103 protein-coding genes and 1 pseudogene (2 of these 104 cut by a window edge) are annotated in these 115,343 nt (G+C 63.3%); 61 read left to right on the top strand and 43 right to left on the bottom strand.

From position 1 onward, the window contains the following. From ACFQEV_RS01345 to ACFQEV_RS01320, 6 genes are all read left to right on the top strand, one after another. Positions 1–935, top strand: the 3' portion of a protein-coding gene (locus ACFQEV_RS01345; RefSeq protein WP_379692104.1) for an ABC transporter permease. 61 nt of this gene lie to the left of the window's left edge; the window shows 935 of its 996 coding nt (coding positions 62–996); its start codon lies beyond the left edge, outside the window; its stop codon occupies positions 933–935. Next, entirely contained in the window at positions 932–1,852 is a 921-nt protein-coding gene (locus ACFQEV_RS01340) for an ABC transporter permease (protein WP_379692103.1), read from the top strand. The genes ACFQEV_RS01345 and ACFQEV_RS01340 overlap by 4 nt, the downstream gene beginning before the upstream one ends. After that, positions 1,849–3,933 (top strand): dipeptide ABC transporter ATP-binding protein, encoded by a 2,085-nt coding sequence (locus ACFQEV_RS01335; protein WP_379692102.1) that lies wholly within the window; start codon positions 1,849–1,851, stop codon positions 3,931–3,933. Before ACFQEV_RS01340 ends, ACFQEV_RS01335 begins: the two co-directional genes overlap by 4 nt. A 33-nt stretch (positions 3,934–3,966) precedes the next feature. After that, entirely contained in the window at positions 3,967–4,266 is a 300-nt protein-coding gene (locus ACFQEV_RS01330) for a transporter associated domain-containing protein (protein WP_379692101.1), read from the top strand. A 6-nt stretch (positions 4,267–4,272) separates the two neighbouring features. Continuing rightward, on the top strand, positions 4,273–5,709 hold the full coding sequence (locus ACFQEV_RS01325; RefSeq protein ID WP_379692100.1) for an SLC13 family permease: 1,437 nt from the start codon (positions 4,273–4,275) through the stop codon (positions 5,707–5,709). Between the two features lie 1,560 nt (positions 5,710–7,269). Next, positions 7,270–8,415, top strand: coding sequence for an MFS transporter (locus ACFQEV_RS01320; protein ID WP_379692099.1), 1,146 nt, complete (start codon positions 7,270–7,272; stop codon positions 8,413–8,415). Between the two features lie 235 nt (positions 8,416–8,650). Here the strand turns inward: ACFQEV_RS01320 and ACFQEV_RS01315 are convergent, their stop codons facing one another. The 7 genes from ACFQEV_RS01315 to ACFQEV_RS01285 all read right to left on the bottom strand — a co-directional run bounded on the left by ACFQEV_RS01315 (position 8,651) and on the right by ACFQEV_RS01285 (position 15,963). Continuing rightward, positions 8,651–10,081: a M81 family metallopeptidase gene (locus ACFQEV_RS01315; protein ID WP_379692098.1), complete on the bottom strand. Its 1,431-nt coding sequence runs from the start codon at positions 10,079–10,081 to the stop codon at positions 8,651–8,653. A gap of 133 nt (positions 10,082–10,214) precedes the next feature. Next, positions 10,215–11,270: a hypothetical protein gene (locus ACFQEV_RS01310; RefSeq protein WP_379692097.1), complete on the bottom strand. Its 1,056-nt coding sequence runs from the start codon at positions 11,268–11,270 to the stop codon at positions 10,215–10,217. A 40-nt stretch (positions 11,271–11,310) separates the two neighbouring features. Then, the gene (locus ACFQEV_RS01305; RefSeq protein WP_379692096.1) at positions 11,311–11,490 is read right to left on the bottom strand and encodes a hypothetical protein; all 180 of its coding nucleotides are present in this window, start codon (positions 11,488–11,490) and stop codon (positions 11,311–11,313) included. A 38-nt stretch (positions 11,491–11,528) separates the two neighbouring features. Beyond that, positions 11,529–12,410 (bottom strand): carbohydrate ABC transporter permease, encoded by an 882-nt coding sequence (locus ACFQEV_RS01300; RefSeq protein WP_379692095.1) that lies wholly within the window; start codon positions 12,408–12,410, stop codon positions 11,529–11,531. Next, the gene (locus ACFQEV_RS01295) at positions 12,400–13,335 is read right to left on the bottom strand and encodes a carbohydrate ABC transporter permease (RefSeq protein ID WP_379692094.1); all 936 of its coding nucleotides are present in this window, start codon (positions 13,333–13,335) and stop codon (positions 12,400–12,402) included. Before ACFQEV_RS01295 ends, ACFQEV_RS01300 begins: the two co-directional genes overlap by 11 nt. A 15-nt stretch (positions 13,336–13,350) precedes the next feature. After that, positions 13,351–14,499: an extracellular solute-binding protein gene (locus tag ACFQEV_RS01290; RefSeq protein WP_379692093.1), complete on the bottom strand. Its 1,149-nt coding sequence runs from the start codon at positions 14,497–14,499 to the stop codon at positions 13,351–13,353. Between the two features lie 315 nt (positions 14,500–14,814). Beyond that, positions 14,815–15,963 (bottom strand): ABC transporter ATP-binding protein, encoded by a 1,149-nt coding sequence (locus ACFQEV_RS01285; protein ID WP_379692092.1) that lies wholly within the window; start codon positions 15,961–15,963, stop codon positions 14,815–14,817. Positions 15,964–16,074: 111 nt separating this feature from the next. Between ACFQEV_RS01285 and ACFQEV_RS01280 the strand changes: the two genes are divergently transcribed. The 5 genes from ACFQEV_RS01280 to ACFQEV_RS01260 all read left to right on the top strand — a co-directional run bounded on the left by ACFQEV_RS01280 (position 16,075) and on the right by ACFQEV_RS01260 (position 21,288). After that, a complete protein-coding gene (locus ACFQEV_RS01280; protein ID WP_379692091.1) occupies positions 16,075–16,878 on the top strand; it encodes a sugar phosphate isomerase/epimerase family protein in 804 nt (267 codons plus the stop codon). Between the two features lie 45 nt (positions 16,879–16,923). Further along, positions 16,924–17,622: a PIG-L deacetylase family protein gene (locus tag ACFQEV_RS01275; protein ID WP_379692090.1), complete on the top strand. Its 699-nt coding sequence runs from the start codon at positions 16,924–16,926 to the stop codon at positions 17,620–17,622. A 224-nt stretch (positions 17,623–17,846) separates the two neighbouring features. After that, positions 17,847–19,127 (top strand): Cdc6/Cdc18 family protein, encoded by a 1,281-nt coding sequence (locus ACFQEV_RS01270; protein ID WP_379692089.1) that lies wholly within the window; start codon positions 17,847–17,849, stop codon positions 19,125–19,127. Positions 19,128–19,279: 152 nt separating this feature from the next. Further along, positions 19,280–20,278, top strand: a complete 999-nt coding sequence (locus ACFQEV_RS01265; RefSeq protein ID WP_379692088.1) for a Gfo/Idh/MocA family protein — start codon at positions 19,280–19,282, stop codon at positions 20,276–20,278. Beyond that, complete coding sequence (locus tag ACFQEV_RS01260; RefSeq protein WP_379692087.1) at positions 20,275–21,288, top strand: Gfo/Idh/MocA family protein; 1,014 nt, start codon at positions 20,275–20,277, stop codon at positions 21,286–21,288. Before ACFQEV_RS01265 ends, ACFQEV_RS01260 begins: the two co-directional genes overlap by 4 nt. A 21-nt stretch (positions 21,289–21,309) precedes the next feature. On the opposite strand, the gene ACFQEV_RS01255 is transcribed toward ACFQEV_RS01260, so the two are convergent. From ACFQEV_RS01255 to ACFQEV_RS01245, 3 genes are all read right to left on the bottom strand, one after another. Further along, complete coding sequence (locus tag ACFQEV_RS01255) at positions 21,310–22,296, bottom strand: Gfo/Idh/MocA family protein (protein ID WP_379692086.1); 987 nt, start codon at positions 22,294–22,296, stop codon at positions 21,310–21,312. Continuing rightward, the gene (locus ACFQEV_RS01250) at positions 22,293–23,261 is read right to left on the bottom strand and encodes a Gfo/Idh/MocA family protein (protein ID WP_379692085.1); all 969 of its coding nucleotides are present in this window, start codon (positions 23,259–23,261) and stop codon (positions 22,293–22,295) included. The genes ACFQEV_RS01255 and ACFQEV_RS01250 overlap by 4 nt, the downstream gene beginning before the upstream one ends. 108 nt (positions 23,262–23,369) lie before the next feature. Continuing rightward, the gene (locus ACFQEV_RS01245; RefSeq protein WP_379692084.1) at positions 23,370–24,125 is read right to left on the bottom strand and encodes a sugar phosphate isomerase/epimerase family protein; all 756 of its coding nucleotides are present in this window, start codon (positions 24,123–24,125) and stop codon (positions 23,370–23,372) included. Between the two features lie 90 nt (positions 24,126–24,215). Here ACFQEV_RS01245 and ACFQEV_RS01240 point away from each other — a divergent pair, with 90 nt between their 5' ends. From ACFQEV_RS01240 to ACFQEV_RS01230, 3 genes are read left to right on the top strand one after another with little or no spacing between them, the layout of a single operon-like run. Then, positions 24,216–24,596 carry a Rid family detoxifying hydrolase gene (locus ACFQEV_RS01240; RefSeq protein WP_379692083.1) on the top strand — a complete coding sequence of 127 codons (381 nt, stop codon included), beginning with the start codon at positions 24,216–24,218 and terminating at the stop codon, positions 24,594–24,596. After that, positions 24,593–25,675, top strand: a complete 1,083-nt coding sequence (locus ACFQEV_RS01235; RefSeq protein WP_379692082.1) for a glucose 1-dehydrogenase — start codon at positions 24,593–24,595, stop codon at positions 25,673–25,675. The genes ACFQEV_RS01240 and ACFQEV_RS01235 overlap by 4 nt, the downstream gene beginning before the upstream one ends. Then, entirely contained in the window at positions 25,672–26,409 is a 738-nt protein-coding gene (locus tag ACFQEV_RS01230; protein WP_379692081.1) for a glutamine amidotransferase, read from the top strand. Before ACFQEV_RS01235 ends, ACFQEV_RS01230 begins: the two co-directional genes overlap by 4 nt. A gap of 109 nt (positions 26,410–26,518) precedes the next feature. Here the strand turns inward: ACFQEV_RS01230 and ACFQEV_RS01225 are convergent, their stop codons facing one another. Then, positions 26,519–27,721 (bottom strand): aminotransferase class V-fold PLP-dependent enzyme, encoded by a 1,203-nt coding sequence (locus tag ACFQEV_RS01225; RefSeq protein ID WP_379692080.1) that lies wholly within the window; start codon positions 27,719–27,721, stop codon positions 26,519–26,521. Positions 27,722–28,300: 579 nt separating this feature from the next. Here ACFQEV_RS01225 and ACFQEV_RS01220 point away from each other — a divergent pair. The 6 genes from ACFQEV_RS01220 (at position 28,301) to ACFQEV_RS01195 (ending at position 32,663) form a co-directional block, all read left to right on the top strand. Continuing rightward, the gene (locus tag ACFQEV_RS01220) at positions 28,301–29,314 is read left to right on the top strand and encodes a thiamine pyrophosphate-dependent dehydrogenase E1 component subunit alpha (RefSeq protein ID WP_379692207.1); all 1,014 of its coding nucleotides are present in this window, start codon (positions 28,301–28,303) and stop codon (positions 29,312–29,314) included. After that, entirely contained in the window at positions 29,314–30,330 is a 1,017-nt protein-coding gene (locus tag ACFQEV_RS01215) for an alpha-ketoacid dehydrogenase subunit beta (RefSeq protein ID WP_379692079.1), read from the top strand. Before ACFQEV_RS01220 ends, ACFQEV_RS01215 begins: the two co-directional genes overlap by 1 nt. Further along, positions 30,327–30,587, top strand: coding sequence for a lipoyl domain-containing protein (locus ACFQEV_RS01210; protein ID WP_379692078.1), 261 nt, complete (start codon positions 30,327–30,329; stop codon positions 30,585–30,587). The genes ACFQEV_RS01215 and ACFQEV_RS01210 overlap by 4 nt, the downstream gene beginning before the upstream one ends. A gap of 324 nt (positions 30,588–30,911) precedes the next feature. After that, positions 30,912–31,553 carry a helix-turn-helix domain-containing protein gene (locus ACFQEV_RS01205; protein WP_379692077.1) on the top strand — a complete coding sequence of 214 codons (642 nt, stop codon included), beginning with the start codon at positions 30,912–30,914 and terminating at the stop codon, positions 31,551–31,553. A 237-nt stretch (positions 31,554–31,790) separates the two neighbouring features. Then, on the top strand, positions 31,791–32,243 hold the full coding sequence (locus ACFQEV_RS01200; protein WP_379692076.1) for an ester cyclase: 453 nt from the start codon (positions 31,791–31,793) through the stop codon (positions 32,241–32,243). Between the two features lie 18 nt (positions 32,244–32,261). Next, positions 32,262–32,663: a luciferase domain-containing protein gene (locus ACFQEV_RS01195; protein ID WP_379692075.1), complete on the top strand. Its 402-nt coding sequence runs from the start codon at positions 32,262–32,264 to the stop codon at positions 32,661–32,663. A 236-nt stretch (positions 32,664–32,899) separates the two neighbouring features. Here ACFQEV_RS01195 and ACFQEV_RS01190 read toward each other — a convergent pair whose 3' ends face one another. Further along, positions 32,900–34,174 carry an Nramp family divalent metal transporter gene (locus ACFQEV_RS01190; protein ID WP_379692074.1) on the bottom strand — a complete coding sequence of 425 codons (1,275 nt, stop codon included), beginning with the start codon at positions 34,172–34,174 and terminating at the stop codon, positions 32,900–32,902. A gap of 486 nt (positions 34,175–34,660) precedes the next feature. Here ACFQEV_RS01190 and ACFQEV_RS01185 point away from each other — a divergent pair, with 486 nt between their 5' ends. Then, positions 34,661–35,242, top strand: a complete 582-nt coding sequence (locus ACFQEV_RS01185) for a YIP1 family protein (protein WP_379692073.1) — start codon at positions 34,661–34,663, stop codon at positions 35,240–35,242. 782 nt (positions 35,243–36,024) lie between these two features. On the opposite strand, the gene ACFQEV_RS01180 is transcribed toward ACFQEV_RS01185, so the two are convergent. Next, a complete protein-coding gene (locus ACFQEV_RS01180) occupies positions 36,025–36,255 on the bottom strand; it encodes a PRC-barrel domain-containing protein (RefSeq protein ID WP_379692206.1) in 231 nt (76 codons plus the stop codon). Between the two features lie 304 nt (positions 36,256–36,559). Between ACFQEV_RS01180 and ACFQEV_RS01175 the strand changes: the two genes are divergently transcribed. Continuing rightward, the gene (locus ACFQEV_RS01175; RefSeq protein WP_379692072.1) at positions 36,560–38,509 is read left to right on the top strand and encodes a serine hydrolase domain-containing protein; all 1,950 of its coding nucleotides are present in this window, start codon (positions 36,560–36,562) and stop codon (positions 38,507–38,509) included. A gap of 31 nt (positions 38,510–38,540) precedes the next feature. On the opposite strand, the gene ACFQEV_RS01170 is transcribed toward ACFQEV_RS01175, so the two are convergent. The 6 genes from ACFQEV_RS01170 to ACFQEV_RS01145 all read right to left on the bottom strand — a co-directional run bounded on the left by ACFQEV_RS01170 (position 38,541) and on the right by ACFQEV_RS01145 (position 43,944). After that, entirely contained in the window at positions 38,541–38,822 is a 282-nt protein-coding gene (locus tag ACFQEV_RS01170; protein ID WP_379692204.1) for a PadR family transcriptional regulator, read from the bottom strand. Between the two features lie 166 nt (positions 38,823–38,988). Continuing rightward, positions 38,989–39,945, bottom strand: coding sequence for a TIGR03557 family F420-dependent LLM class oxidoreductase (locus ACFQEV_RS01165; protein WP_379692071.1), 957 nt, complete (start codon positions 39,943–39,945; stop codon positions 38,989–38,991). Positions 39,946–40,087: 142 nt separating this feature from the next. Further along, positions 40,088–41,206 (bottom strand): pyruvate dehydrogenase (acetyl-transferring) E1 component subunit alpha, encoded by a 1,119-nt coding sequence (gene pdhA / locus ACFQEV_RS01160; protein ID WP_379692070.1) that lies wholly within the window; start codon positions 41,204–41,206, stop codon positions 40,088–40,090. Positions 41,207–41,259: 53 nt separating this feature from the next. Beyond that, complete coding sequence (locus tag ACFQEV_RS01155) at positions 41,260–41,679, bottom strand: VOC family protein (RefSeq protein WP_379692069.1); 420 nt, start codon at positions 41,677–41,679, stop codon at positions 41,260–41,262. Between the two features lie 101 nt (positions 41,680–41,780). Next, positions 41,781–42,917: a serine hydrolase domain-containing protein gene (locus ACFQEV_RS01150; RefSeq protein ID WP_379692068.1), complete on the bottom strand. Its 1,137-nt coding sequence runs from the start codon at positions 42,915–42,917 to the stop codon at positions 41,781–41,783. A 97-nt stretch (positions 42,918–43,014) separates the two neighbouring features. Beyond that, positions 43,015–43,944, bottom strand: coding sequence for a glycosyltransferase family 2 protein (locus ACFQEV_RS01145; protein ID WP_379692067.1), 930 nt, complete (start codon positions 43,942–43,944; stop codon positions 43,015–43,017). Between the two features lie 600 nt (positions 43,945–44,544). Here ACFQEV_RS01145 and ACFQEV_RS01140 point away from each other — a divergent pair. From ACFQEV_RS01140 to ACFQEV_RS01115, 6 genes are all read left to right on the top strand, one after another. Continuing rightward, the gene (locus ACFQEV_RS01140; RefSeq protein ID WP_379692066.1) at positions 44,545–45,393 is read left to right on the top strand and encodes a hypothetical protein; all 849 of its coding nucleotides are present in this window, start codon (positions 44,545–44,547) and stop codon (positions 45,391–45,393) included. Between the two features lie 270 nt (positions 45,394–45,663). Continuing rightward, on the top strand, positions 45,664–46,497 hold the full coding sequence (locus ACFQEV_RS01135) for a hypothetical protein (protein ID WP_379692065.1): 834 nt from the start codon (positions 45,664–45,666) through the stop codon (positions 46,495–46,497). A 200-nt stretch (positions 46,498–46,697) separates the two neighbouring features. Beyond that, entirely contained in the window at positions 46,698–47,366 is a 669-nt protein-coding gene (locus ACFQEV_RS01130; protein ID WP_379692064.1) for a UbiA prenyltransferase family protein, read from the top strand. 23 nt (positions 47,367–47,389) lie between these two features. Further along, the gene (locus ACFQEV_RS01125) at positions 47,390–47,638 is read left to right on the top strand and encodes a hypothetical protein (RefSeq protein ID WP_379692063.1); all 249 of its coding nucleotides are present in this window, start codon (positions 47,390–47,392) and stop codon (positions 47,636–47,638) included. Positions 47,639–47,700: 62 nt separating this feature from the next. Continuing rightward, entirely contained in the window at positions 47,701–48,483 is a 783-nt protein-coding gene (locus ACFQEV_RS01120; protein ID WP_379692062.1) for a helix-turn-helix transcriptional regulator, read from the top strand. A 44-nt stretch (positions 48,484–48,527) separates the two neighbouring features. Continuing rightward, on the top strand, positions 48,528–49,877 hold the full coding sequence (locus tag ACFQEV_RS01115; RefSeq protein ID WP_379692061.1) for a cytochrome P450: 1,350 nt from the start codon (positions 48,528–48,530) through the stop codon (positions 49,875–49,877). Between the two features lie 53 nt (positions 49,878–49,930). On the opposite strand, the gene ACFQEV_RS01110 is transcribed toward ACFQEV_RS01115, so the two are convergent. Both ACFQEV_RS01110 and ACFQEV_RS01105 read right to left on the bottom strand, forming a co-directional pair. Further along, complete coding sequence (locus ACFQEV_RS01110; protein WP_379692060.1) at positions 49,931–50,146, bottom strand: hypothetical protein; 216 nt, start codon at positions 50,144–50,146, stop codon at positions 49,931–49,933. 41 nt (positions 50,147–50,187) lie between these two features. After that, positions 50,188–51,231 (bottom strand): hypothetical protein, encoded by a 1,044-nt coding sequence (locus ACFQEV_RS01105; protein ID WP_379692059.1) that lies wholly within the window; start codon positions 51,229–51,231, stop codon positions 50,188–50,190. A 306-nt stretch (positions 51,232–51,537) separates the two neighbouring features. On the opposite strand from ACFQEV_RS01105, the gene ACFQEV_RS01100 reads away from it, so the two are divergent. Further along, positions 51,538–52,329, top strand: coding sequence for a helix-turn-helix transcriptional regulator (locus tag ACFQEV_RS01100; protein WP_379692058.1), 792 nt, complete (start codon positions 51,538–51,540; stop codon positions 52,327–52,329). 308 nt (positions 52,330–52,637) lie between these two features. Here the strand turns inward: ACFQEV_RS01100 and ACFQEV_RS01095 are convergent, their stop codons facing one another. Together ACFQEV_RS01095 and ACFQEV_RS01090 are read right to left on the bottom strand one after the other, a co-directional pair. Beyond that, positions 52,638–53,426 (bottom strand): inositol monophosphatase family protein, encoded by a 789-nt coding sequence (locus ACFQEV_RS01095; RefSeq protein WP_379692057.1) that lies wholly within the window; start codon positions 53,424–53,426, stop codon positions 52,638–52,640. 232 nt (positions 53,427–53,658) lie between these two features. After that, the gene (locus tag ACFQEV_RS01090) at positions 53,659–55,683 is read right to left on the bottom strand and encodes a beta-galactosidase (RefSeq protein WP_379692056.1); all 2,025 of its coding nucleotides are present in this window, start codon (positions 55,681–55,683) and stop codon (positions 53,659–53,661) included. A gap of 448 nt (positions 55,684–56,131) precedes the next feature. On the opposite strand from ACFQEV_RS01090, the gene xacR reads away from it, so the two are divergent. From xacR to ACFQEV_RS01040, 10 genes and pseudogenes are all read left to right on the top strand, one after another. Continuing rightward, a complete protein-coding gene (gene xacR, locus ACFQEV_RS01085; protein WP_379692055.1) occupies positions 56,132–56,887 on the top strand; it encodes an HTH-type transcriptional regulator XacR in 756 nt (251 codons plus the stop codon). A gap of 272 nt (positions 56,888–57,159) precedes the next feature. Then, positions 57,160–57,345 carry an RICIN domain-containing protein gene (locus ACFQEV_RS01080; protein ID WP_379692054.1) on the top strand — a complete coding sequence of 62 codons (186 nt, stop codon included), beginning with the start codon at positions 57,160–57,162 and terminating at the stop codon, positions 57,343–57,345. Positions 57,346–57,499: 154 nt separating this feature from the next. Further along, the gene (locus ACFQEV_RS01075) at positions 57,500–58,834 is read left to right on the top strand and encodes an ABC transporter substrate-binding protein (protein WP_379692053.1); all 1,335 of its coding nucleotides are present in this window, start codon (positions 57,500–57,502) and stop codon (positions 58,832–58,834) included. A 53-nt stretch (positions 58,835–58,887) separates the two neighbouring features. Next, a complete protein-coding gene (locus ACFQEV_RS01070; protein WP_379692052.1) occupies positions 58,888–59,838 on the top strand; it encodes a carbohydrate ABC transporter permease in 951 nt (316 codons plus the stop codon). A 2-nt stretch (positions 59,839–59,840) separates the two neighbouring features. Continuing rightward, complete coding sequence (locus ACFQEV_RS01065; protein WP_379692051.1) at positions 59,841–60,773, top strand: carbohydrate ABC transporter permease; 933 nt, start codon at positions 59,841–59,843, stop codon at positions 60,771–60,773. A gap of 2 nt (positions 60,774–60,775) precedes the next feature. Further along, a complete protein-coding gene (locus tag ACFQEV_RS01060; protein ID WP_379692050.1) occupies positions 60,776–61,924 on the top strand; it encodes an ABC transporter ATP-binding protein in 1,149 nt (382 codons plus the stop codon). 2 nt (positions 61,925–61,926) lie between these two features. Further along, positions 61,927–63,078 carry an ABC transporter ATP-binding protein gene (locus ACFQEV_RS01055; RefSeq protein ID WP_379692049.1) on the top strand — a complete coding sequence of 384 codons (1,152 nt, stop codon included), beginning with the start codon at positions 61,927–61,929 and terminating at the stop codon, positions 63,076–63,078. Positions 63,079–63,598: 520 nt separating this feature from the next. Then, a pseudogene (locus ACFQEV_RS01050) lies at positions 63,599–63,715 on the top strand (carbohydrate ABC transporter permease); the annotation flags it as partial. Between the two features lie 104 nt (positions 63,716–63,819). Then, on the top strand, positions 63,820–64,704 hold the full coding sequence (locus ACFQEV_RS01045) for an aldo/keto reductase (RefSeq protein WP_379692048.1): 885 nt from the start codon (positions 63,820–63,822) through the stop codon (positions 64,702–64,704). 14 nt (positions 64,705–64,718) lie between these two features. Next, positions 64,719–65,438, top strand: coding sequence for a class I SAM-dependent methyltransferase (locus tag ACFQEV_RS01040; protein ID WP_379692047.1), 720 nt, complete (start codon positions 64,719–64,721; stop codon positions 65,436–65,438). Positions 65,439–65,568: 130 nt separating this feature from the next. On the opposite strand, the gene ACFQEV_RS01035 is transcribed toward ACFQEV_RS01040, so the two are convergent. Together ACFQEV_RS01035 and ACFQEV_RS01030 are read right to left on the bottom strand one after the other, a co-directional pair. Next, positions 65,569–67,494, bottom strand: coding sequence for a glycoside hydrolase family 127 protein (locus tag ACFQEV_RS01035; RefSeq protein WP_379692046.1), 1,926 nt, complete (start codon positions 67,492–67,494; stop codon positions 65,569–65,571). A 101-nt stretch (positions 67,495–67,595) separates the two neighbouring features. Next, positions 67,596–67,952, bottom strand: a complete 357-nt coding sequence (locus ACFQEV_RS01030; protein WP_379692045.1) for a hypothetical protein — start codon at positions 67,950–67,952, stop codon at positions 67,596–67,598. A gap of 387 nt (positions 67,953–68,339) precedes the next feature. On the opposite strand from ACFQEV_RS01030, the gene ACFQEV_RS01025 reads away from it, so the two are divergent. Next, on the top strand, positions 68,340–69,383 hold the full coding sequence (locus ACFQEV_RS01025; protein ID WP_379692044.1) for a zinc-dependent alcohol dehydrogenase: 1,044 nt from the start codon (positions 68,340–68,342) through the stop codon (positions 69,381–69,383). A 79-nt stretch (positions 69,384–69,462) separates the two neighbouring features. Continuing rightward, positions 69,463–70,533, top strand: a complete 1,071-nt coding sequence (gene gfo6 / locus ACFQEV_RS01020; protein WP_379692043.1) for a D-xylose 1-dehydrogenase Gfo6 — start codon at positions 69,463–69,465, stop codon at positions 70,531–70,533. Positions 70,534–70,835: 302 nt separating this feature from the next. Here gfo6 (ACFQEV_RS01020) and xacF read toward each other — a convergent pair whose 3' ends face one another. Then, a complete protein-coding gene (gene xacF / locus ACFQEV_RS01015; RefSeq protein WP_379692042.1) occupies positions 70,836–72,284 on the bottom strand; it encodes a 2,5-dioxovalerate dehydrogenase in 1,449 nt (482 codons plus the stop codon). Between the two features lie 108 nt (positions 72,285–72,392). Between xacF and gfo6 (ACFQEV_RS01010) the strand changes: the two genes are divergently transcribed. After that, a complete protein-coding gene (gene gfo6 / locus ACFQEV_RS01010) occupies positions 72,393–73,484 on the top strand; it encodes a D-xylose 1-dehydrogenase Gfo6 (RefSeq protein WP_379692040.1) in 1,092 nt (363 codons plus the stop codon). A 69-nt stretch (positions 73,485–73,553) separates the two neighbouring features. Further along, complete coding sequence (locus ACFQEV_RS01005) at positions 73,554–74,792, top strand: xylonate dehydratase (RefSeq protein WP_379692038.1); 1,239 nt, start codon at positions 73,554–73,556, stop codon at positions 74,790–74,792. A 169-nt stretch (positions 74,793–74,961) separates the two neighbouring features. Here the strand turns inward: ACFQEV_RS01005 and ACFQEV_RS01000 are convergent, their stop codons facing one another. Next, the gene (locus tag ACFQEV_RS01000) at positions 74,962–75,732 is read right to left on the bottom strand and encodes an SDR family NAD(P)-dependent oxidoreductase (RefSeq protein ID WP_379692036.1); all 771 of its coding nucleotides are present in this window, start codon (positions 75,730–75,732) and stop codon (positions 74,962–74,964) included. Between the two features lie 635 nt (positions 75,733–76,367). Between ACFQEV_RS01000 and ACFQEV_RS00995 the strand changes: the two genes are divergently transcribed. Continuing rightward, complete coding sequence (locus tag ACFQEV_RS00995) at positions 76,368–77,471, top strand: M24 family metallopeptidase (protein WP_379692034.1); 1,104 nt, start codon at positions 76,368–76,370, stop codon at positions 77,469–77,471. Positions 77,472–77,580: 109 nt separating this feature from the next. On the opposite strand, the gene ACFQEV_RS00990 is transcribed toward ACFQEV_RS00995, so the two are convergent. Next, positions 77,581–78,450: an SMP-30/gluconolactonase/LRE family protein gene (locus tag ACFQEV_RS00990; RefSeq protein ID WP_379692032.1), complete on the bottom strand. Its 870-nt coding sequence runs from the start codon at positions 78,448–78,450 to the stop codon at positions 77,581–77,583. A 171-nt stretch (positions 78,451–78,621) separates the two neighbouring features. Here ACFQEV_RS00990 and ACFQEV_RS00985 point away from each other — a divergent pair, with 171 nt between their 5' ends. Beyond that, positions 78,622–80,127 (top strand): alpha-N-arabinofuranosidase, encoded by a 1,506-nt coding sequence (locus tag ACFQEV_RS00985; protein WP_379692030.1) that lies wholly within the window; start codon positions 78,622–78,624, stop codon positions 80,125–80,127. A 395-nt stretch (positions 80,128–80,522) separates the two neighbouring features. On the opposite strand, the gene ACFQEV_RS00980 is transcribed toward ACFQEV_RS00985, so the two are convergent. Continuing rightward, positions 80,523–83,189: a glycoside hydrolase family 2 protein gene (locus tag ACFQEV_RS00980; RefSeq protein WP_379692029.1), complete on the bottom strand. Its 2,667-nt coding sequence runs from the start codon at positions 83,187–83,189 to the stop codon at positions 80,523–80,525. A gap of 342 nt (positions 83,190–83,531) precedes the next feature. Between ACFQEV_RS00980 and ACFQEV_RS00975 the strand changes: the two genes are divergently transcribed. The 4 genes from ACFQEV_RS00975 (at position 83,532) to ACFQEV_RS00960 (ending at position 87,483) form a co-directional block, all read left to right on the top strand. After that, positions 83,532–84,920: a substrate-binding domain-containing protein gene (locus ACFQEV_RS00975; protein WP_379692028.1), complete on the top strand. Its 1,389-nt coding sequence runs from the start codon at positions 83,532–83,534 to the stop codon at positions 84,918–84,920. Positions 84,921–84,955: 35 nt separating this feature from the next. Next, a complete protein-coding gene (locus ACFQEV_RS00970) occupies positions 84,956–85,879 on the top strand; it encodes a carbohydrate ABC transporter permease (RefSeq protein WP_379692027.1) in 924 nt (307 codons plus the stop codon). Next, the gene (locus tag ACFQEV_RS00965) at positions 85,872–86,732 is read left to right on the top strand and encodes a carbohydrate ABC transporter permease (protein ID WP_379692026.1); all 861 of its coding nucleotides are present in this window, start codon (positions 85,872–85,874) and stop codon (positions 86,730–86,732) included. Before ACFQEV_RS00970 ends, ACFQEV_RS00965 begins: the two co-directional genes overlap by 8 nt. A 178-nt stretch (positions 86,733–86,910) precedes the next feature. Then, positions 86,911–87,483, top strand: a complete 573-nt coding sequence (locus ACFQEV_RS00960) for a hypothetical protein (protein WP_379692024.1) — start codon at positions 86,911–86,913, stop codon at positions 87,481–87,483. Positions 87,484–87,587: 104 nt separating this feature from the next. Here ACFQEV_RS00960 and ACFQEV_RS00955 read toward each other — a convergent pair whose 3' ends face one another. After that, on the bottom strand, positions 87,588–88,730 hold the full coding sequence (locus ACFQEV_RS00955) for an ABC transporter ATP-binding protein (protein WP_379692022.1): 1,143 nt from the start codon (positions 88,728–88,730) through the stop codon (positions 87,588–87,590). 129 nt (positions 88,731–88,859) lie between these two features. Beyond that, on the bottom strand, positions 88,860–89,201 hold the full coding sequence (locus ACFQEV_RS00950) for a hypothetical protein (RefSeq protein WP_379692021.1): 342 nt from the start codon (positions 89,199–89,201) through the stop codon (positions 88,860–88,862). Between the two features lie 107 nt (positions 89,202–89,308). Here ACFQEV_RS00950 and ACFQEV_RS00945 point away from each other — a divergent pair, with 107 nt between their 5' ends. Continuing rightward, positions 89,309–89,797: a TOBE domain-containing protein gene (locus ACFQEV_RS00945; protein ID WP_379692020.1), complete on the top strand. Its 489-nt coding sequence runs from the start codon at positions 89,309–89,311 to the stop codon at positions 89,795–89,797. A gap of 232 nt (positions 89,798–90,029) precedes the next feature. Next, positions 90,030–90,914: a fumarylacetoacetate hydrolase family protein gene (locus ACFQEV_RS00940; RefSeq protein ID WP_379692019.1), complete on the top strand. Its 885-nt coding sequence runs from the start codon at positions 90,030–90,032 to the stop codon at positions 90,912–90,914. Between the two features lie 87 nt (positions 90,915–91,001). Here the strand turns inward: ACFQEV_RS00940 and ACFQEV_RS00935 are convergent, their stop codons facing one another. Next, a complete protein-coding gene (locus ACFQEV_RS00935) occupies positions 91,002–93,332 on the bottom strand; it encodes a glycoside hydrolase family 3 N-terminal domain-containing protein (protein WP_379692018.1) in 2,331 nt (776 codons plus the stop codon). 1,222 nt (positions 93,333–94,554) lie between these two features. Between ACFQEV_RS00935 and ACFQEV_RS00930 the strand changes: the two genes are divergently transcribed. Together ACFQEV_RS00930 and ACFQEV_RS00925 are read left to right on the top strand one after the other, a co-directional pair. Next, a complete protein-coding gene (locus ACFQEV_RS00930; RefSeq protein ID WP_379692017.1) occupies positions 94,555–94,746 on the top strand; it encodes a hypothetical protein in 192 nt (63 codons plus the stop codon). Positions 94,747–94,884: 138 nt separating this feature from the next. Further along, positions 94,885–96,489: a TCP-1/cpn60 chaperonin family protein gene (locus ACFQEV_RS00925; protein ID WP_379692016.1), complete on the top strand. Its 1,605-nt coding sequence runs from the start codon at positions 94,885–94,887 to the stop codon at positions 96,487–96,489. 14 nt (positions 96,490–96,503) lie between these two features. Here the strand turns inward: ACFQEV_RS00925 and ACFQEV_RS00920 are convergent, their stop codons facing one another. The 7 genes from ACFQEV_RS00920 to ACFQEV_RS00890 all read right to left on the bottom strand — a co-directional run bounded on the left by ACFQEV_RS00920 (position 96,504) and on the right by ACFQEV_RS00890 (position 105,795). Beyond that, a complete protein-coding gene (locus tag ACFQEV_RS00920; protein ID WP_379692015.1) occupies positions 96,504–97,235 on the bottom strand; it encodes a hypothetical protein in 732 nt (243 codons plus the stop codon). 77 nt (positions 97,236–97,312) lie between these two features. Then, positions 97,313–98,542, bottom strand: coding sequence for an ABC transporter ATP-binding protein (locus tag ACFQEV_RS00915; protein ID WP_379692014.1), 1,230 nt, complete (start codon positions 98,540–98,542; stop codon positions 97,313–97,315). A gap of 124 nt (positions 98,543–98,666) precedes the next feature. Beyond that, on the bottom strand, positions 98,667–99,554 hold the full coding sequence (locus ACFQEV_RS00910; protein WP_379692013.1) for a carbohydrate ABC transporter permease: 888 nt from the start codon (positions 99,552–99,554) through the stop codon (positions 98,667–98,669). 1 nt (position 99,555) lies between these two features. Continuing rightward, positions 99,556–100,485, bottom strand: coding sequence for a carbohydrate ABC transporter permease (locus ACFQEV_RS00905; RefSeq protein WP_379692012.1), 930 nt, complete (start codon positions 100,483–100,485; stop codon positions 99,556–99,558). 117 nt (positions 100,486–100,602) lie between these two features. After that, positions 100,603–102,177, bottom strand: a complete 1,575-nt coding sequence (locus ACFQEV_RS00900; protein ID WP_379692010.1) for an ABC transporter substrate-binding protein — start codon at positions 102,175–102,177, stop codon at positions 100,603–100,605. Positions 102,178–102,346: 169 nt separating this feature from the next. Then, on the bottom strand, positions 102,347–104,602 hold the full coding sequence (locus ACFQEV_RS00895) for an NADP-dependent malic enzyme (RefSeq protein ID WP_379692009.1): 2,256 nt from the start codon (positions 104,600–104,602) through the stop codon (positions 102,347–102,349). Between the two features lie 566 nt (positions 104,603–105,168). Further along, positions 105,169–105,795 (bottom strand): DUF7509 family protein, encoded by a 627-nt coding sequence (locus ACFQEV_RS00890; protein ID WP_379692008.1) that lies wholly within the window; start codon positions 105,793–105,795, stop codon positions 105,169–105,171. A gap of 96 nt (positions 105,796–105,891) precedes the next feature. Between ACFQEV_RS00890 and ACFQEV_RS00885 the strand changes: the two genes are divergently transcribed. Continuing rightward, entirely contained in the window at positions 105,892–106,311 is a 420-nt protein-coding gene (locus ACFQEV_RS00885; protein WP_379692007.1) for a helix-turn-helix domain-containing protein, read from the top strand. A 9-nt stretch (positions 106,312–106,320) separates the two neighbouring features. Here the strand turns inward: ACFQEV_RS00885 and ACFQEV_RS00880 are convergent, their stop codons facing one another. After that, positions 106,321–106,938 carry a SprT-like domain-containing protein gene (locus tag ACFQEV_RS00880; protein ID WP_379692006.1) on the bottom strand — a complete coding sequence of 206 codons (618 nt, stop codon included), beginning with the start codon at positions 106,936–106,938 and terminating at the stop codon, positions 106,321–106,323. Positions 106,939–107,328: 390 nt separating this feature from the next. Here ACFQEV_RS00880 and ACFQEV_RS00875 point away from each other — a divergent pair, with 390 nt between their 5' ends. Further along, positions 107,329–108,465: an MFS transporter gene (locus ACFQEV_RS00875; RefSeq protein WP_379692202.1), complete on the top strand. Its 1,137-nt coding sequence runs from the start codon at positions 107,329–107,331 to the stop codon at positions 108,463–108,465. Between the two features lie 20 nt (positions 108,466–108,485). Here ACFQEV_RS00875 and ACFQEV_RS00870 read toward each other — a convergent pair whose 3' ends face one another. After that, a complete protein-coding gene (locus ACFQEV_RS00870) occupies positions 108,486–108,644 on the bottom strand; it encodes a hypothetical protein (RefSeq protein ID WP_379692005.1) in 159 nt (52 codons plus the stop codon). Between the two features lie 511 nt (positions 108,645–109,155). Here ACFQEV_RS00870 and hsp14 point away from each other — a divergent pair. Then, positions 109,156–109,590 carry an archaeal heat shock protein Hsp14 gene (gene hsp14, locus ACFQEV_RS00865; RefSeq protein WP_379692004.1) on the top strand — a complete coding sequence of 145 codons (435 nt, stop codon included), beginning with the start codon at positions 109,156–109,158 and terminating at the stop codon, positions 109,588–109,590. 144 nt (positions 109,591–109,734) lie between these two features. Here the strand turns inward: hsp14 and ACFQEV_RS00860 are convergent, their stop codons facing one another. Then, positions 109,735–110,289, bottom strand: coding sequence for an HTH domain-containing protein (locus ACFQEV_RS00860; RefSeq protein ID WP_379692003.1), 555 nt, complete (start codon positions 110,287–110,289; stop codon positions 109,735–109,737). A gap of 145 nt (positions 110,290–110,434) precedes the next feature. Beyond that, positions 110,435–111,166 (bottom strand): MaoC family dehydratase, encoded by a 732-nt coding sequence (locus tag ACFQEV_RS00855; protein ID WP_379692002.1) that lies wholly within the window; start codon positions 111,164–111,166, stop codon positions 110,435–110,437. Between the two features lie 161 nt (positions 111,167–111,327). On the opposite strand from ACFQEV_RS00855, the gene ACFQEV_RS00850 reads away from it, so the two are divergent. The 5 genes from ACFQEV_RS00850 to ACFQEV_RS00830 all read left to right on the top strand — a co-directional run. Further along, positions 111,328–111,636 carry an AbrB/MazE/SpoVT family DNA-binding domain-containing protein gene (locus tag ACFQEV_RS00850; RefSeq protein WP_379692001.1) on the top strand — a complete coding sequence of 103 codons (309 nt, stop codon included), beginning with the start codon at positions 111,328–111,330 and terminating at the stop codon, positions 111,634–111,636. A gap of 6 nt (positions 111,637–111,642) precedes the next feature. After that, positions 111,643–112,290 (top strand): hypothetical protein, encoded by a 648-nt coding sequence (locus ACFQEV_RS00845; protein ID WP_379691999.1) that lies wholly within the window; start codon positions 111,643–111,645, stop codon positions 112,288–112,290. 44 nt (positions 112,291–112,334) lie between these two features. Then, positions 112,335–112,892 carry a poly(R)-hydroxyalkanoic acid synthase subunit PhaE gene (locus tag ACFQEV_RS00840; RefSeq protein WP_379691998.1) on the top strand — a complete coding sequence of 186 codons (558 nt, stop codon included), beginning with the start codon at positions 112,335–112,337 and terminating at the stop codon, positions 112,890–112,892. After that, positions 112,889–114,619 (top strand): class III poly(R)-hydroxyalkanoic acid synthase subunit PhaC, encoded by a 1,731-nt coding sequence (phaC, locus tag ACFQEV_RS00835; protein ID WP_379691997.1) that lies wholly within the window; start codon positions 112,889–112,891, stop codon positions 114,617–114,619. The genes ACFQEV_RS00840 and phaC overlap by 4 nt, the downstream gene beginning before the upstream one ends. A gap of 149 nt (positions 114,620–114,768) precedes the next feature. After that, positions 114,769–115,343 carry the 5' portion of a beta-ketoacyl-ACP reductase gene (locus ACFQEV_RS00830; protein WP_379691996.1) on the top strand. The gene runs 169 nt beyond the window's last position, so only the first 575 of its 744 coding nucleotides appear in the window; its start codon is at positions 114,769–114,771; its stop codon lies off the right edge, out of view.

Genomic DNA, 115,343 nt, shown 5'->3' with positions numbered 1-115,343 from the left:
TGGCGGTTTCGGTCATCTTCGTCGTCCTGCGACTCCTGCCGGGGAGCCCCTTCGAGGCGCTCATCACGGCCGGCAACCTCACCGAACAGCAGGTCAACGAGATTATGGCCATGTACGGGCTGAACCAGCCCCTCTGGCAGCAGTACCTGACGTACCTCAAGAACATCCTCACGTTCCAGTTCGGGTACTCCATCCTCCAGAGCGAACCGGTCTGGCAGGTGATCCGACCGAAACTGTTCAACACGCTCATCCTGCTCGTGCCGGCGCTCGTTACGACGGCGGTTCTGAGCACGCTGCTCGGCATGTTCGTCGGGTGGAACCGCGGGAGCACGCTCGAGAAGTTCAGCATCATCACGACGACGTACCTCCGGTCGACGCCGGTGTTCATCACGGCGATCATCTTCGTGATCGTCTTCTCGTACACCCTGAACGTCGTGCCCGCGTTCGGAATGCGCGACATCACCGCGGCGCCCAGCGGGTTCACGGAGACGTACCTCTCGATGGACTTCCTCCACCACTACATCCTGCCGTTCAGCGTCGCCGTCCTCTACTACAGCGGCGACTTCCTGCTACTCGCGCGGAACGGCGTCATCGAGAAGAAAGGCTCCGAGTTCCTCAAACTCCACAAGGCGAAGGGGCTGACCGAACTCGAACAACTCGCTCGCGCCGGCAGAAACTCGATGCTGCCGGTCCTCACGTACTTCGCGCTTCGGCTCGGGATGATCTTCCAGGGCCTCATCCTGTTGGAAGTCGTCTTCGCGTGGCCGGGTATCGGCCGCGCCCTCGTCATGGCGATTCAGCAACAGGACTACCCCGTCGTCCAAGCGGCCGTGTTCATCATGGCGCTCGCGGTCATCATCGCTAACCTCGTCGCCGACGTCCTCTACGCGTACTTCGATCCGACCGTCTCGACCAGCGGAGGTGGGACCGCATGAGCGCGGAGTCGAAGAACGGTGCGGTCGTCTTCGAACGGGTCAACGCCTGGAAGCGCGCGCTGAAGGAGCAACTCGCGTTCATCCGCCAGGATAGGCTCGCGTTGGCGGGAGTCCTCGTCATCGGGACCTTCGTCGTCCTGGGCCTCTTCGGACCGGTACTCGCGCCGCACGACCCCATCGGGTACGACGTCAAGAACGCCGACGGGAGTATCATGCGGCTCTCGTCGCCGAACGCCGCGGCGCCGTTCGGCACCACGGCCTACGGGAAAGACGTCCTGAGTCAGTTCCTCGCGGGTGCGCGGCCGACGTTCATCGTCGGACTGTTCGGCGGCATCGGAACGGGTGCGATCGGTTTCCTCGTCGGACTCGTGAGCGGTTACTACGGCGGGTGGGTCGACGAGGTGTTGATGCGCATCACCGACCTGACGTTCTCGCTCCCGTTCACGCCGATGGCGCTGCTGCTTTTGACCTTCATGACGCCGAACATCTGGCTCATCACGGGCGTGATCGCCGCGTTCCTCTGGAAGATGCCGGCACGCGTCGTCCGCTCTGAGGTCCTCTCCGTCCGCGAACGGACGTTCGTCAAGTCCGCGCGCGCGAGCGGAGCGAGTAACCTCCGGACGATGTTCTACCACGTGGCACCGAACGTCCTGCCGATCGGCTTCCTGTACACGGCCTACGGTGTCGCGTGGTCCATCGCCGCGCAGGCGAGCCTCGCGTTCCTCGGCTTCGGCGATCCGACGACGACGAGTTGGGGTCGGATGCTCCGGATGGTGTTCACGTCCGGGAACATCCGCATCGCCTGGTGGTGGGTCCTACCGCCGGCTATCGGCATCGCCGCCATCACGACTTCGGTGTTCCTCGTCGGCCGTGCCTACGAGGAAGTCATCAACCCAGAAATTCAGACAGAATCATGAGTCTCCTCGACGTCACAGACCTCAAGGTCACGTACGACACGCAAGACAGCAGCGTTCACGCGGTCAACGGTATCTCGTTCAGCATCGACGAAGGCGTCAACTACGGACTCGCCGGCGAATCCGGGTCCGGAAAGTCGACCGCGGCCGAAGCGATACTGGGCCTCCTCCCCGACAACGGGAACGTCGAGGGGGGCCAGATCGAGTTCAAGGGCGAGGACCTGACGAACCTCTCGGAGCAGGAACGCCGCGACATCCTGTGGGAGGACATCGCGTACATCCCGCAGAGCGCGATGGACTCGCTCGACCCGGTGATGTCGACCGGCGCCCAGATCCGACAGGCGATCCAGAAACACCGGGACGTCTCGAAGTCCACCGCGCGGGATCGAGTGCGGGAACTCTTCGACCTCGTCGGACTCGACCCAGACCGGATCGACGACTACCCGCACGAGTTCAGCGGCGGGATGCGCCAGCGCGTCACCATCGCGATGGCGCTCGCTCTGGAACCCGACCTCATCATCGCCGACGAGCCGACGACCGGACTCGACGTCATCGTCCAGGACAAGATCATCGACAAGATCCTGGAGATTCAGGACCGGATCGACAGCTCGCTCCTCCTCATCACCCACGAAATCGGCGTGATCGCCGAGACGTGCGACGAACTCTCGATCCTCTACGGCGGGAAAGTGATGGAACAGGGGAGCGTCGACAACGTCCTCATCAACCCGACGAACCCCTACACGATGGGGCTGAAGAACTCGTTCCCGGAACTCGACGAGATAGGCACCGATCCGGTCTCGATCCCGGGTTCGCCGCCGAACCTCGACAGCGAGCCCACCTCGTGCGTGTTCGAAGACCGGTGTCCGTTCGCGACCGAGGAGTGCGCGGAGTCCCATCCCGACCCGGTCGACCTCCCGAACCGGAACCACAACTCGGCGTGTCACAACATCCGGAAAGCGGCGCAGATGCGAGAGGAAGCGCAGGACCCGGAAGCGTGGGGAATCATCGAAGAGGAATCGTCGGAGTCCGACGTCGGCGAGACCATCCTCGAGACGGAGGACCTCGAGAAGTGGTACCCCCAGAGCCAGACGATCCTCAGTAAAGTTCGGGGCGAGGACCCGAGCTTCGTCAGAGCCGTCGACGGGGTTTCGCTCACGGTACACCGATCCGAGGTCGTCGGCATCGCCGGTGAGAGCGGCTGCGGGAAGTCCACGCTCGGCGAGACGATGGCACTCCTCGAAGAGCCGACGGGCGGTGAGATCACCTTCGACGGGAAGTCCCACAAGTACTATCAGGACGGGAACATGAAGGAGTTCCGCCGGAAGGCCCAGATCATCTTCCAAGACCCCTTCGACTCCCTCAACCCGAGACAGAAGGTCCGGCAACTCATTGGGGAGCCGCTGACGATCCACGACTATCGGACCGACGAACGGGAGGCGGCCATAATCGAGACCCTCGAGAGGGTCGGGCTCACGCCGGCCCGGAAGTTCCTCGATCAGTATCCCCACGAGTTGTCCGGCGGTCAGCGCCAGCGCGTCGCCATCGCGCGGGCGCTCGTCCTCGACCCGGACTTCCTCATCTGCGACGAACCGGCGTCGATGCTCGACGTCTCGCTCAAGGTCAACCTCCTCAACCTGCTCCGCGACCTCGCCGATACGGAGGACATCGGAGTCGTCTACATCTCCCACGACCTCGCGAGCCTGACGCAGGTGTCGGACCGACTGGCCATCATGTACCTCGGTCGCATCGTCGAGGAGGGGACCGTCGAGAGTCTCGCGTCGCAGCCACTTCACCCCTACACGCGCTCGCTCCTCTCGGCGGCGCCGGAGAAGGACCCGTCGGCCGACCGCGAGCGAGTGCTCCTGGAGGGCGAGCCTCCGGACCCGGTGAACCTCCCGTCGGGGTGTGCGTTCGCGCCGCGGTGTCCGAAGGCCACGGACGAGTGTCGCCGCTCGGAACCCGGCCTCGACGCCGCGACCAGAGAGAACCACTCGGCGGCCTGCTACTTCCCTGAGGAGGAAGGGGTCGGCCTCGACGAGGTCGAGATCGACGCCCAGCAGACCGGCGAATCGCTCGGCGACTGACTCGCACCCTCGCTCCGCTACACACCCTTCCACATGTTCCTCGCCGTCGCCGACGCGCCGTTGTTCGACGCCGTTCGCCCCTCACGGGGAGTCGTGACGCTCGCCGGGGCCACGGCTCTCGTCGTACTGATGGGGCTCTCGGCGTTCCTCTCCCCCATCTCCGGGTTCGTGTTCAACCGAGCAGGCCGACTCGTCGAGGAGGGCGAGACGTTCCGCTTCGAGAACGTCGAGATCCACATCGAGTCGGTCGAACAGACGCGAATCAAGCGCGTGCGTATCGAACAGACCGAACCGACCGAACTGGACGGCGACCGCCCCGAAATCGGAGCGTGAGCGCCGATGGTACCCGTATCCCCCGCGTTGCGTCGCACGATCCGCCAGGGCGTCGGTATCGGCGGCGCTCTCGCCTCGATTCTCTGGACGGTCGTCACCGCGCCGCCGGCCGGCATGACGCCGGCGATGCAGACCGTGTTCGGTGTGTTCGGGTTCGTCCTCGTCCTGTGGTTGACAGCGGTGCTCCCGTACGTCGTCTCCTCGACGCTGGGCGTCACGCTCCTCTTCGCACTCGGTGCGGTCGAGACGTATCGAGCGGCGACGACCGGGTTCTCGTCGACGATCGTCTTCTTCCTGCTACTCGTCTTCCTTCTCGGGGAGGCCATCAGGAAGGTTGACCTCGACTCGTGGTTCGCGTCGCGACTCGTCTCGCGCGAACCGGGCGAGGCCAACCCGGTCCGCCTCGTCGCGCTGAACGTCCTCGCACTCGCGTTCGTCATGCCGTCGGCGGTCGCGCGGGCGATCACGTTCATCCCGGTCATCCGAGAGATGGCCGACGCGTACGGCCTCGGTCGGGGGAGCGTGTTCGAACGCTCCTCGTTTCTCATCATCGGGCACGTGAACCCCATCGCCTCGATGGCGCTCATGACCGGCGGCGGGATGGCCATCGTCACGTCGAACCTCATCCGTCGCGCGGGCCGGTCGGTCACCTGGGTCGAGTGGGGGGTGCTCATGGTTCCGCCCGTCCTCCTCCTCTACGGGTTGACGACGCTGACCGCGGAGTACCTCTACGCCGACGGGTCGCCGACGAGAGCGGCGGTGTCCGCGGGCGGCGGTCCCGGCGAGACCGCAGATGTCGACGTGGCGCCGACACTCACGACCGAACAGCGATTCGTCGGACTCGTCCTCCTCGGCGCAGTCGTCCTCTGGATCGTCGGCTCGTTCGTTGACGTTCCGACCATCGTCCCCGCAGTACTCGCCGTCGCGGTACTGTCGCTGCCACGAATCGGCGTCCTCACGAGCGAGGACGTCGCGAGCGTGAGTTGGGGAATCCTGTTCGTCGTCGGCGCGATGTTCTCCATCCTCGACGCGATGCGGTCGACCGGTGCGCTCGCGTTCCTCGTCGAGACGACGACGGGACTGCTCCCGCTTGCGACGTTCTCCGTCTGGCAGAGCGTCGCCGTGCTCTTGGCGCTGGCCGCCTTCGTCAGGATATTCTTCTCGACGGCCTCGGCCGCCATCGTGGTCTCTCTCCCGGTTCTCCTGCAGTTCGGCAGTCGGCTGGGGATCAACCGGCTCTATCTCGGCCTGTCCACCCTCATCATCGTCGGTTCGACGACGATCTTCCCATTCAACACGACGTCCGTCCTCGTGTCGCTCGATCGTGGACCGCTCTCTAACGTCGACGTCGTCTCGTTTGGTCTCGTGACGCTGGGGTACGCGGCGCTGGTCGTCGCCGTCTCCTGGCTCGTCTACTGGCCGACGGTCGCCCCATTCCTGTAGCGGCTCTCACCGACTCGAACCAGTACGGTTCCGTCGCGGCCGGTCCCGGTGTTTGGTACTTCATTTTACGGTTAGTAGCCGCTCGCCGCCCCGCATCTGATAACCGTACCGGACGAGAACGGTGGCGGTAGCGAACGCACGCCGTTGAATCTACCTACGTGTCTGCACCTTCACATAAGTGGAAATCCCATATCTAGAGTCCCCTCTCTACAGCCTCCCCATTCCCACAGTATCGAGACTTCAGCGTGTCATTCTACCGTGATAAATTCTATACCGCTATACAGACTCCATCAGGTTTGGAAGTTGAGACTACAGCCAGTATAGTGAACCTCCGATGCGTGGATTCCGACGAATCGAGGAAGCGAGACCGCTGCGATTCTCGGTCTGAGCGTCAATTTAGCAGAGCGGTCAGGAAAGCAGTCCCGGCGTTCAGTAAAGGTCGTGTCCCGCTTACCGAAGGCCGGTGAAATAATAGAATACCCCGAGTGTGAGGCTCGGAGCAACTGCCTGAATGAAGGAAAATTCCTCCCCAGAAAAGGCACTAACACCGAGGTAAATCACAAACGCGACAATACCCATACTAACAGCGTATTTCACTCGAGATGAGCTTCTAAGCCATGTATCGAGACGCTGGTAGAGGTTCGTCATCATCTGTCTGTACATCGGTTGTTCCTGTGCAAAATTTTGCGACATCGAAAACGAGCGGATAGAACGCTCGTACGCCGATCCAGAGGAGGTGGCGCCACCGCAGTATCCTCTCACGGTCGGGTCCGTGGCTCCGTAGTCGGATCGCGTGGACACTGTCCCAGTACTCCTCTGGAAGCACCGGCAGCAAACGAGAGCCGTACGCTAGCGAGAACGTGAACCGACGGGGGACGCCAACGTTCAACAGCGCCTTGCTCAGCCGTGAAGGGCTCATCGTAGTGAAGACGGTAACGCTCGTCGTGACAACGACGAACGGTAGATGCACACGACCCCTTCCCGAGTTCGGGACGATTGTGAGGGGCTTGACGCGGCCTACAACGTCCTGGGGATGAAGTCGCTTGCCGACATCAATCGCTGTCTCGCTACGAAAAAAGGCGCATCAACGCGCGATAACTCCCACGATCAAGACGCAGACCTACTGATTAGACATCTTTCCGCCTGAAAACGTTGGTAAACCGAGTGTACGTATCTTGCACGTTTATCTTCCCGGTCCGAATGTCACCACCATTTGAGCGCAGACGATAACTACGACCAATAATGTAACCTAGTATACAAATAAACAATACTATTAAGATCGGAAATAATGATACGATTGCGACAGAACGATGATAACACGACGCAAGCTCCTAAAATCGTCAGCAGTAGGTACAGCTATCGGGATCGGTACATTGACCGGCAGTTCGAGCGTCGCTGAGACGGGCGCATCGTTCGGCGACGGCGTGAACCTGCAACCGTCGTACTTCTGTGCGATGACATCCTACGAGAATCCCTGAGCCGGTGGTCCCGGTTGCATCCCCTTTCGATGTCTGCCGGATACGGAGCGATTAAAGGGAATCGGCAAGAGTAATGTTATCGATGGACAAGCGCCGCTACTTTAGAGCGTTTTACTTCGTCTACTTCGCGGCGTGGAGCGGGTTCGTCGTGTTTCGAAACGCTTACTTCGAGACTATCGGCCTCTCAGGTACCCAGATGGGAACTATCGGCTTTCTGCTAAAGACGGCCGGTATCGTCGCTCTGCCAGGATGGGGACTAATGAGTGACCGGTTTGGTGCGCAGAAACGCATTCTCCTCGTGAGCGTCGGTGTCTCGGGTACGCTCGGACTACTCTACCCGTACATTGGTGCGGCGTTTCCTCTCCTCGCTCTCATCACCGTCGCGTTCGCCAGCTTTCGCGCACCGATCCGACCGGTCGCCAACTCGATGCTCCTCTCTACGGGGTTGCCGTACGGGAGCGTCCGAGCCTACGGGAGCATCGCGTTCGGCATCGCCGCCCTAGGCACCGGACTGGTCAGCACGCACACGGGATCGGTCATCGTCTTCTACGGCTTCGCCGTCGGGATGGCGGTCCTTGCGGCGCTTCTGCTCAGGATTCCCGTGGACAGTCGCCCGCCGGCCGAAAGCGTCGGCCTCCGCGCTGCCTCTCTCGTTGCGAACCGCACATTCACTGTTCTCCTCGTCGCCGCGTTTCTCATGGGGACCATCTTTCCGGCGGGAAGCGCGTACCTCTCCGTCTACGTCCGGGCAATCGGCGGCAGCGACGCAATTACTGGGCTCTCCGTAGCGGCGAAGACGGCGGGGGAGGCGGTGGTCTTCCTCTTCGCCGCCCGGTTCGAGACGACCTACCGACGACTTCTGTTCACTGGAGCGGCGTTCCACGCCCTCACCTTCGGATTCTATGCCACCGTGCCGGCACCGTTCGCCGTCGTAGCGACGCAGTTGCTCCTTGGATTCGGCTACGCTGCGTTCATGCTCGCTGCGGTGAACCTCGCACACGAACTCGCCCCAGAGTCCATCGGAGCCACCGCGCAGACGTTCCTTACTGGCCTCGGCTTCGCCGCGGGCACCGGCGTCGGCGAACTCGCGGCCGGCCGCCTCATAGATCTCGTAGGCGTCGAGTCGATGTACGCCGCCGCCGCCGCCGTCGGCGTGGCCGTCGCCGCAGTCAGCGGGGTCGTGGATGGATCGCTCGGGGCCGACGGACTCGTCCCCACCGACGGGTGAGGTCCGACCCGAGACGACGACCTGGCCGACTCGGATCGCCGTTCTACAGCCACGCGGACTACACGTGGACCCACCGCGCTCGACCCCAGATTCGCTCTAACTGCGCGAACCGCCGTTCAACGTACCCGTCCGATTCCTGAGTCCTCCTGACCGCCCGACATACACCCTTCGTTTCGTCGCTAAGAACGGACGTCACCGCGACGTCAAGGCGAGCGAACTGCAGGTCCGACATCCGTCAAGCCGGCCACGACGCGTCATCGTCCAGCGGGAAGATGGGGCGCGGCACTCGTTCGTACGACAATTCGACGAGACGCTGGTCGGTCTCCCCCGGCGTCAACGCGAACAGGGGTCGCTCGGCGATGTCCTTCCACGCCGGACTGAGGTAGCCGCTCTTCAACACGATTACGTCTCGCTCCATGGGGTCGACACCGAGGCGTCGGAGGAAGTCGGGGTCCCGGTGGACGTTCGTCCGGCGGTCGGTGACCACCACGTCGACGCCACCGTCGAGCGACACGCGGGCCAACTTCGCGTCCGCCACGTCATCAACGGCGGCGACGGTACTTGATACCTCCAGCGGAGTCCCGTCCGGGTACGACCGGCCCAGCGAGAGCGACACGTCAGCGTCGACACCGGCGTCACGGCACATCGCGTAACAGGCACGGTCGACGATGACGGCGAACACCGGCGTCCCAAGGTCGGTTCGATTTAGCATCGCCGCGAGGAGGTTCGTCGTGTTCTCGTTCGCCCCCGCGCCGGGGATGTCGCCGGTGTCGGCGACGACGACTGGGGACGCTCGCTCGCCCGCAGCCTCGTCCAGCGCGACCGACGGCTCGTACGCTTCTGTGTTGAACCCGAAGTCGTGTCGCCGCCGCCAGAACGCCGCCGCGAGGTTGCTCGCCGTCTGCGTGACGGTCTCCGCATCCGACGCGTCGCCGGTGACCACCGCGTGGCATCCGGCGTGCGGTGAGTCAGCCCACGGGAATCCGAGGAAGAAGTTGGCGTCGTAGATTCCTGTCTTCTCATCGGCATCACGGAGTTTCTGCACCAACGAGCGCATCGGTTCGGCTGCTGACTCAGACTGCTCGCCGGCGACGAGAACGGGAATCGACTCCCAGCGGAGAACAGGCGACGCCTCACTACGGACGGCCGCCAGCAACAGTTCGGCCGCCCGCGACCCCGTCTCCGCCACGTCGGTGTGCGGCGCAGTCCGGTAGCCGGCGACGCCGTCGAGGTGGGTGACCATCGGTTCAGTTATCGTCGCGTGCATGTCCAGCGCCGCCGTGACGGGAACGTCGGGACCGACCGCTTCTCGAACCGTCGCTAGTAACGTTCCCTCCGGGTCGGGTTCATCCTCGACATACATCGACCCGTGGAGGTCGAGACACACCCCGTCGACCGACTCGTCCCCCAGAGCGTCGCGGAACTGTCGTTTCATCCACTCGAACGCCTCGCGCTCGACCGTGGGAGCAGGAAGCGCGCTCGCGCCGAACGTCGGCACGATGTCGGCCCCCGAGGCGCTGAGCGTCTCGACGATGCCGTCGAGCGATCGACCGACGTCCGATTCGAGCAGGTCATCGCCGGCCGCCGTCGTGAACGCGTCAACGCCGGTCCTCCCCGCCGCAAAGGTGTTCGTCTCGTGGCTCATCGCTCCGACTGCGATTTTCATGTGCGAAGCCATTGCGACGAACCGACATGAATGTTCCCCGAAGCGATCGCGGAGTCAAACGGGCTGTCGACGTCTCTTTCCGGTGTTCACTCCCTGTACGGTGAACATCGGTTAACAGTCGCAACAGTCCGTGTCAGTCATTAGATCCGTTCGGGTCGAGACGGTCCGGGTTGGGGAACTCCGGTTCGGCGCGGGCCTGCGTGGGACCAGTCCGACGCAGGACATCGTGCACGACCGTTGTCCGGCGGAGGAGGTAGAGGAACGCAACGGGGGGCAGGAGAAACGACGAGAGGTAGAGGTACCGGGTCCACCCCCACGCCGCGCCCGCCGCAGTCAGCGCTTTGAGATCGTAACGTATCATCGGCGTCACGGCGAGACCAAACGGTACCCACAGCACCGCCGCCAGCCCTCCGAGACCGACCGAGAGCAGCCCGGGTGTGCCCCCGAGGATGACGAACGCAAAGAAGTACAGGCCGAGGGCGGCCGCAACGCGATCGAACCACGGCGACGGAACCGGCGGAATCGGCTCCTCGTCAACGCCAAGCAACGCGACGGAGTCGGGGTCGCTGGTCTCGGCGAACTCGGCCCGTCGCCGGAGAAGGTACGCAGCCCCGACGAGGACGTTGACGAGGGGGACGGATGCACCGGCCAGCCAGAACCGCACCGACGGATTCCAATGCGTGTGACCGCGGACGTGTTCGGCGTCGAGGTACAGACACGTCGGTAATCCGGAAAGGGCTAGCAGGATAACCGGTCCCGAGAACACAGTACTGATGACGCCTGTCGAAACGACGGTAGAGAGGAGATTGACGCCGACGAGAGCGACCCAGAAGACGATACCGACGACGATGCCGTACGCCCATCGGGCCGAAGGGACCGTGTTGCGGAGTGCGCTTTCGCGGCGGATACAGTAGGCGGTGGCCGCGGCGATATTTGCCAACCAGACGACGGAGACGAGGAGCCACGGCCCTATCCCAGGGTCCCACGCCGCGTCGTCGCGTATCGACCGCCAGTCGAGGGCGAGGAAGATGGGAAGCAGGAACCAGAGGGCGAACAGGAGGCCGCGGAGTCCGAGACCGACGTCGGGCGTCGAGAGGAGCGCAGTCAGGTCTGCGGTCCGACCGAGGAAGAGGTACAGCGCCCAGAGGAGCGCCGTCGTCGCCGTGCCATACCACCAACCAATGCTCATGAGCGTTGAGTACGAGGGAGGGATGTAAAAAGACCGGGTGTCAGTGCGGCCACGGCCGACTCGGCCAGAAGTACGAGAGGAGCGTCAGGAGGAGTAAGAGCACCGTGCCCGCCTTCAGGACGATGCCCGCGCCGAACTCCCGACGGACGAACGAGAGGTAGCCGAGGGCGAGCGTGACGATTCCAAACACGAGGACGCCCGCCAGTACCGGCTCGTTCATGCTCGCTGTACCGATTTTTAGTGGAAGAAGCGCCGGAATCATCCTTTCGACCCCGTGAGGGCGATACCCTCCATGAACGTCTTCTGCGCGAGCAGGTAGGCAGTTACCACCGGCAGTGCGGCGATGATGGCCGCCGCCATCAACTGTCCCCACTTCGAGCCGTACTGGCCGGTGAGCCCGGCGAGACCGACCTGTAGTGGGTACATCGACGAGTCCGAGAGGACGATGAGCGGCCACAGGAACGCACCCCAGATAAACGTAAACGTGAACACAGCGAGCGACGATAGCGCCGGCTTCGCCATCGGGAGCATGATGCGGGTGTAAATCTGCAGGGTGCTACAACCGTCCATCCGTGCCGCCTCCAGATACGAGTCCGGGACGGAGAGGAAGAACTGCCGCATCATGAACACGCCGAACGGATTGGCGATGTAGAGCAGCATCACCGCCCAGTACGTGTTGACGAGGTCGAACTTCGACATCTCGATGTAGAGGGGGACGACGATTGCCTGCGGTGGGACGATGAGCGTCCCGACTACGAGCAGATAGACCAACCGCTGTCCCCTGAAGTCGCCCTTCGCCAGCGCGTAGCCTGCGAGGCTGTCCAACAGGAGCGTGAAGAATACCACGCCCGCCGCGAGCAGCAGGCTGTTGAATATCCAGCGATCGAGCGGATTCTGCATCCAGATGTTAACGTAGTTCATCAGCGTCGGCTCTGCCGGAATGATCTGCGCCATGTTCCGGAAGATGTTTTCCTCCGGTTTCAGTGACGTCATCAGCGCGTACGCGAACGGGACGATCGCAAGTGCGCTGGCGACGATGAGGATGCCGTGGGCGACGGCCTTGACGACGTACTGGCCGGGACCGGCCGCGTGGTCCGTCGTCAGGTCGCCCTCGCTCGCGAGGTCGAGGTCAGTACTCAACGTCGGACCCCCACGTTCGCTGCTGGATGATGCTCAGCGTGAATACGATAACCAACAGGACGACGGCCATCGCGCTGGCGTAGCCGTAGTTGTACTGCCCGAAGCCTTGCTCCCAGAAGTAGAACATCAGGGTGTACGTCGAGTGGACTGGACCGCCGTTCGTCATGACGTACACCTGCGTGTAGACGCGGAACGAGAATATCATCGTGACGACGATGACGAAGAACGCCGTCGGCTTGAGGAGCGGCAAAGTGATATATCGGAAACGCTGCCACCGGTTCGCGCCGTCCACGATGGCGGCCTCGTAATAGTGGTCGGGGATGCCACCTAGACCGGCGAGGAAGATGACCATGTTAAACCCGATGTGCTTCCAGATACTCATCGCCGTTATCGCGGGCATCGCCAGCGCACGGTTGCCGAGCCAGTCGTACGTCGGAAGGCCCAACGACGCGAGCGTAATGTTGAGGATGCCGTTCGTCGGGCTGTAAATCCACGTCCAGATGAGCGAGACGACCACCCACGACGTGACGACAGGCAAGAATATCGCCGCCGAATAGAAGCGCGTCCCGCGGAGCTTCATGTTGAGGAGCAACGCGAGGCCGAGGGCGATGGGGACGTCGAACAGCAATAGCATCACGGCGTAGAAGACGGTGTTCTGTAGCGACTTCCAGAACACGGCATCGTTGAGTAACTGCACGTAGTTCTGGAGTCCCACGAACGGGTGCGTCTGTGCCAACGGTGCCCAGTCATGAAGACTCACGTAGAACGCCCCGAGGAATGGGATGATCATGATGATGGCGAACAGCGCCACCTTCGGAATTACGATGGCGTACCACGCCGGGTTCGTCCGCGCGTCAATGATGCCGATCTCCGTCAGCCATTCGGACACCTGTTTCGGAATCTCTCGGGCTGTGTTGGTACTCATGGTACTCGGTGTTCCTCAGAGGACACTCTTGATCTCCTTCGCGGCGTTGTCGAGCGCTTTCTTCGGTTCTGTCCCGGTCCAGAGCGCCTGTGCAGAGGTGTGAACGGCACTCCACATCGTGGCCACCTCTGGGTGGTCCGGGAACGAGACGGTGTTCGGCATCTCCTGTTCAATGGTCTTCAGTTTGGGGTGCTCCTTGATGTAGTTCGTGAAGTAGTCCGTTTCGTAGGCCGACTTGAGCCCGGGGAAGCCGCCGATGGCCTCCACGACGCGCTTCTGCGTCTCTTTGGACGAGATGTATTCGAGGAACCGAAGTCCGGCCTTCCGGTTCGAGCCGCCCCGAGTCGGGACGGAGTAGTACACGCCCGCAGACCACGTATGACTCGTGTCAATGCGGGGTCCGCTCGGGTGGGGGACGTACTGCCAGTCGATGCCGGACTCCTCCATCCGGCCGTAGTCCCACGACCCGGCGTAGTACATCGGGATATTCTCTGATTCGAACTGCGCTCCCGCGGTAGTTGCGCCGCCGCCGGTGTACGTCGCAATCTTCTTGTCCATCACCATCGGCTGCAGGAAGTTCGCAGCTTCGAGGGCAGCGTCGTTGTTAATTATCGCCTTCGTGCCGTCATCGTTGATGTAGCCGCCGCCGTTCGAGAGGACGAAGCCGTCGAATCCTTCGCCGGCGGGCATCCCGTAGCCAGTACCGTGCTCCTTCGCCAGCGCGTCGACCCACGACTTCCACTCCTCCCACGACGGACGTTCGAGCGGGTCTGGGATTTCGAGGCCCGCCTGCTCGAACATGGTCTTGTTTATCGCCAGCGCCCGACAGTCGGCGTACCACGGGACGCTGTAGAGCGAGCCGCTCGACATCGCATTGCGCTTCGCCCCCGCGACGTAGTTGGATGGATCGAACCCCTCCTCTTCGAGGTTGAGGATGACCTCCTGGGACGCGTACCGCGGAACCCACAGCACCGACAGCGCTGTCGTGTCTGGGGCGTTTCCGCCTTGGAGCGCCGAGGTGAACTTGGCGGTGAAGTCCTCGAACGGAAACGTCTGCCAGTTGATTTTCGTCCCAGTCATCTCCTCGAACTCCGCCGCCTGTTCCTCGCGGATCGGTTGGAGGGAGGGATCGTTCCACGCCCAGTTCGTCATCGAATCTGGCATGTTACCCGACGAAGATCCCGTGCCCGTACCGTTAGACCCGCCGCCGCCGGTTCCACCGCTACAGCCGGCGAAACCCGCGACACCAGCCGAACTAATCGCTGTAAGGAGCGTGCGCCTATTCACTCTAGACATGCATTCACATGACATATTTGTGGGACCATAACGTTTTCCCCGGTAGTGGGGTGAATGTCCGTTCTGACGGAGCGATAGGTGGTGAGGATTTGTGCCGGTCAAGTACACGTACAGTCGCTAATCGGATCTGTTGGATTACTTGATCAGAGACTCGTAATCGAAAGGACAGTACAACAGTTCGTATCAGACGCTGGGCTGGTTCAACTGCATCTCCGTCGGCGCCGTCCGGTTCTTAATGGCCTCACCGGACGCACCGTCGAAGAGGTGAATCTTGTCCTCCGGGAACTCGATGTGGACGTTCGCTCCCTCGTTTATCACCGTGTCGCCGTCGACGCTGACGGTGTAGGTGACGCCGTCGTCAAGCTCGAAGTACACGTAGCTTGCCTCGCCGAGGGGTTCTACCACTTGAACGGTGACGGGGAACGAGGACTCTGTCTCCTCGGGGACAACGCGGACGTCCTCGGGTCGGATGCCGAGTGTGAGAGCGTCGTTTGCACCTGCCTCTCGAATCAGCGAGAGGGTGTCGTCGCTCAGCGGGTACTCGAACTGCTCGTGTTCCAGGACACTCCGTTCAGACCTGACCTGCACGTTAGTGAAGTTCATGCTCGGGGAACCGATGAAGCCCGCGACGAACTTGTTCGCCGGTTCGTGGTAACATTCGAGAGGCGTGCCTATCTGCTGGAGTTCGCCGTCGTTCAGGATGACGACACGATCGCCCATCGTCATCGCCTCCGTCTGATCGTGTGTGACGTAGATGGTCGTCACGCCGAGTCGTCGCTGGAGTTCCTGCAGTTCGGTCCGCATTGTCGTCCGCAACTTGGCGTCCAGATTAGAGAGGGGTTCGTCCATGAGGAACACCTCGGGTTCGCGGACGATAGACCGGCCGAGAGCGACTCGCTGTTGTTGGCCGCCAGAGAGTTCGCCCGGTTTCTTCTCTAAGAGGTCCTCGATGCCCATCATCTCGGCCGTGCGCTGGACTCTGTCGTGTATCTCGTCCTTCGGGAGATCCGTTCCCATGCGCAGACCAAACGACATATTCTCCCGTGCGGTCATGTGCGGGTACAGCGCGTAGTTTTGAAACACCATCGCCATGTCCCTGTCCGTCGCACTCTTGGTCGTAATATCGTTGCCATTGAGGCGGATAGTTCCACTCGTCGGGAGTTCAAGGCCGGCAATGCATCGGAGCGTCGTTGACTTTCCGCACCCGGAGGGGCCGACGAACACGATGAATTCGCCATCCTCGACATCGATGTCGAGTCCGTTGACGGCGACGATATCGCCGTTGTCGCCTTGAAATACCTTGGTCAAATCGCCCAAGCTAAGCGTTCCCATATCCCGTAGACTCCTGCTCTCGGTATAAATTTCTTACCCCCTCTGCGCTCGCTCCTCATGCGGAACGTTGACACTAATCTATAACTCGGCGGAGCGTGCAACTGAGGACGCATGAAGTTCGCACTCAACCAGATGGGGTTCCCAGCCGACGGCCTCGGCAGGAACGCAGAACTCATCGCCGACGCCGGCTACGACGGCATCGAACCGAATCTGACGGCCGACGGACCCCTCTGGGACGACGACTCCGTGACCGACTTCGGGAGGCGAATCGATTCCCTCGACCTCACCGTTCCCGCCATCTCCACGACGCTCCACTGGAAAGACCAACTCGCCAGCGACGACCAGGCGGCACGCGCCGCCGGCATCGACGTGGGTAAGCGGATGATCGAACTCGCGGCCGACCTTGAGGCGGGCGCCATCCTCGTGGTACCAGGCGTCGTCGAGGACGGGACGCCGTACGACGCGGTGTACGACCGCGCGTTGGACTCGGTTCGAGCGCTCGCCACCGTCGGCGCTGAACACGACGTCACCATCTGCGTCGAGAACGTATGGAACGACTTCCTCCTCTCGCCGCTGGAGTTTGCCGAGTTCGTCGACCGAGCGTCCACCTCGGGTCCGGTGGGCGCGTACTTCGATGTCGGGAACGTCAGGCGGTACGGCCGCCCCGAACAGTGGATTCGCATCCTCGGCAACCGTATCGAACGCGTCCACGTCAAGGACTACCGCACCGACGTGGATACGATGGAGGGCTTTACCTATCCGCTCGAAGGCGACGTTGACTGGGTCGCGGTGGCCGAGGCGTTGGCCGATATCGGGTACGACGGATGGATAACCGCTGAGGTTCCCCCGTACCGGACCGCCCCTGAACGGATGCTTCCGCGCGTCCGTTCAGACCTCGACTACCTGTTCTCGTAGCCGCCGGCACAACGCTTATTATCGCCTTCTCTGAGTTTCGTGTGTATGCATCTCACAGCAGTAGTCGCACATCCCGACGACGCAGACATCTTCTGCGGCGGGACGCTCGCAAAGCACGCAGACCGAGGCGACGACGTCACCATCGTCTACATGACGCGCGGCGAGTACGGCGGGTCCGACACCACCGAGGAGAAACTCGCGGCGACGCGGGAGGCGGAGGCCGAGGCGGCCGCCGAGGCACTCGGCGCGAACGCCCTGTTCCTCGGCTTCGAGGACGGGCGAGTGACGTACTCCTTAGAGAACCGACTAGAACTGGTCGAGGTGCTTAGGCGCCTCGACCCGGACGCGGTACTCACGCACTTCCGCGACGACATGCATCCAGACCACCGGACGACGTCTCGGTTGGTGACAGACGCATACTACATGTGCTCGCTACCCCTGTTGGAGACGGAAGCTGACCCGTGCGAACCGTCGAACGTCTACTACTTTGGCAAGCCGACGTCGTCGTTCGAACCGGAGATACACATCGATATCAGCGAGTACCAATCGACGAAGCAGAAGGCCATCCTCGAACATGAGTCGCAGGTAGAGTGGTTGGAGGAGCACGGCGGCATCGACACAGAGTTCGACGGCCTTATCGAGGGCGTCCGCGCCGAGGCGCGCGTCCTCGGGCGGACGCGAGGCGTTGAGTTCGCCGAGGGGTTCGTCGCCCTCCACAAGGGCGCAGACGATTACCTCGGCTGAACCGACCCGACGCCGCCAACCTCCTTCTTGCGTGGTTCGATACGCCGACGAGCTACTATCTTGGTAGTTAATCTCTACCTTTGGCTTTACAATTCTATCAATGTAATGCGATACAGGTGAAACGAGGGGTGAGGGGGAGAAGTGCGTCGTCACTAGCCCCACCTAGATTCGGTCTGTGCGACTCGCCGATGCGTTTATGCCGGGCGTATGGTTAGTGTCAACGTATGACAGCGCAGGACGGACCGACCGCGAACGCGAGCGCCCTAGGGGATGCGTTTAGCGCCCACGGCCGCGTCTTCTCGAACAAGGAACTCCTCAACGTCGGCTACGTGCCGAATCCGTCAGCCATCGTCGCACGCAACGATGAGATTCGCCGTCTTGCCACCGCGCTCAACCCTGCCATCACCGGTGACAACCCGAGCAACGCGTTCCTGTACGGGAAGACGGGGACCGGGAAGTCCCTCTGCGCGCGGTACGCGACGAACCGCATCGCGGAGGCCGCCGCCGATAACGACGTGTCGGTCGGCAAAGCCCACATCGACTGCTCGCAGGAGAACACCGAGACGCGCGCGGTCAGAGCGACGGTTCGAGCGCTGAACGACCCTGACGAGACGGGTATCACCGTCCCGGAGACTGGATACGGTCGATCGCGGTACTACAGCCTCCTCTGGGAAGTCCTCGACGACCGATTCGACGTTGCCTTCGTCGTCCTCGACGAGATAGACTGTCTCGATGGGGCCGACTACCTCATGCAGCTCTCCCGCGCGACCGAGGCGAAGAAACTCCGTCACTGCTCGGTTGGCATCGTCGGTATCAGTAACAAAATAAAGTACCGCGACCGCCTTGACGAACGCGTTAAGAGCAGCCTGCAGGAGCGAGAACTCGTGTTCACGCCCTACGACAGCGACGCCCTCCGTGAGATAATCCGAAGCCGACTTGACGCGTTCGACGAGGGCATCCTCACCGACGAGGCGGTGGCCGAATGCGCCTCCCTCGCCGCCGAGGAACATGGCGACGCCCGCAAGGCCATCAATCTCCTCCGCCACACGGGCGAACTCGCCGCCAGCGAGGGCGCTGACACCATCACCGTCGACCACGTCCACCGGGCGAAGAACCTCGCCGAACAGGACCGGGTGGGGGCCCTCCTCGTGGGGGCGACGGCCCAGCAGAAGGCGACGTTGCTTGCCGTGGTCTCTCTCGCCCTCGTGGAGAAGACGCGGACGTTCAAGACCTCCGAGGTATACTCAGCGTACGAGGACATCTGCGCGGAGGCCGGACTGGAGGTCCTCTCGAATCGGCGCGTCCACGACCTGCTCCGCGAGTGGGAGTTCCTCGAAGTGCTGGAGATAGAGCGCACGGGGGGCGGGCGGGCGCAAGGGAGTTACCTCCAGCACCGTCTGCTGGAGGATCCGTCGGTCATCCGTTCGGTCTTTGACCGGAGCGACCGGTTCGCTGGAATCGGGTTCACTGCCGGCAACGTCACGACCACGTGGTCTAACATCTGAGAGGGATTTTCGGAGTTGCTCGTAGATCCCGGCCTAAGTCATCGAATTGCGGTCTCGGTGCCGAAGCGACGTCACCTCCGACTGGCTACGATAACTCCTCTACCCGTCGGTCGCACAAAAATTAATAAGGGACGTTAAACAACTACGTGTTGATGCAACGTATCGGAATCGTAGGCAGTGGCTTCATGGCCACTACCCACGCCAATTGTTACCAAGAAATACCGGGGGCGGAGATAGCCGCTGTGGCGTCCCTCGAAGACGACCGGGAGGAGTTCGCCGCCGAACACGCACCGAACGCGGACACCTACGGAGACGCGATCGAGATGATGGACGACGCCGACCTCACGGCCGTCGACATCTGTTCGCCGACCCCGACACACCAACCGTTCGTCGAGGCCGCTGTCGACCGCGGCCTCAACGTCTTCTGTGAGAAACCCCTCGCTCGGACCGTCGAGGACGCCGACGCCATCGTCGACGCAGTGAACGGGTCCGACGTCACCTTCATGACCGGGCACGTACTGCGCTACTTCCCCGAGTACGTCGAGGCAAAGAAGCGAGTCGACGCGGGTGAAATCGGGACACCGGGCACCCTCTCGACGGAACGGCTCTCGTCGCCGCCGCGGTACGGCAGCAACTCCTGGTTCGGTCACAAAGAGAAGAGCGGAGGTGTTCTCCTCGACATGGCCATCCACGACTTCGACTACCTCCGGTGGGTGATCGGCGAGGTGGACCGCGTGTTCGCCCGCACCGCCGAGTGGGACGGCGGACACCTCCACCAGCACTCCTCCGTGATACTCCGGTTCGAAGATGGCACCGTTGGCCACGTCGAGGCGTCGTGGGCCTACCCTGAGGGAGCGCCGTTCCTCACGAGTTACGAATTCGCGGGCGACGAGGGAATGCTGGAGTTCGACGCCCGCGACGAGAACGCCGTCCGCGTCACCGGTGGGGCCGAAGGGACGAACGCGCCTGCCAGCCCTCTCGCAGAGAGTCCGTACACGAAGGAACTCCGGCACTTCGTCGACTGCGCAGAGAACGGCGACACGCCAGACATCACGCCTGAGGATGCCCGCGAAGCGGTCAGAATCGCCCTCGCCGCAATCGAGTCGAGCGAACGTGGTGAACCGGTCTCCCCGTCGGAGGTAGGCGCATGACCGTCCACATCGGTATCTGTTCGACCGCGCACCTGCACGCCGACTCCTACGCCGCCGCACTCTCAGCCCACCCGAACGCGACGTTCGTCGGCGTTACTGAAACCGACGACGCAGTAGCCGACGCTCGCGCGAAGGCGGACGAGTACGGCGTCGACTACCGCGACCCGGATGACCTGTTCGCCGCCGCCGACGGCGTCGTCGTCTGCTCGACGAACGCCGACCACCTCGCGTGGGTCGAACGCGCGGCCGACGCTGGCGTCAACGTACTCTGCGAGAAACCGCTAGCTCCGTCCCTCGGTGAGGCGGAGGAGATAGTGACCACCTGCCGCCACGCCGACGTTAACCTCGGTGTGGCGATGCCGCTTCGCTTCAGCCAGCCCGTGCGGAACGCGAAGACGGCGATAGAGAACGGTGTCCTCGGCAACCTGCAGTTCCTCAGCGGGACAAACCGGGGGAAGATGCCCGGCGGGTGGTTCGTCGACGACGACGAGTCAGGCGGTGGAGCGGTCATCGACCACACGGTCCACATCCTTGACGTGGTCCGTTGGCTCACCGGCGAAGAGGTCGAGGAGGTGTACGCCGAGGCCGACACCCGGTTCCACGACATCCCCGTCGAGGACGTGAACCTCCTGTCGATGACGCTGACCGATGGGACGGAGTTCGTCCTCGACGGATCCTGGAGCAAGCCCGACGAGTGGGACTTCTGGGGCGATGCGACGCTCCGACTCGTGGGTACCGAGGGCGTCGTCTCCATCGACTGCTTCGACCAGACGATAAAGCAGACCCAGGACACCGACGATCCGGGCATCCAGCGCATCTTCTGGGGGTCGAACCCGGACGAGGGCCTTATCGACGACTTCGTCGAGAGCGTAGACGAGGACCGCCCGCCGGCGAAGACCGGTGCCGACGCCGTGAACGACATCGCCGTCGTGGAGGCGGCGTACGAATCGATAGGCGAGACAGAACCGGTCTCTGTCGAACAGACCGAACTTACTGCACCGACGAACTAGCGAGCACCGAACGCAGGCCGGTCAGTACGTAACTTCCACGGGTTCCCCGCATTCGACAGATTCGTAGGCGGCGGCGATGACGGCCGCAGTTCGGACGGCGTCGTCCATCGACGTGGCGGGCGTCGTCTCACCTCGAATCGACGCGACAAACTCCTGCAAAAGGGCGTTGTTCGGGTCTGCACCCCAGTAGATGTCCTCGTTGGACGCGTCCTGGTTCGTGTCGCTGACGTGGGTGTACTGGTGACCGAAGCAGTCGGCAGAAAGCGTCGTCTCCGTACCGACCAGTTCGACGCTCGCGTCGCCCCAGAACGGGTTCTTCTGCGGCGTACTCCACGACCCGTCGAGGACGAACGACGCGCCGTTCGAGAGCGTCATCGACAGGAGGTTCACGTCCTCGACGGGGATGTCGTAGAACCGCGTGTCGGCCTCGGCGTACACCTCCTCGACCTCTTCGCCGGTAATCCACCGCACGATGTCGACGATGTGGTCGGTGTGATCAGCTATCGCGCCGCCGCCGGCCAGTTCGGGGTCGACGAACCACCCGCCGGGCATCCGACCGCGGTTGGTGCCGGAAACGGAGACGAGTTCACCGAGTGCGCCAGCCTCGTACCGTTCTTTGGCTCGTTCCATCGGGCGACTGTACCGAATCGGCATCGCCATCCCCGTCGGAACGTCGCTCTCGGCGCACTGGTCTCGAATCGCCTTCGCCGTCGAGAGCGACGTCGCCAGCGGTTTCTCGCAGAGGACGGCTACGTCGTTGTGGAGGGCGAGTTCGACCAACTCCTCGTGGACGGCTGTCGGCGAACAGACGACGACGCCGTCGGCCGCCCGCATCAGTTCGCGGTGCGTCATCGGCGTCGTCCCGACGCGATTCGCCCACTTTCGGGCCCGCGCGCGCGTCCGCTCGGAGATGCCGACGAGGTCCGCGTCCGGGAGTTTCGACAGGAGGGCGGCGTACACCTCGGCGTTGACGTGCGCCGTCGAACAGACGCCGACGGGGACGGTCATTCCGACACCTCCGCCAGCGGAACCGGTCGCCCCTTCTCGATGGACCGCCGGAGGGCTATCGCGCCGCGCGTGGACGCCGTCGGCCCGACGCCGTCCGACGCTCCCTCGTCGTCGCGGAGGGCGTCAGCGAACGCCCGCAGCGAACGCCCGCAGCAGTCGTCCTCGGGCGGGTCTACCGAGAGGGGCTCGGCGCCCTCCCAGAGGGCGGCGGACCGCGTGCCGTCTTCGAAGTCAAGTCGGCCGTGCGACCCGCTGTACTCGACTTCGACGTGCGGCGATGGGGCGGACGCCCCGCACCACGTCACTTCGACGGTGGCCCGGCCGCCGTCGCGGAATGCCAGCATCGCGTGCAGGGTGTCGTATCTGTCTCCCGCCCGCGCCCTGGCGAACGCCCGCTCGATGGGGCCGAACGTCCACTCGAGGATATCAACATCGTGCGCTGCGATGGCGCAGAGCACGCCCTCATAGCCGTCAACGCCAGCGACGCCGTCGTAGGTGACGTTCCAGCCGCTCCCGTCGAACGGGGCCGTCCGCTTGACCCGCGCGACGCCCACGTCGCCGATGCTCCCCTTCTCGACGGCCGAGCGGAGTTGCTCGTAGAGGCGCGAGAACCGGTGCGGAGAGGTGGCGAGTACCCATCCGTCGCCGTCGGTGGCCTCCGAGACGACAGCGTCGAACCGCCTCTCGTGGAGGGCGAACGGTGGGTCGCAGCGTACCGGGACGCCGGCGTCGAGCGCGTCGTCGACAGCCTCGGCGAAGTCGAAGCCGGGACCGCAGACGTCGACACCCTCGGCGTCCGTCTCCGAAAGTGCCGAGACGACGGAACTGTGCGTCGGTACCTCGATGCTGGACGCCGCGTCCGTTTCACCCACGACGCCACAGACGGTGACGCCGTCGAACCGTTCGTAGCGAGACGCGTGCGCTTGTACCGCCGGACCGCGTCCCACGACGACGATACCGTGCATGCGATTTCGTACCACATCGCCACAGATAAGCATTGTGACCTGTTTTTTCGACGCTCGGGCGACGACGATAGACGCCGTCGCCGGCGCGTCCGTCGTTACTCCGTCGGCTCACCGGGTATCGAGGAGATCGCGAACCCGGTCAGAACTCGTTTCGAGCGTCGCCGCCGGGTCGGTCGTCAGGCCGTTCTCGTGGATCACCCACTCAGCGTCGGCGTTTCTGGCGGCACGGACGCACGCCGGGAGGTCGACTACGCCGTCGTCCAGTTCGACATGGAGGGTGTCGTCGTCGCCGGGGATCGTATCGGTCAGGTGGACGAGCGAGATGCGGTCGGCGTATCGGTCGAGATACGTCGTCGGGTCGACGCCACCGTGCTGTGCGAGACCCACGTCGAACTCCAGTCGGAGTCGGTCGTCGGTTCTGGCCACGAGGGCGTCGTACGCCGTCTCGGACGGGCCGTCCACATCAGCGAACTCGTAAGCGTGGTTGTGGTAGTGAGCCTCGAACCCGTCGTCGGCGAGGCGGTCCGCCAGCGAGAGGAGATCATCGGCTGTCTCTGCGACGGCCGACTCGGACTCGAAACCGGCCTCACCGTACGTCGGGACGATAACGTGTTCGCATCCCACCGTCCGATATGCCTCGAGGGTTGCCTCGTACTCGGTTCGAAGCGTCTCTAGCGGGACGTGCGCGCCGACGGCTTCGAGACCGGTCTCAGCGAGGGTCTCCGCCACCGACTCTGGCGTCTCCTCACCCAAGCCGGCGAACTCGACTCCTTCGTAGTCTGTGTCAGCGACGCGGCGGAGCGTCTCTGAAAGCGGCATCTGGAGCGCTCTGAGCGTGTACAGCTGAATAGCTGGGCGAGCCATGTACCGACCGACGGTTGCCTCCCACATAGCCGTTCCCCAGGGAAACGAGAGAAACTACTAAGACGCCAGCCCCGTTCGATGTGGACATAAATGCAAGAGATCCAGACAGACGCGGCACCGGCGAGTATCGGCCCCTTCTCGCAGGGAATCGTCGACGGCGACCGAATCTTCGTCTCCGGTCAGGGACCCGTCGACCCCGACTCCGGAGAGGTAGTGAGCGACGATATCGGAGAACAGACGGAACGAACGCTGAAGAACGTCGCTGCAGTACTTGAAGCCGGTGGTAGCTCTCTTGACGCCGTCGTGAAGACGACCGTATTCGTCACAGATATGTCGAACTACGACGCAGTGAATGAGGTTTACGAGGAGTACGTGGGCGACCCGGCGCCCGCACGCAGCGCCGTTGAAGTCGCGGACCTCCCGATCGACATCGGCGTCGAAATCGAAGCCATTGCGACGACGGATCCATGAAGGCTATCGCAATCCGAAGAGGTGAGACGAAACCGACGCTCGTTGACGTTCCGAGACCGGCCCCCGACGACGGCGAGGTTCTCGTTCAGACGCTCCGCGTCGGCATCGACGGGACCGACCACGAAGTCGTCCGCGGGACCCACGGCGGCTATCCCACCGACGAGGACTACCAAATACTCGGTCACGAAGCAGTCGGTGTCGTCGTTGACGCGACCACTACCGACTTCGAAGAGGGTGACCTCGTCGTCCCAACGGTTCGGCGCCCTCCCGCAGTGGGGTCGAACACGTACTTCGATCGGGACGAACCGGACATGGCGCCGGCCGGAGAGTACGTCGAACGCGGCATCGCCGGCGCGCACGGCTACATGGCGGAGTTCTTCACGAGCCCCGAGCGCTATCTCGTGTCCGTCCCCGAGGAGTTCGCGGAGTACGGTTTTCTCGTCGAACCGATCAGTAACTCGGAGAAGGCGGTCGAACATGCCTTCGCCTCACGGTCGGCATTCGAGTGGACGCCCGAATCTGCGCTCGTGCTCGGAAACGGCCCGCTCGGCTTGCTCACGCTCGCGATGCTTAATCAGGACCGCGGACCCTACAAGTCGTTCGACCGGACGTACTGCCTCGGTCGGCGAGACCGTCCCGACCCGACCATCGACATCATTGAACGACTCGGCGCGACGTACGTCGATTCGCGGACGACGCCGGTGCCGGACATCCCGACCGAATACGAGCCTCAGGACTTCATCTACGAGGCGACGGGATATGCGAAGCACGCGTTCGAGGTGATCGAGGCACTCGCGCCCAGCGGCGTCGCTGCACTCCTCGGAATCCCGGAAGATTGGACGTTCGATGTCGACGGTGGGTCCCTGCACCGCGACATCGTCTTGGAGAACAAAGCCCTCCTCGGAAGCGTCAACTCCCACGTCCCTCACTTCGAGGCAGCCAAAGAGTCCCTCGCAGAGTTCCCCGACTGGTTCGTCGACGAACTCATCACGGGAGTCTATCCCCCAGAAGCGGCGGAACGAGCGTTCGAGACGGACGACGGCGTCATCAAGACGGTCATCGAGTTCGACACCCTATGAGCGAGTACAACGTCCTGTTGATCGGTGAATCGTGGGTGGCACTCTCGTTCGAGATAAAGGGACGAAACGTCCTCCAAGACAGCACCTACGAGGAAGCGGCAGCGTATCTCGTCGCGGCGCTGGAGTCGGCGGGCGCGAACGTCGAGTTTGTCCCGTGCCACGCCGTCCACGAGGAAGTCCCGTCCACGGTAGACGGTCTCGACGTGTACGACCTCGTCCTGTTGAGCGATGTCGGTGCAGACACGCTCCAGATAACGCCGCGCGTCGCGGCGGGCGAGACGGCCGTTGACCGGTGTAAACTTCTCGCTGAGTACGTCGCAGGTGGTGGTGCACTTGGAATGATTGGTGGCTACATGAGCTTCGCTGGTAAGTGCGGTGCGGCGCGGTACGGACGCACTGCCGTCGGTGACGTTCTCCCCGTCACGGTCGCACGCAGCGACGATAGGATTGAGGCACCGGACGGACCGCACCCGCGTCCGACATCCTCTATGCCCGGGTCACCTCCCTCCGAGTGGCCGTCTATCCTCGGTTATAACCGATTTGAGGCGGCAGACGACGCGGAGGTGTGGGCGACGGTCCGCGACGACCCGTTCCTCGTCGTCGGTGACCATGGCGATGGGAGCGCGTTCGCGTTTGCGACCGACTGTGCGCCTCACTGGGCACCCCAGACGTTCCTAGAATGGGAGTACCTTCCAACGCTGTGGGCGTCCATCCTCGACCGCGTCACCGAGTAGAGAGTAATCACCGACTATCGCGACGGCCGAAAGGCTCGGCGTGACCGTCCGCGGAGAGGAACTGCTGTCCAGACGGTCAGATCGGCTAACCAGGAAGAGGAGTCGGGGGTTACAGGTACGATCGAATCCGCTCGACCACGTACTCCGCTTCTTCGTCGGTGAGACACATCGGGTTGACGGTGAAGGCGCTGTCGGCGAGGCTGTCGGCGCCCACGAACACTCGGGGATCCTCTTGTCGGAGTGAGCGGACGAGGTCGATTGTCGTGATGCCGGCCACATCTTCGTCAACAGTGACGACGACTTCGGGCGCGATAGAGACTTTGTCGGCCTCCGTCGTCCGCGTCGAGAGGGCTGGTTCGGCGGAGAGTCTGTCTGCGATTCGGTTCGTCCGGTTGAGCCACTCGTCACCGAGTGCGTCATGGTCCTCCTCGATGAACAGTTCGAGAGATTTGATGAGACCGACCAGCTCCTCCTTCCCCACCTTCAGTGAGCGACCGATACCCTGTCTGGGGACGCCGTCGTAGCGGTCGACATCGACCAGGCCGCTCGGCGGGTCCCAGACCGGTTCCGCAGCGTGCATGTCCAGTTGTTGGAGGGCCACAGACTCGACGAGATCCTCTCGCCCCGCCAGAATCCCGGTCGTCTGGGGGCCGCGGATGGCCTTTCCACCGCTGAATGCTACGAGGTCTGCCCCCTCGTCGATAAATCGAGAAAGGTTCGACGTGGGCGGTACCTCCGCTGCGGCGTCTACTATCACCGGAACGTCATGAGCGTGTGCGATTTCGACGACCTTCGGAAGTGGGGGTTCGGTGTACTCCTTCTGAAGATAAGCGATGGCTGCCGTCTCCTCGGTGATCGCCTCCGCGATCTCCCATGGTTCCACGTTTCGTGACCCAGTCCCAAGGTGGTGATCGTTCGTCCCCACGTCGACGATTGTCGCCCCCGCAGCCCGGAGGGCGTGGTCGTAGCCGGAACGGTGGGTTCGCGGGACGATTATCTCATCAGCGAGTCCCTCGGTGTCTGGAAGCTGGTACATCGCATCGATATCGTCTCCCGCGATGCAGGCGGCGGCACCGAGCATGAGTCCTGCCGATGCACCGCACGTCACGTAGCCCGCCTCCGCGCCGGTTACGTCGGAGATGAGTTCGCTCGCCCGGGCCTGAAGATCTGAGATGCGGACGAACGAACGGGCGGCGTCAGTCATCGCTTCAACCGCCTCTTCGCGGATGAGACTCCCGCTAATCCGGGTTTTCGTCCCGGTTGCATTGACTACGGTCGGTACTCCAAGGTCGTCGTAGATCGAATCCGTCATTGCGTATCTCCGAATCTGACCGCACTCGCTTAAATATCGGGGTAGACGAGTATTCTCCAATTCGGCCGTATCCTCGTCGCTATAGGAGATATATTTAATTGGATAAACTTCAGCACGCTCGATTGTGTGGTTATTTGGTAATTTAGTAGAATTCAAAAATAGTGCCCGTAGTATTGTGTAAGACCCCTATTACGTACGTAGAATCAAAATATTTACTATACTATTGGCATACAATATGTCTGTATGATTGTATTGTTCTAGTGGAGTACAAGAAAATATATTTGTGTGAATATCCTTCTCTGTATACAACCCTTTATATCATAGTGCTGTAACAATACCCAGTTTCCGGGTATACGTACGGCTTCTTTGAAATTTCACTCAAATGTTTCCGTCGACCCCCGGAGCGATCCCAGAATCGGGGGTTGACGGGGGTAGTTACACGTCTCTGGTTGTCATCACTGTGGTGGTAGCGAGAACGCCTGTCGCCGGCCGTCAGGTATCTCCCCCTTACGTTTATGCTACCTGCTGACGAATTTGTCATGTTACATGCCAACACTTAGCAAGAGCAGATTGACGGAGATGTTCTCCGACATGGTGACCGCTCGGTACTACGAAGAGCAGTTACAGGAGGAGTACCTCGAGGGAAAACAGCCGGCGTTCGACATCTCGGCGGGTCCGATTCCGGGAGAGTTACACCTAGCGAGCGGTCACGAGGCGTCCGCCGCGGGCGTCTGTCAGCACCTTCGCCCCGAAGACACCGTGACCGCGCCACACCGACCGCACCACGTCGCCATCGCGAAGGGAGTGGACCTCGAGCGAATGACCGCCGAAGTATTCGGAAGGAAGACGGGTCTCAGCGAGGGGAAGGGGGGGCACATGCACCTGTACGACCCCGACGTCAACTTCGCCTGTAGTGGTATCATCGCCCAGGGCGTCCCGCCCGCGGTCGGCGCCGGGTTCGCCGCGAAGAAACGGAACACGGACAACGTCGCCGTCGCCTTCCTCGGCGAGGGCGCCATCAGTCAGGGCGCGTTCCTGGAGTCGCTGAACCTCGCGTCCGTACACGACCTGCCCGTCGTCTTTGTCATCGAGGACAACGACTGGGCCATCAGCATGCCGAAAGAGCGCGTAACGGACGTCGAAGACGGATCTCGCCGCGCCGGCGGATTCGACATGCCGGGAACCCGGGTGGACAGCGACGACGCCGTCGCTGTCTACGAGGCGGCCGGCGAGGCCATCGGCCGCGCGCGCGACCGGAACGGGCCGACTCTCATCGAACTACAGGTCCACAGGCGAATGGGGCACTTCATGGGCGACCCCGAGACGTACCGTCCTGAAACGGACAGCGAGGGGGCGGCTACGCGAGACCCGATAGACCGACTTGCCGATGACCTCCGCGCTCACGGTGTGGAGGACGAGGAACTTGACGAGATACGCGATAGCGCACACGAACGAGTTGACGACGCCATCGAGTGGGCCGTGGAACAGCCGCAACCGGACCCGGAGGACGCGTACGAGGACATGTTCGTCAACCCCATGAGCGGTGTCACGGAGAGCGAACCGTCCTACGAACTCGAAGGAGGTGAGGAGTGATGTCCGAATCCACAGTCACCAGAAACCTGACGATGAGCAAGGCGATGGTCGAAGCCATCGCATACGAGATGCGCGAGAACGAGGAAGTGTTCTACATGGGCGAGGACGTCGCCGACTACGGCGGCATCTTCGACTCCACGGAAGGCCTCCTCGACGAGTTCGGGTACGGCCGCGTCATGGACGTGCCCATCAGCGAGACGGCGTATATCGGGTCCGCCGTCGGCGCCGCGATGCAGGGGATGCGCCCCATTGCGGAGCTCATGTTCGTCGACTTCTTCGGCGTCGGCATGGATCAGATATACAACTTCATGGCGAAGAACACGTATATGAGCGGCGCGAACGTGAGCGTCCCGATGGTGCTCACGGCCGCCGTGGGCGGCACGTACAACGACGCCGCCCAGCATTCGCAAACCCTCTACGGGACGTTCTCGCACCTCCCGGGGATGAAGGTGGTCGTCCCGTCGACGGCGTACGACGCGAAGGGACTGATGCACAACGCCATCCGCGACGACGACCCGGTCGTCTATCTGTTCCACAAGCGACTGATGGGTATCGGCTGGATGCCGGCGCCCGACGGCCCGCAGACCCCCGTTCCAGAGGAGGATTACACGATACCGTTCGGTAGCGCCGACGTCAAGCGCGAGGGAGACGACGTGACCATCGTGACGTTGGGACTGCACGTCCACCGCGCGATGGACGCCGCAGAGCAACTCGCCGAAGACGGGGTGGAGGCGGAGGTCGTCGACCTCCGGACGCTAGTCCCCCTCGACGACGAGACGGTCGTAGAATCAGTCAGTAAGACCAACAACCTCGTCGTCGTCGACGAGGATTACCGCTCGTTCGGCGTGACGGGCGAGATAATCGCCCGGGTCGCCGAACACGACGTCGGGATTCTGAACTCCGTTCGGCGTCTCGCAGTGCCCGACGTCCCCATTCCGTACGCGCGGCCGATGGAGAACGAGGTCATCCCGAACGTGGACGACATCGTGAAGGCCGTCAGGAACATCGAACGATGAGCGACGAGAACAGAGTTCTGGTCGACACGGACGACCTGTGGCCCGAGGACACCGACGAGGACGAGGGGGTGGTCACCAACTGGTTCACCGACGAGGGGAGCGCCGTCACGGAGGGTGAAACGATCGCGGAGATCCAGATCGAGAAGGTGACCGTCGACGTCCCCGCCCCCGCATCGGGCGTCCTCTCCGATCGGGTCCTCGAGAAGAACGACGAGTTCGGGCGCGGCGATACGCTCGCGTATATCGAGCCTCAGTGAGAGACCGGTCGGCGTGAGCGCGCGAGGTGACCCTCGCACGTGACCCCGGCCGTTGCTGCCCCGACCGCGGCGAACTGCCGACGGCGGTGACTACACGTCCTGAGCTGGCAGACACGGATATCTATTTGTCCACATTTCGGGCGCTGAGTCGCCCTCGCCCCGATTCGGAGTTGACGACGTTTTTAAGACACGAGACACCGTCTGTCATGTTATGTCGTAGCATAGCCACACGAACCGAACGAGGTTCGATCCGAGAGGACCGACCAACCAATCATCCGATAAGCGAAACAGACACGACAATCAAAATATATGCCTAGAGTACGATTGAAAATCAAACTGCCACACGATTCATTGGTTCGGTATTCGATCGAACATCCAGATAGCGAATTTCATATCCTTTCCTCCCGGCGTACAGAAAATCGCCTACAGGTAGTTGTCAAAGCTGCGACACTTGATTCGAACGCGCTTATCCGAACTCTCGACGAAGCCCCTGAGATACGGTTCTACGATGTACTGCATGAGGATAAACAAAGAGTATTGCTTCAGATCGAAACTGAAGAACACTCACCCCGTGCTATAGCGCGCAGTGTCGGCATGCTACCACAGTATCCCATGGTTTTGCGCGACGGCTGGCAAACGATCGAAACGATCACGTCGTGGGAACGACTGTCACAGCTCAAAGTCGAATTCGAAGAGAACGACGTTTCATTCGAAATTCTTTCCGTTACACAACCGGTTGAAGTGACCGACCTCTTGACTGATCGTCAATGGGAAGTTCTCACCGAAGCAATCACACGTGGATACTACAATACTCCACGCGGTTGTTCATTGACAGACCTCGCAACGACATTGGACGTCAGTCCATCGGCAGTGAGTGGGGTCCTCCACCGTGCCGAAGAGCAAATCATCAAAGCGTTCGCCGCCAACGCAGAACTGGGAATCAAGAGCCGCTTACGAGATCGTTGACGACCAGAGCACATTCCAATTGGTTATCACGACGTTGCCCGCCAGCGTCTGCGAGCGATGTAGTCGGAAAATCGGGAGCGAGGTGAATATCTTCACGCGAATAGCGATAGTTCCGCCACGCATAGTAGATAGTATGGTTGTAACACGACCGAACAGGGGGCATCGACAGCAGTTTCGTCAATCCAGCCAAACGCAGCGACAGACGGATCGGTCACTTCAATTGGAGAAGCGAGACCTATGTTGAGCGATGCCGAGAAACGACTTGTCGACCGCTACTTCGATGAGATACTAACCGACGGTGATTTCGGTGACAGTGACAAGATACTCGCGCCGGACTTCACCATCTCTGGTTTAGAGACCCTCCGAGATAGAGAGCAATTTCTCGAAGTTCAATCGACAGTGCTTCGTGAGGCATTTCCTGACCTAACGTTCGATTTACACGATGTATTTGGGGACGAGAACAAGGTTGCGGTTCGGGCCACGATGCGAGGGATGCATCAAGGAGAGTACCTTGGGATAGCACCAACGAGTAATCAAGTTGCGGTCGAAACGATAACGATACTTCGACTCTCTGGAGAGCGGATTGTAGAGGTTTGGTCGGAAATGGATTCACTAACTTGGTTTCAGCAACTCGGAGCTATTCCACAGATGGACTGGCAAACAGAGAGACAAAGCACAGCTCGAGAATGACAGTACTGCTATACACTCATGGAAAACAAGGATACACAAGAACGCGGAACGTCGAGGGAGCAAATCACCGAACTAGTCTCATCGTGGCCAGGGATTACGGTAGACGAAGGTCGATTTAACTCGACGAGCTTCAAACTCGCGGGCAGAGAGATCGGTCACCTTCACCCGAGGCTAGCAGACATCGACTATCCACAATCGCTCCGAAATCAGTTGATTGCGGACGGGTTAACAGAACAACACCATGCTGTTCCAGAACATCCGAATGCAACGACCTTTCACATCGAATCGGCTGACGACATTGACCATGTCGTTTGGCTGTTCCGGCTCTCATACCTCATTCATGTAGCAATTCAGCAGGAGGTCGGGAAGGGGAAATCAGAATCCGTCGACATCGATGTCCAGAAAGAACTGGATCTTTGACATCTTGCCCTGAGGGCTGATCTAGGCCCGTGATCAATAAGAGGGTATCTCGCTGGAATCCGGTCAAGTCTACTCTCGCGGAGATGAATGTTCCTGTCGCGCGGCCTCGGTCGTACCTATCTCTCCGCCGCGCACATCCGGCAACTCCGCCGGACGCACATGGCCGAGATGTTCGAAGGAAACGACGAGTATTCGGGAGACGGGTGAGGTCGACGGGCGTTTCTGACCGCTCTGTCCTACCCGCCGCCGGAGAGGAGTTCGGAGACCTGAACCACCATCAGCGCGAGGAAGATGAGCGCGCTGATGACGAGCATCGAGTTCGAGAGCCAGTGGTTCCGTCGTCCCGGGCTGACCGTATCGGAGTTAAGGAGCAACAACAGGACAACGGCGAGGAACGGCATGATCAGCGCCCCGAGCGCACCGTACAGTACGATGAGGAACACCGGCCGTCCGAAGAAGTACAGAAGCATCGGCGGAAACGTCAGCCAGAGCACGTAGAACTTGTACCACTTCGTCCCGCTGAGTTCCGACTCGTCCGCCGGTTTGATGGTCTCCTCGGTCACCGTCTCGACGAAGTCGGCGAACAGGTAGGAGACGCCGTGCCAGACGCCGAGCAGGGAGGTGAACGAGGCGGCCCAGAAGCCGACGAGGAACCCCGTTCGCAGGAGGGGATGTAGCTCGTTGCCGAGGTTGCTCGCGAGGACGATGAGCCCCTCCTCTCCAGAGACGGACGCGCCCGTCCCGTACAGGAGCGCCGCGCTCATCACGATCAGCGCGATGGAGAATATCCCCGTTATGATGTACGCCGAGGAGGCGTCGAGCCGCATCGTGGGGATGTGGCGCGGACTGTTCCAGTCCTTCTCCGCGAGCCAGTAGCCGTACGACGCCATCGTGATAGTCCCGCCAGCGCCGCCGACGAGTCCCAACGCATAGACGACCGACCCCTCGGGAAGCGCGGGGATTCCCGTGGCGATGATGTCGCCGAGTTGCGGGAGGACCAGCACCGCCGAACCGATGACGCTCACGAACATGAGCGAGACGAAGGCGGTGATGATCTTCTCGAACGTCTCGTAGCGGTTCAACAGTACCAGCGCGCACCCGGCGATGGGATGGACGACGACGTACACCCAGAAGGGGATGCTCGGAAACAGCGCATTCGCAGCTAGCGAACAGGAGGCGGCGACGGCCGCGCCGTAGACGAACCCCCAGATGACTGTGTAGCCGCCGAAGAACCCCGTCGCCCACCGACCCAACGAATCGATGCCCTCGAGGAAGGTCTCGCCGGTTGCGAGGTGGTACCGCCCCACCCCTTCGTTCAGCGCGAACTTGACGGCCACGCCGAGCACGATGGCCCACACGAAGTTCAGTCCGTACCTGCTGCCGGCGACGAGGGCGGCGACCAAATCGCCCGCGCCGACGCCGGTGGCAGCGACGAGCAGTCCCGGTCCGATAAGCGACCACTTCGGTTCGTCTCCTCCATCGGTTCCATCGCTCATGTTACTCGCTGCCATAATATCTCCTCAGATTCGCTATTGATAGTTCATTTGGCCGAAAGGACCGGCACCCGCACGCCGGACTCCCGCGCCTACCACACAGGATGCGAGCCACAGTATGATGTAATTCAGAGATGAGGGAAGAGACTATCACCCATCGCAGACGGATACTCTTTGATGCATTCCGAACGACTGTTGCACTCTCTCTTCGGTGCGTACATCGGTGCTGTCCTCCTAGTGTGGGGAGTAGGAGGTGGAGCGGCGTTTCCGGAAGTGTACGGACTAAAGAGCGCTAATCTGGCTCTGCTGATAGTCCTCGTCGGTTTGTTATACGCGTACGTCTATCAGCAGTTGTCCGAAACATAGAGACACCTACCAAGGGGTTGATTCGTTCAGGCTCGTTCTGGATAGGTCTTCGAGAGTAGACGCTAGCACGCACCGAGAGCACCGGTCTCAACTAAATGATCAGTAGATTGATTTTCTCGCCGACGGAACCGATTACCGATGCCCTCCACACCGTTGTTCGAACCCAGCGAATTCTTTGCCCGACGGTCGCCGTCACTGAGTGGTGCCGCGATAATCCTGCTTCTCGCCGGAATCGTCGCCGTCGCGAGTGCGGCACCCTTCATGGACCAGTACAGTCCCATCGAATTTTCGACCGAAATGCTCGTGTTCTCCGTTCTGTTCGGCGGTCTGCTCGGTGCCGTCGTAATCTGGACCGTATCGACGATCGCAGTGTATCTACTGTCGGCACTTGCCGGCGGATCAGGTCCCCTCTCTCAAGTCGCGGCGAACATCGGGTGGGCGCTGTTGCCCCTCTTGCTGATGAACACGATCACGACGGCTACGATCTGGATTTTCGCGTCGTTCGGTGGACTCCCGACCGTGACACCGACTCGGATGCAGTACCCGTCCTGGTTGGTACTGTTCAACTCGGTCATCGGCGTAGTGGGGTACCTCTGGATCGGGTACCTGCTCACCTACGCGATCAGCGAGGCTCGGAATCTGGCCGTCCGACGCTCGGCGGTCATCGCGGGACTCGTCGTCCTCTTTCCGATACTCAACGCCCTTTTGAGCCTCTTGTAACGTCGCCGCCAACGGGCGGCCTCTCGTTTATCGGACGAACTGATGTGAAATCTAACCGATATATCTAGTATCGCTCGGGCAGCTTCTGTCAAAAGAGAACGATGACGTTCACAGAGACCGGTGCGGACGGGGTGCCGGCCGTCGCGGTGGAGGACCTGCGGAAAACGTTCGAGAGCGGAGACGGAGCCATATGACAGAGTTCGACGGCGAACCGCTCCATTGTCGATACTCGCTACAAGTAACTTCCATCTAGTCTGGAATTTCACAGAGATGGTGCCGAGTTCTTCCCTTACGGGAATAGCGTTGTAATGGGAGGAAGGAACGGTAAACTGAGCTCAGTCGGTGGAGGGTGAGACGTTAAACCGGCTCTCTTCTTCGGAATGTTCTTTTACAGATATGATTGTACTCATACTCCGGAAGAGGATTAGATATGCGTACGTATCTCGTCTGCCAGTAGAATCGGTTTTGACGCTCAAACCGTTCAAAACGGCTTTTGCGGTGACAAAGACAGTTGGCCGAGGTACCCGACATCCCCATCTGATTCAAGAGATCTGTTTCGATGTTGGTTTAGATCGACTGCTACCAAACGTAAGTATTATTTTCTTCGATTTCGATTCATAATGTATGGTTCAGGTCGAATGGTCTCCTCAAATACCCCATTTTCCCACAGCTCATTATGTACAATAATATATGTCTATAAGAGACTTGGCCGATTATCGCATTCGCCGACTCGGTACGAAGAGCGGACGACCGCCGGTCGAAGCTCTCACTCAGATTTCCCGCTACTCTCTCTCGACGATGAGGTGTTCAGAGAGCGACTGCGCACAGCTCGCGGGAACGAGAAGGTGACCGTCTCCGTTGCGGTCGAACGACGTGGGCCGTTCTGACTCCAGAGTCACGAGAAACTGCTTCAACTCGCCCGTTCGGACGTCTACCGTAACGCTCCGTAGCGTCCCTAGCTTCGACCCGTCGGAACCCACTACTGGGGTTCCCTCCAGTTCCGTTCCCAACATATTAGTCATAAATACAGATTCTACTGAATATTGATAAATAATTCGGTGGCTCGTATCTCCGTTTCAGTCGCGTTGCCTCCCAGTCGAGCGAAATCGCCAGCGGAGAGTGCATTCGGGGCTGAGACGGTCGTAACGGAAGAGGAAGAGGTCGAAAGCGGACGAGAGTCCCGAGACGAGCGTTCGACGAGCCGATATCTTCGCCGTCGGTCGTTACGTCCCCATGCCGGCGGAGAACCTGGTAACTCGCGGAGGAGCGTCCCTCCGCTCCGAAGGTATTTACCAGCGGAAGATGAGTACCGACGCAATGCGACAGTCCCTCTCCCGCCGTCAGTTTCTCGCCGGGACCGGCGCGGGGTGTGCCGCCGTCGCCGGAGTCCCCCTGACGGCGACCGCCGACACCCGGTCTTCTTCCGGGGCCGACGGATCCGCCCAGTCCGATATCGAATCGCTCCTCGACGACTTGGTGGAGTCGAGCCTCGGGGAGTACGATATTCCGGGAGCGAGCGTCGCCGTCGTGACGGGCGGGGACACCGTTCTAACCAAGGGGTACGGGGTCGCGGACCGGGCCACCGGGAGGGTCGTCGATCCGGACGCCACCCCGTTCCGCATCGGGTCGGTGTCGAAGCCGGTCGTCGCGACGGCGTTGATGCAACTCGTCCAACGCGGCGAAGTCGAGCCAGACGCCGGCGTCGCCGAATACGTCGACGTCCCCATCGACGGGTACGACGAAGAACCGGTCACGCTCCGTCAACTCGTCACCCACCGAGGCGGTTTCGAGGCGACGAACCGGGGTATGTGGATTCCGGACGCCGAGACCCTCCGACCGCTCGAATCGTACCTCCGCAACGACGCGCAGAAGCGCGTTCGACCGCCGGGTACTGCCGGGTCCTACTCGAACTACGGGTACGGGCTCGTCGGGCAAGTGCTGGCCGCGACGGCGGACGAACCGTTTCACCGCGCGATAGACGATGCGCTCCTGACGCCGGCCGGCATGTCGCGGAGCAGTTTCCGACAGCCCCTTCCCCAACCGCTCGCCGACGCGCACGCGACGGGATACGGCCCGACCGGGATCTATCGCGGCGGTGCGTTTCCGCTTGTCGGACTCCGACCGGCGGGGGCGATGTCGGCGACCGCGACCGACATGGCGCGGTTCCTCGAACTCCAGTTGAATGACGGTCGGGTCAGGGGCGAACGGGTCCTCGAACCGGGGACGATCGGCGCGATGCACGAGCGGTGGGCGACGCATCACGAGCGGTTGTCGGGGATGGCGTTCGGGCTGATCGAGGAGTTCCGCGGCGACGTTCGCACCCTCTGGCACAACGGCGCGACGCTGTCGTTCTACAGCCACCTCGTACTCGTCCCGGAGTACGGCCTCGGCCTGTTCGTGTCGTTCAACGACCCGAATGGGAGCGCCGCCGCGGGCGATGTCGTCGATGGCGTCCTCGACGATGTGCTCCCGGAACCGGACGGGGCGTCACTGTCCCCCGACGGGGCGCCGTCGCGCGCCGAAGCCATCGAGGGAACGTACCGGTCGCTGCAGCGGTCGTACACGTGGCACGACCGGGTGACGTCCGTCCTGAACGCCGCCACGATAGACGTTCGCGTCGCGTCGGACGGGACACTCGTCACGGACCACGGGAACACCACGCGGCGGTGGGTCGAGATCGAACCGCTCGTCTTCGAACGCGTCGAAGGGGGACAGCGACTCGCCTTCGGCGAACGGGACGGAGAGGTTCGGTACCTGTTCCTCGGCGGCAGTCCGACGGCGTACGACCGCGTCGACGGCTTAGAGCGGCTTCGATTCCATGGACTACTCGCGCTCTGTACGGTCCTCGGAACGCTCTCGGCGGTCGTCGGCTGGCCCGCGGCCGCGCTCTATCGGTATCTTCGCCTCGGGAGTACCGCCGCCGGAGGCGATTGGCGAACGCTCCTCGGACGGCGCACGACGCGGGCGAGACTGGTCGCCGGGGGGTCCGCGGTGGCAATCTTCGCGGCGCTGTTCCTGGTCGTCGGACACTTCCTAGCGGCGCCGCTGGTGGTGCTCTCGGACCCCCCGCTCACGTTCCGAGTGCTGTTCGTCGGCCCGGTACTCGGACTGCTCGGAACGCTCGCGGCGGCCGGAATCGGCGTTCGGGCCGGGAGTAGGGGGGAATGGGGTCGAACGAGCGGAGCCCACTACGCACTCGTCGTTGGTTCGCTGTTCGGACTCTGTTGGCTGCTGTGGTACTGGAACCTCCTGCTTCCGCCCGGATGATCCGGAGGTCCCCGGCCTCGGTTTCGCCCGGTTACTCGCCGAGGGCGTCGACGGTGGAGTTCTCCCACCGGCGGCGGTTTTCGAGCGCCCGCTTGCCCTTCTCGGTCAGGTCGTAGTAGTTCGTCCGCCGGTCGATCTGTCCCTTCTCGACGTAGTCCTCTTCGACGAGGGCGTCGAGGTTCGGGTAGAGGCGACCGTGGTTGATATCGTCGTGCTGTTTCTCTAACTCTTCTTTCACTTCTTGGCCCGAAGGCTCGTCGAGTCCGGCGATGACGGTGAGCGTGTCGCGCTGAAATCCGGTGAGGTCGAACACTTGATCGGTCATGTTCTTTCAATTAAAAGCAGATAACATATACTATCTGGCAGGTAATCTTTAATGTCTCTAACTCTTATATTTATGAGGTCGCCAGTACACCGTTCGAGCGTGGCGTTTACTGTCTTCTGAGTGTCACGTTCGGTCGCCGAAAGTCGCGTGTTCCCTACGAGAACGACGGGAGAACTTCCTCCTCGTAGAGGTCGAACGCCGCCTCTTGGTCGTCGCCGATCTGGTGGATGTACACGTGGTCGTAGCCCGCGTCGAGGGCCTGTTGGATGCTGTCGATGTGCTGTTGGGCGTCGGGGCCGGTCATGATGCTGCCCTCGGCGATGTCCTCCTCGGAGACCATCTGCGTCGCTTGCTCGAAGTGCGTCGGCGTCGGCAGAATCGCGCTCAGTTCGCCCGGCAGTCCCGAGTTACGCCACTTCTCGTGGGCGGTGGAGACGCCTTCCTCGTCGGTGTCGGCGACGCAGGCGTGGAGTTGGCAGAGTCGCGGCCCCTCGCCGCCGTGTTCTTCCCACGTCTCTATCACGTCCTGCGGTCCGACCGACCAGAAGCCGTCGCCGATGTCGGCCGCCGCCCGCGCCGCGTGTTCTCCGTACGCCGAGACGCAGATGGGCGGTTGCTCGTCCGGGAGCGTGTAGAGTTGCGCGTTCTCGACGGTGTAGTGCTTCCCCCGGTGACTGACTTGCTCGCCCGTCCAGAGTTTCCGGACGACGTCAACGGCCTCCTCCAGCATCTCCAGTCGAACCTCGTGTTCCGGCCACCGGTCGCCGTAGATGTGCTCGTTGAGGTTCTCGCCCGTCCCGACGCCCGCGAAGAACTGCCGCCCGTCGAACATCGCCGCCGTCGTCGCGGCCATCTGCGCGTACAGCGCCGGGTGATAGCGGAGTATCGGCGGGGTGACGCCAACGCCGACGTCGATGTCGTCGGTCCCCTCCGCGACGCCGCCGAGGGCCGTCCACGCGAACGGCGCGTTCCCTTGCGCGTCTATCCACGGGTGGTAGTGGTCCGAGATGGAGAGGAAGTCGAAGCCGACCTCCTCCGCGCGCTTGGCGTGGTCCACGAGGTCGGTGGGGCTGTGCTCCTCGCTCGATAAGGTGTAGCCAATTTCGGTCATGAGGGGTCGAAGCGGTCGGTCCGAAGCCGACCTTTCGAAGCACTCGACCTGTCATGTCACTAAGTCCACTGCTTGCCTATGGACGGCCGTCCGACCCTCGGAGGAGAACCGACCGCGCGAGCCGAGTCTCCGCCCGCCTCGACTACTCGTCCCGGAGGAACGCCTCGTCGCCGTACCGTTCGCGGAGTTCGCGGAACCGCTCTCGCTGTTCCCGAATCGTCGGCGTGTCGCCCTCGTAGGCGTACTCAAACATCTCCTCGGGGTCGGCCTCGTAGGACTCCAAGCGTTCGACGGCGTCCACCAACGTCTCCTCTATCTCCTCGTCTATCGCCGCGACGCGTTCGTCGGTGAGGCGGCCCGTCTCGCGCAGGAACGACTCGAAGCGGTCGATGGGATCCTTCCGCCGCCACTCCTCGACGTCCGCCTCGTCGCGGTACGCCGAGGGGTCGTCGGCGGTGGTGTGCGCGCCGTAGCGGTACTGCACCGCCTCGATGAGCGTCGGGCGCGGCCGTTCGCCCGCCTCCGACCGCGCCTTCTCGCGGGCCGCCCGCGTCACGACGTACGTCGCCAGCGGATCCATCCCGTCCACCTGAATCCCCTCGAACCCGTAGGCGTGTGCCTTCTGCGCGAACGTCCGACTCGCCGTCTGACGCTCTCGGGGCGTCGAGATGGCCCACTGGTTGTTGTTGCAGACGAACAGGGCGGGAACGTCGTACACGCCCGCGAAGTTGAGCGCTTCGTGGAAGTCGCCCTCCGACGTCGCGCCGTCGCCGAAGTGCGCCACCGCCACCCGGTCTTCGCCGCGGAGTTTCGTCGCCATCGCCATCCCGACGACGTGCGGCAGGTGGTCGGCGATGGTGATGTTGAGGGGGAAGACGTCGATATCGGCGAGTTCGGCGTTGCCGCGTTCGTGCCCCGCCCAGTAGAGGAGGTACTCCCACGGGAACCCGCGCGCGACCACCGCGCCGTGTTCGCGGTACTGGTAGGCGATCACGTCCTCCGGCGCGAGCGCGTAGGTGGACCCTATCTGGGACCCCTCCTGTCCCGCCAGCGAGGAGTACGTCCCCATCCGACCCTGCCGCTGGAGGCTTATCATCCGCTCGTCGAACCGGCGGCAGAAGCGCATGTCGCGGTACATCGCCACGAACGTCTCGTCGTCCAGGTCGGGCACGAGGTCCGGCGCGACGACGGTTCCCTCTTCGTCCAACACCCGCACCCTGTCGTCCGGTTCGCGCGAGAACAGGTCGTCCGTCGGTGCCATCTCACTGAGGTTCGCGGAGGGGCGACAAGAAGTGTCCGGTCGGAGTGCGACACTCAGGCCTCGATTATCTCGACGAGGTTCGACTCGGGGTCGCGGAGGAAGCAGACCCGCGACCCGCTTTCGGTCGTCTGCGGTTCGCTCAGCGTCTCAACGTCGGACGGGAGCGACTCGTGGAACGAGTCGATGTCGTCCACCGCGAAGCCGAGGTGCTTCGCGCCCGAGTGGTTCACCTCCTCGGTCGGAACGTCCTCGCCGGCGGGGTCGTACTCCACGAGTTCGACGCGGACGCCGTCCGCGTCCAAATGAGCGAACCGCCCCGTCGCACCGTCCACGCCCACGGCGGTGGCGAAGGCGTCGCCCGAGACGGTGAAGCGGTCGATCACGTCGAATCCGAGGACGTCGCCGTAGAACTCCACGGAGCGGTCCAGGTCGTCGACGGTGATGCCGACGTGGTGTGCGCGAAGGTCGGTCATACCGTACACCCCTCGCGCCGCCCGGAAATGTGCTTCGTCTCCGCGGTGAGCACGGAGAATCGCCGAGGAGACTGCGCCCCGAGCGTGCACCGATACGATACTCAGTAGTCCAGCAGCGCCAATCGAACGGCGTCGGACAGGCCGGATATCCGCGCCGCGTGCTCCCACGATTCCTCCCGAATGCCGTTCGTGACGTAGGCGAACCCGACGTTCAGTTCCGGGTCGCCCCACCCGAAGACGCTGCCGAGACCGGCGTGGCCGAACATCCGTTCCCGGCTGAACGAGCCGAACATGTCGTTGGCCAAGCCGCCGGTCCAAAAGCCGAGGGCGTACCGCGCCGGTCGAGACAGCGTCCCGTCGGACTCCGTTTCGGCGTGGGTCCGCGTCGCTTCGGCGACCGTCTCTTCGTCGAGGAGGCGCGTCCCGTCGAGTTCGCCGCCGTTGGCCATGCAGGCGTAGAACCGCGCCATGTCCCGCGCGGTTCCGACGCCGTTCGCCGCCGGAATCACCGCTCGGCGGACGGCCTCCTCGTTGAACGCCGCCGCCGACTCGGAGGCGGGGATTCCGAGTCCCTCGCCGGGGTCGCGGCACCGGTCGAACACGTCGAACCCGGTCAGGGTGGCGACGTCGTCCTCTTCGTCCTCGGCCAACCCGATCGACGACCGGTCCATCTCTAAGGGGTCGAACACGTTCTCCGCGACGTACTCGTCGACGCGTTGTCCGCTGATGCGACGGACGAGTTCGCCGACGACCCACCCGTAGTTGAACGTGTGGTACGCCGGCCGTTCGCCGGGTTCGAATACGGGGTCGATGTCCTCCATCGCTCGGACGACCGCGTCCCAGTCGCCCCACTTCTCGGCCTCGTCGTCGAACTCGCCGTACGGGATGCCGGCGGTGTGGCTGAGCACCTGCCGTATCGTGATCTCGGACTTCTGCGCGCCCTCGTCGGCGAACTCGGGCCAGTGTTCGACGACGGGGTCGTCGTAGTCGGCGTCCCCCTCTTCGAGGAGTCGGTGCAACCCCGCCCCCGCGTACGGTTTCGTACACGAAAACAGGAGGTGGCGGGTCTCTTCGGTGGTCTCGCCGCCGTCCGGACCGGTCGTTCCGCCCGCGAAGTCCACGACGAGTTCGCCGTCGACGTAGACGGCGAGTTGGGCTCCGTGGTGCAAACCGACGGCGAGATGACGGTCGAACTCTGCCCTGAGTCGCTGTCTGTCGCTGTCGCTGAGTCGTGGCACGACCCTAATGATCTTTTATTGATGATAAGCGTTTGGGAGAGGCGAGGGAGTCGCAGACGAACGCTCGTACGCGTGTCCGAAAGCCCTCGACCCGCAGTCAGTGCCGCCCCGCGCGCGTCGTCCGGACGGACATCGTCGTGAGGACGACGCCGCAGAGACAGAGGAGCGTGCTGAGGAGGAGTCCGATGACGAGCGAGAGCGTCCACGTCGCCTCGGCGGTGACGGTCCACCAGACGCCGACGAACCCGACCGCCGCCAGCACCGCGCCGGGCGCGCCGAGGAAGAACCGGGGGTAGCGGATGCCGCCCGTCCGGAGGAGTCGCACCGCGACGGAGAAGCCGTGCCGGACCGGGTTCGACGTGTTCGGGTCGGGAACGTCGTAGTTGACGGAGATGGGCACCTCGGTGACCGTCAGGCTGCGTTCGCTGGCCGATTCGAGCATCTGCGATTCGACGCCGAATCCCGCGTCGGTCACCGCCACCGTCTCGATCGCGGTTCTGTCGAACGCGCGAAAGCCCGACTGGGAGTCGGTGACGGAGTACCCCGTGTTCGCCTCCGTGATGCCGTCGAGGACTCGCTGGCCGACGCGGCGGTACAGCGCCGTCTCTCCCCGGTTCCCGTCGAGATACCGGCTCCCGATGACGATGTTGGCCGGCCCCTCGGCGCACGCCGTGAGAAGCGCGTCCGCCTCCTTCGGTCGGTGCTGCCAGTCGCCGTCCACGAGGACGAGGTACTCCCAGTTGTTCTCGCGGGCGTACTGGAAGGCGTTCTCGATGGCCATCCCCTTCCCGCGGTTGGTGTCGTGTCTGAGGACGCGCGCGCCCGCCGCCGCGGCGAGTTCGGCCGTCGCGTCCGTGCTCCCGTCGTCCACCACGAGGACTTCCTCCGCGACAGTCAGCGCCTCCAGCACCACGCTCCCGATGGTCGCAGCCTCATTGTACGCCGGAATTACGATTAACGCGTCTGTTCGCCCGGCTTCTTCGGGCACCGTTTGCCTCGCCTCGCCCGTCTCGACCATCCTGTCCATCTTTTGCTGAGCATTACCGCGGACGGAATAAGTGCTTTCGTGCAAAAGAGTACATAAGACCTATTAACCGCGAAATAGTGTAGCGTCCGACGCACGACGAGCGCTGTTTCCGTTTTTCGGGCTCTCTCCGCCGTAGACGGCCGGTTCACGCACCGGCCGGCGTCTCCCCCTCGGACCAGACGGGCGACTCGACGGAACGCGTCGGTCGCCACGGTGAGATAGGCTTAAGAAGCTAATTCGCCGCCCTCGGGTTTAATTTCCAACTTCAAAATTCGGTATTTTGTGCGGGGTCGAACAGGTTGTGATATCGCGGTCGGTCACGGCCACGCCCGCGGGCGAGTCCGAATCGATTGGATTTCGTCGTCAGCGAACGGTCCTCGCCGTACGAAGTATCATCCGCAGGATATGAATTAGGAGCGCGTGACGGAGAACCGCAAGACGCGGATCGTACTCGAAGATTGAACTGTCTGATACGGGGGCACAATGCACCGCACCGCCCATTTACCTTTCGAAGGCCTTCACGCCAGGGCTGTCATTCCGACTCGATTGGGACTGCGGTACAGCGTTATGTGTCCGGAGGCTGTTATCTACGTCGGACCTATGACACGCGACGACCTTCGGACGGCTGCGGAGGACAGCGCGAACCCGCACGGCGACTCGTCGGGAGTCACGTTCGACCGGCGGACGGCGATAAAGACGGCCGTCGCTGGACTGGGAGCGGTGACCCTGCCGTGGGGGACTGCCGCGGCGTCGTCGCGGACGGACACTCAGTCCGACGACCTGCACTCGCTGATGATAACCGCCAACGGCCCGTTGGAGTACGAGTTCACCGTGGACGGGACGTTGGAGGCGGACACGGAGCACGGCGACTTCTCGGCCGACAGCGACGACGAACCGAAGTACGTCGAGAACAGTCCCAGCGTCTACACGGTGATAGACGAGACGGGGCCGACGCTGGAGAACGCGGGCGGGACGGCGTTCCATGGTGACCGGTTCCTGGTCGATTACTACGCCCACCTCACCCTCGACGCGCACCCCGACTACGAGGCGAACGTCTACCTCGACGAGACGCTGGTGACCGTGGACGAACTGAACCGGATGCAGTTGACGGACCCGAGCCTGCATACCCTGACGATAGCGGCGAACGGCCCCACCTCGTACGAACTGCAGGTCGAACCGGAGATGACGCCCGACCACAAGGGCGGGAACTTCTCGGCGGACGAGGACGACGCGCCGACGGAGAACGCCGACGGGACGTTCACCGCCGCGGGCACGACGGGACCGCTCTCGAAGGAGGCGGGCGCGAAAACCGTGCTCGGGGACCGCTACCTGTTCTCGGGGTCCGTCGAGACGCTGGACCTCCAGTTGAGCGACTCGTCCCACGAGAAGTACGTCTACCTCGACGAGAAACCGGTGAATCCGAGCGTCGTCCGACAGATGCGATTCTGAGGCGGCCGACGCGCGTCCGCGGACGGCGACTCGCCTCTCCGCGGCGGATTTTCGGACGCCCGCCGTCACCGCGGGACGGTACTTTTTTGACACCCCGTCGCCGCAGAGCGGTGCGGTAGCGCACCGAATCGGGACTCGACTCCCGCGCCGGGAGGAGCAAGCGACCCCGTGCGCGCGCCCGACGGTGTGCATCCCGCGGTCATCGTGCACGCCGCGCACGGTGAACGTCGAGAGCAGTTATCTGTCTCGGCGTTGTCATCAGTAACTGGTATGAGAGAGAACGACTATCAAACGAGGCGGGCGGACGGTCCCTCCCAGTCCAGAGCGAGGGGCGCGACGTTCGACCGACGGACGGCGATAAAGGCGGCCGTCGCCGGACTGGGGGCGGCGAGTCTCCCGGTCGGAAGCGTCGCGGCGGAGGGGACCGACGAGTCGGACGACGTCCACACGCTGATGATCGCCGCGAACGGCCCGACGGAGTACGAGTTCACCGTGGACGGGACGTTGGAGGCCGACACCGTGGGCGGCGACTTCTCCGCCGACGACGACGACGAACCCGGCGACGGGCCGGGCCCGTACAACGCGGCAATCACGGACACGACGGGACCGTTACCCGAGGACGCGGGCGGGACGACGTACCTCGGCGACCGGTATCGAACCTTCGGGTACATCTCGTTCGAGGTGGAAGACTCCGGGTACGACGTGAACGTCTACTACAACGGCGACCCCGTCGCGCCCGCCGACGTACCCGACTGGCAGACCGACGACGGCGACCTGAACCTCCTGACTATCGCGGCCAACGGTCCCACCGAGTACACCATCCAGGCGGAGGGCACGTTGAACCCCGACACCGTGGGCGGTAACTTCTCCGCCGACAGCGACGACGAACCGGTCGAGAACGACGACGGGACGCTCACCGCCGCGGACGAGACGGGACCGCTACCCGCCGACGCCGGCGGGTTAACGTATCTCGGCGACCGCTACCTGTTCTCCGGAACGGTCGAGGAACTGAGCCTCACTCCCGCCGACCCCTCGTACAACGTGGAGGTGTACCTCGACGAGCGGATAGTCTCTCCCTCGACCGTCCGGGACAACGACTTCTGACTCCCTCCCCGAGACCGTTTCCGAAATTCGGCTTCGGATGCGCCGCCATCCGGGGTCGGTTCTCTGATCCACCCGAGGCCACCGTCGGGACTCACGTACCCTCGACGATTGCGGGGACTCTGACTCGTTTCGGGGTCCCCAGTAGCTGGTGGAGTTGCCGATAGGTGACATAATCACACGCTCTCGGGTACTATGTCGTGATGGCGTCCGTATGCGTTCTGAATGGTCGTCGCGCAGATGCGCTCGCAGCGAAGCTCAGGGCGTTCTCTCGAATCAACCGTCTCCCGGAGACGCTGGGATACAACGTCGCGTACGTTCTACTCGCAGCGGGTATCGCAAGTCCGGGCTACAGCGTCTTCTTTAGCCGCGAGGACGTAGCGCTGATAGCGCTCGTGTTTGGCGCGGCGATGCTGACCAAGATGCAGGCCTCCATCGCCGACACACTCCACGACTACGCGGTAGACAAGGCGAATCCGGAAAAGGAAGTCACGTCGCACGCGGTAGAGGAGTTCGGTCACGAAACTGCGTACACGCTACTTGTGGGAGAACTCGTACTCGGTCTCGTTCTCTGGGCGCTCGTCTCGTTGGAAACGAATTCGGCGTTGTTCGTAGCGTGGGGAAGCGTTCTTGCGCTCTGCGGATTCGCCTACTCGTATCCCCCACGGTTCAAGGAGTGGGGCGTGTTTAACCACATCGTGACGACGGGCGCTGATGTATTCTGCGTGCTTCTGCCGCTGATATGGGTGGTCGGTACGCCGTCGGTCGAGAGCATCTCGCGAGCACTCTCATCGTCGTGTTTCTCTACTCGTTCGGTTATCACGTCCTCCACCAAGCAGCAGACACGTATTACGACCAAGAGTCCGGACTGAAGACGTTCACGCAGGATATCGGCGTGAGCTGGAGCGTCTTGTTAGCGGCCGTCCTCACCGGAGCGAGTGGACTGGTCGCTAGCCTCATCGGAGCGTGGTACGGCGCGTTAGGGATACTCGTCGTGAGCGCCGGGTACCTCTCCCTCTATCTGCTCGTGAGAGGTCGCTCCGAACGGATCCAAACGGACATCGTCGCTACAGTCTTCGACGTGGGTTACTGGGCTACGTTTCTCAACGGTGTGTTCGCCCTCGATATCTTGTTTTTGTTATAATTCCACCCCTTATATAATGGTATCGTACTTACATTTTTACCTGCTGCATACAGCCAACGTGTATGTACGAGTCCCCGAGCATTTCCCTCCGAGAGACGCTCCACAAGAGGTTCGAGATTCTCGAAACCCTCAGGGAAAACCCGCAACGAAAGCCCGAGTTAGTCGCCGACGTGGAGAGCTCTCGTTCCACTATCGATCGGGCGGTGGCAGAACTGGTGGAGAACGGTTGTCTCGAGAACGTCGACGGGGAATACCACCTGACTCCGTCGGGACGAGTGTCCTACAGCGTCCACCGAGAGTACATCGACAGGATGGACGACGTTGCTCAGACGGCCGAAGTGCTCAACGAAAACCCTAGCCTCAAAGAGATGGATATCACGTTCCTGCGGGAAGCAGAGGTTCACGTGGGGGATAGATATATTCCTGAATCAACACTCGAACCGAGTATCGAACGGTTACAGAACGCATCTCGTCTCGTAGGACTCGCGCCGATAATCCTCACTTCGTATATCGACTTGGTGGAGGCAGCCGTCGACGAGAACGGACTGTCTGCGGAGATTATCATTCATCGGGACGCAGTCAAGAGGCTCTTGGACTTCAGGGACTCCTTCACGGAAATCGTCAAGAGAGGGGACGTTACCCTGTACGTCACGGAGGACGTCCTTCCGTATTCACTCTGGGTGATGGAGGGCGACCGGAAGGACACCGCCGGGGTCACGGTCCACCAACACAAGGGCGTCCAAGGATTACTGTTGAACGAATCACCACGGGCGGTCAGTTGGGCGAAAGACCGGCTGGAATCGTTCAAAGAGGGTTCGGTTCCGTACCGGCCGTCAGAAGAGTGACTATGCCAGATTCGCTCGACGGCACTCGACGGAGACGCTAACAGATGTCTCACGATACGTCCAAACGATCACCCTCGAACAGTCCGCCAGAACCGCCGACACTTCCACTGGTGGGACACACCCACCAGTTCCTCCGCCGAAATCCGTTAAAGTGGTTCACAGAGTTGAACGAAGAGTACGAGTCCACCGTCCAGTTACGGATTGCGGGTCAGCGTCTCATCCTCCCCACTCGGCCGAGCGACATTGAGCGAGTTCTCGTCTCGAACAACGAAAACTACCGAAAAGGAGGGTTCCAGAAACGAGTGACGAGGTCCCTCCTCGGAGACGGATTAGTTCTCGCAGAAGGCGAGGAGTGGCGGACGAACCGGAGGGCCATCGAGCCTGCGTTCTACTCGCAGCAGATCGAGAAGTACCGAGACGTAGTACGCTTCCACGCGAGGTCGGTCGCAGATGAGTTCTCCGACGGGGATGTAATCGACCTCGAAGTGGAGATGAAGCGTCTCACGCTCAACATCATCGTCGAAGTGTTGTTCGGAGTTGACTTGTCCACCGAGTCGTGGGAGCTCAAACCGGCGTTCGAGCGTATCTTGGCGCACTTCGAACGGATCAGTCGAACCTACATCTACCTCCCGGAGTGGATTCCGACGCCCGAGAATCTCGCGTATCGGAGGGCCCTCAACACGCTCGATACGGCCGTAGAGGAACTCGTTGAACAGCACCGGGCAAGGGGGAAAGAGAGTTTGGCGGTGCTCGGCCGACTGCAGAACTCAGAGCTAACGCAGAACGAGCGACCGGTCAGGGACGAAGTGGTGACGCTCTTGGTCGCAGGGCACGAGACGACTGCGCTCGCGCTCACTTTCACGGGGTACCTGTTGGCGACTCACCAAGAGACACAAGCGACGCTCGCGAAGGAAGTGCGGGAACTCCCGGTTCGGACGCTCCTCCAACGGCGAGGTGAGTACTCCGTACTCGATAAAGTACTGAAGGAATCGCTCAGGTTGTTTCCGCCCGTGTTCGGTATCTTCCGACAGCCCACTACCGACGACTCGCTGAGCGGATACCGCGTCCCCGCCGGGTCCCTCGTGGCGCTCAACCAATGGGTCGTCCATCGCGACCCCCGGTGGTTCGACGCTCCGACGGAGTTCCATCCGGAGCGTTGGTCGATCGAATTCGAACGTGAACTCTCACCGGGCGCGTACTTCCCGTTCGCCGGAGGACCGCGGCGGTGCGTCGGGGAACGGTTCGCGTTGATGGAGGTCAAAATAGTCCTCTCCGAACTCCTGAAGCGGTTCGAGTTACGTCCGGAACTACGCCAGCCTCTGGAAGTCGTTCCCTCGCTGACCACGCAACCAGCAACCGAAATTAGAATCAGCGTACACGACCGAGCGGAGTAGAAGGAAAAGGGGACCCGTCGCCGAACCCGCCTCCTGGCCTTCGTAGCCGCGTCTCACTGAAGATTACTCTTCGACCACCGGTACGCGAACGTTGGGATGATCATCACGATAGCGATGAGCAGAAACATGAACCACTGGTCGGCGAACAGGGTCGCGTTGATGCGTCCTCCGCGAGTGACCGTCCACCCGCTGAGGGCGACTGCCCAAGCGAGGACTGCGAGTACGTAGAGATACGCGAAATCACGGAGGACGTCGGGGAAGCGAGGCATTGTAAGAAGTTGTAGGATGGATTAGTTAGATTTTTCGGGCTTTAGAGGCAGTTCCTCGCGACGTACGTACACGCCCCGGAGAGGCCGATGAGCGTGAGGTTCGGTGCACAGAGCGAGAGGAGGAGGACGAAACAACCCAGCGCTCCAACGCCCGTGAGACCGCATCCGACCGAGGCGAGGGTACAGTGCGGAACCGCCATGACCACGTCCACCGCGCACGTCGCCGCTTTCGAGTCGCACGTCGAGACGAGAGTCGAAAATCCTCCTGTGCTCGCGCCGAGCAGTTCCTCGATAGTGGTCTCTTCGAGTACTCGATTCAGTTGTGCGTCGATTACGTATGTCGCATCCTCGAACGTAGCGATATAGGCTCCGCTCCCCGGGATATCGAGTTCCCCACTCGAGGATTCGCCCGTCACGTTGACGAGACCGATCATCTCGACGAACGCGCTCGGTTCGTCGACTACATCCTTCGCCCGTTCGACCTCGGAGTCGGTCGTCCCTCGCGTGAAGAGAACCGGGTGGTCGGCCCCCTCCGTCATCAGCCTGCCAGACTCGGAATTGGGCCACTCGAGCCCGCGCGAGAGTTTCTGACGGACGCCCGCCGGCACCTCAGACGACGAAAGTGAAGCACCGGCGTTTGCTATCTCGCCAGCGGGGTCGTACGTGACAGCCAGTTTGCCGTACTCGAGGGGCACGTTCAAGGTGTACCCCATCTGCTCGTCGTTGAGGTAGATATCTGTTCGCGTGGTGTCTTCCGGACGGGCTTCGGGACGGACGAGGGTGTCGAGTAAATGTTCAGCTGCTTCTGTCTTCGTCACGGCCGTAGCCGACTCGGAGTCGACTTCCGAGTCTTCCTTTCGAATCTCTATCTCCGTCTCGTCGGACCGCCCAGCGGCGGTTCCAGACATCCCTACCGCGCTCGCCGCTCCGATAGTTCCGAGGAAGCTCCGGCGTCCGATGGAGCCGTCGTCCGACCGACGTCTCTCGGAGAGCGTCTCCCACATCTCTGCACACCCTCCTCCATCTTCTGCACGTTCACTGAGTTCCTCTTGATACTGGTCTGCGTTGGGTTCGTCGTTCGACATTCGGGATCTCCTCGCATCACCCGACGTGAATTACCAACATTACCTCCCCGGCTGGGTGAATTTGCGGTATCGGGTAATTTCACCGAACACATACCGTGTGCTCACGAAAACAATTCGATGGAGGAACCGACACGATATCCGAACTTTACTCTCATTAGATGTGTTCGTGGGTGACGATGTGATAAGAGGCGTGCTCGGCCTTCGGTCAGTGAAGGGCCTCTGACACCTATCTAACGGCGACGCCGAACGCCCCGCTTTCCGACAGCTACGCACACTTATGGCTGTCATCGGCGTACGGTCACTAGTGTGAGCGACGCCGAGGCGGACGCCGCGGTGGAACGCATCGCGCTCCTGGCGCGTTCGACGGCGCGGGCGACGCTACTCGCCGAGTTGGTGCAGCGACGGGAACTCCGCAGGCGCGAACTCGCGGAGTGCGTCGACGTCTCTCGGACGACGCTCCAGCGAAATCTCGACACGCTCGCCGCCGCGGGATGGGTCCGGCGGACGGGGCGGACCTACGAAATCACGAAGGCCGGCGACGCCGTGGCGCGGGCGTTCGCGGAGTTGCGCGAGGTGGTCGAAATCACGGAGCGACTGTCTCCGTTCCTGCGGTTCGTCCCTCGAGGGGAGTTCGACGTAGACGTTCGGAGCCTCGCGGACGCGGACATCCACCTCCCGGACCCGCCGGACCCGTACGCGATACGTACCCGCCACGTCCGCGCGTTGAGCGAGATGGACGAGTGTCGGATGGCGGTGCCGTTCACCGGTCTCCACGCCCACGAGACGCTTCGCGACCGAATCGTCGGCCACGGGGCGCGGGCGGAACTGGTGGTCGAATCCGACGCGGCGGAGACGCTCCGGACGAAACCGCGGTACGCGTCGCTGTACGACGAGATGACGGCGACGGACCGGTACCGCGTGTACGTCCACGACGGACCGCTTCGCTACGGCGTCGCTCTCATCGACGACACCGCGCAGTTCGTCGCTCACGAGGAGTACGAACCGCGCGCCCTCGTGGAGATGGACGACGACGATGCCGTCTCGTGGGCCGCGGCGGCGTTCGCCGAGTACAAGCGCGAGGCGACGCCCCTCACGTAACCGCGTCGTCCTCTCTCGTCGCCGGTGATAGTCCACGTAATTCTGTTCTCCTTGCTCGTTCTTCGAGAGTAGCGCCGTACCCCTCGCTTATTCAGACGAGTACAAAATCGGCAGACAAACCGGGAACCGAAGTAAGGAAGAGAATCATATTACCCGACGATCGAAAATATCGCAGCCGGTATCGTCGGAACGTCCGTTTACTCGACCATTCTGTGTTTCCATAGATGAGAAATACGAGCCCAAGCCGCGCATATCCGACAAAAATTTTCGTACTCATCGAGACGAGCGCCACGTCCTCGGCGACTCCGTCACTCGGTGGCCGCGTTCACCGCGTCGAGGAGGGCGTCGTGGGCCTCGCCGTTCGAGGCGACGATACCTCGGGCGTGGGGACGCCACGGGTCGCCGTCGAGGTCCGTGACGGTGCCGCCCGCCTGCGTGACGTGGTACGCGCCGGCGACGGTGTCCCACGCGTTCGGGTCCTCGTCGAAGGCGACGGCGGCGTCGAGGGCCCCCGAGGCGACCATCGAGAGCGTCAACTGCGCCGACCCGAGTCGTCGCACCTCGCCGAACCGTTCGGTGAGTATCTCCGAGAGCGACCCGACGGTGTCGGCGTTCCCGGCCGTCCACCGAAGCGTCGGAGCGACGACGAACGTCTCCGAGTCCGTCGCGTCGGTCACCGAGACGGACCGTCCGTCGCACCGCGTGCCGTTCTCCGTCGCCCGGTACGTCTCCCCGCGCGCCGGGGCGACGTTGACCGCGCTCAGCGGCGTTCCGTCCTCGACGACGGCGACGCTCGTCGTCCAGTCGTGCATCCCCCGGGTGTAGTTCTGCGTCCCGTCGATGGGGTCGATAATCCACGCGTACCCCTCCTCGGGGACGGTCTTTCGCTCCTCTTCCTCCTCGCCGACGACGGCGTCGTCCGGAAAGTGGTCGCGGATGACCGACACGACGCGGCGCTGCGTCGTTCGGTCGATGTCCGTGACGACGTCCGTCTTGCTCGACTTCCGCTCGACGGTCAGGTCAGACCGGAAATGCCGGTTCGCGTACTCGGCTCCCTCGTGGGCCGCATCCACCGAGAGCGTCTCTCTCGTCGTCATACCGAGAGGCTCGCAGCCGGTCGTAAAGTAACCCCGGACTCGGGACTCCGTATCACCGGGACGCGCGGCGACTGACCGCCGAGAGGCGTGCTGTGCGCTACCGTGACCCGAGAACATCGGTGCGGTTCGCGCACGCTCGGACCGAGTGAGAATCCACAAAAGAAGTTACACAATCACCGAGGCGGAGCCGATCCGCCAGTCCGGTAGCGAAAACCGCCGACGGGAAGGTTCGTTACCTCTCCTCAACGATGTCTATCTCGTGCGGCGGTGCGTCGACGATGGCGAGATCGCGGCCTCGAACCGTCGTCCCGCCGAGCGTCGGGGTTCGGTTTCCGGGGTCGATCTCGAGAGGCTCCGCTCGGAAGTTCAGGACCCACGTGTAGCCGTCGCGTTCGGCGAGTCGAACGAACTCGGGGAGGCGTTCGCCGAACGGAACGTCGGCCCGTTCGAGGAGAGCCGTCGTAATCGCGTCGGCGAGTTCCGCTTCCGGCCAAACGCCGGCGTACGCGGCGTGTCCGTTCCCGTAGTCGTTCCTGACGATAGCCGGTTCGCCTTCGGCGACACCGGTCTCGTGCCGGCCGACGACGGGCGCTTCGTCCGCGGTGAGCCACTCCGCCCACGTCCTGTACTCGTAAGTTTCACCGTCGTAGCTGACCCGCTTCTCCAGGCCGGGTGCGAGACTCTCGTGTTGCTCGACGCGCGCGCCCAGAGGCTCCGCTAGCGGACCGGGTGCGAGTTCGTCTCGGAGTTTGTGGTACTCGTCCTTCATCGCGGTTCGGATCGTCAGAAGCAGTTCGCCGCCGTCGGAAACGTAGTCGGTCAACCGCTCTGAGAGCTCCTGATCGACGAGGTGCAGCGACGGTGCGACGACCGCCGCGTACTCGCTCACGTCCCTGCTCGCCGGCACGAGGTCCACGGTCACGCCCCGAGAGCGAAACGCTCGGTAGTACGCTCGGAGGTGCGCGAAGTAGTGGAATTCGGGCGTGTGGGGTTTGGTTTCGAGCGCCCAGAGGCTATCGTAGTCCACGAGCATCGCCACGTCCCCGGACGGTGCATCGAGGTCCGGGAGTTCCGCGAAGTCCCGGGCGGCTTCCGTCGCCTCCGCGAGGCCCCGGTCCGGTGAACCGTCGTAGTTGTTCAGTCCGCCCCAGTACTGCTCCTGTCCGAAGCGGCATCGCCGCCAGCGGAAGTACGAGACGACGTCACAGCCGTGAGCGACCGCTTGGTGGGACCAGAGTCGGACCATCCCGTCGGCGGGTTCCGCCGAATACGGATACGCACGGATGTCGCCGGACTGGCTCTCCATCACCCAGAACGGCCCGTCGCTCGCGCCGCGGTAGAGCGCGTGGTTCATACCGACCATATCCGGGTCCCCAACCCGTTGGAGCGTGGCTCCCTCCTCCGAGGCGGGGTCCGGCGCATCCGGTATCTGCTGGCTGAAGAGCGTCGGATAGCAGTCCCAGGCCGCGAAGCTCAGATCCTCGCTCACGGAGAAGGCGTCGATGTCGGGGAAGTTGCCCATGAAGTTGTGAGTGACGAACCACCGGGAGTTCGTCTCCCGAAGAATCCCCGTGTGAAGCCGATTGTACTCCGCGACACTGTCGGACGCAAACCGCTTGTACTCCAACAGGCGGGACGGGTGGTGCTGGTCCTGCGCGGGCGTCGGACCCGGGAGGTCGACCTCGGCGAACGACCCGTACTCCTGGCTCCAGAACGCGTTCCCCCACGCCTCGTTGAGGGCGTCGACGGAGTCGTACTTCTCGCGGAGCCACGTCCTGAACGCCGAAGCGCAATCGTCACAGTAGCAACGCGTCGTATCGTGACAGCCGAACTCGTTGTCTGTCTGCCAACCGGCGACGTACTCATTGTCTGCGAAGCGACTCGCCATCTCCTCTATGATCCGCCGACTCTCCCTCCGGTACACCGGCGAATTAAAGCAGTAGTGCCGACGGCTACCGAACTCGCGGGGCGTACCGTCCCGCTCTTCTTGGCGGATACTCGGGTACTCGTCGAGAAGCCACTTCGGCGGCGTCGCCGTGGGCGTACAGAGTACCGCTTTCATCCCGGAGTCGCCGACGAGGTTTACGGCCTCCTCTAACCACTCGAACTCGTACACCCCCGGTTCGGGCTCCATCCGGTTCCAGGAGAACTCGGCCATGCGGACGTACTCGATTCCCGATTCCGCCATCCGCTCGATATCAGCTTCCCACTGCTCGCGGTCCCAGTGCTCGGGGAAGTAACAGACTCCCGTGTTCATCGCACTCCCAAAGCCGGGCGAGGGTAGTAAATCCCTCACATATTTTGAGGAGGAAGACGGCCGGACGAGGGCAGTAACTGCAACGAACCACGGCACCTCTCGACCCGTTCGCACCGAAGCGCCGCGCCGCGAAGCAACGACACAGATCCGAGCGTTCGACCGATTCCTGCGAAAGCCATCGAAGTACAAAAACATATGTCCAGAAAACGGCGCTGTCGCCTGCGTTGGCTTCGAGTTGTCTCCGGCGAGAGAGACATCCGACGACTCCACCGCGACAAGTGAAGACACCGCCGCCACTTCCTCTTGTCCGAGGACGGCTAGCAGGCGCGTCGCACACCGCGTAGGGTCACAGGTGGCTCCCTCGCGACGAACAGTCCACCGGTACGCCCAGCGTCCGTTTTGTAGAACAGAACACTTATTGAGAAGGCGATAATATTAATGGATAATCATGGACGCTAAACATCCGGTGAAGACCACCGAGAAGACGCTCGCCCTCATCAACGAGTTGGCCGAGCGTGGTCCCTGCGGCGTGACCGAGTTAGCGAACAGTCTCGACATGGGAAAGAGCGCGGTGCACAGCCACCTCTCGACGCTTCGGAAGCACCACTACGTGTTGAAAGACGGCGACGACTATCAACTCGGTCTGAAGTTCCTCGAACTCGGCGGCAATATCCGGAAATCCATGGAGTTCTACCAGGTCGCGGAACCGGAGGTGAAGGCCATCGCCGCCAAGACGGGCGAACTCGCCAACCTGCTGGTCGAAGAGCAGGGGATGGGGGTGTACCTGATGCGCTCGAAGGGCGACCGGGCGGTGGACTTAGACACCTACGCCGGCCTCCGAACCCACCTCCACACCACGGCGCTGGGGAAAGCCATCCTCGCGTACCTCCCGGAGTCCCGGGTCGAGGAGATAGTCGAGCAACACGGCCTCGAACGGAAGACGCCGCGGAGCATCGGTTCTCGGGAGGAACTGTACGAAGCGATCGACGACATCCGCGAACGCGGGTACGCCATCGACGACGGGGAGCGTCTCGAAGGGTTGCGCTGCGTCGCGGCCCCCGTCAAAACCTCCTCGGACAAGGTGTTGGGCGCGATAAGCGTCTCCGCCCCGGCGAGTCGCGTCAGCGACGACGACCTCCACGGCGAGTTCTCCGAACAAGTCCTCAGTGCGGCGAACGTCGTTGAACTCAACATAAACTACTGAGGGCCCATTCTCGGTTTCGGAGACGGCCCCTTCTCCGGGCCACCTCTCGGACCCTGTTCGCTGGCCTCGAAGGCCGTTACGGATCTACGTCCGTAACGAACATCGTTCCGACGATCCGGTTCGTTCTGTAGTAGAGAATCCAAGGAGCGCCGACGAATTCGCAGTTCCGTACTCGGGACGCTCCGCTCGCAGTCGGTCCGAGAGGGGGTCGGCGAGAGAGAAGGCGTCCCCGGGACGACGTTCCACCTCGCCGGCGACAGACGCGAGCGCTGGTGAGCAGTGGCGGTAGTACGTGTCGACGTCGGAACATCAACTCCGGGAAGGTGGCGGACGTGCTGGGTCCCTCGACGGCCGACGGTGCGAATGTCATCCAGTACGACCGGACCGGCGGCACCAGCCAGCGGTGGACGTTCGACTCCGTGGAGACCGTCCGGTCCGCGGACGACGGTCGGCCGTGAGGAGGGCGTACCGTCGCTGGATCGCCCGCCGAGTAGCGGAGGAGGGAGACGCCGATAGTCACGGCTTCTCTAACTGTTAATTGCGCTAGTTATTTATGAAAATAACTACTACTTTCGGTGGGTTTAATATCTCACAACTAACAGGCGGTAGTACATGGTTAAACATGACGCAGGTCCCGAGACGAACAGACGGACGTATATAGCCGCGCTCGGCACCGGACTCGCCGCCGGGCTGGCGGGCTGTGCCGGCGGGAACGGCGGGGGAGAGAACGGCGCGACGAGCGGAAACGGCGGTGGCGGCAGCGGAAAGTGGAACGAGACGCTCGAAGTGCTTCACGGCTGGTCCGGCGGCGACGGCGAAGCCGCGGTGAGCGCCCTCATCGAGGCGTTCCGCGAGGAGTACCCCGACATGGAGACGAACTTCCAAGCCGTCGGGGCGAGCGCGAACGTCAACCTGAACGCAACCATCCTCCGTCGGATGGTGAACAATAACCCGATGAGTTCCTTCGCCAACTGGCCGGGGAACAACTTGGAGCGCTATCGAGGTCACCTCATGGACCTCGAGAAGGACGTCTGGGAGGCCGAGGGATACAAGGACGTGATACAGGACCGGGCCATCGAACTCTGCACCTTCAACGACAAGATGCCCGCCGTCCCGCTAGGATCTCATCGGATGAACAACTTGTTCTACAACATCAAGGTGTTCGAGGATGCCGGCGTCGATCCCAAGAGCCTCAACTCAATGGACGCGTTGATGTCGGCGCTCAAGACGATTAAAGAGGAGACGGACGTGACGCCGATGGGGCAGGCGATGAAGGCGCCGTGGACCGTGCTCCAACTCTGGGCGCAGGTCCTCATGAGCCAATCGGGCGTCGACGCGTACACGAACTTCATCGAGGGGAAGGGGAACAAACAGAAGATCGTCAAGTCGCTGAAGACGGTCAAGGAGATACAGCAGAACTACATCACCTCGGACGCCTCCTCGGTCAGCTTCACCGACGTGGGCGGGAAGATGATAAACGGCAAAGTCGCCTGCATGCACCAGGGCAACTGGCTGGCGGGGCAGTTCCGCTCGAACGACTCGTTCAACTACCAGGAGCAGTGGGGGTGGATTCCGTTCCCGGGCACGGAGGGCGTGTACTGCTACCACCTCGACTCCATCGTCGCGCCGATGAACAACCCCTCCAAGGAAGAGACCATCGCGTGGGAGAAGTTCGTCGGAACGAAGAAGGCGCAGATCGCCTTCAACAACCTGAAAGGCTCGGTTCCGCTTCGAACCGACATCGACCCGAGCGAACTGAGCGACTTCATCGCCATGACGTACAAGGACCTCACCAGTTCGGAGAAGTACCCACCGACCATCGCGCACGGACTGGCCGTCCCGCCGGAGCAGATGGGTAACTGCAAGACGGCGATGAGCGAACACATGATGGGGCCGTACGACGTCAACGCGGCGGCGGAGGCTCTCCTCAAAGCCGTCTCGGGGTAACGTAATCGCATTAACAACACAATTTATTACGACGGAACTGAACACTCTTACCGATGGGTACGACCGAAAGGACCGAAACGGCCTCGTCGTCGACCGAGGAGGTGGACTGGGAGACGAAGCTCAGGTACTTCCTGAACAGCGACTTCGTCCGCTCGTCGCCGTACTGGGGGATTCCGTTCCTCATCATGGGAATCGCCGTGTACGGCGGAATCGGGTTCAACCTCTCCATCTCCCTGACCGACGCGAAAGGGCTGACTCCGCCGGATTACAGCAATCTGGACTTCGAGATGTATCGACAGGCGTTGACCAGCGACGCCTTTATGCAAGCCGCGCAGAACAACTTCGTGCTCCTCGTCGTGTTCACGACGGTCTGTCTGTTGCTCGGTCTGTTCTTGGCGGTGCTGTTGGACCACGGCATCCGCTACAAGGACAAGATTCAGACCATCTATCTGCTGCCGATGAGCCTCTCGTTCGTCGTCACGGCGCAGATGTGGCTCTGGATGTTTAACCAACAGAACGGACTTCTCAACATCATAGTGACCGCGTTCGGCTTCGAGCCGATAAACTGGATCGGAAACCCGTCTATCGCGCTCGGGTCGGTGATATTTGCGCTCATCTGGCAGTTCAGTGGGTACACGATGGTCGTGTACCTCGCCGGACTCCAGTCACTCCCGGACGACCAGTTCGAGGCCGCTCGCGTCGACGGCGCGAGCACGGTCAAGACGTACCTCCGCATCATCATCCCGCAACTCAAGGAGGCGTCGGTCAGCGCCGCCGTCATCCTGATGGTGTTCGCCCTCAAGGCGTTCACGTTCCTGTACGCGCTCACGGGACGGTACCGCCCCCCGAACGGCACCGACATCCTCGCGACGCTGATGGTGAGGCAGGCGTTCAAGTACGGGAAGTGGGCCTACTCGGCCGCCATCGCCACCTACTTGCTCCTCTTGGCGCTGGGGGTCATCGCACCGTACCTCTACTACCAGTACAAGCAAGGGAGTCTCTGAACATGTCGCGATCAACCTCGGACGGCGGAATAGACGTCGCCTCGTTCGTCGAGGACTGGAACCTCGCTCGAATCGCCCAGTACGTGCTGGTGATACTCTTCATCGGCTTCTTCCTCGCACCGCTGGAGACGGGCTTGATGACGGCGCTGAAGACGAACGAAGCCGTCGCTCGGTCGATACCGCTCGTGCCGCCGACCGGCGAGGGCTTCACGCTCGGAAACCTCCGATTCGCGTTCGACAGGCTATCGGGGGCGTTCTTCAACTCGCTGTTCATGGCCATCCCGGCGACGCTCGGCAGCGTCCTCTTCGGCAGCATGGCCGCGTACGGACTCACGATGGTGAACTGGCGCGCCCAGATCCTGATGCTGGCGCTGTTCCTCATCGGCATCTTCATGCCGTACCAAGCCGTCTTGGTGCCGCTGTCGCGGTTCTGGAACAACATCTTCCCGCTCGCGTCGATGATCACCCCCCTCTTCGAGACGCTCCCGTTCCTGCAGGGGTACCACGCGAACCTCGTACCGCTGATAATCACTCACATCGCCTACGGGATTCCGATCTGCACGATACTCTTCCGGTCGTACTACCAGAGCCTCCCGAACTCGCTCGTCGAGGCGGGAAAGATCGACGGCGCGTCCATCACGAAGATATACCGGCGCATCGTCCTGCCCATCTCGAAGCCGATGTTCGGCGTCGTGTTCATCTACCAGTTCACCCAGATCTACAACGAGTTCCTCTTCGCGTTCACGCTGGTCACGGGCGCGGACACGCCCGAGGCACCGGTCACGCTCATCCTCCCGGCCGTCGGCGCCTCGACGTCGGGGATCGACTTCGGGATTCGGATGTCGGCGTCGTTCTTGGCCGCGATTCCGACCCTCATCATCTACGTCGCCTTCGCCGAACAGTTCGCTAAGGGCCTGCAAACGGAGAGCGGATAATCATGGGACAAATTGAGATCAACAATCTGACGAAGCGGTTCGGAAGCACGACGGCGGTCGACAGGCTGAGCCTCGACATCGAGGACGGGGAGTTCCTCGTCCTCGTCGGCCCCTCCGGATGCGGGAAGTCCACCACGCTCCGGTGTCTCGCCGGGTTGGAGACCGCGAGTTCCGGCGACATCTACATCGCGGGCGACCACATGAACTACCGCGTCCCGCAGAACCGGGACATCGCGATGGTATTCCAGGACTACGCGCTGTATCCGCACATGACCGTCAGACAGAACATGCGCTTCGGCCTCGAAGAGGAGGAGGGCTACACGGCCGAGGAACGCGACGAACGCGTCGAAGAGATCGGAGAGATGCTCGGTATCGCGGACCTCCTCGACCGCAAACCCGACGAACTCTCGGGCGGACAGCAACAGCGCGTCGCACTCGGCCGCGCCATCGTGCGTGACCCGGAGGTATTCCTGATGGACGAACCGCTGTCGAACTTGGACGCGAAACTCCGGGCGCAGATGCGCACCGAACTCCAACGGCTCCAGAACCGATTCGGCGTCACGACGGTGTACGTCACGCACAATCAAACGGAGGCGATGACGATGGGCGATCGCATCGCCGTGATGAACGACGGCGAGCTCCAGCAGGTCGGCGAACCGCTCGAACTGTACCACGAGCCGGTGAATCGGTTCGTCGCCGGTTTCATCGGTGAACCGATGATGAACTTCGTCGAGGGGACGTACGACGACGGCGTCTACCGCGGCGAGCACATCGAGTACCCGTTCGACGAGCGGATGCGAGAGCACGTCGACGGCGCCTCCGAGGTGGTGCTCGGCGTCCGCCCGGAGGACCTCGAACTCCACCCCGCCCGCGACGGGGCCGAGGCGACGCTCGGCGACCACCAGTTCCCGATGGAAGTGGCGGTCGTCGAACCGCACGGCAACGAGAACATCGTCTACCTCAACCCCGTCGGCGAGACGGACAGAGAGCCCCTCCTGCAGGCCGTCGTCGGCGGCACCGACGACCCCGAACCGGGGATGCGAGTGGTCGCCAGTATCGATCCCGAGACGGTCCACGTGTTCGACGCGCGGACCGGCGAGGCGCTCCACAACCGTCGCCTCGACTCCGAGAGGGAGGTGACGCACGTCTGACCATGTCCCGACTACTACTCGACGACGTGACGAAGGTGTTCGACGACGACGGAGAGGACATCGTCGCGGTTGACGGAGTCTCCGTCGACATCGCAGACGGTGAGTTCCTCGTCCTCGTCGGCCCCTCCGGATGCGGGAAGTCCACCACGCTCCGGATGATCGCCGGCCTCGAAACGGTGACGCACGGCGAGATCCGACTCGGCGACCAGGTGTTGAACGACGTCAAGACGCAGGACCGAGACATCGCGATGGTGTTCCAGTCCTACGCGCTGTACCCGCATCTGACGGCCGAACGCAACATGTCCTTCGGACTGGAGGAGTCGACGGACATGGCGAAAGCCGATATCTCCGAGCGCGTCGAAGAGGTTGCGGGGATGATGGGCATCGGCGACCTGCTCGACCGAAAGCCCGGTCAGTTGTCCGGCGGGCAACAGCAGCGCGTCGCGCTCGGTCGCGCCATCGTGCGTGACCCGGAGGTATTCCTGATGGACGAACCGCTGTCGAACCTGGACGCGAAACTCCGGGCGCAGATGCGCACCGAACTCCAGCAGCTACAGGAGCAACTGGACGTCACGACGGTGTACGTCACGCACGACCAGACGGAGGCGATGACGATGGGTGACCGAATCGCCGTGATGAACGACGGTCACCTCCAGCAGTTGGGCGAACCGCTCGAACTGTACCACGAGCCGTCCAACCTGTTCGTCGCCGAGTTCATCGGGGAGCCTTCGATGAACTTCCTGCGCGGGCGGATATCGGGGACGACGTTCGTCACCGACGACTTGGAGTACGAACTCGACGACGACATCGTCGCGGCGGCCGAGGGCGTCGATGACGCCGTCGTCGGCGTCCGTCCGGAGGACATAGAAGTGCTGTCGCGGGCGCGCGTCGGCGGCGACTCGGGCCACGAGTTCGAGATGGTCGCGACCGTCGTCGAACCGATGGGCGACGAGAACGTCGTCCACCTGTCGTTCTCGGACGACCGGGCGGAAGACGATCTGGTCGCCGTCACGGAGGAGCCGCAAGCGGTCGAGGAGGGCTCTACCGTCGTCGTCAGGATTCCGCCGGAGATGGTCCACCTGTTCGAGCAGAGTACGGGCGAGGCCGTCCACAATCGCCGCGTGGAGAGCAGCGGACGGTTCGCCACTCCGTAGCGTCGTCGCTCTCTTCTTTTCGTCCCCACTCTCCGTTCGTGTTCGAGCGAACGCACAGGCCGCAGGCGCTCGGTCGCCACGTCAACGACGAGACGCTCGTCACTGACACTGCGACGGTCGCCACCGGAACGGACGTTGCCGATGCACCTCGACTCTCCTCCCCTCTGTTCTCTAAAACAGAACGGGTGTGATTTAAAAGAGAATGGTGCTCAACACGGCGGCGCGATACGCGTCTCCGCCCCGGCGAGTTGCGTCAGCGACGATCACCTCCCACGGCGAGTCCCCCGAACAGGTCCTCAGCGCGGCGAACGCCGTCGAATTCACCATCGATTCCCGAGGACTCGTCTCTGTTTCGGAACCGGTCTCTCCCCTTTCGGGCCGCCTCTCTGACCCTGTTCGCCGGCTTCGAAGCCGTTACGAAGCTACGTCTGTAACGAACCTCGTTCGAACAACCGGGGTTCGTTCTGTAATAGAGAATCAAAGGACGCCGACGAATCCGAAGGCCACGCTTCGGACGTCCCCGTTCCTGCGGGAGTACCATGCGACCCTCGTGCCGCTGATAATCACTCAGATCACCTACGGAATTCCGATCTGCACGGTATTCTTCCGATCGTACTACCAGAGCCTCCCGAACTCGGGATAGTGCCGCGACAGGATCCGATCTACCGGTCACCGGAATACTTCTATGACGGAGGTGAACCGGCCACTAACGGTTATGTGTCCCGCCCCGAATTCACGGATATGGAAACGCGCCCACTGGGCGAGACCGACCACGAGAGCACCGTGATGACGTTCGGCACAATCGCGCTGAACTGGCTCGAACAGGAGGGGGCCGACCAGATGGTGGAACTCGTCCTCGATCACGGGGTCAATCACTTCGACGTGGCGCCGACCTACGGCGACGCCGAACTGAAGTTAGGACCGAAACTCCGCCAGCATCGTGAGGACATCTTCCTCGGGTGCAAAACGCAGGAGCGGGGACACGAGGGGACGAAACGAAAGCTCGAACAGTCGCTCGACCGCCTCGGCGTCGACAGCATCGACCTGTACCAGGTCCACGGGCTAGAGTACGAGGACGAACTCGACAGGATCACGGCCGACGACGGCGCCCTCGAGGCGATGCGGGAGGCAAAGGCCGAGGGCGTCATCGACCACATCGGGCTGACCAGTCACGGGAACCCACAGCTCATCCTCGACGCTATCGATCGCATCGACGACCTCGAGACGGTGATGTTCCCGCTGAACCCAGTCGTCGTCGGGAAGGACGACGAGGACCACGACTACCAGGCGGTACTCGAACGGGCGAACGAGGAAGGTATCGGCACGCTCGGCATCAAAGCCTTTGCGAAGGGGTCGTGGCCGCCGACCGAGGAACTCCCCGAACGGGACCGTCCGTACGCGAACTGGTACGAGCCCGTCGACACGCCAGAGGAGATCCGCGACCGGTTCGATTTCGCCGCCTCGCAGGGCCTAACTAGCGTCGTCAGCCCGGGCGATCCCAAGCTCGTCACGATGGTGCTCGACGCCGCGAGCCGGTACGACAGGATGGACGAGGCGGCCCAGCGGTCGCTCGTCGAGCGGTCTCGCCACGACGAGAGCCCCGTCCCGGAACAGCTTCACCACTGAACCTGGGGTTATAGATGGACGTTCCCCTGACGGTGAGAGCAGCGCTCGAAGACCGCCCCGTCGACGGGGCGACCTGCCTCGAGGCCGGCGCCGGCGTCGGGAACGCGACCGCCGGGCTGCTTGTGAACGGCGCCCGCCGGGTCTACGCCGTGACGAACGACCGCGACGACGCAACGACGGTCCGCGAACGGATCGGACGCGCCGAGGCCGATCGCACTGCCGTGATCGAAGCGGACCTCACAGACACGCCGCTCGCGACCGACTCCGTCGACGTCGTGACCGCGCACGGTCTGTTCAACGTACTTCCGCCCGCGGCACTCCCCGCGGTCATTGAGGAACTGACGCGCGTCGCGGCTCCGGGCTGCCACCTCGTCGTCGACGATTACGATCCGCTGCCCGAAGACGCCGCGGTGAGCGACCTGTTCGCCGTCGAAAACGCGGCTGCCGAACTCGCCACCGGCCGTCCGGCGCTGACCTTCTACCCGTCAGCGGTCCTCCGGCGCCTCTTTGCCAGGTACGGCTGGGAGTTCGATCGAGAGCGGACACTCCTCCGTCCCGTCCCCTGGACCGCCAGTCACGTCAAGGCTCACGCGACCGCCGCCCGATCCAGGGCTGCGGAGGTGACGCCGGAGCTGGGCGATCCGCTGATCGCCGAGATCGATCGCCTCGTCGAGTCGATCGGATCGGAGTCCGTGGGAACGATGTACAGCGTCGCGATGCGGCGTCCGGACTGAGCTAGTCGGGGGGTTCGAACCGGTCGACGGCCCCCCGGATTTTATGGGGCAGCGCGGAGTTGGAGCCGCCGCCGGCGACGACGGCGAGGAGATTACCGTCGTCACTGCTACGCTGACCGCGCCGAGATTGCTACTCAGCGCGGGTCCACACCTGCATCTCGCCGGGTTCTCGGTTGTCCCACGCATAGTAGGGGATCATCGTGAGCTGTGCGGACTCGGTGTCCGTCTCGTCGTCGGGGCGGTACAGCGTCCCTTCCCACCCGTCCAGCGCTGGCACCTTGGCATCGGCCTCGAGGATGGTCACTCCATCGAGCAGGTCGTCGCGGTGCTCTGCGTCGATGACGGCGTCTGAAGCGAGTGTGTATTGGTGGAGCGGTCGATCGTTGTCGACTGCCTCGGCGCAGTAGACGAGCGGGCCCCGTTCGACGGCGACGCGGCCAGCATCGCTCTTGACTGCGGGATGGGCACGGACTAGTTCGGGTTCCTGTTCGAAGCGGACCTTGATCTGGTCGTCGCTCCACTCGCCGTCGAGTTCGACGTAGTCGTCGTCGCTCTGGTCCACCTCCTCTCCGTCAATCGAGACGGACGCGTCGGTCGCCCAGTCGGGGATCCGAAGGCGAATCGGGACCGGTCCGTCAGCGTCGACAGTGAGTGTGGCCTCACCAGACCAGGGCAGCGAGCTCAACTGGGTGAGTTCGACCTCGGTCCCGTCGACGGTCGTCGTCACTGTGCTGCCGACGTACTGGTTGACGGTGAGCGCCCCGTCGACATTCGAGTAGACGTACTGTCCGAGCGACGCGAACAGGCGCGCGGCGTTCGGCGGACAGCAGGCGCAGGTGAACCACCCCTTGCGATGGTGATCACCCGAACTCTCCAGGGGGTTCTCGTAGAAGAACCGCGTACCGTCCAGCGAGACGCCGGCGAGGAATCCGTTGTACAGCGTCCGCTCGATCAAGTCCGCGTACTTCGCCTCGCCCGTGAGTTCGAGCAGTCGCTGGTTCCAGAAGATGCTCCCGATAGCCGCACACGTCTCGGCGTAGGCGCCCTCGTTCCTGAGGTCGTAGTCCTCGGTGAAGCCCTCGTGCTCGCGCTCGGGGCCGATGCCCCCGGTCACGTACATCCGCTTCGTCGTCATGTTCCCCCAGAGACGTTTCATCGCCTCGAACAACTCCTCGTCGTCCGTCTCCGCCACGAGGTCAGTGACCCCCGCGAAGAGATACATCGCTCGCACCGAGTGCCCCTCGACTGTCTCCTGCTCCCGGACAGGAGCGTGGGCCTGCGCGTACGTACCGACGTACTCGCCGTCCTCGTCGAGGAACAGGCTTCCCCCGCCCGCAGCGGGGATGAGTGCGCCGTCGTCCCACGAGTGGCCGCCGATTTCGTCGGAGTGTTCGAGCTCCCACTCGAGACGGTCGTCGTGGCCTCGGAGGTCGACGAAGTACTGTGCGAGGTCGAGATATCGCTCGTCGTCCGTAACCTGGGAGAGTCTGACGAGTGCGAGCTCGATCCCTTCGTGTCCTGGAACGCCGTCGATCCGGTCACCGAAGACGTCGTCCACGTGGTCAGCGAAATTGGTGGCCACGTCGAGCAGTGACTCCTCGCCGGTGGCCTCGTAGTGAGCGACGGCGGCCTCGATCAAGTGACCGGCACAGTACAGCTCGTGCATGATGTTGAGGTTCGTCCACTTCATCTCCGGTTCGACGAGCTGGAAGTACGTGTTGATGTAGCCGGAGTCCCTCTGTGCAGCGGCAACTAGCTCGATCACTTCGTCGACCCGCTCTCGAAGATCAGGATCGTCGGCCTTCGCGAGCTCGTAGCTCGCCGCTTCGAGCCACTTGTAGGCGTCGCTGTCCTGGAACCACATCCCCTGGAAGCCCTCTCTTTTCCCGTCGCGGGCGCGGCGGAAGTTCTCCAGCGTCCCCGATTCTTCGAGCTGTTCGTACTGGTATTCGATCGTCACGTCGCGGTTCCGGGTCACCCAAGGCGACCAGAACCCGTCATCGATTTCGACGTCCGATAGCTCGATCTCGTCCGTTGTCTGCTTGTGTTCGCTCATTGTGTTTCAGTGGTGATCTGTCGTTGATTCGGTCTACCGATTCGATGTCGTCAGCCGAGCGGTGCGATTCGCGTCAGTGCGAACGGTATTGCCGTCGCCCCTTATTGATGGTGCAGAGGGGCTATCCGAGCGGTTTGACCTCTCGTTCGGAGTGCAGCGGCGGGTTGTACACAGCGTCTCCGGTCCCGTCGAATAGGTGAACCCGGTCCAGATCGATAGACGGTCAGCGGCTTGAAGATGCCATCGGTGTACGACAGTTCCTGGTAGAACGAGTCCAGGTTCGCGAGCGTGTCGAGTTCGACGAACCGCGGGAGGTAGATGACGTCGAGTCCCAGGACTTCGGGGGCGTTACCGGCCTGGATCTGTGCGATAAGCGACCGGTACTTCTCCTCCGGTGGTTTCATGCTCGCTTTAACGTGGACGTCGTCGTAGGACTCGTTGAACACGTCCGCGTACACCGCCTGCGGATCGTCCCGGTCCCGGTACGTGATTTCGACACGACCGGAACCGCCGGAATTACCGCTACCACCCCCGTCCGTCGACGTACCTCCGTTGCCGCTACAGCCAGCGATACCGACTGCGCTCGATATACCGAGGCTTTCAGCAGTTTGCGCCTGTCAATATCTCGCACTCAAATGTACAAACTGGCTTGACACCATATCACGTGCCTGGAACCGGAGATCGTTTCCTATTTATCATTGCATTTCGATATGACCAGTTAACGGATCGTTTTCATCGCCCTTCGCTGCGGAGCTGGCCGACACGTTCACAATCGTGGTGCGGCGGTCATCGATCGAAACTGCCCACCCCAATACCTTATTATCCCCCATACCCGAACTTTCCCTATGCGAGGCTTAGCGAAAACCAGCCGTAACCACGGAGCAATGGAACTCATCGAACGAGATCGGCCGGAGCCAAGACCGAACGAGGCACTGATCGAAGTCGACTATGCCGGCCTGTGCGGGAGCGACGCTGGGATTTTCGAGTTCGAATCCGCGTTCGAGCGGATGAATCTCCCGACCGTCATCGGCCACGAATACTCCGGGCGCGTCGTCGAAGTAGGAGACGCGGTCACGAAGTTCGAAGTCGGCGACCGAGTCGTCGAACGGCCGATCCGCGGATGCGGGGACTGCTATCAGTGCGAGATCGGCATGGAGAACGTCTGTCAGAACGCAGTCATCACGGGCGTCGACCACGACGGTGCTTACGAGCCGTACATCGCCGTCCCCGAGAACGCCCTTCATCCGATCCCTGACAGCGTCGAACAGCAACACGCCGCCATGGTCGAGCCGACCAGCATCGGCGCCCGCGCCGTGATCCAGAACTCCCGGGTCGGCGCTGGCGATCGGGTCCTCGTCGAAGGACCGGGTCCAATCGGCCTGCTCACGGCGCAGATAGCGCGGGCGCAGGGCGGTACCGTCGTCGTCTCCGGTGTCGGCCAGGACGCCGACTACCGCCTTCCCCTCGCCGAGGAACTCGGCTTCGAAACGATCAACATCGCGGCTGACGACCTCGACGCGCGGCGCGAGGAGATCACCGACGGTATCGGATACGACGTGGTCTTCGACACGACCGGCCACCCCTCCGGGCTCCCATCTGCGGTCGAGGAAGTCCGTAAAGGCGGTCAGATCGTCCTCATCGGCCAGACCGGCGAGACCACGATGGAGTACTCGCCACTCGTCCGCGCGGAGATCGACCTACAGTGTTCCTACGCCTCCAAGTACGAGGACTTCGAGAACGCGCTCCGGTTGATCGACACCGGCGACGTCGACGCCGAGACGTTCATCGACGACCGGTTCTCGCTGCTCGACGCCGGCGAGGCCTTCGAGTCGTTCGTTAGCGGCGGGACCTGTAAGCCCGTCTTCGACGTCTCCGAACTGCGTTCGTAGCGTCCGGATCGTTCTGGCGCGGGTAGCAACGCGACCGACGTCCGAGGATTTTACTACCCGCTCTTGGTATCGCGAGTCGATGCTCGATTGGATCGACAACTACGACGAGCGCGATTGGCAGACGACTACCGACGGAACAGTCAGATACGCCTTGCTCGGACTCGGCTGGTGGACGATCGACGTCGCTCTCCCGGCGATCGAATCGTCCGATCTCGGTGAAGTGACGACGCTCGTGAGTAGTTCCACGGAGAAGGCCCAGCGGCTCGCCGAGGAAAACGGCGTGGACCACGGGATCAACTATGACGAGTTCCACGACGGCGCTGTCAGCGATGCGTACGACGCCGTCTACGTCGGGACGCCCAACGCCTACCACCTGGAGTACGTCGAGACCGCCGCAGACCTGGACAAAGCAGTGCTCTGTGAGAAGCCGATGGAAGCCACTATTGATCGCGCATCACGGATGGTCGACGTCTGTGAGACCGCAGACGTTCCGCTGATGATCGCCTACCGGATGCACACTGATCCGGCCGTTCGGCGGGCCAAGGAGCTCATCGACGACGGCTTCATCGGCGAACCGGTGTCCGTCTACGGAAACAACAGCCAACCTCTCCTCGAGATGATCCCGGATCCCGACCAGTGGCGTCTCGATCCCGATCTGTCGGGGTACGGTACCTCGGTGATGGACCTGGGCATCTATTCGATCAATACGACGCGCTATCTCTTGGAGCGCGACCCGGTCGCAGTCCAGTCCCAGATGAGTTCTCACCACGACGCCTTCGCTGACGTCCCGGACGAGCGCTCCGCAGCCCTCCTCGTCCTCGAGGACGACGTGAAGATGGTGACTACCGACAGCCAGAACGCGCACGAAGACACCAATCTGAAGATCACCGGTACCGAGGGGCAGATCGAGTTCCAACCGGCGTTCCACGGACAGGTCGAACTCCGCCTCTCGCGGAACGACCTCTCCGTTACGATCGAACACGAGGCGTTCGACGCCGAGCGAGAGATGGAAGAGGAGTTCGACTACTTCGCAAACCGCGTGCTGACGGACGGTGAAATCTACGCGGACGGCCGGCACGGGCTGACGGATATGCGGATCATCCGCGCTCTCCACGAAGCGGCCGAGAGCGGCGACGTCGTCGAACTGTAGTCGGAATTCCGCGACGGATTGACGACGAGGTAACGTCTCCGCCACCGCTGTTTTCCGATACCACGGGCCAGATAACCGCAGGTGCCTATCAAGTCACCGAACAGGAGATCCGAGTGTAGCCCACGAGGCGGACGAACGGCCGTTTTTCGTCCGGTAGGAGAAACCCCGGCGGCGGAGAGACGTCAACCGGGGGTGCGGCGAAAGCGAGAGCCGAGCGAGTGGGGGACCGACTCGGGCGACGCGCCGGTTCCCGTTCCGTCCGACGGGACGGCCGATGGTTCGGGCTCGGCGAGGGTTCTGGCTCAGTAGTTGTCGTAGACGGTCTTCTCGATGGTGTAGAACTCCAGTCCCGCGTCGCCCTGTTCGCGCCACGTCTCCGAGGACGACCGCTTGAACCCGCCGAAGGGGACGTGGAGTTCGAGGCCCGTCGTCTTGTCGTTGACCTTCACGACGCCCGCCTCCGACTCCTCGACGAAGCGGTTCGCCTCGGTGTGGTCGTCGGTGACGACGCTGGCGGAGAGGCCGTACTCGACGCCGTTGGCCACCTCGATTCCCTCGTCGAAGTCGCTCACCTCGATGACGGCGACGACGGGGCCGAACACCTCCTCTTGGGCGATTCGCATGTCGGGTTCCACGTCGGTGAAGACGGTCGGTTCGACGAAGTGCCCATCCTCGACTTCCTCGCCCTCGGGGACGCCGCCGCCGGCAGCGAGCGTCGCACCCTCGTTTTGGGCCACCTCGACGTACTCGAGGGTGGAGTCGCGTTCGTCGGCGCTGACCTGCGGGCCCATCTCGTGTTCGTTACCGGGGCCGATGTCGATGGACTCCGCGCGGTCCACGAGTTCGGCGACGAACTCGTCTTTGACGTCCTCGTGGACGATGGCGCGGGAGCAGGCGGTACAGGACTGGCCGGTGGTGCCGAACCCGCCGCTGGCGACGATTTCGGCCGCCTTCGCGGGGTCCGCGGAGCTCGCGACGACCGTCGGGTTCTTCCCGCCGAGTTCGGTCTGAGCGCGTTTGCCGGCGTCGGTCGCTTGGTCGTACACCATCTCACCGACCGGACCGCTCCCGGTGAAGGAGACGGCGTCCACGGCGTCGTTTCCGATGAATTCGGAGCCGACTTCGCTCCCGGGGCCGGTCACGAGGTTGAGGACGCCGTCCGGGAGGCCGGCGTCGTCGAGCGCTCTCGCCAGTTCGAGTGCGACGCCGGGAGCCAGCGACGCGGGCTTCAGGACGACGGTGTTGCCCGCCGCAAGCGCCGGGGCGAGCTTCCACGCGGGGATGGCGATGGGGTAGTTCCACGGCGTGATGAGGGCGGCGACGCCGACGGGCTCCTTTCGGGTGTAGAGGTTCGTCCCCCGTCCGCTCGCACCCTTCACCGTGCCGCCGAGGTCCGCGGCCTTGGTCGAGAAGTAGTGGAAGATGTCGATGGCGCGTTGCACCTCGCCGGCCGCCTCGGGGCGGGCCTTCCCCTCCTCGGCGACGAGCATGTCGGTGAGTTCCTCCTTCCGTTGGGCGAGGAGGGTCCCCGCCTCGCGGAGGATGCGGCCGCGTTCGGGACCGGGGGTGTTCGCCCACTCGTCTCGCGCACTCGCGGCGGCGTCCACGGCGTCCGCCGCGTCGGATTCGTTCGACTGCTGATAGCGAGCGACGGTCACGCTCGGGTCCGCCGGGTTCTCGACGTCGATGGTCTCGCCCGTCTCCGATTCGACCCACTCTCCGTTCACGTAGTTGCGTCTGGTTTCCGTCATCGGGTAGACAATCATCGTTTAGATATACGACTGTTACGGTTTCGCAGAGGACCGACCCGGCCCCCGGACTCCACTACACTTTTATCGGTCGTGCGGAACGTTCGTACCATGTCAGTCGACGACTACCTAGAGAGCGCTAGAGACCGCGACTGGGAGGAACTGGAGTCGGGGACGCTTCGTCTCGCCATGATCGGATTGGGGTGGTGGACGCGCAAGCAAGCGATACCCGCCGTCGAGGCGTCCGAGTTCTGCGAGACGACCGTCGCCGTGAGTAGTACGCACGAGAGCGGTGCCGAACTCGTCTCCGAGAGGGAGAGTATCGAGACGGCGCTGACGTACGACGAGTTCGTGGACGGCGAGGCCACCGACGAGTACGACGCGGTGTACGTGTGTACGCCCAACGCCCGCCACCTACCGTACGCGGCGGCGGCGGCCGAACACGGGAAGGCGATTCTCTGCGAAAAGCCGATGGAGGCGACGGTCGAACGCGCGGAGGAACTCGTCTCGGAGACGGAGGACGTTCCGCTGATGATCGCCTACCGCATGCAGATGGACCCGCTGGTGCGCCGGATGCGAGAACTCGTCGCCGAGGGGGCCGTCGGCGACCCCGTCACGGTCCAAGGGCACATCGAGCAACAGATGTTAGACGTCGTCTCCGGCGACCCCGACCAGTGGCGACTCGACCCCGAACTCGCCGGCTACGGCGCGACGATCATGGACATCGGCATCTACCCGCTCAACACCGCCCGGTTCGTCCTCGACGCCGACCCCGTGAGCGTGACCGCCCAGATGCACTCCGAGGACGAGGCGTTCCGCGACGTTCCGGACCAGCACGCGGCGTTCACCGTACAGTTCGACGACGGGACGTACGCCGCCTGCACGTCCAGCCAACACGGGACAAGTTCGGGGAGTCTCCGCGTCGTGGGGACGGACGGCGTGTTGACGCTCGAAAATACGTTCCTCGGACAGTCGCCCCAGACGCTCACGCTCACCAAACCGAACGGGGAGACGGTCGAAATCGACGACGGCCGCCGCGACCTGTTCGGCGACCAGATGACCGAAGAGTTCGACTACTTCGCCGACCGAGTCGTTCGCGGGGAGTCCGTCGCGCCTGACGGCGAACACGGACTCGTCGATATGCGGGCGATTGCGGCTATCCACGAGGCGGCGGAGACGGGCGCCGAAGTATCGGTCGAATAGACGAACTCGGGTCGATAACCTGACGAGTCACAAGTTTTACTATCTCCCTTTCGAAACACTCCATTCGTAATGGTAGACCATGCGAAGCTCCGCGATCCGAACGCGGAGTATACGATGCGGGACCTCTCAGCGGAGACGATGAACATCACGAACCGCCGGGGCGGCGTCCGGGACGCCGAGATTACGGACGTGCAGACGACGATGGTGGACGGCAACTACCCCTGGATTCTCGTTCGCGTCTACACCGACGCCGGCGTCGTCGGCACCGGCGAGTCCTACTGGGGCGGCGGCGACACGGCCATCATCGAGCGGATGAAACCGTTCCTCGTCGGCGAGAACCCCCTCGACATCGACCGCCTCTACGAGCATCTCGTCCAGAAGATGTCCGGCGAGGGCTCCGTCTCCGGGAAGGTCATCTCCGCCATCTCGGGCATCGAAATCGCGCTTCACGACGTGGCCGGCAAACTCCTCGACGTGCCCGCCTACCAACTCGTCGGCGGGAAGTACCGCGACGAGGTGCGCATCTACTGCGACCTGCACACCGAGAACGAGGCCGACCCGCAGGCCTGCGCCGACGAGGGCGTGCGCGTCGTCGAGGAACTCGGCTACGACGCCATCAAGTTCGACCTCGACGTCCCCTCGGGTCACGAGAAGGACCGCGCGAACCGCCACCTCCGCAACCCCGAAATCGACCACAAGGTCGAGATCGTCGAGGCGGTCACCGAGGCCGTCGGCGACCGCGCCGACGTGGCGTTCGACTGCCACTGGTCGTTCACCGCCGGGAGCGCGAAACGCCTCGCCCGAGCGCTGGAGGACTACGACGTCTGGTGGCTGGAGGACCCCGTCCCGCCGGAGAACCACGACGTCCAGGAGGAGGTCACGAAGTCCACCGCGACGCCCATCGCCGTCGGCGAGAACGTCTACCGGAAGTTCGGGCAACGGACGCTCTTAGAACCCCAAGCGGTCGACATCATCGCGCCCGACCTCCCCCGCGTCGGCGGGATGCGCGAGACGCGGAAGATAGCCGACCTCGCGGACATGTACTACATTCCCGTGGCGATGCACAACGTCTCCTCGCCCGTCGGGACGATGGCGTCCGCGCAAGTCGCCGCGGCCATCCCCAACTCGCTCGCGGTGGAGTACCACTCCTACCAACTCGACTGGTGGGAGGACCTCGTGGAGGAGGACGACCTCATCCAGGGGGGCCGCATGGAGATTCCCGAGAAACCGGGCCTCGGCCTGACGCTCGATTTGGACGCCGTCGAGGAACACATGGTCGAGGGCGAAACCCTCTTCGACGAAGCGTAAGCGAAGTCGAGCACGTGACGCGAGGCGTCACGGAGTTCAACGGAGAATCGGTTCGGTCTCGCTCGGACGGCTGTTTTCGACTTCTCTTTTCGGCGCTCGTTTCGCGAGGGCCGCGGCGTCGTCGCACTCCGGTGACGGAACCGTCGGTGTCGCCGTGACCCCGAAGCGCTCAGAAGGCGCTGTCCGCGAACCCGCCGTCGACGGTCACGACCTCTCCCGTGACGTACGAGGAGGCGTCGCTCCCGAGGTACACCGCCGCACCGACGATCTCCTCTCGATCGGCGACGCGGCCCAGCGGCGTTCGCTCGTCGATGCGCGTTCGTTTCTCCGTCCCCTCCGCGTACGTCTCTTCGTTCTGGGGAGTGATGACGAACCCGGGAGCGATACCGTTCACCCTGATGTCGGGCGCCAACTCCTTCGCGGACGCTCGGGTGAACGCCTCGACGCCGCCTTTCGCCGCCGAGTACGCCGGGAGGTTCGACATGGAGAGCTTCGCCGCCAGCGAGGAGATGTTGATGATCGACCCCGAGTCCATCGCGGGTTCGAACGTCTGCGTCACCCGGCGGACGCCGTCGAGGGCGACGTCGGTGACGAAGTCCCACTCGTCGTCGGTGATGTCTCGGACGGAGTCCCGAGAAATGGCCCCTTGGGACGCCACGACGACGTCGATGCCGCCGAACTCGTCGACCGTCCGGTCGCGGACTCTGGCGAGCGAATCGGAGTCCGTCACGTCGCAGGTCACGCTCACGGTGTCGGATCCGAGTTCCCGAATCGACGCGGCCGTCGATTCGACCTTCTCCTCGCTCCGACTGGTCGCCACGACGTCTGCGCCCTCGCTCGCGAACCCGAGCGCGATCGCCTGTCCGATTCCGCTCGTGCCGCCGACGACGACTGCACGCTTGTCCTCGACAGTAACTGGGGTGTGCTCGTACGGTGCCATACAGAGGAGGCGTGTCGATCGCCGTTTATTACTGTCGGTATCGGAGGGCCCCGCGACGAACTCGAAGCGACGACGTTAGGTCCGACTCCGTCACCGCCGTTCTGTCAGACGTCCGGACGACCCTGAGCGGTTCGACCGGGCGGAGCACGACGGCAGAGAGGTCTCGCGCCGAACCGAGATCCGCCGCCACCCACCTCTCGGCGTTGGCATCCCTGATACGCCACCGACTCCGCCAGCCGTCTGTATCCCCGCTGTCCGACTATCGGACGATCTACTCACCCTACCCGTTTTCGGGTTCAAGCACTCTTCCCTCGACCCGCGGTAATCGCGGGCCTATCGACGATGGGCCGGTGAGATTCCTGCAGTGCCTACGCCGGTCGGTGACGGCGCACTGCGGGTATCTCGCGCCGCCGTCGAGAAGGACGGTCTCAAGGTGACGCTCGCATTCTCCAGGAGAGCCGACGGGACGGTTTCTCCATACATCGCCGGCCGACCCGACCATACGTAGAGTCGCGGGATCTGCGCCGTTTGGCGCGCAACGATGGAGTTGGCGACCGGGTTGTCGTCTCCTCGCCGGAGCAGACCGGCCGTTTCGCACCCCAACAGTTTATTGGACGCCCTTCGTCGCGAGGGGTATGACGGCGGTACACGACCAGAAACTGACGCGTCTAGACGAGTTCATGGTCGAACGAGGACTGACCGAGCTGTGGTTCCTCAGGCCGGCGAACTTCGCGTGGTTGACCGGCGGCGGGGACTCGACGGTCGACCGCGCGGCGGACGTCGGCGTCGCCGCACTCGGCTACGACGGCGACGCGGTCCGAGCGCTCACGTCGAACAACGAGGCGGATCGGTTCTGCGCGGAAGAACTCCCGTCGGCGGTGCCCGTGGAGACGTTCGACTGGTACGAGTCGTCCCTCGAGGAGGCAGTGGCGCGTGCGAGCACCGACCGAGCCGGTGCGGACGTCCCGACGGTACCGGGTCTCGACCTGGTCGACGCCTCGCGACTGCGGCTTCCGTTCACCGAACCGGACCGGCGGGTACTCGAACGGGCCGGCCGAGCAACCGCCGACGCGGTCGAAACGGTGGCACGGGACGTCTCTCCGGACGACACCGAGTATGCCGCGGCGGGACGACTCCGCGACGAACTCTGGCGGCGGGGGCTCGAATCGCCCGTCGTCCTCGTCGGCGGCGCCGAACGCTCTCAGCGCCATCGACACTTCACGCCGACGGACGAACCGTTGGGCGAGTACGCGCTTCTCACCGTCGTCGCGGTCGAACGCGGCGTCAATATCGCCGTCACGCGGACCGTCGACTTCGACGCCCCGTCGTGGCTACGCGAACGTCACGACGACGCGAGTCACGTCGCGGTGACGGCGATAGCGGCGACGCGGGAGGCGGCGACGACCGGGGGCGGCACCGCCGCCGACGTGTTCGCCGAGATACGGCGTGCGTACGCGGCCGTCGGCTGGGAAGACGAGTGGCGACGGCACCATCAGGGCGGCGCAATCGGGTTCGAGAGCCGGGAGTGGACCGCGACGCCGTCGGCCGACGCGCCCGTCGAAGCGCCCGCGCCGTACGCGTGGAACCCGACGGTACGGGGGGCGAAGGCGGAAGACACCGTTCTCGTCTCGTCGGACGGCGTCGACGTGGTTACCGATACCGGCTCGTGGCCCACCGCGGCGTACGAGGCCGTCGACTCCGACCTGCGCATCGACCTCCCGGTACCGTTGTCCCGGTAAACCTCTCGGGGGTCGCGGGCCGTCACGAGCGTTCGCCGACGTAACCGGAGATGAACCGCGGGAGAGGGACAGCGGACGACCGGTATCGACCGCTGCGACGGCCACCGGGTCACTCCGTCTCGATCCGGGAGCGGAACTCCTCGCGACCACCCGTTTCGAGCCCTGCGACTCGGAAGAGCGCACCGGCCCCGTCGCCCTCGCCGTCCCGGTCACCGCCATCGAGTGCGGTCGTCAGGTACAGGTCGTCGTACTCGGGACCGGCGAACGTGACCGACGATACCTTCCGCGCGGGAACGGTAATCTGGTCGACCGGCGTCCCGTTCGGGTCGTACCGAACTGCGCGGCCGCCGTTCCACCGGGCCGACCAGACGTAGTCGTCCTCGTCGACGGTCAGCCCGTCCGGAATCTCGTCGTCGGGCGTCTCGACGAACGTCCGTCGGTTCGAGAGCTCGCCGGTCGCGCGGTCGTAGTCGAACGCGTAGATCCGGTGCGCCTCCGACTCCGTGAAGTAGAACGTCTCTCCGTCGCCGGAGAACCCCATCCCGTTGGCGATATCGACGTCCTCGACGACGGCCGTCACGGTGGCGTCGACGTCGACCCGATAGAGGTCGCCGAGCGAGTCTTCGCCGGGCATCGTCCCGCAGAACACTCGCCCCTCGGGATCCGCGATAACGTCGTTGAATCGCGTGTCGGCGTCGACGCCCGCGACGAGTTCCGCCGATTCCGATCCGGGCTGCCATCGGCTGATCCGACCGTCTCCGAACAGCAACAGCGACCCGTCGGTCTGGACCGTGAAGCCGCCGATGGGTTGGTCATCGGGTGCCTCGTATGCGAGCGTGTGCGCCTCGGTGTCCGGGTCGAACCGATACAGCTTCCCCGGCGGAATATCGACCCAGTACAGACAGCCCTCGTCGGGGTGCCAAAGCGGTCCTTCGCCGGTATCGTTTCGTGTGTCCGCGACGCGTTCGAGTCGAGTCACGACCGATACGTGGCGAGACTAACACTTGAATATACCTTCGAGAGCGACCGTCCGACGTACCGACCGCACCGGAGAGACCGGTTCGTCGTTCGCTCCCGTTCTCTCGTAATCATAGGTTTGGATTGGCATAATCGTGGAATTTATCATACTGTACTGGAAAGAAGAGTGTGGATGGCTAACGCACGCATTACAGTTCACACTGCAGCGGCTATCGACCGCATCGCGCCCGAAGTACACGGACACTTCTCCGAACACCTCGGGCGGTGCATCTACGAGGGGATCTGGACCAGCGACAGCGCCGACGAGGGCGGCTTCCGAGAGGACGTCGTCTCGCTCCTTTCGGACCTCGAGATTCCCGTTCTCCGCTGGCCCGGCGGCTGTTTCGCCGACGACTACCACTGGGAGGACGGCGTCGGTCCCCGGGAGGAGCGGCCGCGGCGCCGAAACCTCTTCTGGGCGCAGGGCCCCGAGGAACTGCCCGAGGAGTCCAACGCCTTCGGCACCGACGAGTTCCTCCAACTGTGCGAGCGAATCGGGACGGAGCCGTACCTCGCGGCGAACGTCGGTTCCGGCGACCCGCAGGAGGCCGCCGACTGGGTCGAGTACTGCAACTACGACGGCGACACCGAACTCGCGGACCGACGACGCGAGAACGGCCACGAGGAGCCCTACGGCGTCAAGTACTGGGGGCTCGGCAACGAGAACTGGGGCTGCGGCGGACGGATGAGCCCCGAGCAGTACGCCCGCGAGTATCGTCGGTTCGCGACCTACGTCGGGACCATGGACAACCTGATGCTCGATCACGAACTCGAGCTGATCGCCTGCGGGTTCGAGAACCACGAGTGGAACCGGCGGTTCATGGAGGAGGTCAGAGACAACAAGTGGGGCGTGGAGTTCCCGCTCGACCACCTCACGCTCCACCACTACTACGGGCGCACGATGACCGTCTCTGAGGCCGACGAGGAACAGTACGACGAGTTCCTCGCCGAGGCGCTCGAGATGGAGTACCACATCGAGCGGATCGCCGCCGCCATCGACGCCGTCGCGACAACCCGGGATATCGGCGTGATCATCGACGAGTGGGGTGCGTGGCACTACGAGGCCAACGCGGACAACGGCCTCGAACAGCCGGGGACCGTCCTCGACGCGCTCTCGGCGGCGGCCGTCCTCGACATCTTCAACGACCACAGCGACGTCCTGACGATGACGAACATCGCACAGACGGTCAACGTCCTGCAGTGTCTCGTCGAAACCGACGAGAACGACGCGTGGGCGCGCCCGACGTACCGCGTCTTCGATCTGTACGCGCCGCACAAGGGTAACGAGGCCGTGCAAACGTCGATCGAGACGCCGACGCGCGGGCTCGACGGCGAGGACGAGGAGGACCTGCCGTTCGTTCAGGCCTCGGCCTCGACCCGAGACGGAGCGGTCTACGTGACCCTCACCAACCTCGACTGCCGCGAGGCTCACTCCGTCGACATCTCCGTCGAGGGCCTCGTGCCCGACGCCGCGAACGTCGAGGGAAGCGTCCTGTTCGCGGATCACGAACCCGACGCCGAAGTCAACGCCGACAACGCCGACGAGTTCGGCGCTCGACCGCTCGACGTCGACGTCGACGGCACCCTCTCCGTCGACCTCGAACCCGCCACCGTCGCCGCCATCACCATCGAAGAGTAACGCCGTGGTGGTCTCGACGGCCGCACTGACGGCGACACACCACATCGTCGTGGCCGCGTTCCGTGCCCGTTCCGTCACGTGGCGGCCGTCATGAAGTATCTTTATGGTGTCAGTCCGGGATCGGATCGGTACGAGGGAGCGAGCGTTTTTCATCGAGATCGAGAACATCGGCACGCTCGAAAATCCAGTCGAGCGGCTTTGAAGCCCGCTCCGGTGGGCGTTCGACGACAGGAATCGGTACGGGAATCACCCCTCTCGGCTGAGAGCATCGTTCCTCGGTCGGTGGAGTGACCGGTACCCCACCGACATCGGTTTCGGGAATCGAAGGCGAAACGTCGCTGCCTCGGTCGCGAGGGAGGTTCGCGCTGAATGCCACCGTAGCGGTGGGTGCTGGCTCACCGGAGCGACGGACAACCCCCATCGCCGGTCGCCCGCAGGAGACGGGCGAGGATCGCGGCGCTCATCGGCTGATCGCCGAGGTTGTCGGTGAGGCGAAGGGTACAGACGGTGAGCGTCCCGTCTCGCCACGACCGGGCCGAGACGATCGCCCCCGAGTTCGCCACCCAGCCCTCGGTGTAGCCGACCCCGATGTCGGCGTCGTCCGCGGGGGACTGGACGTACGCGTACGGGTAGAGGTCGGCGAACGCCCACCCGGGGACGCGGTCAAGCGCGTCGAAGAGTGTCTGGTAGACGAACGACGCACAGAGGTTCCAGCTCTCGCGTTCTGGGAGGCGTCGAATCGAGAGCGTCTCGGCGACCGACGCGTCGAGGTGGCCGTCCGGTCCCGGGAGCACAACTACGTGGCCGCCCTCGTCGGCGAACGCGCGCACCGCGTCATCGAGTTCCGTGACGACGGCACAGTCACTGTCGGCCAGCGACTCGGTCAGGGTGTGGGGGCTGTCGGCGAGTGCCGACGCAACCGAGTCCACCGGGGTATACACGCGCTCCGATTCCTCCCACGGCGTCGACGGGACGACCGTCGCGTCGGTCGACCACCGTGCGTCGGTATCGGCGAGGGAGGCGGTCACAGCCTCCGTCGATACCCGCTCGACGGCCGGGACGTCGACGTCGACGACGTCCGAGACGTGCTCGACGCCGTTCGGGTCCACGGAGACGGAGTGACTCCCCGACCGGCCGAATCCCTCCCATTCGAGCGTCGTTTCGAGCCGGCGATCACTGTCGTTCACGACCACGGCGTCCGCAGTGAACCGACCCTCGCCGTCGACGGTGCGCGTCGCGGGCTCCAGTCGGACCATCGTCGGGCCGTTCACCGCCGCGAATTCGTCGGCGAACACCTTCTCGTCGCGGAGGTAGTCGAGTACCCCGTTGAACTCCCACTCGACGTCGCTGAACTCCGTGACCACGTATCCCGAGACGCCCTCGTGCTGTCGCATGTCGGCGATGGACTCAGCGAGCGACGTGAACTCACGCCGCTGCCAGTCGGCAGCGAGTTCGTCAAGGTCGGTGTAGGCGTCAGAGAGTACGCTCCGGTCGAAGCGGTCCGCGACGCCAGCGGGGCGCTTGAGCCCCGACAGAAACTCGTGCGCGAACCAGTCGGGGTCCCCGTCGTAGTGGGCCCGAAGCGACGATAGCGAGGGGAGTCCCCAGGTGCCGAACTCGGAGATCACGGTCGGCGGCCGTTCCGGGTCGTCGTACGCCGTCGTCGCGTAGTTCCCCTCGGGCGTGGAAACAAGGTCACGGAGCCGACGCCGCCACGGTTTGTCGCGGTCGGGGACGACGAAGTACTCGTGATAGTCGTTCACGTCGGTGTCGACGTGCGCCCAGCCGGAGTTGTCGCACACGAGCCTCGATGGGTCGTACGCGCGGGCGTCGTCGACGAACTCCGAGAGATACCGCTGTTTCTCCTCGTCGTGCCACAGACGTACAGGGTTGTCACGGTTGGGGAAGTCGTGCTGGTCGATGCCTATCCCCCACTCCTCGTTGTACAGGCTCCAGACGACGACGCTCGGGGAGTTGTAGTCCCGATTGACCATCCCCTCGAACTGCTCGCGCACGCGCCGCTTCGAGGCGTCCGTGTACCGGTCCGGATTCGCCGTCTCCGACCAGACGAGGATCCCGAGTCGGTCGGCCAACTCCACGAATCGGGGGTGAGGCGGTTTGATGTGCTTCCGAAGCATGTTAAATCCGAGCTCCTTCGCGGTCTCGATCTCCTCGCGGTAGGTGTCGAGGTCGGAGGGCCGGTAGTACGTGTCGGGGTAGTATGCTTGGTCGAGCGCCCCGCGGACGCGGAGGGGTTCGCCGTTGAGATACCACTCTCCATCGGAGACGGTGACACTCCGCATCCCGAAGTAGTCGACGTAGGTGTCGAGAGTGTCACTGCCGTCGGTCAGCGAGACGGTCACGTCGCACAGCGCGGGGTTCGCCGGCGTCCAGTACGTCGGGTCGTCGAGGCGGACGGTCGCTGACCCTGCCCCGTCGCGTATCTGTACGTCCGCGGTCCCGACCATCGACCCTGCCTGCGTGACCTCGACACGGGCGGTCAGGTCGATTCCCCCCTTAGGGCCGGTCACTGAGACGTCGGCCCGGACGGTGTCGTCATCGAGGTCGGGCGTGAGGCGCAGATCGTCGACCCGCGTCTCCGGGACGACCCCGACGTCGACCGCCTGCCACAGCCCGCTCACCCGCGTGTACCACGGCTCTCCCTGCTTTCCGTGCGGGATCTCCGTGAGGTCGGCCGGGTCGAACACGCGCACTGCGACAGTGTCGTCACCGCCGGTGAGTGCGTCGGTGACATCGAAGGAGAAGGGGAGGTAACCCCCCGTGTGCGTCCCCACCTCGGTCCCGTTCACCCAGACGGTCACCTCGTAGTCCGCGGCTCCGAATCGGAGCAGCACACGCTCGTCAGCCTCGTGGTTGACCTCGACCGTCCGTCGGTACCACGCAGCCCCCGTGTACTCCCGGAGTGCGTCGTGCTCCTGCCAGACGTGAGGGACCGACACGTCCCGTTCGTCTGCCATCTCCGTGTCCGTCCGATACCACGCCTCCTCGATACCTTCGTCGTCCGGGTCAACCGAGAACGTCCACCCGTCCTCGAGCGTCACCGACGCATCTCGTGTGAACGCCGCCATGATAATTCAACGCTTTCCTGCCACTTCTATTAGTGTTACGCCACGCGGCGGACGTACGCGGGAGAGCTGGTCGGCCGTCGCAGCGGACGGTTCTCCGGCGAAAGGACGAGCACCGGCAGGGGGCAGTTGGTCGGATCGCCGAGCTCGCCCGCCGTCCGAGTGGACGAGCATGTGACTTGAACAGCTAGTAGCGCTGTTCGCCCGACGCGCTCCTTGACGTGCTTGCCCGTCGAAACACGAGGAAAAATTCCAGACATATATACCACTGGTATCGTAGGAACTTTTATTGCGAACGAAAGTCGTCATAAGAGTGTGATGCCACGTGACAAGGCTGAGCGAACGAATGCTGGTGCGGAACAGCGAGAAGGCTCTACCGGCCGGATCGACCGACGCAGATTCCTCCGGGCAACGGGCGTCGCCGGAGCAGTCGGGTTCGCGGGCTGTTCAGGCATAACCGGTGGAGGCGGCGGTGGCGGTGGAGGCGGCGGTGGAGGCGGCGGTGGCGGTGGAGGCGGCGGTAACGGGAAGATGGAACTCAGCTACTGGACGCTCTTCAGTGGTGGCGACGGCGAAGTGATGAAGGCCATCGTCGACAAGTTCAACGAGGAGCGACCACTCGGCGAGAACATCACCATCAACCGCCAGCGCACTCCGTGGGACGAACACTACAACCGCCTGTACACGTCGATGACGGGTGGGTCACCACCCGACATGGCGATTTCGCACGCGTCCTACCTCCGCCGGTTCAAGCCCACGCTGATGGACATCAGCGATATGGTGTCCTCGGACAACAGCAAGTACGTCGACTCTATCCTGAACGCGTGTCAGATCGACGGAGGGCAGTACGCGGTCCCGATGGACTCCCACCCAATCGGCCTCTACTACAACGTCGATATCCTCAAAGAGGCCGGCGTCGAGCCGCCGATCGAGGACTTCCAGCAGTTCAAAGATGCCTGTAACGCCATCCTCAAGAACACGGACGCCAAGCCGTTCAGCCCTGACCCCTACTGGGGCGGTGGCGGCGGCTTCCGACAGTGGTTTATGGGGCTCCACCAGTACGGCGGGAAGATGTTCAACGAGGACCACACCCGGGCCGTCTTCGGCGGCGACGCCGGGACGAATTCCCTCGACTTCCTCGCCAGCGTCTCCGGAGAACGCAATTGGGACATCCCAGACATCTCCGCGGACCGCGTCGCGCAGAGCTTCCGGAACGGCAGTGTGGCCATGACGGTCAACGGGACCTGGTACGTGAACGTCCTCCGCGAGCAGGACTTCGAGTGGGGCTTCGACAAGCCACGCGTCTTCCCCGACGCTCAACAGCTCCGATCCACCGCCGACAGCCACACGGTCATCATCCCGAACAATCCCAAGGCGAGCCAGAAGCGAATGCAGGCTGCTGTCGACGCCGCCGAGTGGATCACGCAAGAGAACGCGATATGGGGTACAAAGGCAGGCCACCTTCCGGCGTACAGCCCCATCCTGAACAGCGACAAGCTCAAACAGTCCGACCTTTGGGACAAGACGCTGAAGTCGTTCAAGGAGATGGCCGAGGCTGGTCAGCTCGCGTACTGGCCGCAGCTCGCTAGCTCGGACCTCTACGCCACAAGCAACTGGACGTGGATCACCGACGCGTATGCCCACAACAGCCCCGTGCAGAAGGCAATCGAGAGCGGCGTCGAGACCTGGACGTCGAATGTTCAGTAACACCTACGATTAAAATAGCACTATCAATACTTAATATGTCAGCTATTGATCGGTTTACGAGTGGAATTGGGCACCTCCCGACTCTCAGTCGCTCGCGCAAGGAGCTAGTTGAGGGGATCCTCTTCTCACTCCCGTACCTCATCATCTTCGGCGTGTTCCTCCTCTATCCACTCGTGATGGGTGGGTACATGAGCCTCTTCGAGTGGAACGCGATCTTCCCCTCGCAGTCCGAATTCATCGGCCTTGGGAATTACACGCGCCTGTTTAACGATCCGCAGTTCTGGAACGCGCTCTGGAACACGATGTACTTCACCCTGCTCACCGTGCCCTCGATCGTGATCGTCGGTCTGGGGCTTGCACTCGGGGTTAACCACGATATCAAGGGCCGTGGCGTGCTTCGGGCGGTCTTCTTTAGTCCATACATCCTGACGGTGTCCGTCGCGGCAGTCGTGTGGACGAACCTATACTCCACGCAGTACGGTATCATCAATCACTACCTCGGGATGGTCATGGCGAACCCGCCACAGTGGCTCCAGGCCCAGTTCTGGGCGATGCCGGCCATCGCGGTCACCACCGTCTGGTGGCTCGTCGGGTTCAGCTTCGTCATCCTGCTCGCGGCGCGACAGAGCGTCCCCGAGTACCTCTACGAGGCGGCGAAACTCGACGGTGCGGGGAAGTGGCGGATGTTCCGGGACGTCACTGTCCCGCAGATGCGTCACGCCATCTTCTTCGTCGTCATCATCAACCTCATCTGGCAGTTCCAGGTGTACGGGCAGCCGTACGTCATGACGTCCGGTGGTCCGGGTAGTTCGACGGAGACGCTGGTCATGTACCTGTATCAGGCAGCGTTCAACCAACGCAACTTCGGGTACGCAGCTACGATTGGGTACGTCCTGACGGCGATTCTCGTCGTCGTGTCGATCCTGAACTACGTCCTCCTCGGAGGCAACAATGAGTAACACAACCACCAATCGCTTCGAATCGCTTCTGCCGGAAGAGATCAATCCGCGTAGCGTGCTCGTTCACGCGGTCATGTACGGAGCAGCACTTCTGTTCCTAGTGCCGTACCTGTACATGATCACCACGTCACTCAAGACGACACGGGGCGCTATTCAGCCGGGAATGAACTGGATTCCGGACCCGATCACGTTGGTTCATTATGTGGAGTTACTGACCGGGTCGGGGATCCTTCAGTGGACGTTTAACACGGTTCTCATCGCGTCCACGACGACGCTTCTGGTGTTGATCGTGGACTCGATGATCGCGTTCGCGATCACCCGTCTCGACTGGCCGGGTCAGAAGTACGTACTCGCTCTTATCGTAGCGAGCTTCATGGTTCCCGGCTTCGTCAACATCATCCCGCTGTACATACTTATCTCCGATCTCGGGTTGATCAACAGCTACCTCGCAGTCATCCTGCCGTTCGCGGCCGGCCCGATCGGCGTGTTCCTCCTCGTACAGTTCTTCAGGGACATCCCCTACGAGATCCAGGAGGCCGCTCAGCTCGACGGCTTCTCGAACTTCAGGATCTACACGCGGATGATCCTCCCGCTCTCGCGGTCGATCCTCTCCGCGCTCGCGCTGTTCATGTTCGTCTGGAGCTGGAACCAGTTCCTCTGGCCGCTCATCGTGCTCCAGAACGAGACGATGTACACGCTCCCGATCGGGATAGTCGTTCTCCGTGACACGTTCACCTATCAGCCCGCATTAACGATGGCGTCCGCCGTCATCGCGTCCGGGCCGCTGTTCATCCTGTTCCTCCTGCTCCAGGAACAGTTGATGACCGCAGTCGAGATGCAGGGCGTCACCTAGTCCCTCTCGACTCCCGTTTTCGACGCGTCCGACCGACCCCACGGAAGCAAAAGGAGTAACCTCATCATCATCCAGTCGCACGTCTGCAGTAATGAGATCAGTCAACACGAAGGGCGTTTATCAGTCTTTTATCGCCGCGACTGAGTTCTTCTACGAGAACGGTCCACGACTTATCGTCGTGAGCGTGCTCTGGTTCCTCTGTTCGCTCCCCGTCATTACGCTCGGCCCGGCGACGCTCGCCGCGTACGCCGCGATCGCGACGCTCAGAGAGGGGTACAGCATCGACCGGACGCACGTCGTCGCGACGGTCAAGCGCCACGGCGTCTCAGCGGTCCTCCTGACGGGTGTTCCACTCGTCTTCCTCATCATCTCGATTCTCTACACGCGCCAGTACTTCGTGGCCGACTCAACGCTCACCCTCGCGCTCGGCGTCGTCACCGCCTACGCCGCCGGATACACGGGACTCCTCCTCATTCCGGCGTTTATCGCAATCGCGACTGGTGACAGTCTCGAGACTGCGATCCGCGGCTCGGTGCGGTGGACGGGGCAGAACGCTATCTCCGCGGTAATGATGGCGATGGGGACGTTCCTCGTTGCCGTGGTCACGGGACTACTGACGATCGCTTTCGTTCTCGTCTTCGCGGGAATCGCGTTCTCCTTCCACCTCGAGACTGTCCTTGGGCCGCCGACTGACGACCCCACGGAAATCGAGGGTTGGTCGCCGTACGCGGACACGCGACGCGAGGAGTGAGCGCCGCCTCGGGGTTACCGCGACTGACTGATCAGTGTGTGCGGTGCTCTCGCTCTCCGGTCGGTGTGTGTGCGAAAAGAACGGGGATGGGTCGGACGGTACGATTACGTCCGCTGGGTCGCGGATTCGGTCTCCGGATTGGGGACGGGTTCGACGTCGTCTACCATGACGTTCTTCCCGGTTTCGCGGTCGAAGATGTGCATCTTGTCCTCGTCGAACGTAACCGTAAACTCGTCGCCCTCGTCGTATTTGTGGTCGCCCATGATCCGCATCGTGAACTCAATGTCGTTCACCTTGAGGTAGAAGTAGTTGTCGTCGCCGACGGGTTCGTGGACGTCCAGCGTCGCCGGGATGGCGTTGACGGAGCCGGAGTCGGCGAACTTGACGTGCTCGGGGCGGATGCCGAGGATGAGTTCGTTGGAGTTGCTCCTCTCGCGGACGCGCTCGGCCACCTTCGAGGAAATATCGTAGGAGAACGCCTTGCCTTCGAGGCGGTTACCGACGATTTCGACGTCGAAGAAGTTCATCGACGGACTGCCGATGAAGTCGGCGACGAAGAGGTTCGCCGGCTCGTCGAACACTTCTCCGGGCGTTCCGACCTGTTGTAGTTCGCCCTGATCGAGGATGACGACCCGGTCGCTCATCGTGAGCGCCTCCTCTTGGTCGTGCGTGACGTAGACGGTGGTGGTCTTGAGGTCGTCCTGGATGCGTTGGAGCTCGATGCGCATGTGCGCGCGTAGTTTCGCGTCGAGGTTCGACAGCGGTTCGTCCATAAGGAAGACGGCGGGGTCGCGGACGATGGCGCGACCGGTGGCGACGCGCTGCTGTTGACCGCCGGAGAGGGAGGCGGGCTTCTTCTCAAGCTGGTCCTCGATCCCCATCATCTCCGCTGCCTCCTCGACGCGCTCGTCGACCTCCGCGTTGCTGAGGTCAGAGGTGAGCTTGAGTCCGTAGGACATGTTCTTCCGCACGGTCATGTGCGGGTAGAGGGCGTAGTTCTGGAACACCATCGCGACATCGCGGTTCTGTGCGGGAATATCGTTGACGACCGTATCGCCGATGATCACTTCGCCACTGCTGATGCTCTCGAGACCGGCGAGCATGCGGAGCAGGGTTGACTTCCCGGATCCGGACGGACCGACGATCGTGACGAACTCCCCGTCCTCGATGTCGAGACTGAAGTCGTCGACGGCAACGATGTCGTCGTCGTACACTTTCCGGACGTTCTTGAAACGGACTTCACTCATAGATTCTAGTGTAATCTTCGCCGGATGCTACATAATTGTTCTCCATTGTTACGGAGACTCATTCCCGGATCCTCACTCTCGGCGACCGACGGAGACGTTAAGCCCCCAAATGTATGAATAATTATTGAGTTATCTCGTCGAGACGCCATTGCCGCTCTCGCAGCCGCCGGGATCGGTGTCGGTGGCGTCGCCGTCTACGCCGTCGACGACGACCGCTCCCAGGGTGGCAGCGAGGAATCGACTCTCGATGAGCCGATCGGGACGCTCGTCTCGCTCGCCGAGGTCCTCTATCCCTCCTCGGTCGAGGGGACGGCCGAGTTCGTCAAGACGTACGCCACCGGTCGCTTCGAGGACGACGACGCGTATCGGACGCGAGTGGAGTGATGCCGTCGCCGTGCTCGATGCGCGAGCGAAGGAGGAGGGTGGAGCCGCGTTTCGTCGCCTCTCGGTCGAGGAGCGCGACGCGTTCACGTCCTCGGGGAGCGTCCCCTACCCCCTACACTCGCGTCAAGGGCGTCGGCGGCACGACGCTCCACTGGATCGGCTATACGCCGCGACACCACCAGAAGGACTTCGAGGTGCACTCTCGGTACGGGCTGGGCGTCGACTGGCCGCTCGACTACGAGGACGTGCGCCCCTACCACGCGGACGTGAAGTCCGAGACGGACGTCTCCGGCGGGGCGGACAACCCCTTCGCCCCGTCCCGCGAGACCGACTTCCCGATGGACGCCTTCCCGCCGAGCTACTCCGACACGCTGTTCCAGGAGGCCTGCGACGAACTCGGCATCCGATCGGAGGACATCTGGACGGGAGCCACGGGCGAGAACGCGATTCCCGCGACCGTCGAAGTCGTGGAGAACGCGGGCAGCGATAACTACCTCTACCTCGACATCGACGGTCAGGAGTGCAGTGTTCAGGCCGCGAGCGATGTAAAACCGGACGTCGGCGACGCGTTCCGCGTGACGTTCGATCCGTCGGACATACACGTGTTCGACACCCAAACGGGCGAGAATCTCCTCGTCGAGGAGACGGACGTGGCGGTGATCTCCGACGAGACGCCCGCCTGACCGACTCTCGCGGTCATCGCCGGAGCCACCGGCGATTCCGAGTTCCGGTCGATGAGGGGAATCGGCGACCCCACCCGAGGGGAGACGCTGAAAACAGGAACGGCGCTGACGACGATTTCCGTGGCCGGTATCGTCTCGACCCTCGTCTCCTCTACACCTGTTCCGCCTGCGTAGTCCCGCTGCGCCGTTTTTCACTCGGTACTCTTTTAACGATATCAGTACATTAACGACTATGCGGTATTACCGACTCCCTGGTAGCAAGCAGAGGCCAACTTCAGATTCACTCGTCGTCATCGACGAAGACGGTGACGCGTACGACCTGACGACGGCGTCGGACGACCTCGGCTCGTTCACCGAACTCGCTCGCGCGGCGAACGCCAGTGACCGTTCCATCGACGCGATCGCACGCGACCGAATTCCGGACGCCGAGCGCCTCGAAACCGGCGACTTAGACGGTGACGCGCTCCTTCCCGTCGTCGCTGACGAGGTGTGGGCGGCGGGCGTTACCTACCGCATCAGCGAGCAAGCCCGCGAAGCCGAGAGCGGAAAGCCGGAGGTGTACATCGACGTCTACGACAGCGAACGACCGGAACTGTTCCTAAAGGCGACGCCGTCACGGACGGTCGGCCCGAACGACGCGATCGGCGTCCGCGGCGACTCTGAGTGGGACGTCCCGGAACCGGAACTCGGCGTCGTCCTCCACCGCGGGGAGGTGGTCGGCTACACCGTCGGCAACGACGTCTCCAGTCGATCCATCGAGGGCGAGAACCCGCTCTATCTCCCGCAGGCGAAGGTGTACGACCGGTGCTGCGCCATCGGTCCCTGCGTCGCCACCGAGGAAGCCGTCGAGGACCCTCACGACCTCTCGATGTCTCTCACCATCGAACGCGACGGCGAGGTAATGTTCGAAGATGCCACCTCGACGGGGGAGATGGCGACCACCTGCGAGAATCTCGTCGATTACCTCGGCCGCCACAACAACCTGCCCGAGACGGTCGTGTTGCTCACCGGGACCGCACTCGTCCCGCCGGAGTCGTTCACGCTCGCGGAGGGCGACCGAGTCACCATCGACATCGACCACATCGGACGCCTCGTCAACGACACCGTCGTCGTCTGAACGGGCGAAAATCTGATTCGCTCGACGACGAAACGGCCGCAATCGACGGAAGAGACGAGGAGAGGAGAGTCCGAACCGGAGGACGGGTTACTCCGCGTCGGCGACGGTCGTCTCTGAGAAGTACGTCCGTCCGGTCTGCGGCACCTCTTTCGTTCCGGTCACCTCGAACGACGCAGACGCGGCGATATCGCTCGCGGAGTGGCCGACTCGGAACTCGTAGGGCCCCGCTTCGACCCTGAGGTCGAAGTCCCGGTCGTGGTAGGCGAGTTGCGACGCGTCCACCTCGAACTCGACGCGTCGGGCCTCACCCGCCTCCAGGGAAACCCGCCGGAACCCGACGAGTTCCTGAACGGGGCGGGCCTGACTGGGGTTCTCGGCGCTGACGTACAGTTGGACGACGTCGTGACCCGCCCGGTCGCCGGCGTTCTCGACGGTGACCGCCGCGGTAATCGTCCCCGCGGGGGCGAGTTCGTCCGAGGAGAGGGAGAAGTCGTCGTACTCGAAGTCGGTGTAACTCAGGCCGTGGCCGAAGGGGTAGAGGGGGTCGCTCCCCACGTAGACGTGTTCCTCGTTCGTCGAGTTGGGCTTCCGACTGTAGTGGACCGGCAGTTGCCCCACCGTTCGCGGGACGGAGACGGGGAGGTGACCGCCGGGGTTGTGTTCGCCGAACAGGACGGCGGCGACGCCCTCGCCGCCGCGTTCGCCCGGAAGCCACGCCTGCAGGACGGCGGGTACCTCCTCGGAGATCTTCTCGATGGAGTGGGGTTTTCCGCTGACGACGACGACGACGACGGGCGTCCCCGTCTCGTCGAGGCGGTCAACGAGCTCCTGTTGGACGCCGGGGAGGCCGAGGTCGGTCACGTCGCACCCTTCACCGCTCGTGGCGACGCTCGGCATATTCACTCGCTCCCTGTCGGAGTCCGAGAAGTCCACGGCGGACCGCGCGCCGACGAACGCGACGGCGACGTCCGCCTCGGCGGCGGCGTCGGCCGCGGCGTCGAAGCCGTCCGTCTCGGGACCGGTCGTTGTGCATCCCTGCTCGAAGGCGACGTCGAAGCCGAGTTCGTCGCCGCGGGCGTTGATGGCGTCGAGGGGCGTCGTCGCGTCGAGTTCGACCTCCTCCTCGGGGTAGTGGGCGGCGTAGGCGTAATCGCCCATGAGCTCTTGGGCGTCGTCCGCCTTCGGACCGACGACGGCGACGGAGTCCGTCTCCTCGCCGACGAGAGGGAGGAGGTCGTCCTCGTTCCTCAGGAGCGTCATCGACTCGCGGGCGGCCCGTTCGGTGAGTTCGTCCGCCGCCTCGGTGCCGAACGGTTCGGACGCCGCGTCGGCGTCCACCGTCGGGTCGTCGAGCAGGCCCTTCCGCGCCTTCGCGCGGAGGACGCGTCGGACCGCGGTATCGACCGTCTCCTCGGAGAGGCGACCGGCCTCGACGGCGTTCACGAGGTGGTCGCCGTAGCAGTCCGTGTAGGGGAGTTCGACGTCGATGCCCGCTTCGAGGGCCATCACGCCCGCCTCCTCCTCGTCGGCGGCGACGCCGTGTTCGCTCCGGAGGAACTCGACGCTGTAGTAGTCCGAGACGACCGTCCCGTCGAAGCCCCACTCCCCGCGGAGAACGTCCGTCAGCAACCACTCGTCGCTCGCACAGGGGACGCCGTCGATGTCGTGGTAGGCGTTCATCACCGACTCGGCGTTCGCCGTCCGGACGGCAGCCTCGAAGGGGAACAGGTGCGTCTCGCGGAGTTCGCGCCGACCGAGGTTGACCGAACTCCGGTTCTTCCCGCCCTCGCCGACGCTGTGGCCGGCGAAGTGTTTCAGCGTCGCGGAGATTCCGTCTCCGTCGCCCTGCAGACCTTCGACGTACCCGCAGGCCATCGCGGCGACCAAGTACGGGTCCTCGCCGAACGTCTCCTCGACGCGGCCCCACCTGAGGTCGCGCGCCACGTCGAGGACGGGCGAGAGCGCGTGTGCGGTGCCGATAGCCTCCAACTGCGTTCGGATGGTGCCGGTTATCTCCCTGACGAGGTCCGGGTCCCACGTGCTGGCGAGGCCGATGGACTGCGGGAACGTCGTCCCTTGGGGGCCCATGTACCCGCTCAGGCACTCCTCGTGGGGTATCGCGGGGACTCCGAGGCGGGTCTCCTCTCGGAGGTACGTCTGGAGTTCGTTCGTGACGCGGGCCGCCTCGGTCGGCGGGAGGCTCCCCTCGCCGCCGATTCTGGTGAGATGGCCGACGCCGTCGGAGAGGTGTTCCTCGACGGCGCTCTCGTCGAGATTCCCCTCCTCGTCGAGGAGTTTGTCAGCGTTCACCGACCCCAACTGCGCCGCCTTTTCCGCCAGCGACATCCGGTCGAGGAGTTCTTCCACTCGCCGGTCGACGGACGTCCCGCCGACTTCGCTATTCGAACGTATCTGCATCAACGAACGTGTTCTATTCCGCGCACTTTAACTGTTCGGACGCCGGAATCCGCCGCCGAACGCGCGCCGGGGGGTTCCAGACGAGAACGTGAGCGACGTTTATTTTCTCCCCTCCGTCCAAGATAATTGCCGTCCGAGCGAGTCGCGCCGTCGCCTTTCGCGCCGCCGACGCTTCGGCGAAACTCGACGGAGGAGTTCTGATATAGAGAACGGAATCGCATCGAGGTGCGACAGCGTCGATTCGGAGGATTACAGGTATAGTTCTGTAATTCCTGCATTACAGTACTAAGGTCGTAATACCACGGAGGGAGCATCGGGCGAGGAGTGCCGACCGACCAGTCAGCGACGGATAGAAGTCCTCAGACGTCGGTTTTGCGGGAGAGAAAGTGAACTGGAGAGTTCGAGGATTCCGCGCGGCGACGTTCGGCGAGTCGCCTCGATCCGTCCGTTCGACCCGCCGGCCGCCGGCGCACTCGTTCTCTATTACGGAACGCGTTCCGGAACCGGCGTCGAGTTCGGGCGTCTCCAGATTTCGGTGCGGACGCCGACGGATCCACGGGACGGTGCGAATCGGTAGCAAGCCGACGAAGCGCGTGAGTGAAACGACGGAGAAGGAACTACGCGAGGGGGTGAACCCCATTCTGCGCGAACGCTACCGTCGTACCGTCAGTCCGCGCCTCTCGGAAGGTGGTATCCGCATGGTTCGCAGACGAACTCGTCGTCGTAGAACGATTCGTGAACCGTGAGACTCTGGTCGCATTGGGGGCAACGCATGCGGTTCCAAGGCCTTTCGATATTCACTTAAGTGTTGCTACGACAATTGTCGAATCGAGGAGCAGAGAAGCGCGGCGGGGAGGCGGAAACGTCGATTACCGACTCCGGGAAAGCCGGGCGGATCAAAAACGTTATGTATCCATCAGGATACACTTCGATTGGTCGCCGCCGAGCGACCAACCGTGCGAAAATCGAGTCAGTCATACCGCCGCGCGCGGCGGTCGGCCGGGGAGTGCGCCTGTCCCCTCGTAGCTCCTGAACCGCTCCCCGTCCGACTTGCGCGGTGCGTTCTACCGGTACTGTCGAAGTCGTCAGACGCACCGTCTGCGAGCGATAACTCCGCGTTCGTCACCGTACCTCGTCGTTCCGTCCCGTTCGCTACCTCGGGGAGGAGTCGTGACAATTCGAACCAATATTTATTTATATCGAGACGGGCAAAATCTTGCTAATGTCTGTCAACCTCGATAACAGGCGTAACGTCGGAGTGCTCGTTGCTCTCGTCGTCGCAACAGTCGTGGTCGCGGCCGCCGGCATCCTCTGGCTTCGCGGCAACGGGGAACCGCTCATCGTGGAAGTGGGGTATACCCTGCTGGTGCTCCTCGCAGCAGCGCTGGCGTACGATAACTACCTGATCCAGTAGCGCCTCTTGACGAGCGATATCCCGAACGATTATTAGGGATTGCCCGAATCGACACGGTAACTCGCTCTCGAAGTAACCATGGCCACGAACGAACTATACACAGGTTGGTCGGCGGTGCCGGGTCCGGAGACTCGGCGGATGATCCGGGACGCGTCGGAGGAGATGGGCGGCCTCGTCCGGAGCACGCTCGGACCGTTAGGGCTGGACAAGATGGTCGTCCGTCGGATGCCCGACGACGAACTCCGCTGGTTCGTCAGCAACGACGGGAGCGCCATCGTCGAGGAGTTCGAAGGGGAGACGGACCACCCGGTCGCACAGCGCTTCGTCCGGGCCGTCGAGGACCACGAGGCTGACTACGGCGACGGTTCGACCACGTTCGTCCTCCTCGCGTCGGAGTTGACGACCGCGGCGATGGACCTCATCGACCGCGGCGTCCACCCGAACGACGTGATAGAGGGGTTCTCCATCGGCGCTCAGCGGACGCTAGAGCGGTGGAACGAGGCGGCGATTCCGCTGACGAACGCCGCCGGGAGACTCGACTGCGACCGACTGCGCGCCGTCGCGACGACGGGGATGACGAACGGCCGCGAGGCGGAGTGGCAACTCGCCGAGTTCGCCGACACGGTGGTCGATGCGGTCATGCGCGTCTCCGACCCCCGGAGCGGAAGCGTCAGACTCGACCACGCTAAAACCGTCGCCGTCCCCGGCGGGAGCGTCTCCGACTCGACGCTCGTCGAGGGGGTCGTCCTCCCGGAGACGGTCGTGACCGCGGAACACCTCCTCCCGGCGACGGGGCCGGTGTTGCTCGTAGACGGGAGTCTCAAGCCCCGAAGCCTCTCGGCGAACGTGAACGTCTCCGTCGAGGACGACGCCGACGCCGAACGGATAGCGAACGGGCGCAGAGACAGCGAGCGAATCGCCGCGGCCATCGCGGCGACGGGGGCCGTCGCCGTGGTCGTGACCGGCGACGCGGACATGGCCGTCGCCAAGGAACTGGCCCGCCACGGGGCGATACTGCTTCGGAACGTCAAGTACACCGACTTCGAGTACATCAAGCGGGCCACCGGCGCGACGCACCGCGGACCGGTCCGCCCGAACGAGCGAATCGACCCCGACATCCTCGGTCACGCGACGGTGCGCTTCCGCGACGCGGGCCGTGACGACGACTGGATCGCCTTCGAACCGCCCGCCGACGCCGGATCGCCCGCGGTTACGCTCGTCGTGCGAGGCGGGACGCAGGCGGCCGCGGAGGAGGCGGAGCGTCGCGTCAGAGACAGCAAGAACGCGCTCCGCGCCTGCGTCATAACGCCGAAAGCGCTCCCCGCGGGGGGAGCGGCGGAGGTGTCGGCGGCGCACGCGGTCAGGGAACTCGCGCCGCGGTTCGACGGGCGAGAGCAACTCGCGGTGGAGGAGTTCGCCGACGTCCTCGAATCCATCCCGAAGACGCTGGCGAGAAACGCCGGGATGGACCCGATGGACGCGCTGGCCGACCTGCGCTCGCGGTATGCGGCGGGTCACCGCCGGACCGCGATATCGAAAGACGGGAGCGTCGTCGACGACGTGACCGCCGACGGCGGCGGTCTGGACCCCTACCAGATCCGCGTGGCGGGGCTGATTCGCGCCGTCGAGTTCGTCACCACCCTCGTCCGAATCGACGGGGTCCTGTTCGACGAACGCCCGCCGACGGCCGACCGGGTGCTCGACGACCCGAAGGTCGGCCCCGAGGAGGCGATGGACGGCTAAAAGGCGGAGGACCGCTAGAGTAACTGCGTCGCGACGACCGCGACCAGCGTCACCGGGAGAACCGAGAGGACGCTCTGCTTCTTGTCGATGCCGTACAGTTCGCTCACGACCGGGAGCAGCAGGAATCCGACGAGAATCCACACCCCCGCCATCATCGTCCCCACGACCCGCATCTGCGGGCTGTCGGCCACCGCCTCGTGCGAGGCGACGACTTCGGAGACGGGTTCCGCACCCGCGACGACGATCTCCGGCGCGGGGATGGTGGCGGCGAGCGCCGCGCTGACTATCACCACCGGGACGAACAGGAGCATCAGGTATCCGCCGACTTTGAACATCGCCGTCTCCATCGCCGTCTCCTCGGAGAGGTGGCCCGCGATGGCGCCGGCGACGCCGAAGTAGAGGAAGCAGACGAAGCCGACGAAGAAGAGGCCGTACAGGAGGTTGATGCCGAGCGCCAGTTGCCACCCGGCGAAGACGTACCCCTGCGACATCGCGAACGGTTCCGAGAGGTACTCGAAGACGCCCCGCACGCCGCCGAGAAGCGTTAGCGCGAGGAGCGGCGGGGTCCACCCGTACCGCTCGACGGTCCGCACGAAGTCGGCGATGCTCCGGGCGTTCGTCAGTTCGTGGCCGAGGCGACGCCACGTCCGGTCGGTGACGCCGACCCCCCGCCCCGAGACGTTCGCGGCGGCCTCCGAGTCGGCGTCCGTCTCGCGTCCGTACTCTGTGATGTCGTCTACGGTCATGGGTGTGCTGTGGGGGATGCTGGGGTCACGGGTCGGTTTCGTCGCCGTCGTTCGTCCGTCGGATAGCGGTCATGGGGTCAGTCGCTCGTCCCCGTCGCCGACTCCGTCTGGGCTTCGGCGACCGACGCGGTGCTCAGACTCAGGTTCTCGCCGGTGTTCGGATCGAACACGTGGACGTGTTCCGTGTCGAACGTGAGGTAGACCGGGTCGTCGCTCCGTTCGTACCGCGCGGGAATCGAATCCGGTTCGATGAACACCTTGTACTCCTCTCTGTCGCCTTGCTCGTCCGCGCCGATGTCGATGTCGTCGGCGATGACGGAGGAGACGTCGACGTGGTCCTCCAAGTCGAAGTACAGCAGGTCGTTGCTCCCGAGGGGTTCGATGATGTCCACGAACGCCCGCACCGACTCCTCCGTCGGCGTCTCGTGGACGTGGATGTGCTCCGGGCGGACGCCCAACAGGAACCGCTCGGCGTCGCTCCGCGCGGCGATGGCCTCCGCCTGCCGCTTCGGAATCGGAAGTTCGATGTCGCCCGTGAACCGGGCCTGCTCGCCCGAGAGGTCCAACTCGGAGACGAACATGTTCATCGAGGGGCTGCCGATGAACTGCGCGACGAACGTGTTCTTCGGCCGGTTGTACACCTCGCGGGGCGACCCCACCTGCTGGAGCGTTCCGTTGTTGAGGATGGCGATGCGGTCGCTCATCGTCATCGCCTCCTCCTGGTCGTGCGTCACGTAGATAGTCGTCGTCTCGAACGTCTGCTGGAGGCGCTGGAGTTCGGTCCGCATGTGCTTGCGGAGTTTCGCGTCCAGATTCGAGAGCGGTTCGTCGAACAGGAACACGGCGGGGTCGCGGACGATGGCGCGGCCGGTCGCCACCCGTTGACGCTGACCGCCGGAGAGGTGCTTCGGCTTCTGGTCGAGGAGTTCGCCGATGCCCATGAGGTCGGCCGCCTCCTCGACGCGTTCGTTTATCTCCTCGGCCGGGAGGTCCGTCGAGCGCTTGAGGCCGAACGCCATGTTGTCCCGCACCGAGAGGTGGGGGTACAGCGCGTAGTTCTGAAACACCATCGCGATGTCCCGCTTGCGCGGCGGAAGCCGGTTGACCGGCGTGTCGCCGATGCGTATCTCGCCGTCCGTTATCTCTTCGAGGCCCGCGAGCATCCGAAGCAGCGTCGACTTGCCGGACCCGCTGGGACCGACGAGCGTCAGAAACTCCCCGTCCTCGATCTCGAGGTCGAACTGGTCCACGGCGAGGATGTCTCCCTCGTACCGCTTCGTTACGCTGTCGAATAGGATTCGGCTCATACTTAGCGAACGTTTCTATCGTAACTATTTATTATTTTTGTTGGCCGTCAAGAACGGAGCGGAAAATCAGCCTTGTTGGCCGTCAGGAACGGAGCGAAAAATCAGCCGGGGCGCGGGGCGACCGTCAGGTCTTGACCGCACCCTCGGCGAGGCCGTTGATGATGTACTTCTGGAGGAAGAACAGGATGACGAACAACGGAAGCGTCGCGCCGAGAGCGCCGGCCATCAGCAGGTCCCACTGGAGGGCGTACTGGCCGATCCAGGAACTGAGTCCCGGCGGCAGCGTCGTCTTCCCGTCGTCGTTGATGAGGATGAGCGCCATCACGAACTCGTTCCACGCGAAGATCCACGCGAAGATGGCGGTGGTCGCGATGGCCGGCGACGAGAGGGGGACGATGACCCGGATGACCGCGCCGATGCGGGTGCTTCCGTCTATCATCGCCGCCTCCTCCAGCGCCTCGGGCAGGTTCTCGTAGAACCCCCGCAGCATCCAGATGGAGAACGGCAGCACGAACGCGACGTACGCTATCGTGAGGCCGATGAGACTGTTGAACAGACCGATGTTGCGGAAGATGAGGAACAGCGGAACCGCCACTAAGATGAGCGGGAACATCTGCGTGAGCAACAGGAACGTCGCCACGGCCTTCCGACCCTTGAATTCAAGCCGGCCGATGCTGTACGCTCCAAACGTACAGACGATGATGCTCAGCACCGTCGACGCCACCGTGACGATGGCGCTGTTGCGGAACCAGATGGGGAAGTTGGTCTCGGTCAGCATCCTCTCGTACGCATCGAAGCTGACCCCGTTGAGCCACGTTCCCGGGCTCTGGACGAACGTGTCGAACGCGACCGGGTTCAGCGAAACCACGATCATCCAGAAGACCGGCAGTAGGACCACGAATACCGACGACCAAAGCACCGCGTGGAATCCGAGCGCCTTCGCCCACGTGGTGACCTTCGGTGATACCTCGAAGCCGAACAGTTCGTCCGTGTCTCTCGTTTCACTTGCCATGTTATTTCCCTCCGACTTCGTCCTGGTAGAGCCGCAGATAGACCATCCCGTACCCGAGCATGATGAGGAGCATCACGACCGCGATAGCCGCCGCGACGCCGAAGTTGTTCTGGATGAACGCCTGCCGGTAGATGTACACCGGCAACACCATAGAGGAGTTCCCGGGACCGCCGCTCGTCATCACGAAGATGAGCGTGAAGTGGTTGAGCGTCCAGAGACTCATCAGGAGCGTCGTCACGATGCCGATGGGCTGGAGGAACGGGAGCGTGATATGCCGGAACAGGTCTAATCGGGTCGATCCGTCGACCTGCGCCGCCTCGTAGAGGTCCTGGGGGATACCCTTCATCGCCGCGAGGAAGGTTATCATGAAGAACGGGAAGTTGCGCCAGACGTACGCGATGGTCACCGAGAACAGCGCGTACCGGGAGCGGCCGAGCCACGCGATTCCCTCGCCGAATCCGAGCACTTCGAGGAACCCGTTGAACATCCCGAGTTCGTAGTTGAACAGCAGCGTCCAGTTCAGCGCGACGGCGATGAACGGAATCGTCCACGGGAGTAAGAGGAGCGTCGTCGCGATGGACCGCCCCTTGAACTCACGGTTGAGCAGTATCGCGAACGCCAGTCCCAGGATCGCCATGAGGACCACCGCCGTGAACGACCAGACGAAGGTGTTCTTCATCACCACCCAGAAGTCGGGCAGCGTGAGTACTTCGACGTAGTTTTCGAGCCCCACGAAGACGTCCGCTTGGAGACCACCGTACTCGTAGAAGCTCAGGGCGATTCCCCGGAGGATCGGCAGGACGCTGATGACACCGAGTGCCGCCAACGTTGGCAGTAGGAACAGCCAACCCCAGAGGCTCTCTTTCGAGAGCCAGTACTGGTACTCCTCCGGGATAGTGATTCTACCTAGTGCCGAGGTGTTTCTTGACATACTCTATCTTGCGAAATGGCGCACTGATGTTTTATTTGTGGTGGTTATTACCGAGTCCACCGCGGAGGTCCGGACGACCGGTTTCGAGGGACCTCGCGTCGGCGAACTCACGCCCCGTCACTCGTAGGGGTTGTATATCTTCGGCACGCCGTCGCCGGTGATCCACGGCTGGACCTCCTTCGGTGCGTCCTCAAGCGACGGTCCCTCGCTGGGCGCTTTCAACTCGTAGTCGACGTAGTCGGCGCTGTTGATGGCCGACCGCGCCTTGTTCGCCATGGTCCCGAGCGCCTTCTTCGGGTCCGTGTCGGAGCCGATCATCCCCGATATCGCCGTCGAGTAGCCGGTCGTGTTGCCCTCGACGGAGCCCATGAACGGGGCGACGCGTCCGGCGCCGGTGACGCCGTACCGAACCGCGTTCGGCGCCTGTTCGAGGCGGGCTTCGAGCCACGAGTCCGGTATCTCGGTCGGGTTGTCGGTGAACAGTTCCATCTGCTCTTGGCCCTTGCGGACCGGAAGGAAGTTCGGCGCCGACACCGGGAAGTACTTGTTCAGCTGGTCGGGCTGGGTCATGTAGTCCATGAAGCCGAGCGAAATCTTGTCGTCGACGTCGTGGCGGGTGACGTTCTGCTTGAACGTCGTCAGGCAACTGCCGCCCATGAAGGACTGCCGCTTGCCGTTCGGACCGGCCGGCATCGGTGTCAGTTCCGTGGCCTTGGCCAGTTCCTTGTGTTCTTCGGAGACGCCCTCCTGCGGGTCGATGAGGCTGCGGGCTAAGTCCGTCGGAAGGTGGGCGATGGCCGTCCGGTTGGCGCGGTAGAGCTCCTCGCCGGCGGTGCTGTCGATACCGCCCCATCCGCCGGGCGCGATGTCCCACTTCTCGCGGAGACTCAGCGTCCAGAGGTGAGCGAAAAGCGACGCCGGACTGTCGATTTCGACGCTGAACTTGCCGTCGGAGTGGCCGTAGAACGATCCGCCGGACTGGTGCGTTATCGCCGTCTGGTTCTGACCGGTCGGGAAGTCCGTCGCACCGGGCGTCGTGAACCCGGAGGCGTTGGTGTTCTTCGAGACGGCCTGTCCGGCCTTGATGAGTTCGGGCCACGTCTCCGGCGGCTTGGAGACGCCCGCCTCCTCTAGGAGGTTCATGTTGACGTGGCTCGTTCGGAGCTCCATGAACCACGGCATCCCCCAGTAATCGCCGTCGAACTGGCCCCACTTCGAAATCGTGCTGTACCAGTCGTCGTACTTGTTGAACAGTTCGGTGTTGGGTCGCGCCGCGCCGCGGTTACCGAAGTCGGCCGCGTGTTCGCACGCCATCTCGGAGACGTTCGGCATCGAACGGCCCTCGATGGAGGCGCTCCACTCCTGGAACACCTGGTCCCAGGTGACGACTTGGGTGGTCAGGTTGATTTTCGCGTCCGCGGCGTCCTCGTACCCCTTGGCCGCCTCTTTGATTGCCTTCGTCTCCGCGGGGATGTACCCCCGCATCGTCCACCACAGGAAGTCCTGTTCGCCGTTGCCGTCGGTGCCGCCGTCGCCGCCACTGCACCCGGCGAGGGCCGTCACACCCGCCGCGCTGGCCGCCGCGGCCGTCTCCATGAACTTCCGGCGCGAGTACTCCTCCGATTGGTCGTCCGACTGAGCGTCCGACTGGCCGTCGGACCCCCCGGTCGGTCGCGATGCTGTTTCGTCCATACCGTCCACTGTCGACGCCATACAGCATATGTAAGAAAGGTCCATTATATATCTACCGGGCTTCGAACGGACTGTCCGGAGAGCAATGATGAACGGCCGTTTCGCCGAGGATCGGCGTCTCGGCCGGGACAGGGCCCCGAAATCGATTTGAGGAGGGGCGGCGACTCGTCTACGCTTGCTGGGCGTCCACCACCGCCACCGCCGCGAGGTTGACGATGTCGCCCACCTCGTCGCCGCGTTGGATGACGTGGACCGGCTTGTCCATGCCGACGAGCATCGGGCCGACCGCTTCGGCGTCGCCGAGTCGTTGGAGGAGTTTGTAGCCGATGTTACCCGCTTCGAGGTTCGGGAACACGAGGACGTTCGCCGGTCCGTCCAACTCGGAGAACTCGTACGTGTCCGCGACAATATCCTCAACGACGGCGGTGTCGGCCTGCATCTCGCCGTCCACGGGGAAATCGACGCCCGGGTCGTCGCGCAACGCCCGCGCCGCATCGCGGGGTTTGCGCGTCCCCGCGTTGTCCACGCTTCCGAAGTCGGAGTACGAGAGGAACGCGACGCGCGGGTCCACGTTGAACCGGCGCGCGAGGTCGGCGGTGTGCCGGGCGACCTCCGCGAGGACGTCGGCGTCCGGGTTCCGGTTCACCGTCGCGTCGGCGCAGAATATCACTCGGTCGGCGACGGTGAGCATGTAGACGCCGGCGGCGTAATCCGCGTCCTCCTTGGTGCCGATGACCTGCAACGGCGGGCGAAGCGCAGAGGGGTAGTGGTGCGTCAGTCCGGTGAGCATCGCGTCGGCGTCGCCCTCCTCGACCATCACGCTGGCGAGGTAGTTTGGGTCGGTCCGGACGAGTTCGTCGGCCTCCCGGCGCGTCAGTCCCTTTCGGCGGCGCAGACGGTGGAGTCGGTCGGCGTACTCGTCGAGTTCGTCCGCCGTCGGGTCCACGACGCGGGGGTCGTAGTCCAGTCCGCGGGTCGCGACGACCGACTCGACGGTCTCTCTGTCCCCGACGAGGAGGGGTTCCGCGATACCCTCCGCCTCCATACGTGCGGCCGCGCGTATCATCTTCTCGTCGTTGCCCTCCGCGAGGACGACGCGCTTAGGATCGTTCTGCGCCTTGTTGAGAACGACGCGGAGCATCTCCAGCGACTTTCCGACGCGCGCTTCGAGCTGTTCGTGGTACGCCTCCAAGTCGATGTCTCGCCGGGCGACGCCGCTGTTTATCGCGGCCTGCGCGACTGCCGACGACACCTCGAACAGGACGCGGGTGTCGAGCGGTTTCGGGATGACGTAGTCGGGGCCGTACTGGAGGGGTTGGTCGCTGTAGGCTTTCACGACGGCGTCGGGCACGTCCTGTTTCGCCAAGTCGGCGAGTGCGTGGGCGGCCGCGCGCTTCATCTCCTCGTTGATCTCCGTCGCGCGCGCGTCGAGTGCGCCGCGGAAGATGAACGGGAACCCCAGCACGTTGTTCACTTGGTTGGGGTAGTCCGAGCGACCGGTGGCCATGATCACCGTGTCGTCGCGGGCCTCTTTCGCCTCCTCGTAGCCGATTTCGGGGTCCGGGTTCGCCATCGCGAAGATTATCGGGTCCTCCGCCATCGACCGAACCATCTCTTGGGAGACGATGCCGCCCGCGGAGAGGCCGACGAACACGTCCGCGCCCTCCATCGCCTCCGCGAGGCCGCCGTCGGGGACGTCCCGCGCGAACTCGCGGTTGTACTCGTTCAGGTCGCCGGCGTCCGCCCGGTCGGTCGTGAGGATGCCGTCGATGTCGCACATGACGATGTTCTCCGGTCGGACCCCGAGAGAGACGTAGAAGCGCGCGGTGGCCGTCGCGGCGGCACCGGCCCCGGCGAAGGTGACCCGAATCTCGTCTAAATCCTTCCCCGCGATATCGACGGCGTTGAGGAGGGCCGCCCCGGAGATGATGGCCGTCCCGTGTTGGTCGTCGTGGAAGACGGGGATGGACATCTCCTCGCGGAGTCGTTCCTCTATCTCGAAGCACTCGGGGGCCTTGATGTCCTCCAAGTTGACGCCGCCGAAGGTGGGCTCCATCGCACTCACGGTTCGGACGAACTCGTCTACGTCGCTCGCGTCGAGTTCGACGTCGAACACGTCGATGTCTGCGAACCGCTTGAAGAGGACGCCCTTGCCCTCCATGACGGGTTTCGACGCCTGCGCGCCGATGTCGCCGAGTCCGAGGACGGCGGACCCGTCCGAGACGACGCCGACGAGATTCCCCTTCGCGGTGTACTCGTAGGCGGCCCCCGGGTCTTCGTCGATGTCGCGGCACGGCGCGGCGACGCCCGGCGAGTACGCGAGACTCAGGTCGCGTTGGGTGTTCGTCGGCTTGGTCGTCGAAATCTCTATCTTTCCGGACGGGTCCTCTCGGTGATACTCCCGCGCGTCGTCGTCAAGTGTCATAGATAGGTAGACACCACCAGCACGGAACATAAATGTGGTTGACTGACAGAGAGTGGACCTACCGCGAAAGTAATACAATTATTTCTGTTAACATTGTCTCCAATAACTGCTCTCGGTGAGATGGGTGCATCTGTTTATATTAAAGAAGCAATCAACGAAGATTCCGTTTGTATTCGCTATTCGGACGCAGATCCCAGGATATATTCGATTATAGTGCCAAAAATTGTAGTGAATTATTTTTCGAAACGGCTGCGGAAGACACCTCCGAAAGAGAAAGGCGAGACGATTCCGCGAAATCGAGATAGTGGAACACAGCCTTAGTGGGGGCTAAATTCCGTGTTTTCTCCCAATTCTTCCGATACCGACGAACGGTCTCGACGGTGCGTGAATTCCGCTCAAAGGATGGTTTCGATAGAATTAATTGTACAAATCGAAGAGGAGGAGATAATGGCTAAGGCGGCTATCGTCTCACGAGAACTACCCGATACGATTCGGGCGTCCGAAGCGGCCTTCACCTCCACTACTGCAAGTGAACGCGAGACGCTAAGCCCCGTCGCGGCCGCGATTCACGATTCGTGGAGGGGGTCGAGGTCGCCGTGGAGTTCGCGGTTCATCACGTCGGCGACGAACAGTCTGAGGCGGTCGAGGAGTTCCGCCTCCGTCCCGTAGGACTCGATTCTGAGGTCCCACCGTTCGTTCGCCGCCCGGAGCATCGCACTCGTCACGTCCGCCTCGTGGAGGAACAGCATCCGGTCGCCGTGCGTCTCCGACAACGCTTCGAGCACCGACCCCGCCTCCTCGCCGACGCCGAAGTTGTGACCGAGGTAGGGGAGGACGAACGCCGTGACGTTGCTCTGCCGGGCGTACTCGATACTCTGGGTCGCCGCGTCCACGTCGTCCACGTCGATACCCACGTCCACGGCGAGGAAGGCGTTCACCCCGGGGTCGGCCCGAAGCGACCCCTGCACGCGGCGGAGCAACGCCTGCGCCTCGTCGATGTCGTCGCGTCGCTTGAACAGTCGCCTGATGGGACCGGGGAGCTCCTCCACCTCGATGTCCGCCCGTTCCTCCTCCGAGAGGACGTACGCCAAGTTGAACGACTTGTACGGACCCATGATGTAGAGTAAGAAGCGCGAGTACGCGACCGATCCCAACGACTCCCGGATTCGGTCCCGCGTTATCTCCGTTCCCATACCGGCGACTCGGACGGATGCTATATAAAAAGAGACGTTTTCGAGGGTCGTTGAGTCAGCAATCGTTAAACGGGCTCGTAGAGTACAGAGAGACGAATGGCGACCAACCACGCCGCGGCCGACGACGGAGACGCCCCGGAGGACCCGGAGGACCTCCTGCCGCCGACGAGCGTCCTCTCTCTGGACGACTACCTCGACATGCAGGCGGCCATCGGCGACAGGACGCGGTTCGCCGTCGTCTACACCCTCGTCCACGCGGGCGACCAGAGCCCCAAGCAACTTGAAGAACGCCTCGACGTCCGCGGGAACACCCTCCACTACCACCTGAACAAACTCGTGGACGTGGGCCTCGTCGAGAAACGAAAGCGGGCTGAACGCGACAGCGAAGGCCTCTACACCTACTACGCGGCGACATCTCTGGGCGAGGGAATCCTCGAACACGGGGTCGAAGAACTCATCCGCCGGGAGCGAACGTACCTCGACGCCTACGGCGACGACGCCGAGGCGGAGAACTGACTCCGCGGATTACCCGTCGGACGCCGTTTCGTCGGGGATATCGCATTCCAGCGCCGCGCCGCAACAGGAGGAGACGTACGATTCGAACTCCCGGACCAACTTGCAGTCGCGGTACCGTCTGGCGACGACGTTCTCGCAGTCCGTACAGGTGAGTAGGTACGCTGGCGTGGCGAAGTGGCGAACCCGGACGGGGGCGTCGAGGGCCTCCGCGCGCCGACGGAACGCCGGTCCGTGGTCCGTCGTCCCGAACCGCTGGAACTGCTCTACGTGGACGAGTTCGTGTCTGAGCGTCGCCGTCCACTCCCCGTAGTCGAACGACTGGAACGCCCGCCACGAGAGCGACACCGTACACGTCGGCGCGCCTCCGTCCGCCGCCGCCGTCGGCCGTTCGCCCCAGTCTATCGGGTCGCCGACGGCCGTTTCGGAAACCTTCGGTCGCTTCACCGCCGCCGCCCGGCGCTTCGCGCGGGTCGAAACCTCCCACGACACCCGTGAGAACGCCACGCTCAGGTCGAACTCGGAGGCGGCGTTTTCGCAGTAGTCGCGCGAGAACGCTATCAACTCCTCGTGACTGCCGACGGTCTCGAACTCCCGCCGGAGTCGGTCGGCGAACACTCCTTCGGACACGGGTGGCCCGTCATCAGGGGGTAAGAAAACTGTTCGGTTCCCCGACCGGTGAGAAGAGTGACCGGACGGGGAACCGGACAGACGGGAGGAGGTGAGAAAACGGGAGACGACTCACGTCAGAGACGGGGGAGTTCGGTCCAAATAATTATGTCTGGATTCCCGGAGACGGTTGTGGCGTTCGAGTTCCGACGAGCGTGTTCGTACGTGCAGTGACCTCGGTCACCATCCGCCGGCGGACGGCTGCGTAGTTCCGTACCGCCAGCGCGTCGGTACGGCCGTCGGATCGATGCGTCGCTTTCGAACCGTAAAGGACTGGTACCGTCGCGGGGACTGTCCGCCGTGCGATCGACGGCGACCGACGAACGATTACGCGGCGGCTATGCGGGACGGATGCTATTCGTCGTCTCCCTCGGGTGGGCGGTGCTTCAGACCGGACGGTTCCTCCTCTCCCCGCTTCTGCCCACCATCATTGCGGACCTCCAGATAACGGAGGCGACGGCGGGACTCGCCCTCGCGCTGTTTCAGGGCGTCTACGCGCTGTCGCAGTATCCGGGCGGCGAGTACTCCGACCGGTGGACGCGCGCGACGCTCATCGTCCCCGGACTACTCGTCCTCGTGGTCGGGTTCGCCGCCTTCGGGTCGGCGTGGAATCTCCCCGCGTTCGTCGCCGCGGCGGCTATCGTCGGACTCGGGAAGGGTCTGTTCGCCATCCCGTCTCGCGCGCTTCTCTCCGACCTGTTCGTGCGCCGCCGCGGGCGTGCACTCGGCGTCTACGCCGCGGGTACCGACATCGGCGGCCTCCTGTCGTCCGGCCTCGCCGTCCTCGCGCTCGGGTACGCGACGTGGCGCGCGCCGTTCTTCCCGGTCGCGGCGGTTCTGGCGGGCGTGACCGTCCTCTACGTCGTCTGGTCACGCGAGGGCTACCGTGTCGGTGATACGTCCCTCGACGCGGGCGGAACCGCGCGCCGACTCGTCGCCAGTCCGCAGCAACGCGGGACGCTGCTGGCGTTCTCGCTGTTCTACTTCATGGTCGGCGGGTTCATCAACTTCCTACCGGCGTACCTCGCGTCATCGAAGGGGTTCTCACAGGGACTCGCGAGTGCGACGTTCGCCATCGTCTTCGCCGTCGGTCTGGCGGTCAAGCCCGTCGCCGGGGACCTCGGCGACCAGTTTTCTCGGCGAGGTATCGCTGTCGTCGGAATCGGGTTCGCGGCACTTTCGCTGGCGGCACTCGTCGCCGCCGCCTCGAAACCTCTCGTCTGGGTGGCGGTCGGACTGACGGCGTTGGGCTACAAGACGGGCTTCCCCCTCGCGGACGCCATCATCATGGACGACGCTCCCGACGGCGGCACCGGGGCCGACTTGGGCGCTGCGCGCGCCCTGTTTCTCGGCGCGAACGCCGTCGGGCCCGCATACGTCGGCGTCGTCGTGACCTACGCGAGCTACGCCGCGGCGTTCGGCGGCCTCGTACTCTGTCTGATCGTCGCAGCGGCGATTCTACTGTACGGGGAGCGAAACGGTGAATGAGAGGAAGGTACCGACGTCCGTCACGGGCCGATGTCGTCCCGACGCACGTAGAGGACGACGAGGCCGAGCACTAACAGTCCGACGCCCCACCACATCGAGTCGCCGGGAAGGTACGCCAACAGGAGCGATACGATTCCGGACGTGAAGAGCGACCAACCGATGGTCGTCTGATACGCCATACCGGAACTAGTCCCCTCTCGGAGTTAACCGCTGGGGCAGTTACCGCAGACGGCGGGGTCAGCCTCCCTCGCCTTCCTCCTCGTCCCGCGAACCGTCGACGAACAAGCCGGCAAAGACGGGAAGGATAGGCAAGCTATCACAGATAGCAAAGACGAACAAGACAGTTTTGACGGCAAACACGGTTAGATCGAGCCGGAACATTGCCTTTCAAACGTGAGTCGATAGAGAAGAATCGGGGAGTACTCCGAGCCTACGGAGAAAAATCCGACAGAATATCTTGGACAAAGAGGCATCGGACCGGTCTCTCGGAGGCGCGAGACGGTAGACGTGGGAACCCCGAGGGGGAACGGCCGTCCGCGCACGGGAACGTATTCTCGCCTTCCACTCGTCGGGAAGGTGGAGACGGAGACCACGGCCTCCCGCAGGCGTTCTCGAACGGGTTCGCTCGGAGGAATAAACGATAAGGACCATCCCGCGAAAGTTACGACGCGGAAACGTCACCAGACAACTATGATGCCCGACAGAAACCCGTTCCAAGAGCTCGAACGCATGTTCGAGCAGATGAACCGGCAGTTCGAACAGTCTCCGTGGTCGATGGGCCAAGAGGGGATGCTCGGCCGCGGGTCGGTGGACATCGACCTCGCGGACCAAGGTGAGGAGTTCGTCGTCACCGCCGACCTCCCCGGGTTCGAGAAGGACGACATCGACGTCCAGTGCACCGAGGACCAACTCACGATTCGCGCCGAGAGAGAGCGCGAAACCGAGACGAGCGAGGAGAACTATCTCCGGCGGGAGCGTTCCGACGAACGGATGCAGCGGTCGGTTCGCCTCCCCGAACCCGTCGACGCCGACGGTGTCTCCGCGAAGTTCCAGAACGGCGTTCTCACCGTCACGCTCCCGAAGGTCGGATCGTCCGACCGGGGGCAGAACATCGACATCGAGTGAATCGACGGCCGACGGACGGTTCGTCCTCCCTTTTTCGGGCCGAGTGACCGCAGGAAAACGAGAAAGACGGGTCGTCTGCGGCGGTTCGCGGACGCCCGGTCGGACCGACGGGCGCGGAGTACGCGTACGGGGTGACGACGGGGATTACTCGTCGAGGGGAATCGGCGAGACGTACGTCGGCGCTTCCTCCTCGGAGAACCGGTCGTCGGCGTCCGAGTCGTCGGCGTCGAGGGTCGTCGCCGACAACGGCGGGATGTCCTCGTCGGCGGTCATCGCTTCGAGGGCGTCCTCGACGGTGTAGTTGGCGTCGCGGTCGGAACAGGGGAACACGCCCGCGACGTCGCCGTCCTCGTAGAGCGCCAAGCAGAGATGCGGAGGGATGATAGCGTCGTAGGAACCGTCGAGAAGGGACTCCCGACGCACGTCGGAGAAGAACGGTTCCACGGTGTACCCGTTCGTCGCCGCCCACGATTCGAACTGACGGACGGTCTCTATCATCGTCCGTCCCGCCTCGGTCCGAGTGACCGCGCTGTCGGTCGCTATCTGGTCGCCCCACACCGTCACGGAGAACTCGAACTCCTGCTCCGATTCCATATCCAGGAGTCGCTGAACGACCGACTCCTGCGACGCCTGCGCGCCGCGCGGTGCTAACGACCGAACGTACAGTTCCGCTCTCGTGTGTGTATCTCCCGAAGCCATTGTTTCTCCTCGCTGCCGGTCGTCGGTCCCCGTCCGACCGGTCAGCAGTGTCACCTAGTGGTTCACGAGCTACGTTACTTATTCCCCCTGTCACTACGCGGTGTTTAAATAGGCGCGCGGGTCGGTCGGCGGTTCGGACCGACGGTCACGCCCGTCCCCCTTCGGAGGACGAACCGCCGTCGTCCGGGGGCACGGAGTCGATGAGGACGACCGCTTCCCCCGCGACGACGGATTCCCCGTCCTCACCGAGGACGTCCGTCGAGAGTCGGAATCGGTCCGACCCGAGTCGTTCGATCACCTCGACCACCGCCGTCAGGCGGGACCCCACCTCGACGGGCCCCACGAACTCCAGGTCCTGCGAGAGGTAGATGGTCAGGCCGGGGAGGCGGGCCAACGCCGCGCTGATGAGGCCGGAGACGAGCGTTCCGTGGACGATTCGGCCGCCGAACCGCGTCCGCGCGGCGAACTCCTCGTCGGTGTGGAGGCGGTTCGTATCCCCGCTCGCGGCCGCGAACGCGGCCACGTCCGCCTCGTCGATGGTCTTCGAGAACTGGACCCAGTCGCCGACGTCGATGTCCTCCACAGAGTCGACGGAGCGTTCGGACTCCCACCCCTCCTCGGAGTGAGAGACCGCCACCGCTTCGGCGTTGACGCGACGCTTCGCGTCTCGGCCAACCGGAGCGCTCCCCGTTCCGGTGCCGTCGCCGTCGGCGTCGCGGCCGTTCACGCCGAACAGCGCCAGCGTGGCGCGGTTGGCCTCGACGACGCTGTTCACGAGGTGGTTCGAGGCGCGCCCCCACGCCGTCGTGAACTGTTCGAGTTGGCCCCCGAGGGGCGTCGGCGGGTGCCGGTCACCGGTCCGGTCGTCGCGCGCCATCTCAAACCCGCCTCCGACCGCCCTCGATGGGGCGATTTGTATCTAATCCTGATAACTCCACGACGCCGGTATTACCGTGTTCACCAATCGTAGCCATTGTATACCATTCAAAGGTAACGTGGGGAACACATTTGTATCATGGGGTCCTACGTAGAAGTGAGATGACGGACGACCCATCGACTCCGCCGTGGCCGCCGGCCGCGTTCGCGGAGCAGTTCCGGCAGGCGAGCGAGGAAGTTACCGACCAGCAGTTTCGGTTCTTCAACGAGCTCATGTCTGCCGGAGGCGGCGAGGAGAAGAGCGACTTCGATACCCTCGAATCGCTGAGCAGAGAAGCGGCCGTCTTCAAGACCCGCGTGCAGAGCGGGGGGCGGATCAGCATCCCCGACGCCGAACGGGAGGCGCTGGGTATCGAAGAGCGCGACCTCGTCCAGGCGTTCGTCATCCCAATAGAGCCGAAAACGGAGTAAACACCCATGAGCCAACACGACACCAACCGACAGAGACAGACGTACCGAGTTCAGAACCCCTTCACCGCGATGTTCGACGCCTACCAGCGCTCCCTCGAACAGAGTCAGGAGGCGATGCGCCGGAGCATGGAGCTCCAGCAGTCGTACATCGAGCTGTTCGCGGACAACGTCGAATCGAGCCGCCCGGTGCAGCAGAAGACGACAGACGTCGGCCGGTCGATGGCGCAGATAGCCGTCGAGACAATGGACAACAGCGTCCCGACGAACAACCAGGCGTTCGTCGAGAACACGCGGCAGGCGCTCCAGATGTCGCTCGAGACCATCAACTCGATGGACGGGAGCGTCCGGAACAACCAGCAGTTCTTCGATGACCTCCGCGACACCATCGACGAGCAGTACGACACGGCCAACGAGATAAACGAGAACGTCTGGGACGCCCTCGAAACGAGCATGCGTCAGAACACTGACCTGTACAACGACATGCTCGAGGAGTACCAAGAGAACGTGGACCGGACCGTCGACGAGGTCTCCGAGCGGATAGCCGAGGCCCGAGAGGCGACACCCGAGACGACCGAAGTGGAAGTCGAGTCGGGCGACGAGTCTGACGTCGGCGGGACGGACTCCGACGTGGAGTTCGACGCCACCGAGGAGTAACTCGGGCGGTAACCATTTGGAGATACTTCGCGTAGAGTGAAACGATGTCGGAAGAGTACGCTACCGCAGGGACCGAGCAGGACTGGACACGCTTCGTCGAGGAGACGAACGAATCGTTCGCGGACGCTTTCGAGCGGAACGCAGAGGCGCAGGCGAAGTTCGTCGAATCGTGGTTCGACGCCGTAGAGGAGTCGTCCGCCACGGACGCCGACGCGTGGAGCGACGGTATCGAGGGGTACGCCCGCGCCTACGAGGTGTGGATGGAGGCCGCCGAAGAACACCTCGAACGGACGATCGACTCCGTAGAGGGCGAGGACGTCGACACCGAGGAGATTCGAGATATCTGGCTGAACGCCGCCAACGAGGCGTTCAAAGAGGTGATGCGAACCACCGCGTTCGCGGCGACGACGGGCGAGGCGGTCCAGAACGTCTTGGAGTTCCGGCAGGAGGTAGACGAGATGTCGGAGACAACCCTCCACGCCCTCGGGTTCGCCACGAAGTCGGACGTGCAGGAGGTCGGCGAGAGACTGGTCGAACTCGAACGACGCCAGCACTCCGTAGAGAAGAAACTCGACCGAATCATCGACTCGGTGGAACCGTGAACCCCTACACCTTCGCACTCGACGTGCAGCAGCAACAGTGGACGGAGGCAGCCGACGCCGTCGAACGCCTCGCGACGGCGGGAGAGCAGGCGGAGCGGTTCACCGGCGTGGACGTGGGGCAGACGCCCAGCGAAGTCGTGTACGAGGAGAACAAGCTGAAACTCCTCCACTACGAGTCGCGGACCGAAGAGCAACACGACGTGCCGATACTCGTCGTCTACGCCCTCATCAACAAGCCGTACATCTTAGACCTCCAGCCCGACCGGAGCGTCGTGCGGTCGCTTCTCGAGAGCGGCTTCGACGTCTACCTCATCGACTGGGGGGAACCGTCCACCCTCGACGCGTCGTTGACGCTCGACGACTACGTGAACAGGTACATCGAGAACTGCGTGGACGTGGTGCGCGAACGCTCCGGACAGGACAGCATCCACCTCCTCGGCTACTGCATGGGCGGGACGATGAGCGCGATGTACGCCGCCCTCCACCCGGAGAAAGTTCGAACGCTCGGACTCATGGCCGCCGGCCTCTGTTTCGACGACAGCGGCGGCATCCTCGAGATGTGGGGCGACGGCGACTACTTCGACCCCGAGACCGTCACGGAGACGTTCGGCAACGTCCCCTCTGACTTCCTCGACGCGGGGTTCGCCATGATGGACCCCGTGGACAACTACCTCACCAAGTACGCCCGCTTGGCCGACAACCTCGACGACGACGACTTCGTGGAGAACTTCGCCCGCATGGAACGCTGGCTGAGCGAGGGCATCGACGTGGCGGGCGAGACGTACCGCGAGTTCCTCGAGGGGATGTACCAGTCGAACAGTCTGGCGAGGAACGAGTTCACCCTGAACGGCGAGCGCGTCGATCTAGGGGAGATAACGATGCCCGTCCTCCAGATAGTCGGCGAGTACGACCACCTCGTCCCGTCGGAGGCGAGCACCCCGTTCAACGAACTCGTCGCCAGCGACGACACCGAGACGATAGCGTTCCCCACGGGCCACATCGGACTCTCCGTCTCCTCGCGATCCCACGAGGATCTGTGGCCGCGCGTCGGCGAGTGGTTCGAGGAACGGTCGGGAGGCGAACCCGCCGGCGAGGCCGACGAGACCGACGAGGTCGACCGAACCGTCGAAACCGACCAAGCCGCCCAGACCGACGAGGCGGGCGGCAAGACCATGTCGCGGGACCCCGACGAGGGACACGTGGACGTGTACGTCGAGGAGACGGGCGAGGACACCGAGACGGGGGCCGAGACGGCGGAGACCGGAGGCACGGGACTCGCCGAAGACGAGGACAGCGCCGTCTACGCTGAGGACGAGGGCGGGCGACCGCCGACGTTCGACGAAGCGGACGAGGAAGGCGGGGCGACGCCCGACGGAACGCAGACGTCTGACGAACTGCAGACCGAAGACGAGGCGGAACCCAGAGAGCAGACCGAGTCGGAGTCGGCCGTCGAACACATCAACGAGATGCGGACGCCCGACGACGAGACCGACGAACCGGCCGCCGAGGCGGGGACCGACGCCGGCGAACCGGCGGCACCGACCGACCTCACGGAGATATCCGGCATCGGGTCGGGGTACCGATCGCGCCTCCGAGACGCCGGCGTCGAAGACGTCACCGCCCTCGCCGCGTCGGACGCCGAATCCGTCGCCGAGGAGATCGGCGTCTCCGAGAGTCGCGTCCGAGACTGGATAGCGCAGGCACGGGAACTGACGTCCTCCGAGTAACCCCTCGGCGTACTCTTCTCCGACGACTCTTCGCCCGCGGAGTACCGTTTAGATATCTTGAGAAACACTTACTTGGCCGATTCTCGTCCGTAGATTCGTACGGCGGAGCCGAAATACCGGGAGTGAGCGCTCCGACCCCCCACCCAACCATGATACTGGACAATCGGACCTGCCTCGTCACAGGGTCGTCGAGAGGAATCGGATGCGGAATCGCCGAAGAACTTGGTCGCAACGGCGCGAACGTCGTCGTCAACTACCGCTCCTCGGAAGGGGAGGCGTACGACGTCGTGGAGACCATCGCCGACGAGGGCGGCGACGCTATCGCCGTCCAAGGAGACGTGAGCGACATGGAGTCCGTCGAAGAGATGCGCGAACGGATTCACAACGCGTACGGGCCGGTGGACGTCCTCGTGAACAACGCCGGTATCACCGTGGACCGGACGTTCGAGAACATGACCCGCGAGGACTGGGACCGCGTGATGGACGTGAACCTCGGCGGCGTGTTCAACTGCACGAAGGCGTTCTACGACGACTTGTCGGACGCCGAACAGGGACGACTCATCAACATATCGAGCGTCGTCGGCCAGCAAGGAAACTACGGGCAGGCGAACTACGCCACGACGAAGAGCGGTCTGTTCGGGTTCACCCGAACGCTCGCGTTGGAACTGGCGAGTTCGGGGACGACCGCGAACTGCGTCGCGCCGGGGTTCGTTCGCACCGACAT

The sequence above is a fragment of the Halopelagius fulvigenes genome (assembly GCF_042662625.1).
GTDB classification, from domain to species: domain Archaea; phylum Halobacteriota; class Halobacteria; order Halobacteriales; family Haloferacaceae; genus Halopelagius; species Halopelagius fulvigenes.
The sequence above is the reverse complement of the archived record's forward strand: the minus strand, read 5'-3'. Positions and strand labels throughout refer to the sequence as shown.

Bases quoted from the DNA above. Each gene is read 5' to 3' on its own strand.
- ACFQEV_RS00840 (WP_379691998.1), top strand. From the start codon at position 112,335: ATGTCGGAAGAGTACGCTACCGCAGGGACCGAGCAGGACTGGACACGC.
- ACFQEV_RS01230 (WP_379692081.1), top strand. From the start codon at position 25,672: ATGAGCGAGTACAACGTCCTGTTGATCGGTGAATCGTGGGTGGCACTC.
- ACFQEV_RS00970 (WP_379692027.1), top strand. From the start codon at position 84,956: ATGTCAGCTATTGATCGGTTTACGAGTGGAATTGGGCACCTCCCGACT.
- ACFQEV_RS00900 (WP_379692010.1), bottom strand. From the start codon at position 102,177: ATGGACGAAACAGCATCGCGACCGACCGGGGGGTCCGACGGCCAGTCG.
- ACFQEV_RS00890 (WP_379692008.1), bottom strand. From the start codon at position 105,795: ATGGGAACGGAGATAACGCGGGACCGAATCCGGGAGTCGTTGGGATCG.
- hsp14 (WP_379692004.1), top strand. From the start codon at position 109,156: ATGATGCCCGACAGAAACCCGTTCCAAGAGCTCGAACGCATGTTCGAG.
- ACFQEV_RS01055 (WP_379692049.1), top strand. From the start codon at position 61,927: ATGTCCCGACTACTACTCGACGACGTGACGAAGGTGTTCGACGACGAC.
- ACFQEV_RS01275 (WP_379692090.1), top strand. From the start codon at position 16,924: ATGCATCTCACAGCAGTAGTCGCACATCCCGACGACGCAGACATCTTC.
- ACFQEV_RS01070 (WP_379692052.1), top strand. From the start codon at position 58,888: ATGGGTACGACCGAAAGGACCGAAACGGCCTCGTCGTCGACCGAGGAG.
- ACFQEV_RS01340 (WP_379692103.1), top strand. From the start codon at position 932: ATGAGCGCGGAGTCGAAGAACGGTGCGGTCGTCTTCGAACGGGTCAAC.
- ACFQEV_RS01200 (WP_379692076.1), top strand. From the start codon at position 31,791: ATGTTGAGCGATGCCGAGAAACGACTTGTCGACCGCTACTTCGATGAG.
- ACFQEV_RS00910 (WP_379692013.1), bottom strand. From the start codon at position 99,554: ATGGCAAGTGAAACGAGAGACACGGACGAACTGTTCGGCTTCGAGGTA.
- ACFQEV_RS01305 (WP_379692096.1), bottom strand. From the start codon at position 11,490: ATGAACGAGCCGGTACTGGCGGGCGTCCTCGTGTTTGGAATCGTCACG.
- ACFQEV_RS01265 (WP_379692088.1), top strand. From the start codon at position 19,280: ATGCAACGTATCGGAATCGTAGGCAGTGGCTTCATGGCCACTACCCAC.
- ACFQEV_RS01120 (WP_379692062.1), top strand. From the start codon at position 47,701: ATGTACGAGTCCCCGAGCATTTCCCTCCGAGAGACGCTCCACAAGAGG.
- ACFQEV_RS01190 (WP_379692074.1), bottom strand. From the start codon at position 34,174: ATGGCAGCGAGTAACATGAGCGATGGAACCGATGGAGGAGACGAACCG.
- ACFQEV_RS01235 (WP_379692082.1), top strand. From the start codon at position 24,593: ATGAAGGCTATCGCAATCCGAAGAGGTGAGACGAAACCGACGCTCGTT.
- ACFQEV_RS01290 (WP_379692093.1), bottom strand. From the start codon at position 14,499: ATGCCAGATTCGATGACGAACTGGGCGTGGAACGATCCCTCCCTCCAA.
- ACFQEV_RS01105 (WP_379692059.1), bottom strand. From the start codon at position 51,231: ATGTCGAACGACGAACCCAACGCAGACCAGTATCAAGAGGAACTCAGT.
- ACFQEV_RS01260 (WP_379692087.1), top strand. From the start codon at position 20,275: ATGACCGTCCACATCGGTATCTGTTCGACCGCGCACCTGCACGCCGAC.
- ACFQEV_RS00965 (WP_379692026.1), top strand. From the start codon at position 85,872: ATGAGTAACACAACCACCAATCGCTTCGAATCGCTTCTGCCGGAAGAG.
- ACFQEV_RS01215 (WP_379692079.1), top strand. From the start codon at position 29,314: ATGTCCGAATCCACAGTCACCAGAAACCTGACGATGAGCAAGGCGATG.
- ACFQEV_RS01315 (WP_379692098.1), bottom strand. From the start codon at position 10,081: ATGAAAATCGCAGTCGGAGCGATGAGCCACGAGACGAACACCTTTGCG.
- xacR (WP_379692055.1), top strand. From the start codon at position 56,132: ATGGACGCTAAACATCCGGTGAAGACCACCGAGAAGACGCTCGCCCTC.
- pdhA (WP_379692070.1), bottom strand. From the start codon at position 41,206: ATGGCACCGACGGACGACCTGTTCTCGCGCGAACCGGACGACAGGGTG.
- ACFQEV_RS01140 (WP_379692066.1), top strand. From the start codon at position 44,545: ATGACACGCGACGACCTTCGGACGGCTGCGGAGGACAGCGCGAACCCG.
- ACFQEV_RS01255 (WP_379692086.1), bottom strand. From the start codon at position 22,296: ATGACCGTCCCCGTCGGCGTCTGTTCGACGGCGCACGTCAACGCCGAG.
- ACFQEV_RS00935 (WP_379692018.1), bottom strand. From the start codon at position 93,332: ATGCAGATACGTTCGAATAGCGAAGTCGGCGGGACGTCCGTCGACCGG.
- ACFQEV_RS00850 (WP_379692001.1), top strand. From the start codon at position 111,328: ATGACGGACGACCCATCGACTCCGCCGTGGCCGCCGGCCGCGTTCGCG.
- ACFQEV_RS01175 (WP_379692072.1), top strand. From the start codon at position 36,560: ATGCGACAGTCCCTCTCCCGCCGTCAGTTTCTCGCCGGGACCGGCGCG.
- ACFQEV_RS00855 (WP_379692002.1), bottom strand. From the start codon at position 111,166: ATGGCGCGCGACGACCGGACCGGTGACCGGCACCCGCCGACGCCCCTC.
- ACFQEV_RS01040 (WP_379692047.1), top strand. From the start codon at position 64,719: ATGGACGTTCCCCTGACGGTGAGAGCAGCGCTCGAAGACCGCCCCGTC.
- ACFQEV_RS00875 (WP_379692202.1), top strand. From the start codon at position 107,329: ATGCTATTCGTCGTCTCCCTCGGGTGGGCGGTGCTTCAGACCGGACGG.
- ACFQEV_RS00860 (WP_379692003.1), bottom strand. From the start codon at position 110,289: ATGGCTTCGGGAGATACACACACGAGAGCGGAACTGTACGTTCGGTCG.
- ACFQEV_RS00995 (WP_379692034.1), top strand. From the start codon at position 76,368: ATGACGGCGGTACACGACCAGAAACTGACGCGTCTAGACGAGTTCATG.
- ACFQEV_RS01065 (WP_379692051.1), top strand. From the start codon at position 59,841: ATGTCGCGATCAACCTCGGACGGCGGAATAGACGTCGCCTCGTTCGTC.
- ACFQEV_RS01090 (WP_379692056.1), bottom strand. From the start codon at position 55,683: ATGAACACGGGAGTCTGTTACTTCCCCGAGCACTGGGACCGCGAGCAG.
- ACFQEV_RS01245 (WP_379692084.1), bottom strand. From the start codon at position 24,125: ATGGCTCGCCCAGCTATTCAGCTGTACACGCTCAGAGCGCTCCAGATG.
- ACFQEV_RS00940 (WP_379692019.1), top strand. From the start codon at position 90,030: ATGCGGTATTACCGACTCCCTGGTAGCAAGCAGAGGCCAACTTCAGAT.
- ACFQEV_RS00895 (WP_379692009.1), bottom strand. From the start codon at position 104,602: ATGACACTTGACGACGACGCGCGGGAGTATCACCGAGAGGACCCGTCC.
- ACFQEV_RS01195 (WP_379692075.1), top strand. From the start codon at position 32,262: ATGGAAAACAAGGATACACAAGAACGCGGAACGTCGAGGGAGCAAATC.
- gfo6 (WP_379692043.1), top strand. From the start codon at position 69,463: ATGCTCGATTGGATCGACAACTACGACGAGCGCGATTGGCAGACGACT.
- ACFQEV_RS01035 (WP_379692046.1), bottom strand. From the start codon at position 67,494: ATGAGCGAACACAAGCAGACAACGGACGAGATCGAGCTATCGGACGTC.
- ACFQEV_RS01000 (WP_379692036.1), bottom strand. From the start codon at position 75,732: ATGGCACCGTACGAGCACACCCCAGTTACTGTCGAGGACAAGCGTGCA.
- ACFQEV_RS01270 (WP_379692089.1), top strand. From the start codon at position 17,847: ATGACAGCGCAGGACGGACCGACCGCGAACGCGAGCGCCCTAGGGGAT.
- ACFQEV_RS01225 (WP_379692080.1), bottom strand. From the start codon at position 27,721: ATGACGGATTCGATCTACGACGACCTTGGAGTACCGACCGTAGTCAAT.
- ACFQEV_RS01165 (WP_379692071.1), bottom strand. From the start codon at position 39,945: ATGACCGAAATTGGCTACACCTTATCGAGCGAGGAGCACAGCCCCACC.
- ACFQEV_RS01250 (WP_379692085.1), bottom strand. From the start codon at position 23,261: ATGCACGGTATCGTCGTCGTGGGACGCGGTCCGGCGGTACAAGCGCAC.
- ACFQEV_RS00985 (WP_379692030.1), top strand. From the start codon at position 78,622: ATGGCTAACGCACGCATTACAGTTCACACTGCAGCGGCTATCGACCGC.
- ACFQEV_RS00920 (WP_379692015.1), bottom strand. From the start codon at position 97,235: ATGACCGTAGACGACATCACAGAGTACGGACGCGAGACGGACGCCGAC.
- ACFQEV_RS00955 (WP_379692022.1), bottom strand. From the start codon at position 88,730: ATGAGTGAAGTCCGTTTCAAGAACGTCCGGAAAGTGTACGACGACGAC.
- ACFQEV_RS01145 (WP_379692067.1), bottom strand. From the start codon at position 43,944: ATGGACAGGATGGTCGAGACGGGCGAGGCGAGGCAAACGGTGCCCGAA.
- ACFQEV_RS01210 (WP_379692078.1), top strand. From the start codon at position 30,327: ATGAGCGACGAGAACAGAGTTCTGGTCGACACGGACGACCTGTGGCCC.
- ACFQEV_RS01025 (WP_379692044.1), top strand. From the start codon at position 68,340: ATGCGAGGCTTAGCGAAAACCAGCCGTAACCACGGAGCAATGGAACTC.
- ACFQEV_RS01115 (WP_379692061.1), top strand. From the start codon at position 48,528: ATGTCTCACGATACGTCCAAACGATCACCCTCGAACAGTCCGCCAGAA.
- ACFQEV_RS01110 (WP_379692060.1), bottom strand. From the start codon at position 50,146: ATGCCTCGCTTCCCCGACGTCCTCCGTGATTTCGCGTATCTCTACGTA.
- ACFQEV_RS00925 (WP_379692016.1), top strand. From the start codon at position 94,885: ATGATCCGGGACGCGTCGGAGGAGATGGGCGGCCTCGTCCGGAGCACG.
- ACFQEV_RS01130 (WP_379692064.1), top strand. From the start codon at position 46,698: ATGGCGTCCGTATGCGTTCTGAATGGTCGTCGCGCAGATGCGCTCGCA.
- ACFQEV_RS00930 (WP_379692017.1), top strand. From the start codon at position 94,555: ATGTCTGTCAACCTCGATAACAGGCGTAACGTCGGAGTGCTCGTTGCT.
- ACFQEV_RS01180 (WP_379692206.1), bottom strand. From the start codon at position 36,255: ATGTTGGGAACGGAACTGGAGGGAACCCCAGTAGTGGGTTCCGACGGG.
- ACFQEV_RS00845 (WP_379691999.1), top strand. From the start codon at position 111,643: ATGAGCCAACACGACACCAACCGACAGAGACAGACGTACCGAGTTCAG.
- ACFQEV_RS01135 (WP_379692065.1), top strand. From the start codon at position 45,664: ATGAGAGAGAACGACTATCAAACGAGGCGGGCGGACGGTCCCTCCCAG.
- ACFQEV_RS01285 (WP_379692092.1), bottom strand. From the start codon at position 15,963: ATGGGAACGCTTAGCTTGGGCGATTTGACCAAGGTATTTCAAGGCGAC.
- ACFQEV_RS00905 (WP_379692012.1), bottom strand. From the start codon at position 100,485: ATGTCAAGAAACACCTCGGCACTAGGTAGAATCACTATCCCGGAGGAG.
- ACFQEV_RS00870 (WP_379692005.1), bottom strand. From the start codon at position 108,644: ATGGCGTATCAGACGACCATCGGTTGGTCGCTCTTCACGTCCGGAATC.
- ACFQEV_RS00975 (WP_379692028.1), top strand. From the start codon at position 83,532: ATGCCACGTGACAAGGCTGAGCGAACGAATGCTGGTGCGGAACAGCGA.
- ACFQEV_RS01045 (WP_379692048.1), top strand. From the start codon at position 63,820: ATGGAAACGCGCCCACTGGGCGAGACCGACCACGAGAGCACCGTGATG.
- ACFQEV_RS01060 (WP_379692050.1), top strand. From the start codon at position 60,776: ATGGGACAAATTGAGATCAACAATCTGACGAAGCGGTTCGGAAGCACG.
- ACFQEV_RS01280 (WP_379692091.1), top strand. From the start codon at position 16,075: ATGAAGTTCGCACTCAACCAGATGGGGTTCCCAGCCGACGGCCTCGGC.
- gfo6 (WP_379692040.1), top strand. From the start codon at position 72,393: ATGTCAGTCGACGACTACCTAGAGAGCGCTAGAGACCGCGACTGGGAG.
- ACFQEV_RS01330 (WP_379692101.1), top strand. From the start codon at position 3,967: ATGTTCCTCGCCGTCGCCGACGCGCCGTTGTTCGACGCCGTTCGCCCC.
- ACFQEV_RS01325 (WP_379692100.1), top strand. From the start codon at position 4,273: ATGGTACCCGTATCCCCCGCGTTGCGTCGCACGATCCGCCAGGGCGTC.
- ACFQEV_RS00885 (WP_379692007.1), top strand. From the start codon at position 105,892: ATGGCGACCAACCACGCCGCGGCCGACGACGGAGACGCCCCGGAGGAC.
- ACFQEV_RS01335 (WP_379692102.1), top strand. From the start codon at position 1,849: ATGAGTCTCCTCGACGTCACAGACCTCAAGGTCACGTACGACACGCAA.
- ACFQEV_RS01095 (WP_379692057.1), bottom strand. From the start codon at position 53,426: ATGACGACGAGAGAGACGCTCTCGGTGGATGCGGCCCACGAGGGAGCC.
- ACFQEV_RS01240 (WP_379692083.1), top strand. From the start codon at position 24,216: ATGCAAGAGATCCAGACAGACGCGGCACCGGCGAGTATCGGCCCCTTC.
- ACFQEV_RS01185 (WP_379692073.1), top strand. From the start codon at position 34,661: ATGCCCTCCACACCGTTGTTCGAACCCAGCGAATTCTTTGCCCGACGG.
- ACFQEV_RS00915 (WP_379692014.1), bottom strand. From the start codon at position 98,542: ATGAGCCGAATCCTATTCGACAGCGTAACGAAGCGGTACGAGGGAGAC.
- ACFQEV_RS01155 (WP_379692069.1), bottom strand. From the start codon at position 41,679: ATGACCGACCTTCGCGCACACCACGTCGGCATCACCGTCGACGACCTG.
- ACFQEV_RS01320 (WP_379692099.1), top strand. From the start codon at position 7,270: ATGGACAAGCGCCGCTACTTTAGAGCGTTTTACTTCGTCTACTTCGCG.
- xacF (WP_379692042.1), bottom strand. From the start codon at position 72,284: ATGACGGAAACCAGACGCAACTACGTGAACGGAGAGTGGGTCGAATCG.
- ACFQEV_RS01075 (WP_379692053.1), top strand. From the start codon at position 57,500: ATGGTTAAACATGACGCAGGTCCCGAGACGAACAGACGGACGTATATA.
- ACFQEV_RS01310 (WP_379692097.1), bottom strand. From the start codon at position 11,270: ATGAGCATTGGTTGGTGGTATGGCACGGCGACGACGGCGCTCCTCTGG.
- ACFQEV_RS01295 (WP_379692094.1), bottom strand. From the start codon at position 13,335: ATGAGTACCAACACAGCCCGAGAGATTCCGAAACAGGTGTCCGAATGG.
- ACFQEV_RS01005 (WP_379692038.1), top strand. From the start codon at position 73,554: ATGGTAGACCATGCGAAGCTCCGCGATCCGAACGCGGAGTATACGATG.
- ACFQEV_RS01220 (WP_379692207.1), top strand. From the start codon at position 28,301: ATGTTCTCCGACATGGTGACCGCTCGGTACTACGAAGAGCAGTTACAG.